The sequence below is a fragment of the Methyloversatilis sp. NSM2 genome, assembly GCF_038066675.1.
GTDB lineage: Bacteria > Pseudomonadota > Gammaproteobacteria > Burkholderiales > Rhodocyclaceae > Methyloversatilis > Methyloversatilis discipulorum_A.
The window spans coordinates 110,341-221,817 of record NZ_JBBUKV010000013.1 but is presented as its reverse complement, the minus strand read 5'-3'; the positions used below and the strand labels follow the sequence as shown (position 1 = coordinate 221,817).

The following is a 111,477-nucleotide window of genomic DNA, read 5'->3' as shown; positions in this document are numbered from 1 at the left end:
TGCGCACCGGCGTCATCTGCGCGCGCAGCAGCTGGCCGGCGCGCGTGGTGGTGACGAACTGCGCCGACGGGCTGGCGACGCCGCGCTGCATGCGCTGGCCGATGTTCTCCAGCGCATGAGCGACCAGCTTGCGGTCGAACACGGTGTAGATCGAGCGGCCGAGGCCGATCAGTTCGGCGCCGTCGGCCAGACGCGGCGCGTCGGACAGCGCACGGAACTGCAGCCGCGCGCGATTGTTGTAGAGCAGGATGCGACCGTCGAGATTGCACACGACGACCGACTGCGTCAGTTCCGACATCAGCGCGGCGAGCCGGCTGCGTTCCTGTTCGACGTTGCGGCTGGCGGCGCGCACCTGTTCGGCGATGTCGGCGCGCAGCCGCGCGCGCTGTTCGACAAAGCCGGCGATGACGTCGGCCAGAGCGCGGTTCTCGGCGTCGCCCTGCGGTGTCAGTGTGCGCTCGGCATCGGTGCCGAGCACGATGCACGCCTCGTCCACCAGTCGCGCCGGCGCGACGATGTAGCGGCGGTACAGCTGGTTCAGCCCGGCCGCGGCCAGCATCAGCACGAACAGCAGCGTCATCAGCGCCAGCGGCATGCGCCCGCCGAGCAGCGACAGCACGGTGTCGCGTTCGGCAGCATCCAGCGTGGACAGCAATAGCAGACAGGTCACCACCGCCCACAGCAGCAGCAGGCCGGCCAGCGCCGCCAGCACCTGCCAGAAGCGGCGATCGGGACGGCGGTTCGGATTCATCCGAGCATCTCGCGCACCTTCTGCACCAGTTCCCGCGTGGAGAAGGGTTTGGTCATGTAGGCGTCGGCGCCGAGCGCGAGACCCTTGGCGACGTCGGTGTCGCGACCCTTGGCAGTGAGCATCAGGATGCGCACCGCGCGCAGCGCGTCGTCGGCACGCACTTCCTGGCACACCTCGAAGCCGGTCTTGCCCGGCATCATGACGTCGAGCAGAACCAGTTCGGGCTGCTGTTCGCGTATGGCGGCCAGCGCCTCGACGCCGTCGCGCGCCACGCTGACGTCGAAGCCTTCGCGCTTCATCAGGAATTCGAGCGAGACGAGGATGTTCGGCTCGTCGTCGGCAATCAGTATCTTGCTGCTCACTGGGGAGCTCCTCCTTGCTGTCCGCCCTGCACGGGGTTTGCGGTCGGATTGGCGGGTGCCTTACGGCCCTCTTCTGTCTGCCACGGTAGATGGAAAGCGAAGCAGGCGCCTTGGCCTGCATCAGATTCCAGCCACATTCTGCCGCCGAAATGCTCGACGATCTGTCGGCTGATCGGCAGGCCGAGTCCGGTGCCTTGCGGCCGGTTCACACCGTCGCCGCCCTGGCGGAATTTCTCGAACACCAGCGCGTGCTCGGCCGCCGGCACACCGGGGCCGTTGTCGCGCACCTCGACCGTGATGCCGCTGTCGTCGCTGCGCATGCGCACGTGGATGCGACCGCTGCCGCGCGGCACGAACTTGGCGGCATTGGACAGCAGGTTGAGCAGCACCTGGGTGAGCCGATCGGGGTCGGCGCGCAGCGTCGGGACGGCGGGCGGCGCATCCAGCGTCACTTCGGCTCCGCGCTCGCGGAACACTTCGTGCGTCGTTTCGATCGCCTTCACCACCAGCGCCCGCAGATCGACGTCGGCGGTGTGCCACTCGGCGTGACCGGATTCGATCTTGGCCATGTCCAGCACCTGATTGACCAGACGGCTCAGGCGCTCGGTCTCGGCCACCACGATGCCAAGAAAGTGCTGGCGCTGCGCACTGTCCATCTGCGGGTCGTCCACCATCAGCTCGGACAGCGCGCGGATCGAGGTCAGCGGCGTGCGCAGTTCGTGCGTGACCGAGGACATGAAGTCGTCCTTCAACCTGTCCAGGCTTTTCAGCTGTTCGTTGGCCGCGCGCAGTTCGGCGGTGGCACGCTCCAGCGATTGCGACTTCTCCTCCAGCGCGTGCGAATAGGCGCGCAGCTGCGACGCCTCATCGAGGATGCGCATCACGTCGTCGAGGTCCAGCGCCTCCTCCTCCACCACCGACGCCACCATGACGCGTGCCGACGCGCTGCCGATGGCGCCGGCGAGCTGGGTTTCGACGAACTGCACCAGCCGCGCGTCCGGCTTGATCTGCGCTACACCGGCCACACCGCTGCCGGCGGCGTAGTCCTCGAACAGCTTCTGCGCGCGCGCCGCGCCCAGAAAGCGTGCGACCAGCGGCAACAGGTCGGCCACCTGGGCGCGCCCTCGCCAGAACACCGGCCGGCTGCCTTCGGTCCGTTCGAACACGTCGACGAACAGCAGCGCCTGACTCGCTTCCGCTGCCGACGGCGGCCGCCACAGCGACGCACAGACGTAGGCGCCGACGTTCGCCAGCAGGCTCCAGAACAGCGAGTGGGTGAGGTTGTCCAGACCGGTCAGACCGAACAGCTGCTCCGGTCGCAGCAAGGTCGTGCCCCAGGGACCGTGCGTGACGAAGCCGATGTCCAGCCAGCCCGATTTAGCGATGGAGGGCAGCATCAGCGTCCACGCCCACAGCGAGAAGCCGGCAACCAGACCGGCCAGCGCACCGTTGCGCGTACCGCCCTTCCAGAACATGCCACCCAGTGCGGCTGGCGCAAATTGCGCGACGGCAGCGAAACTGATCAGTCCGATGCTGACCAGCGCATAGGCTTCGCCGGCGACATGAAAATAGACGTAACCCAACAGCATGATGGCGACGATGGCCGCCCGGCGGATGAACAGCAGCAGGCGCGTGAGGTCACCGCCGGCTCTGGCGCCGAAGCGGCGAGTGCGCAGCAGCAGCGGCATGACCAGATCGTTGCATACCATGGTGGACACCGCGATCGCCTCGACGATCACCATGCCGGTGGCCGCTGACAGTCCGCCGATGAAAGCGAACAGCGCGAGCCCGGACCAGCCGTGGGCGAGCGGAAGGGACAGCACGAAGGCTTCGGCGTCGGTGCTGCCCGGCCCGAAATAGAGCAGACCGGCGAGCGCGATCGGCAGCACGAACAGGTTGATCAGCAGGAGGTAAAGCGGAAATACCCACATTGCCCGGCGCAGGTGGCGTTCATCCACGTTCTCCACCACCATGACCTGGAACTGGCGCGGCAGGAAGAGCACGGACAGCATGGACAGCACGGTCAGCGCAAACCACTGTTCGTACGTGAAGGGCCTGCCCTGTTCCAGCGCCAGCAGCGGACGCAGCGCGTCATGCGCCAGTGCCTGCGCGAACAGGTCGCCCGGCCCGTCGAACAGCGCAAAGGTGACGAACAGGCCGACCGACAGGAAGGCAATCAGCTTCACCACCGATTCGAAGGCGATGGCGGCAACCATGCCTTCGTGCCTTTCGGTGGTGTCGAGATGCCGGGTGCCGAACACCATCGTGAAGCCCGCCAGCACCAGTGCGACGTAGAGCGTGCTGTCGCGCCACCATGGTGCGGCAGGCGCCGGCATCTCGCCGGGTAGCGTGGTGAGCACGGCATAACCGCTGGCCACCGCCTTCAGCTGCAGCGCGATGTAGGGCACGATGCCCACCACGGTGATCAACGTCACCAGCCCGGCCAGCGTCGGGCTCTTGCCATAGCGGGTGGCGATGAAGTCGGCGATCGAGGTGATGCGGTAGCTGCGGGTGATGCGGATCATCTTGCGCACCACCATCCACGCGATGATCATGGCCAGCGTCGGCCCGAGATAGATTGGCAGGAACCAGACGCCGGACGTCGACGCGCGACCTACACTGCCGAAGTAGGTCCACGCCGTGCAGTAAACCGCCATCGACAATGCGTAGACCCAGGCATTGCCGATGACCGACCGGCCCTGCGCGGCGCGCCGGTCGCCGTACCAGGCGACCGCAAAAAGCACCATCAGATAGGCGAATGCGGCGCCGACCAGCAGGCTGGGCGACAGCACCTCAGTGCTCCGCGTCCTCGGCCAGCCACGCCAGCACGAGGATGAGCAGGCCCCAGACGATGAAGAGTGCCGTCGGAAACAGGGGCAGCCCGAAGATCCTCAAATCACCGTCCCACAATGCAAGCAGCGGAAAGTTGAGCAGCAGCAACGCGGCCGCGAAGAGCGCGATCAAGCGCTGCGAGCGGATCGGCGTGTTCATCGCCGTGTGGCTCAGGCGGCCTTCTTGGTCGCGTTCATGTGGGCGTGCCGGCCCAGCGCGAAGCTGGTGAAGAACTTGCACCAGATCGTCGTGCCGGCGATGGCGCTCCATTGGTCATAGCTCAGCGTGCCGGTGACCACGCCGCCGATCACGAACAGGATGACGATGCCGCCGATGCCATTGATCGTCAGCTCGTAGGGCGCCCAGCGGGCCGCGTCGGGCGGCGGTTCGCCACGCTTGAGCGCGACCTCGGAAAAATCCCGCTTGACCAGGATGCGCCAGCAGCGGCGCAGCCAGAAGAAGGCGATCGGGAACAGCGCGAGAAAAAGTATCCACGTCATTGCGACGCCGATGTCGAACACCATGCTGTGTCTCCTCCCCCGCCTCTGCCGCGCGCAACGGCACGACGGGTGTATCAGTGAAAAGGCCCCGCCAGAACGGCTGGCAGGGCCTCTCATTAAACCACCGGCGCGGCAGGGCCGCGACGGTGTCCTGCTCGGCTTCGGCCGGAACTCAGTGAGCGCCGTCCACCACCTTCGAACCGCGCGGGATGCGCACGGATTCGACCATGTGCTGGATGTGCTCCGGCGGCTCCTTGGTCACCTTGTCGACCAGGAAGGCGACAATGAAGTTCACCAGCGCACCGACCGCACCGAAGGCTTCCGGCGTGATGCCGAAGAAGGAATTCGCGCCACCGATCATGTCGACGAAGTCCGTGCCCTTGATGAAGAAGATGCCCTTGTGCGCGAACACGTAGAACAGCGTGACCGCGAGACCCGCCAGCATGCCGGCGATGGCGCCTTCCTTGTTCATCTTCTTCGAGAAGATGCCCATCATGATGGCCGGGAACAGCGACGATGCCGCGATACCGAAGGCCAGCGCCACGGTACCTGCCGCGAAGCCCGGCGGGTTCAGGCCGAGATAGCCCGAAATCACGATGGCCACCGCCATGGCGATCTTGCCCGCCAGCAGCTCGCCCTTCTCGCTGATGTTCGGGTTGAACACGCCCTTGACCAGGTCATGCGACACGGCGGACGAAATCGCCATCAGCAGACCGGCAGCGGTCGACAGTGCGGCAGCCAGACCACCGGCAGCCACCAGCGCGATCACCCAGTTCGGCAGCAGCGCGATTTCCGGGTTGGCCAGCACGATGATGTCGGCGTTCACCGTCAGCTCGTTGCCCTTCCAGCCCGCGGCTTCGGCCTTGGCCTTGGCTTCGTCGCTCTTGGTCTTGTCGTCGTAGTACTGGATGCGGCCGTCGCCGTTCTTGTCTTCCCACTTCAGAAGACCGGTCTTTTCCCAGCGCTTCATCCAGTCCGGACGGTCTTCGTTCTTGATGCTGGACTCGACGGCGTACAGGTCGCCGTTGGTCTTCACAGCGGTGTTGACCGTGCCGTGCAGGTTCATCTTGGCCATCGCGGCCACGGCCGGAGCGGTCGTGTAGAGGATGGCGATGAACACCAGCGCCCAGCCAGCCGACGAACGTGCGTCCTTGACCGTCGGAACGGTGAAGAAGCGCATGATCACGTGCGGCAGACCGGCGGTACCGATCATCAGCGACAGCGTGTAGACGAACATGTTGAGCGTCGAGCCCGCCGTGGTCGTCGTGTACTTGCCGAAGCCCAGTTCGGTCACGACCTGGTCGAGCTTGGCCAGCAGCGACACGTCGGTGCCGCTCAGCGTGCTGCCCAGACCCAGTTGCGGGAGCGGGTTGCCGGTGAACTGCAGCGAAATGAAGATGGCCGGGATGGTGTAGGCCAGGATGAGCACGATGTACTGCGCCACCTGGGTGTAGGTGATGCCCTTCATGCCGCCGAACACCGCATACAGGAACACGATGGCCTGGCCAACGTAGATGCCGGTGTCGCTGGACACGTTCAGGAAGCGCGAGAACGCCACACCGACGCCGGTCATCTGACCGATGATGTAGGTGGTCGACGCGGTCAGCAGGCAGATCACCGCGACGGTCGACGCCGACTTCGAGTAGAAGCGGTCGCCGATGAACTGCGGCACGGTGAACTTGCCGAACTTGCGCAGGTACGGTGCCAGCAGCATGGCCAGCAGCACGTATCCGCCGGTCCAGCCCATCAGGAACAGGCCGCCGCCGTAACCCATGTTGGAAATCAGGCCGGCCATCGAGATGAAGGACGCAGCCGACATCCAGTCGGCGGCCGTTGCCATGCCGTTGGTGATCGGATGCACGCTGCCGCCGGCGGCGTAGAACTCGCTGGTCGAACCGGCACGCGCCCAGATGGCGATGCCGATGTAGAGCGCGAAGCTCAGACCGACAACGATGTAGATGGTTGTTTGAAGGTCCATGTGATCAATCCTCGTGAACGTCGAACTGGCGGTCGATGTCACCCATCTTTTTCGCGTAGTAGAAAATCAGCGCGATGAAGATGTAGATCGAACCCTGTTGGGCGAACCAGAAGCCGAGCGGGTAGCCGCCCAGGTGGATGCCGTTGAGTGCGTCAGCGAACAGGATGCCTGCGCCGAACGAGACTGCGAACCAGATGATCAGGATCCTGGTCAGCAGTCCCAGCGTGGCTTTCCAGTAGCCTTGGCTGTTACTGTCCATGGGTACTCCTCCTCCTGTGTTTATGAACAACCCGGTTTATCCAGCCTGCCGGAGGGTATCCGGCAGCCCCGCGCCCGGGCGCCTTGAGTGCAGCGTGGCGGATGCTAGGGAGCGAACCTTACGGCAAGCTTATAAACGCACCGCTCACCGCCGCTTATTTTTTGTGCACCGCAACCTGCGAGCCGCGTCGGCGCTGGGTTCCGCGCCACCGCTCGAATACGCCCCTGAATACGCACGTCATCAAGGCAGCCCTCTGCCCTTCAGGCAGGCTGCCGTTATCGATGTGGCGACGCGACGGCGACCGTGCAGCAGCGAAGATCTCCGGCGTACCGACGGAACGACCGCGCGCGCACTTGTCCGAAGTCATGTGCAGTGCAACAGGAACTCCGTAAGATTCGACGCGTAATGTTTCCCCGTCCATCCGAACCTTTTCCGGCAATCTCATGACCGCTTACACCCCTCCGCTGTCCGGCAAGAAAGGCCTCGTGGTCGGTCTTGCCAACGATCGCAGCATCGCCTGGGGCTGCGCGCAGGCGGCCCGTGCCCAGGGCGCCGATCTGGTGCTGTCCTGCCTCAACGACAAGGCGGCGCATTACGTTGCGCCGCTGGCCGATCAGCTCGCCTCGCCACTGTTCACCTGCGACGTGGAGAGGGACGGCGACCTGGAAACACTGGTCGCCGCCGCGATCGCCCATCTGGGCCAGCTCGATTTCGTCATCCACTCGATCGCCTGGGCGCCGCTGGAGGATCTGCACGGCCGCGTGATCGACAGTTCGAGCGCGGGCTTCGCGCGCGCGATGGACATTTCCTGCCACAGCTTCGCCGCGCTGGCCCGCCTGTGTGCGCCGCATATGAGCGCCGGCGGCAGCCTGGTCACGATGTCCTATCTCGGCGCCGACGAGGCGGTGCCGAACTACGGCCTGATGGGGCCGGTCAAGGCCGCGCTGGAATCGATGGTGCGCTACATGGCGATGGAACTCGGCCCCGCCGGCATCCGCGTGCATGCCGTATCGCCCGGCCCGATCCTGACGCGCGCCGCCTCGGGCATCGCGTCCTTCGACGAACTGATGGACAGCGCCATACGCAAGTCGCCGCTGGGGCGTCTGGTCACGCTGGAGGAAATTGCCGGGCTGACCACCTTCCTGTGCTCGGACGCCGCCTCCGGCATGACCGGGCAGACCCTCTACGTCGATGCCGGCTATCACGCCGTCGACTGAACAGCCTTCCGACAGGGCCCACGCATGGACACCGCACAGCACGACACGACGACTCCCGAGTGGATCGAGAACATCACCTACGACGAACTGACGATAGGCCAGAGCGCCCGCCTGCTGCGCACGCTGACGCTGGCCGACATCCAGGCCTTCGCCGCGGTGTCCGGCGATACCAACCCGGCCCACATGAACCCGGCATACGCCGAGGAAACGCTGTTCCACGGCGTGATTGCGCATGGCATGTGGGGCGGCGCGCTGATCTCGGCGCTGCTGGGCACGCAGTTCCCGGGCCCCGGCACCATCTACCTCGAACAGGTGCTGCATTTCACCAAGCCGGTGCGCATCGGCGACACGCTGGCGGTGACCGCCACCGTCACCGGCAAGGACGACGCGAAGAAGCGGGTCGAACTGGATTGCCAGGTGGTGAACCAGAAAGGCGACCGTGTGCTGCACGGCACCGCCCGCGTGCTGGCGCCGACGCAGAAGGTGCGGCTGGAGCACGTGCGCGCACCGCAGATCCGGCTGTTCGATCCGGAGGCGCGCTTCCGCGAACTGCTGGCGCTCGGCGACGGCATTCCGCCAGTGCGCTGCGGCGTGGTACACCCGTGTGACGTCGAGTCGCTGAGCGGCGCGATGGACTCCGCCCGCCACGGCCTGATCATTCCGGTGCTGATCGGGCCGGAAGCGCGCATCCGCCACCTCGCCGCCGAAGCAGGGATCGACCTCAATGCCGCAGAGATCGTCGGCGTACCGCACAGCCATGCGGCAGCAGACAAGGCTGCCGACATGGCGGCCGCCGGCGAGGTCGACATCCTGATGAAGGGCAGCCTGCACACCGACGAGATGATTCACGCCGTGCTGTCCCGTCCGGCGCTGCGCACCGGCCGCCGCATGTCGCACGTGTTCCGCTTCGACGTGCCGCTGTACAGCAAGCCGCTGCTGATCACCGACGCCGCGCTGAACATCCGGCCGTCGCTGACCGAGAAGGTGGACATCGTGCAGAACGCGATCGACTTCGCGCGCATCCTCGGCGTGAAGCAGCCCAAGGTCGCCGTGCTGTCGGCGGTCGAAACGGTCAATCCGAACATCCCGTCGACGCTGGACGCGGCCGCGCTGTGCAAGATGGCCGATCGCGGCCAGATCACCGGCGGCCTGCTCGACGGTCCGCTCGCTTTCGACAACGCCATCTCCGCGCGCGCGGCACAGGTGAAGCATATCCAGTCGCCGGTCGCCGGCGACGCAGACATCCTCGCGGTGCCGGATCTGGAAAGCGGCAACATGCTGGCCAAGCAGCTGGAATACCTCGGCGGCGCCAGCGGTTCGGGTCTGGTGCTCGGCGCCCGTGTGCCGATCGCGCTGACCAGCCGCGCCGACGGACCGATGACCCGCGTCGCCTCGGCGCTGCTGGCACTGCTCGCCGCCCACAACGCACGCCGCGACCACCCACGCGAAGCGTGGTCTCAGCACTGAGCCGGACTCACACCGATGGCCATCCTGTCCGTCAACGCCGGCTCATCCACGCTGAAGTTCTCCATTCACCCGCTGCGCGACGGCGAGGTGCAGGCCAGCCTGCTGACCGGCAGCATCCAGGGTCTGGAGCCCGGCGGCACGCCGGACATGGGCTGGACGCTGAACGGTCGTCGCGGCCGGCGTTCGCTTGAAGCCAGTGCCGCGCCCTTCGCCGCCGCGCTGGCAGGGCTGCGCGAACTGCTGGACAGCGAAACCGGCATCCCGGCCATCGACGCGGTGTCGCACCGCGTCGTGCATGGCGGCCGCGACTTCCGCGACAGCGTCGTCGTCACCGACGGCATCCTCGCGCGCCTGAGCCGGCTCGATTCACTGGCGCCGCTGCACCAGCCGCACAATGTCGCAGGCATCCGCGCCTTCCGCGAAGCCTTCCCGTCGCTGCCGCAAATCGCCTGCTTCGACACCGCCTTCCACGCCGACCTGCCGGAGGTCGCGAGCCGCTTCGCGCTGCCGCGCGCGATGCACGACGATGGCGTGCGCCGCTACGGCTTTCACGGCCTGTCCTACCAGTACATCATGGGCACGCTGCAGCGGCACTCGCCGCGCGCGAGCGGCCGCGTACTGATGGCCCACCTCGGCAACGGCGCCAGCCTGTGCGCCGCCGTCGATGGCCGCAGCCAGGCCACCACCATGGGCTTCTCCGCGCTGGACGGCCTGATGATGGGCACACGCAGCGGCACGCTCGACGCCGGCGTACTGCTCTATCTGATGGAACAGGGCTGGGACCACGACCGGCTGCAGTCACTGCTGTACCGGCAGAGCGGCCTGCTCGGCGTATCCGGCATCTCGGCCGACATGCGCCGGCTGCGTGCCGACGCCGGCGCAGCGGCGCGCGAGGCGGTCGAACTGTTCACCTACCGCATCGTGCGGGAGGCCGGCGCGATGGCCGCCTGCATTGGCGGCCTCGACCTGATCGCCTTCAGTGGCGGCATCGGCGAACACGACGCGACGCTGCGTGCCGACGTGTGCGCCGCGCTCGCATGGATGGGCGTGCGCGTGGACGGTGCGCGCAACGCCGCCGCCGGCGACGCGGTACAGCGCATCGACAGCGACGACAGCAGCATCGAAGTGTGGGTCGTGCCGACCGACGAAGGCCGCGTCGCCGCACAGGCGGCCGCCGCGCTGATCGCGGCGCGCTGACTCAAGAAAACGCTGGGCCGCTCCCGAGTTTTCTTGCCCCCTCGGGGGGCCTGACGCGAAGCGGCAGGTCTGGGGGCGCTCAGCCGCGCTGGCGGAAGGTGACGTAGTAGACGCCGGCCACCAGGATGCTGCCGCCGACGATATTGCCCAGCGTCGCGGCCAGCAGGTTGGACAGCATGCCCGCCAGGTTCAGGCCCGACAGATCGACGCCCGCCGGCACAACGCCGCCGGCATGCAGCAGCATCCCCATCGGGATGAAATACATATTGGCGATGCAGTGCTCGAAACCGGCGGCGACGAAGGCCGACACCGGGAAGATGATGGCCAGCACCTTGTCGGTCACGCTGCGCCCGGCGGTGGCCAGCCACACGGCGAGGCAGACCAGCGCATTGCACAGGACGCCCTTCATGAACACGGTGGTGAAGGAACTGGCGGTCTTGCCGGCCGCCACCTTCACATAGGCTTCGGCCACCGCGCCACCATTCATGTCGGTATGGTGCGACAGCATCACCAGCGCCACCATGCCCAGCGCGCCGACCGCGTTCGTCACATAGACGATGGCCCAGTTGCGCGCCAGCAGGCTGAACGGAATGCGCCCCTCGGCCCAGGCCATGACCAGGAAGTTGTTGCCGGTGAACAGTTCGGCACCGGCCACCGCCACCAGTATCAGACCGAGCGAGAACGCCAGCCCGCCGAGCACCCGGGTCAGCGCGAAGCCGAGCGACGCATCGCTGGCGACCAGCGTGAAATAGAGCGCGCCGAAGCTGATGAAGGCGCCGGCCAGGATGCCCAGCATGGCCATCGTGCGCAGCGGCAGATTGGCCTTCACGACGCCGATGTTCTCGACCTTTTCCGCGATCTCCTTCGGCGAGTACAGATCGATACCCAGATTGCTGGCCATGCGGATGCTCCTCTCTGTTGTTCTCTGTGCGTTCTGACCCGTCTCCTGCGGGCAGCCGACAGTGTAGGATGTGGTCCTTGCTGCCGGTAGAGCCGGCAGTCGCGGACAGCCCGTCTGTACCGCGAGCGGAACACCCTCCAGCCGAATCAGCCTGACGCACAGTGCGCGCGAACAACCTTCCGCGCCTGCGCCCCGCCGGACCACCCGTCACGGCCAAGCGTCGCCGGGGAATCGCAGTACCGCGTGCGCACGCACCGGGATTCCTCGTCAGCCCAAGAACCTGACGGAGACAACCGAATGAAGAGCCGCCTCACCCTCACGCTCGACGACGCGAAGCAGATCGCTGCCGCCGCCGAGGCCGAAGCACTGAAACGCAACTGGCCGGTCACCATTGCCATCGTCGACGACGGCGGCAACCTGATGTGGCTGCAGCGCCTCGACGGCGCGCCGCCGATGAGCACCCAGATCGCCCCCGAGAAGGCCCGCACCTGCGCGCTGGCGCGCAAGCCGAGCAAGGCGATCGAGGACGTCGTGAACAGCGGCCGTCTGGCGGCGCTGCGCATGCCGGTACTGCCGCTGGAAGGCGGCGAAATGATCATCGTCAATGGCGAATGCGTCGGCGGCGTCGGCGTGTCCGGCGTCAAGTCGAGCGAGGACGCCATCGTCGCCCGTGCCGGCATCGCCGCCATCGGCGCCAGCTGGGAAATTCCGCTCTGAACGCCGCGCGCTGACCGGCTGGCCCCGCGGCCGGGGGTCAGCGCCCGAGCAGCCCTTTCAGCTTGTCGCCGACCTGCTGCTCGACCTTCTCCTTCGCCTTCTCCTGCAGCTTCTGCGTCTGTTCCTCGACCTTGGCGCGCGCGGCGTCCTTGACCAGGTCGCCGAACTCGATCTTGTAGTCGAGGCTGGCGAACGGTCCGTACAGGCGCACCGGCACGGTGACGCCCCTGAGCTCGGCCGCTGACTTGCCGTCCTGGCCCTTGCTGGTCGCCGCAAGCGTCACCTTCGCAAGGTAGTCGAGACTGGACTTCGGCAGGTCGATGGTGCCGGCACCGGCCAGACGCAGGAAGGGCGAGCTGGCCGTCAGGTCGTCGTTGCGTGCGATGCCGTCCTTGATGCGGAAGCTGGCGCTCATTTCCGAGAAATCGGTCTTTTCGGTCGCGTTCGCCTTCTGCGCCGCCGCGCCACCGCCCAGCGCCGCCTTCGCCTCGCGCAGGCTTTTCGCCAGATTGATGCCGCGGATCGCGCCGTCGCGCAGCTTCAGCGAGGCGCTGCCGTCGAGCGCCTTCTTCAGCGCACCGACCGTGCCACCGGCCGTCACCAGGTCTAGCGACACGTTGCCGCGACCTTCCAGCAGGTCCTTGTCCGCCGCGTCCTTCAACAGCGGATGGATGTCGATATCGGCCAGGGTCTGCTTGAGCGCAATGCGATTGCCCTCCGCGTTCAGGCTCAGCGCGCCGCTGGCCGTGCCGCGGTAGAGCGCCGCCGACAGCGGTGCGACATCGACCTTGCCATTGGCCGCCTTCACGGTCAGCCGCACATTCGTCATCCGCACGCCGGACACCTGCAGTTCGCCCACCTTGACGCTGCCGCTGGCGTTGAGGTCGCGCAGCGCCGACAGATCGACCGGCGTGTCGTCCGCATTGCCGGCCGGCTTTGCATCCGCCTTTGCTGGCGGCAGGTAGCGGTCGACGTCGAGGCGGTCGATGTCGACATCGAAATTCAGCGCCAGCGGCTCGAGCCGTGTGGCGCCAAGCTTCAGCTTGATCTGGCTGTCGTCGAGCCGGGTGGCGAGGTCGAGCGCCGCGGTCTGCTTGCCGACGTCGGCCTGCAGCGCGCCCTTGACCGGCAGCTTCACCGTCTTCATCGGCAACGCCGGGTGAGCGACATCGACGGTGCCGTCCAGCGCCGGCAGATCGATGGCCGGGCCATCGATACGCACGTTCAGCGGCGTCTGCAGCGAGGCCTTGACGGTGGCGTCGTTCATCCGCGCATCGACGTTCAGCACCAGACCGCTGGCCTTGACCTCCTCCGCGCTGCCCTCCAGCCCCTTGAACTGCAGCGCCAGATCCGCGGCGCGCGCCTTCGATTCGAGCCGCGCGCTGACGCTGACGTCGCCGCCGCGCAATGCGCCGTCCGCCAGCTGCACTGCCGGCGCCGACAGCTTGGCGCTCAGCGCCTCGCCATCGCGGGTCGCCACGGCATCGAGCTGCAGCTTCTGCAGCTCCAGCTGTCCTTCGCCCGCCAGCGCAATGCGGGACGCACCCAGCGTCGCCTTCAGCGCCTGCAGATCGAGCGCCTCGCCATCGACTCTCACGTTCAGATCGTCGAGCGCGTAACGCTGCGCCGGCAGGTCGTAGTCGTAGGTGGCGGCCAGCACGATGCGGCTGTCGATCGCCGGCTGCGTGGACTTGAGGTGCGCCGCCAGATCGAGTTTGCCGCGCGCTGCATTGGCCAGCTTGCCGAGCGACAGTTCGATCTCTTCCAGCTGGTGCGCGGCGCCCGAGGCCTCGTCGCGGAAGGCCAGCGCCGAGCGCGACAACTTCAGTCCGGCGACGTCGAACCTGACCGGCGAACTGTCGTCGCTGTCGTCGGACAGCAGGTCGCTGAAGTTGAAGCTGCCGTCCTTGTGCCGCGTGATCTGGATGTAGGCACCTTCGATGCGGATCTCGTCCACCACCAGTGAGCCCGACAGCAGCGGCATCACGGCGACCGACACGCGCGCCGCGTCGACCTGTGCGAAACGTTCGGCACTGCTGTGCTCGGACAGCGTGGTGCGACCCAGACGGAGACCGAGATTGGGGTAGAAGGACAGATCGACGTCGCCTTCGATGTCCAGCGTGCGCTGCTTCTGCTCCTGCACGACACGCTTCAGTTCGTCCTTGAGCTTCGCCGCATCGAAGGTGATCGCGACGTAGAGCACGACGGCGGCCAGCAGCGCTGCAATACCGCCCAGCGCGAATGCTGCGTATTTCAGTACTTTCATGCCTTCTCCATGCGAAACAGGCGGACCGGGCTCGCCGACCTCCGGCACGTCGCGGCGCCCGCCGCCGGGCGGGCACTCGCAAGGACATGGCAGACGAATCAGGTAACGGCGAACCGCGGCCGCAGTGGCGACCGTTCAGGATGACAGCGCCCGACCGGACACTCGATGAGCACGATGGTCCGCGAGCGTAACAGAGAAGCCTGCGCGCCGGCCTGGGCGCAGCGCACACAGTCGCCTGTGCTATCTTCGCGCTGGCTGCATACGTCAGACATCCCCACCGAAAGAGGAGAACCGCATGAGCTTCATGTCCGAATTCAAAGCCTTCGCCATGAAGGGCAATGTGGTCGACCTGGCGGTCGGCGTCATCATCGGCGCAGCCTTCGGCAAGATCGTCGACTCCGTCGTCGGCGACCTGATCATGCCCATCGTCGGTGCGCTGTTCGGCGGCCTCGATTTCAGCCAGTTCTTCATCGTGCTGAAGGACATCCCGCCGGGCGTGCCGGAAACGCTGGCCGACCTGAAGAAGGCTGGCGTGCCGGTGTTCGCCTGGGGAAGCTTCCTCACCGTCGCGCTGAATTTCGTCATCCTTGCCTTCATCATCTTCATCATGGTGAAGCAGATCAACCGGCTGAAGCGCGAAGAGCCTGCCGCACCTGCGGCGCCGGCCGAGCCGCCGGAAGAGGTCGTGCTGCTGCGCCAGATCCGCGATTCGCTGCAGAAGTAAGCGGCGGCGGCGGAAAAGAAAAAAGGAGCCGTGAGGCTCCTTTTTCGTTGGTGGGCCGACATCTCAGGCAGCCGGCTGTTCTTCCGCCCGCTTGCCGTCGTCGGCCACGCGCTCAAGCCGGTAACCGTAGTTGTAGGTGGAGGCGAGGCGGTAGCCGTTTTCCGGCCGCAGCGCGAGCTTGGAGCGCACGCGCGACATGTGGGTATCGACGGTGCGCGTCGGCACGTCGCCCTTGCGGCCCCACAGCGATTCGAGCAGATGACCCCGCGATACCAGGCGGCCGACGTTGCGGAACAGGAAGACGGCCAGTTCGAACTCGCGCTCGGTCAGGTCTATCACCTCGCCGTTGAGGCGGGCGGTGTGCGAATTCATGTCGAACTGGTAGGGCGCGGCATCGATCACCGGCTGGTCGGCCGGCGGGCGGCTGCGCCGCAGCACGGCTTCGATCCGGGTGAGCAGTTCCATGCGTCGCGCCGGCTTGACGATGTAGTCGTCGGCGCCCGCTGCCAGCGCAGTCACGATGTCGTTCTCGTCCTGCCGGGCGGTGACGAAGATGACCGGAGTCGTCAGCCCGCGCTCGTTGCGCAGCCAGCGCAACACATCGGCGCCCGGCAGATCGGGCAGTTCCCAGTCGATCAGCAGCAGGTCGTAACTTTCCCGCACGGCTTCGCGCATCAGGTCGCGCGAGCGCATGAAGGTGTGAATGTCATGGCCGGCGGCACGCAGCCAGCTGCCAAGGATTTCGACCTGTACCGGGTCGTCTTCGAGCAATGCTATTCGGGCGGTCTGCACGGCGATTCTGTATCCGTAGGAAATAACCGGTTCAGAAGGCGTTCACGGCACGCGCAACGCGGACTGAAGGGTGACTGTGTAATTTCGTGACCTCCGGCCTGTAAGGCAGTATGCCCCAGTGTGCGGGTCAGCGCATCCGTTCGCCATCGAACAGACCGAGCATCCAGTCCAGCCAGCGCCGCGCCGGCTCACCATCGGCCGGTGCCCAGGACGCGAATTCGGCCTCGGTCAGCGCGCGGTAGGGTCCGGCTTTCGCCTCGAACATGACAGAACCGGGTTCGAGTGCCACCAGACTGTGAAACTGACCGTGCGCGATATCGACGCCGAAGCGCTCGCCATCGGGCGCCAGCACGCAGGTTTCCTGCACCGCGCCGCTGTCGTCGAAAAGGATGCAGCCCAATCGACCCTTCACGCAGAGGATGGTTTCATCCTTCAGCGGATCGAGATGTCGGTGGGGTCTGACATAGCTGTCGGGTTCGATGGCATTGAGCAGGCGGTGCGCCGGGTGATCGTCGTGTGGATGGAAGTTGCGGTTCATCCGCCGGCGCGGACTGCGCTGCGCCTCGGCAACCACGGTGTCGAGCAGTGCCCGGTCGAGCCAGCGCGCGCTCATGCCACGACCCTCCGGTCACTGCGTGACCACCTCCCCGAGGGAGGACGAGCGCCCTCTTCGGGCGGCCGGGCGAGGGCGCTCATGCCACGACCCTCCGGTCACTGCGTGACCACCTCCCCGAGGGAGGACGAGCGCCTTCTTCGGGCGGCCGGGCGAGGGCGCTCATGCCACGACCCTCCGGTCACTGCGCGACCACCTCTCCGAGGGAGGACAAGCGCCCTCTTCGGGCGGCCGGGCGAGGGCGCTCATGCGTACGCCACCGATACCGCGTCGGCCGGCAGCCAGTCGCGCAGACCGTCGAACAGCGCGTCGTCTAGCCTGACCCGCCACGGATCACCGAAATCGAGCGGCGCGACGGCGTCGTTGCTGCGGTAGTGCAGGCGGACCGCGCAGCCGCTTTCGGTACGGAAGGGTTCGAGCAGGCTGCGCAGCCGGGCGCAGGCGGCGTGCGCGCCGAGCGTCGCCACTTCGCCGTTCAGCTTCAGTTCGAGCCGGCGCGCGAAGCGGGCCCGCGCCTCGCCGGCGCTGAGCAGGCTGTCGGCGACGACGCGCATCGAGTTCGAGTACTCGTCGAACTGCGCCCGGCCCTCGACCACCAGCACCTCGTCCTCGCGCAGCTTGTTGCGCGACGCTTCGTACAGCTCGTTGAATACCGACACCTCGATCTGCGCCGTACCGTCGTCGAGCGCGACGAAGGCCATCTTGCCGCGACGCGTCATCTGCACGCGCGAGCTGACGACCAGCCCCGCCACCACGGTCGGGTCACGCGAAGACTCAAGCTGCGCCAGCTTGCGCCGGGCGAAGCGCGAAAACTCCTGCGCGTAGCTGTTGTAGGGGTGGCCGGACAGGTAGAAGCCGAGCGCCTGCTTCTCGTTGGCCAGCTTTTCGCGCTCGCTCCACGGCTTGACCTGCACGTACTCCGGCGCGCGCGCGCCGGTGCCGCTCGGGGCGTCGTCGAACAGGCCACCCTGGTGCGCGTTGGCCGCCGCCTGTTCGGCTGCCTCCATCGCCAGCGCGACGCTGCTCATCAGCGTGTTGCGGTCGTGCGGCGTGCCGGCGATGGTCGCGTCGAAGGCACCGGCGCGGATCAGCGCCTCGATGGTGCGACGGTTCACCATGCGGCGGTCGACGCGCAGGCAGAAGTCGAAAATGTCCTTGAACGGCCCGCCCGACTTGCGGGCGTCGAGGATGCAGTTCACCGCCTGTTCGCCGGTGCCCTTGACCGCGCCCAAGCCGTAGCGGATTTCGCTGCGCGACACCGGCACGAAGCGGTATTCGGACTGGTTCACGTCCGGCGGCAGGATGGTGAGACGGTTCTTCTTCGCGTCCAGGTAGAAAATGTTCACCGTGTCGGTGTTGTCCATGTCGGACGACAGCGACGCGGCCATGAAGGCGGCGCAGTGGTGGGCCTTCAGCCAGGCGGTGTGGTAGGTGACGACGGCATAGGCGGCGGTGTGCGACTTGTTGAAGCCGTACTCCGCGAACTTGGTCATCAGGTCGAACAGCTGTTCGGCCAGTGCCGGGTCGTAGCCCTTCTCCTTCGCACCGGCGGCGATGGTCTCCCGGTGCTTGGCCATTTCCTCGGGCTTCTTCTTGCCCATGGCCCGGCGCAGCATGTCCGCACCACCGAGCGTATAGCCGCCGATGATCTGCGAAATCTGCATCACCTGTTCCTGGTACACGATGACGCCGTAGGTCGGCGACAGGCAGGCTTCCAGGTCCGGGTGGAAATAGTCGATCGCCTGCTGGCCCTTCTTGCGCAGGATGAAGTCATCCACCATGCCTGAACCGAGCGGGCCCGGGCGGTACAGCGCCAGCACGGCGATGATGTCTTCGAAGCGGTCCGGCGCGAGCTTGCCGAGCAGCTTCTTCATGCCCTCGGATTCAAGCTGGAAGATGGCGGTGGTGTTCGCGTCCTTCAGGATCTGATAGGCGGCCGGGTCGGTGAAGGGCAGGCTCAGCAGGTCCGGCCTCTCGCCTGTCATGCGCTCGATGTAATCGACCGCCAGTTCGATAATCGTCAGGTTGCGCAGGCCGAGAAAGTCGAACTTCACCAGACCGATGGCTTCGACGTCGTCCTTGTCGAACTGGCTCACCGGCGAGGCGTCGTCGCCGTCCTGCTGGTAGAGCGGGCAGAAGTCGGTCAGCTTGCCCGGCGCGATCAGCACGCCACCGGCGTGCATGCCGACGCCGCGGGTCAGGCCTTCCAGCGGTTCGGCCAGGCGCAGCAGTTCGCGCACCTCCTCTTCCGCCTGTTCGCGCTCGGCCAGCTGCGGCGCCTGTTCGCGCGCCTCGGCCAGCGACAGCGGCTTGTTCTGCACCACCGGAATCAGCTTCGACAGCTGGTCGCAGAAGTTGTAGCCCATGTCGAGCACGCGGCCGACGTCGCGGATGACGGCGCGCGACGCCATCGTGCCGTAAGTGGCGATCTGGCTCACCGCGTCGGCGCCATACTTCTGGCGCACGTACTCGATCACCTTCCAGCGGTTGTCCTGGCAGAAGTCCACGTCGAAGTCGGGCATGGACACCCGCTCCGGATTCAGGAATCGCTCGAACAGCAGCGCGTAGGCAAGCGGATCGAGGTCGGTGATGCCGAGCGAGTAGGCAACCAGCGAACCGGCGCCGGAGCCGCGGCCCGGACCGACCGGCACGCCGTTCTTCTTCGCCCAGTTGATGAAGTCGGCCACGATCAGGAAGTAGCCGGGGAAGCCCATCTGGATGATGGTGTCGCACTCGAACTTGAGCCGCGCCTCGTACTCCGGCCGCTTCTGTTCACGCACCGTCTCGTCCGGATAGAGCTGGGCCAAGCGCTTCTCCAGGCCTTCCTTTGCCTCGGCGATCATGAATTCGTCGATGGTCATGCCGGGCGGCGTCGGGAACTGCGGCAGGTAGTTCTTGCCCAGCGTCAGCGTCAGGTTGCAGCGTCGCGCCAGCTCGACCGCGTTGTGCAGCGCCTCCGGAATGTCGGCGAACAGCTCGGCCATTTCGGCCGAGGTCTTGAAGTACTGCTGCTCGGTGAAATCACGCGGCCGGCGCTTGTCGCTCAGCACATAGCCCTGGGCGATGCAGACGCGCGCCTCGTGCGCCTTGAAGTCGTCCGGCGACATGAACTGCACCGGGTGCGTCGCCACCACCGGAATGTCCATTTCGGACGCCAGCGCGCAGGCGTCGGCGATATAGGTTTCGGTGTTCGGGTGGCCGGCGCGCTGCAGCTCGATATGGAAGTCGCCGTCGAACAGCCGCAGCCATTCGGCCGCCGCGCGGCGAGCCGAATCCATATTGCCGGCCAGCAGCGCCATGCCGACGTCGCCCAGCATGCCGCCCGACAGCGCGATCAGACCGGCCGTGCCTTCGCCGTCGCGCTCCAGCCACTCGCGGCGCAGTTCGGCGCGGCCGCGGTACTTGTTCTCCAGGTAGGCGCGGGTGAGCAGCCGGCACAAGGTGCCGTAGCCCTCGCGGTTGCGCGCCAGCAGCAGCAGGCGATGCGGCTTGTCGCGCTCGGCGTCGTTGCTGACATAGACATCGACCGCGCAGATCGGCTTCACGCCCTTGCCGCGCGCCGCCTTGTACAGCTTGACCAGACCGAACACGTTGGCGAGGTCGGAAATGGCGATGGCCGGCATGCCGTCCTTCGCGGCGGCCTTGACCGCAGCGTCAACGGTGACGATGCCGTCGACCACCGAGTACTCGCTGTGGATGCGCAGGTGGACGAAAGGAGGGGGGGCCTCGGCGGCCGGGGAGAGGGTGGTGCTGTCGGAGCTCATCCGGCGATTTTACTCGGCCACGCCGAACGTAACGACCGCGGGTGCGACTGCGCTAGCATCGTCGCTTTCCGTCACCGCCGGACACCATGCGCCGCCACCTCCTGCCCATCGCGCTGCTCGCGCTCGCCCTGCCCGCCGCCGCACAGAAGGACCGCGACTGGCCCACCTTCGGCCTGGACCACGCCAACACGCGGCTGGCCGACCTGCCGGCGATCACGCCGAAGACGGTGAAGAAGCTGGTGCCGAAGTGGATCTATCAAAGCGGTGTCGCGGCAACCTTCCAGGCGACGCCCATCGTCACCGGCGGCCGCATGTACGTGTCGCTGCCCGGTTCGCACGTGGTGGCGCTGGATGCGCGGACCGGCGCCGAGCTGTGGCGCTACACGCACCGGAAGCGCACCGACAAGCTGTGCTGCGGCCCGGCCAACCGCGGTGTCGCGGTGGATGACGGCCGCGTGTTCGTCGCCACCGTCGATGCGCGCCTGGTTGCGCTCGACGCCGCCACCGGCAAACCGGCCTGGGACATCGAACTGGCGCGGCCGGACAGCGCGCTGACCGAAAGCGGCGAAGGCATCAAGGGCGAGGTCGGCGGCGGCTCGGGGGTGGGCGCGGCAGCGGCGCCGCTGGTGGTGGACGGCAAGGTGATCGTTGGCATCAATGGCGTCGGCTACGGCCTGCACATCGACGCCCAGGGACGCGCCGGCCAGCTGGCCGCCGTGGTGGGCATCGCCGGCAAGTACGGCGGCATCGGCTTTCTCGCCGCCTTCGACGCGAAGACCGGCAAGCGCGTGTGGCAGTTCGACACCGTGCGCAAACCGCAGGACGGCGGCTGGGAAGGCGATTTCGTCGAGCGCACCGCCGACGGCCTGCCGCTGAACCGCGACATCGCCGCAGAGCGCGCCAATGCCGGCAAGTACGCCGACGCCTGGGAATACGGCGGCGGCTCGGTGTGGAACGCCCCGGCCTACGACGCGAAGAGCGGTCTGCTCTACTTCGGCACCGGCAACCCGAGCCCGCAGATCAATGACAGCACCCGCCCGGGCGACAACCTGTACACCGCCTCGCTGGTCGCCATCGACGCCCGCACTGGCCGCCACGCCTGGCACTTCCAGCAGATTCCGCACGACAAGTGGGGCTACGACGTCGCCAGCCCGCCGCTGCTGTTCGACCATCGCGAGCCGGACGGCCGGGTCGTTCCGGTGGTCGGCCAGGCGTCCAAGCTGGGCTGGTTCTACGTGCACGACCGCGCCACCGGCGCCCTGCTCTACAAGTCCGACGCCTTCGTGCCGCAGGACAATCTTTTCGCCGCCGCCAGCCGCGAAGGCACGCGCATCACGCCGGGCGTGGCCGGCGGCGTGAACTGGTCTCCGGCGGCCGTGGACACGCAACGAGGGCTGGCCTTCGTCGCCGCGATGCACATGCCCATGCGCTACTGGATCAAGGAAAGTGCGGCCACCGCCGACAAACCGGCGCAGCGCTACGACAGCATGGAACCGGCGGACGAGGCGCAATGGGGCGTGCTGGCGGCGATCGACCTGAAGCAGCGCGGCAGGCTGAAGTGGACGGTGAAGACCGATCAGCCGCTGATCGGCGGCGTGCTGGCACTGAAATCCGGCGTCGTGTTCACCGGCGAGGGCGACGGCCATCTGTCGGCCTTCGACAGCCTCTCGGGCAAGCGGCTGTGGCGCTTCCAGACCGGGGCCGGCGTCAATGCGCCGCCGATCGCCTACGTGCTCGACGGCAAGCCCTATGTCGCGGTGGCCGCCGGCGGCAGCGCGATCTGGGGCTACCGCCAGGGCGACGCGGTCGTCGTGTTCAGCCTGCCCGACTAAAGGTCGTCCACGGCCTTCAGCAGGCGGCGCAGCGCCGGCGGGTCGAGCCGCATCACGTATTCCAGCCCATCGACCTCGTCGATGAAGGAGGCGATGCGGCGGAAGCCGGTGCTGGCGAGCAGTGAGCACGAGGCGAGATTGTCCGGCCGCACCGACGCGATGAAGCGCGGTACGCCCTGATCGAGGTGCGCCCAACGCAGCAGCGCGATCAACGCTTCTCGCCCGAGGCCGCGGCGGCGGTGGGCCGGGTAGATGGTGTAGCCGGTCTCGACGCCGTCCGGCGCGTAGGGCAGCAGATATTCCGGTGCCGGCCGCGTGTGAAAGCCGGCGTGGCCGACCATTTCACCGCTGTCGCGCAGGGCGATGGCGCGCACCGACCACGGCGCATAGTCCGGGTCAGACCTCAGGTCGGCCAGTCGCAGTGCCGCCAGATCGGCTTCGGCGAGCCAGTCCTCGGCGACGGTCAGACCGATCAGCCCGGACAGATCCCGCACACCGCAACCCTCGGCCGACGCCTGCAGGAAGTCGGCGCTCATCGGTCGCAGCAACAGACGAGGGGTCAGGATATCCACGGTCGGGCAGCATCGGACATTACGGGGCGAAGAAGATAGCCGGTCTGGCGCCGCCCTTCCAGCCCGGCAGGAAATGGTGCATTGCGTTCACAAATTTTTCCCCTAAAGAAACTTTCTTGATCGTCGTCAACCCCTTCTCACTCAAGAACGAGGTCGATCATGAATCTGCACGCCCTGAGTCTGCGCACCAAGCTGCTGGCATCCACAGTCATCACCGTCCTGCTCTGCTTCTCGGTCACGCTGGGGGTGCTCGCCTGGCGCAGCCATCAGGCGGTGCTGGAACAGGGTCTGGCACGGGCTGAGAGCGTGGCCGCCTCGGTCGCGCACGACGTCGGCGCCAACCTCGACGAAGCGATGGCCGTGTCGTCCACGCTGGCACTGTCGCTCGAAGGCCTGCACGCGAAGGGCTCGCCCGACCGCGACGCGGTCAGCCGCCTGCTGCGCCGTACGCTGGAAGGCCGCCCGGCACTGCTTGGCGTCTACACCGGCTGGGAAGCCAACGCCTTCGACGGTCGCGATGCCGACTTCGCCGGCAGCACCGGTCATGACGCCAGCGGCCGCTTCGTGCCCTACTGGAGCCGCAGCGGCGACAAGCTGTCGGTCGAAGCGCTGGTCGATTACGACAAGCCGGGCGCCGGTGACTATTACCAGCAGCCGAAGAAGACCGGCCGCGCCTATCTCGCCGAGCCTTATGAATACGTGGTCGGCGGCCGGAAGATGCTGATCACCTCGCTGGTCAAGCCGCTGGCCGTCAATGGCCGCTTCGCCGGCATCGCCGGCGTCGATATGGCGCTCGACCGGCTGGCCGACGACCTCGGCCGCATCAAGCCCTTCGACGTCGGCACCGTTGCGCTGTACGCGCCGTCCGGCCTCGTCGTCGCGCACACCGACGCCGCCCGCATCGGGAAGCCGGCCGCCGATCTGCCGGCCGACGCACTGGCCGCGCTGCGCGAAGGTCGCAGCCTGCAGTGGCGCGATGCCGCCGGCGTGCGCCACTTCCTGCAGCGCGTGTCGCTGAGCGACGGCGACGCCTGGTGGGGCAGCGTGGTGTCGGTGCCGGAAGACGTGATCACCGCGTCGGCCAATGCGCTGCGCAACACCGCCATCGTCATGGGCATCGTCAGCGTGCTGCTGACCGCCGGCGTGCTGTTCGCACTGCTCGGTGCGATGACCCGGCCGCTGGAAACCCTGGCCGACGCGATGCAGGCGCTGGCCAGCGGTGAAGGCGACCTGACGCGCCGCCTGCCGGAAACCCGCAGCAAGGACGAGCTGGGTCGTGTCGCCACCTCGGTGAACGCCTTCCTCGGCAGCCTGCAGCGCATGTTCATCGAAGTGCGCGATCAGAGCCACACGCTGGTCGGCGGCATCCGCGAAGTGTCGGACGCCACCAGCCACATCGCCGGCAGTTCGCGCTCGCTGGCCGGCACCACCGGTGACAACGCGGCGACCATCGAGGAAATCACGGTGTCGATCGGCCACATCGCCAGTCACGCCAACGACGCCAATGGCGTCATGCTGGACACGCACACCGCGTCGCAGCGCAGTGGCGAGGCGGTGCGCGGCATGCAGACGCATATGCGCGACATCGCCGGCAGCATGGAAACACTGGCCGGTTCGCTGACCGGCCTGGCCGAACGTTCGGTGCAGATCAACGGCATCGTGCAGGTGATCCGTGAAATCGCTGACCAGACCAATCTGCTCGCGCTCAATGCCGCGATCGAAGCCGCCCGCGCCGGCGAGCAGGGCCGCGGCTTCGCCGTCGTCGCCGACGAGGTGCGCAAGCTGGCCGAACGCACCAGCAATGCCACCACCGAAATCCGCGACATGATCGCCGCGATGCACAGCGAAACCGACCGCGCAGTGGAAAGCATGAATAGCACGCGCGAAGCGGTCGAGTCGGGCGTCGAACGCGCCGCCCGCGTGGCCGAGGAGATCGGCGGCATCGAGGCCGGCATGCAGCGCGCCGCCGAACGGGTACGCGAGATCGCCGAAGCGACGCAGGAGCAGTCGGCCGCCACCACCGCGCTGGCACAGTCGGCGGAACAGGCGTCCGAAGTGGTGCAGAACACCGACGAAGCGATCCAGCGCACCTCGGCCACGCTGTCACAGATCGGTCGCGCCTCCGATCACCTGGGCGAACTGGTCGGACGCTTCAAGCTGTAAAAACGGTGCGGGCGGGAGAACATCCCGCCCGGGTCGGCGCAGGACTACGCTGTCCTACGCCGGACACCCACAGCCCTCATGGCAGCGCACACCTAGGATGAGGACTCGGCGGCAAGTCGCCGCACTCATTACCGAGGAGACGTCATGAGCAATCGCACTGTCATCGAAGTCCTGAATACCCTGATCGAGACCTGCAAGGACGGCGAGTACGGCTTCAACGAATGCGCCGAACACGCCCAGGCCGGACAGCTCAAGGCGCTGTTCAACAACCGCGCGCTGGAATGCCGCGCGGCCGCACTCGAACTTCAGCAGATCGTTGCCGCGTCCGGCGGCGAACCCGATACCAGCGGCACCGTGAGCGGCGCCCTGCACCGTGGCTGGGTGTCACTGCGCAGCGCACTGCCGGGTGACGACAACGTGGCCATGCTGAACGAGGCCGAACGCGGTGAGGACAAGGCGCTGCAGCGCTACCGCGAAGCGCTGTTCCAGCCGCTGCCGTCCGACGTGCGCATCGTGGTGCAGCGCCAGCTGGCCGGTGTGCAGCGCAACCATGACCAGATCCGCATGCTGCGCGATCAGTATCGCGCCGTGGCCTGACCGGCCTGGCACCCGCAACGGGGACCGCCTGCGGGCGGTCCCGCACGCTGCTTCTCCCGCTTCATCCTGAAGCGCTCAACGCGACAGCATGGTCGCCAGCGCGATGACGACGAACACCAGCAGCCCGGTCCCGGCGATGGTGATCACGCGGACGCGCAACCTGAGCGCCCCGATCTCTCCCACCAGCTGCGCGTTCTGTTCGGCCAGCGAGCGAATGAGCTGGGACGACGCGAGCGCCTCCTTCTGCAACTCAGTCACCGCCTGTTCCAGCGCAGCGATGCGCACGTCGTCGCTGGCGCCGGGCGGTGCGACCACCGACGGCTCCTCACCCTTCTTCCGCTTCTTCGCGACACGCTCCCACAGCGCGTTGGCGCCCTGCACGACAGACGGTGCGGCGGCGATGACGTCGCCCCAGGGGACTGCCTTGACGGCGCCGAGCAGACTGATGGACATGGATGGACCTCGACGGATAGCTGGAACGTCAGCCTACGTTCACCACTTCGCCAGATCAATGCCGAAGGTGAACATGACGCCGGCGGTGCCCAGCAGCGCCACCTGCGCGCTGTAGCGGTCCACCTGGTAGCCGAGCGCCGGAATGACGGCGAAGGCCACACCATTGTGGTTGAACGGAATCTTGTCCTCGTAGCGACCGGTGTAGCCGAGCAGCGCACCGGCAGTCACCTTCACGTACAGATTGGAACTGATCGAGTCCAGATCCCAGCGCTTGCCGGCGTAGTAGTACTCGGTCGGCTGGTCGAAGGAGTTGCGCAGGAAGGATGCGCCGGCCAGCCATTGCGACGGCGCCATGTATTCGAGGCCGATCAGGCCGGGCGTGTTCTTGTGGTCCGGGTCGTGGTCCCAGTGGTGGACGTAGGGGCCCAGCTGCAGACTCAGCACATGGTTGCCCTCATCGGCGAAAGCCGGTGCGGCGACGATCAGACAGGCGCTGGCGAGCAGCGCATACAGGGTATTGTTTTTCGATTGCACGATGCCTTGCCCTGGATGGAATATGAATGGGGCAGGCATGGTGCGGGTCATGTTCCCGCAAACGATGTCCGCAGTGTTGCCGGATGTTTCACCGCGTCGCGCGCCGGCGGACCAGCCAGTGATCGGCGGACAGCATGCCGGGCCCGAAGGTGAGCACAGCCAGCAGGCCGGCGCCCCACCACAGATGGGACTGCACGGCGGCCGGGCACTCGAAAGCCCACAGCGCAGGATACGCCAGCAGCGCCATCGCATTGACGACGGTCAGTCCGAGCGCGGCGAAGCGACCGGCCAGACCGATGGCGAGCAGCGGCGGCAGCAGCAGTTCGCCGGCCGTACCGAGAAAAGCGGCCAGCGCCGGCGGCAGCAGCGGCACTGAATATTCCTCGGTGAACAGGAAGAGCGTGGTGTCCCAGTCCTCGATCTTGGTCAGGCCGGCCTTGAAGAAGACCGACGCGATGAACAGGCGCAGCGCGAGCAGCAGCAGCGGGCGGCCGAGGTCGGCCACACGGGCAAAGGGTGTGGCAAGGTCGTAAAGACGGAGGACTGCGTTCATGTCGGTTCTCCCAATGTTTCAGGCAGGTGCAGCCAGCCGCCAGCGAGTGCCTGCGCGACGGCGGCTGCAAGATCGAAATGCGGGTCGGTCGTGCGGGCTGCAGCCCACGCTTCGCCCAGCGGCGCGCCATCGACCAGCGCCCGCCAGAGGGCATGCGTTGCCGGTTGCAGCGCATCGACGCGCACCCGGTGGCGTTCGCGCCAGACGACGGCGTGTTGCGGCAGATCGAGGTCGATGGTGAGCCTGAGCTGATGCGAACCATCGGCCTCCGGCTGGTGTTGCAGCCAGATGTCGACCACCGGCCAGCGGCTGGCGTGCAGTGCGAAACCGGGCGTCATCTGCAGGCGCAAGTCCGCCAGCGCCTCGGGCGCCAGTCCGGCGAACAGCTCGCCGCCGGCCGGCTGCGCGTCGGCTGCCATCATCGCCACATGCACCGACCATTCGAGACGGGCGACGTCCGGCAGATAGGGCAGCGCGCGCACCGGCTCGAAATCGTCGAGGAAGGCGGCGAAGCGCTCGCCGTAATGGTTCAGGTCGCCGTCGCGCGACGGACAGGCCGCGCGATAGCGGCGCGCCAGCGCATCGAAGTAGTCATCGCCAGTGATCAGACGGCAGACCGGGTAGGCCAGCCGCAGCGCCGCTGTCGCGTTGGCGATCGAGGTGGCGCGGTAGATCGACAGCAGCGCGCGGTTGCGAACGTCGTCGCCCGCCAGCAGCGGCAGCGCGTCGTCCTCGCCGTCGGCTGACGACAGCGCGGCGCCGAAGCGGCGCTGCACCTCACGCAGCGCGGGCATGGTCGAGCTCCCGATCAAGGCCGCCGATGCGGTCGGCCTGCGCCGCCTCGGCCAGCAGCAGGTCGAGCTCGGGCAGGTCGGTGTCCCACTCGATCAGCGCCGGCGCGCCGACACCGCGCAGCCGCACATCGCGCAGCAGCGCCCATACGTCGTCGCAGACGCGGCTGCCGTGGGTGTCGATCAGGCCGTATTCGGTCACCGCGTGACCGGCCAGGTGGATTTCGCCGACCGCGTGCATGGGCAGGCGGTCGAGCGCGTCCAGCGGGTCGCCGCCGAAGTTGCGCGCATTCACGTACAGATTGTTCAGATCGAGCAGCAGACCGCAGCCGGTCAGACAGACCAGTTCGGCCAGGAAGTCGGCTTCGCTCATTTCGCTGTCGCGGAACTGCACGTAGGCCGACAGGTTTTCGAGCAGCACCGGCCGCTTCAGCCTGTCCTGCAGCGCGGACACCCGGCCGGCGACCAGCGCCAGCGCCTCACTGGTGTAGGGGAAGGGCAGCAGGTCGTTGTAATGACGATCGCCGATGCGACCCCAGCAAAGATGTTCCGACACCAGCGCCGGCTCGAAGCGATCGACCAGCGCGGCCAGCCGGTCGACGTGGGCGTCGCCGCCGCCGTCGGCCGATGCCAGTGCCAGACCGACGCCGTGCAGACTCAGCGGATAGCACTCGCGCGCACGCTGCAGCACCTGCAGCGCAGCGCCGCCGTCGTGGAAGAAATTCTCGCTGTGCACTTCGACGAAGCCCAGCGGCGGGCGCTCTTCGAGCACGAGTGCATAGTGCGGCTGGCGCAGGCCGATGCCGGTTGGAGATGCGATTTCCATGTCGGGAGGCCGGCGCGACGAGCGCGCCGGCTGCGCTCCGATTACTTGCCCGGCGCCATCGTCTTGCCACCCATCTTCTCGCAGGTGCCGGCGGCGACGAACTTCCACTCGTTCGGGTCGTTGTCCATCTTGGCCTGACCGGCACAGCTGTGGCTGCCGTTGGCAGACGCGCAGTCGTTGGCGCCCTTCTTGGCGACGCCGTAACACTTCTCCTTGCCCTTGTCATCGGCGGCGAAAGCGGGATTGGCGACCACGCCGAGCGCGATGACGGAAGCGAGTGCGGCATGCAGTGCAACGGATTTGCTCATTGATGTACTCCTCTGAAGTGACAGGCTGTAAGCCGCCTGAATGGCTTTGCACGGCAGTAGACCCGCGGCCGGCGACAACCTTACCGCCACCGTCGTGAAATATTTCGCGGCGCGCTCACCACAGCCAGGCGGCACCGCGCACGCCGGACGAATCGCCGTGCCGCGGCGGACACAGCCGGGTGACGATGCGGTCGGAAAACACATGGGGCGCCCACAGCTGCGGTACCCGCTGGTACAGCCGTCCGATCGAGGACAGACCGCCGCCGAGCACGATCACGTCCGGATCGAGCAGATTGATGACGCCGGCCAGCGCCCGCGCCAGCCGAGCCTCGTAGCGTCGCAGAGTCGCCTCGCAGGCGGCGTCGCCATCCGCGGCGCGGGCGACGATGCGCTCCGGCACCGCCGTCTCGCCGCTCGTCCGCAGGTGGTCGGCGGCCAGCGCCGGGCCGGACAGCCAGGTTTCGACGCAGCCGTGGCGGCCGCAGTAGCAGGCCGGTGCATGACCGCCGGTGTCGTCGCCCGGCGGCAGCGGGTTGTGCCCCCACTCGCCGGCAACGCCATTGGCGCCCTGCAGCACGCGACCATGGACCACGACGCCGCCACCGACGCCGGTACCGAGGATGACGCCGAAAACGACGTCGGCACCACGGCCGGCACCATCGACCGCCTCGGACAGCGCAAAGCAGTTGGCGTCGTTGGCCAGCCGCACGGTGCGACCGAGCGCCGCTTCGACGTCCTGCTTGAGCGGCTGGCCGTTGAGACAGGTCGAGTTGGCATTGCGCATGCGACCGTCGACCGGCGACTGCGAACCCGGTGTGCCAATGCCGACGCTGGCGCGCACGCCCAGTTCGCGCTCGGCCTGCGTCACCATGCCGGCGATCAGCGCCACCGTCGCCGCGTAGTCGCCGGCCGGTGTCGGCGCGCGTCGACGCAGGCGCACGGACCCGTCGTCGTCGATGGCGATCAGTTCGGTCTTGGTACCGCCCAGATCGACGCCTATGCGCATGGCGCCGCCACCGCTTTCCGCGCGACAATCGCTTTCGGTTTCAACAGGATTCCCGCTCTCATGATCATCACCTTCAAATCACGTGCAACCGCCGACACCATCATGTTCGGCGACAACGCCAGACAGCTGCTGTCGCTGATGGGCAAGCCCTTCGACACCAAGGGCATTATCACGCTGGAGCAGCTGCCGGCCGCCATCGATGCGCTGAAGCAGGCCGCCGCCGCGAGCCGGGACGCCGAGCGCGCCCAGCCACAGGACGACGACGGCGCCGAGGATAAGCCGCCGGCCATGCTGATGCCGGTGTCGCTGGCACAGCGCGCGGCACCGCTGATCGAGCAGCTCGAACGTGCGCTGAAGGCGAAACAGCCGGTGATCTGGGAAAGCTGAGGACGCTCAAGGCGCGGCGGCGCCGGTCGTTGATGTGTGCGACACCGACTGTTTACCCGACGACACCGTCCGCGCACCATGCCGACCACCACCGCACCTCCGATACTCGACGACGCACGACTGGCCGAATTGCAGGACATGCTCGGACCGGTCATCGATGAAGTGCTGCGTGCCTGGTTGCAGGACACGCCGCGCACGCTGCAGACCGTGTACCGCGCTCTTCACGACGGCGAGCTCGGCGCCGCCATCTGCGCGGCGCATGCGCTGAAGGGCAGTTGCAGCAATGTGGGTGCGGCCAGCCTGTCGGCGAGCGCTCAGGCGCTGGAATGCGCGCTGCGAGAAGGTGGCGCCGATTGCAGCGCAGCAACGATCGCACTGGCGCAGCTCGACGGCGAGTACGACAATGCGGCCCGTCTCATCACCGCCCGTTTCCGCCTATGACCGAAATGCTGTCGGCCGCATCGCTCGACGAGGATGTCGCCCCCGTTCCGCCCGCCATGCCGATGGACTCCGAGTGCTGCGAGTCCGGTTGCGAGCGCTGCGTATGGACCGTCTATCAGGAAGAGAAGCTGGAGTACGAACGCCGCTACGCTGCCTGGCTGCAGCGGCATCCGGAAGAACGCCCGCACCTGTAACCGGCGCGGGCGCACAGTGGATCAGCCCTGCGGCGACCCGATAGTGGTCTTGTTGATGAATACCGCCCGGTCGATCGGCACCACCCAGACCAGACCGTCGCCGGTCTGGCCGGTGCAGGCGACGCTGATGATGCGGCGCACGATGTCGTCGACCTTTTCGTCGGGCGCGACGATTTCGATGCGCACCTTGGCGGAGTAGTCCGTCAACTCCTCCTTGATGTTGTGCGGCGTGTGCTCGCTCGGCGCACCGAAGCCCTCGACCTTGCTCACCGTCATGCCCGGGAAGCCCGGCATTTCACGCAATACGGTGCGCAGTTTCGGCAGCTTGTTCGGCCGGATGATGGCGCGAATTTCCTTCATGTCGTATCTCCGTCTTCGATGTTCGCTCAAGCTTCAAACGGCTTGTCGTCGAACCAGGTGTACAGCGCCGGTACCACCACCAGCGTGAGCAGCGTGCAGGTGATCAGACCGCCGATCACCACGATGGCCAGCGGACGCTGGACTTCGGAACCGGGACCGGTGGCGAACAGGAAGGGCACCAGGCCGAGCAGCGCAACGGTGGCCGTCATCATGACCGGCCGGAAGCGCATCTTGGCGCCCTGCACCACCGCCTGCATCAGCTCCATGCCTTCGTTGCGCAGACCGCGGATGTAGGACACCAGCACCACACCGTTCAGCGTCGCAATGCCCCACAGCGCGATGAAGCCCACCGATGCCGGCACCGACAGGTATTCGCCACTGATGAACAGGCCGATCACGCCACCGATCGAGGCGAAAGGCAGCACGGTGATGATGAGGGTCGCGAAGCGCAGCGACCCGAACAGCAGGAAGAGCAGGAAGAAGATCGCCGCCACGGTGATCGGCACGATGACCGACAGGTGGCCGAGCGCGCGCTCCATGTTCTGGAACTGGCCGCCCCACTCGAAGTAGTAGGCCTCCGGCAACTGCACCTGGGCCTTCACCTTCTGCTGCAGTTCGGCGACGAAACCACCGAGGTCGCGGTTCGCCACGTTGATGCCGATGACGATGCGGCGCTTGCCGGTTTCGCGCGAAATCTGCGCCGGGCCGTCGCGCACGTCGATGGTGGCCAGGCTGGACAGCGGGATCTGCGCACCGTCAGGCGTCGGCACCAGCATGTTGCGGATCGCCTCGATGTTGTCGCGGAAGCGCTCCGGCAGACGCACCACCGCGGCAAATCGCCGCTCGCCCTCGAACACGTCGGTCACGTGACGGCCACCGATGGCCGCTTCGATCAGGTCGTTCACGTCGCCCACGTTGAGGCCGTAGCGGGCGATGGTCGGCCGGTCGATCTCGACCGTCAGGTACTGCTGACCGGTCACCCGTTCGATCTTGATCTCGCTCGCGCCCTGCACGCCGCGTGCAACGCGGGCGATCTCGTCTGCCTTGGATTTCAGCAGATCGAGGTCGTCGCCGAAGATCTTCACCGCCACGTCGGCACGCACACCGGTCACCATCTCGTCGACGCGGTCGGAAATCGGCTGCGCCATGATGATGTTCACGCCAGGCAGCGCCTTCAGCTTCTCGCGGATCTGCTCCTGGATGGTTTCCTGCGTCCAGCCTTCCGGCCACTCGTCACGCGGCTTCAGCGACACGATGGGCGTGGATTCGTTCTGCGACTGCGGGTCGGCCGGCGACTCGCCGCGGCCGACGCCGGACACCGCCGACTTGACGCCCGGCACCTCCATCACCAGACGCATCGCCTCGCGCTCCATGCGCAGCGATTCCTGCAGCGAAATGTTGGGCACACGGTCCATCGCCGGCACCACCGACCCTTCCTTCATTTCCGGAATGAAGGCGGTGCCAAGGAAAGGCAGCAGCAGGATGGCGCCGATGAAGGCCGCCACCGCCAGCGATACCGTCTTCTTGCTGTTGGCGACCGCCCACTCGAGCATCGGCACATAAGGCTTCTTCATCGTGCGGATCAGCCAGGTGTCGTGCTCGGCACCACCCTTGAGCAGATAGCTCGACAGCACCGGCGTCAGCGTCAGCGACAGCACCAGCGACACGAACAGCGCGATGGCGATGGTGTAGGCCAGCGGCGCGAACATCTTGCCTTCCATGCCCTGCAGCGTCATCAGCGGCAGGAACACCAGAATGATGATGCCGATGCCGAAAATGACCGGTGTCGCCACCTCCATCACCGCGGAAAGAATGACGCGAATGCGGCTTTCGCCTTCCTCCTTCGCGTGACCGAGGCGTTCGAAAGCGTTCTCGACCACCACCACCGAGCCGTCCACCATCAGACCGATGGCGATGGCCAGACCGCCCAGCGACATCAGGTTGGCGGACAGACCCAGCTGGTTCATCGCCATGAAGGTGACCAGCGGCGTCACCACCAGCGTGGCGATCACGATGACCGACGAACGCAGGTCGCCGAGGAAGAGGTAGAGCACGATGACGACGAAGATGACGCCTTCGATCAGCACCTTGATCACGGTGGCCAGCGCCGCATCGACCAGTTCCGAGCGGTCGTAGTAGGCCTCGATCTTCAGGCCGCCGGGCAGCATGTTGTTGTCGTTGATGTCGGCCACCTTCTTCTTGATGTCCGACACCACGGCCTTGGCGTTGCCGCCGGCCATCATCATGACGACGCCGCCGACCGCTTCGGTCGTGCCGTTCTTGACCACCGCACCGACGCGCACCGCGTGGCCGAAGGCGACCTCGGCCACGTCGCGGATATAGACCGGCGTGCCATCCACCTCCTTGACGACGATGAGGCGGATGTCGTCCAGGTCCTTCACCAGACCGACGCCGCGGATCAGGTACTGCTCCGCGTTCTGAGGCAGCACGCCGCCACCGGCATTGGCGTTGTTGCGCGCCAGCGCCTCGTACACGTCCTTGACCGTGATCTGGTAGTGGCGCAGGCGATCAGGATTCACCAGCACCTTGTACTGCTTCTGGTAGCCGCCCTGCGAGTTGATCTCTGCCACGCCACGCGTCGAGCGCAGCAGCGGGCGCACCACCCAGTCCTGGATGGTGCGGCGCTCGGTCAGTTCGGCCTGCGTCAGTTCGCGGTCGCCGTCGTCCGGGCGCACCAGCGTGTACTGATAGACCTCGCCCAGACCGGTGGACACCGGACCGAGCACCGGCACCACGCCGGCAGGCATGCGGTCACGCACTTCGAGCAGCCGTTCCATCACCAGCTGACGCGCGAAATAGACGTCGGTCTTGTCGGTGAACACCAGCGTGATCAGCGACAGGCCCGGCTTGTTCAGCGAGCGCATTTCGGTCAGGCCGGGCAGACCGGTCATGCCGATCTCGATCGGCACGGTGATGAAGCGCTCGACCTCCTCCGGCGAACGGCCGGTGGCGTCGGTGGCGATCTGCACCTGCACGTTGGTCACGTCGGGGAAGGCATCCACCGACAGCTTGCGCGCCGCGTCGAGGCCAAAGGCCAGCAGACACAGCGCGACGACGACGATGACGAGGCGCTGTTTGAGCGCCCCGCGCACGAGGGATTCAATCATGGCGTCTCCAGTTCATCCGTTCAGCGTTGGCGCGAAGTCGTGCGGTTCTCATTCGAGTTCCTTGCGCTTGCGCTCGTTGTTCAGATGAAAGGCGCCCTCGGTCACCACCTTCGTGCCTTCGGCCACACCACCCAGCACCGGCCGCATGGTGCCGATGGCCGGGCCGAGCGCGACTTCGGTCAGCTTGAACTGCTGCGGGCCGACCTCGACGAACAGGTAGTCCTTGTTGTTCTCGCGCACGATGGCGGTGTCAGGCACGACCAGACGCGCGGTCGGGCGCCCCTGGATCAGCACCGTCGCCAGCATCGCCGGCTTCAGCGAACGGTCGCTGTTGTCCAGCTCGCTGCGTACCATGATGGTCCGCGTCATCGGGTTGACGGTGTCGGCAATGAAGATGAGCTTGGCGGTCAGCTGCTGGCCGAGCGCCGGGATTTCGACCTGGATGGTCTGGCCCGGCTGCACCGCGGCGGCCTGCTGTTCCGGCACCTCGGCCTCGACCCAGACGCGCGACAGGTCGGCCACCGTGAACATGACCTCGCTCGGCTGCACCACCTGACCCTGGGCGACCAGGCGTTCGACCACGGTGCCGGCCATCGTCGCCACCACCGGCGACACCGAATTGATGGCCCCGGTCGACGTCAGCTTTTCCAGCGACTTCGACGACACGCCGAGCACGCGCAGCTGGTCCGCGGCGGCGCGCATTTCGGCACGCGAAATCGACAGTTCGCTCTCGCGGCGCTGCAGTTCGGCGCTGCCGATCACGTCGGCGGCGAACAGCTGCTGCGCGCGCTCGACATTGCGTTCGTTCAGCTGCGCCTGCGCACGCGCCTTCATGTAGGCAAGCTGGGCGGCGCCCAGCTCGGTGCTGTTGAGCACCGCCAGCGTGTCGCCCACCTTCACCTGCTGGCCCAGCATCGCGGTCAGTTCGGTCACGCGGCCGGTCACCGTGGCGCCGATGCGGGTCACCCGCTGTTCGTCGAAATCGACCTGGCCGGCCACGCGCAGCGTGTCCGACAGTTCCATACGGCTGACCGTGCCGAGCTTGATGATGTTGCCGAGGTTGTCACCGGCCTGGACCAGATTGGGGTCGACCGGCGCCGCAGCGGCCGTCGGTGCCGCGGTATCGGACTCTTCGGAGCAAGCACCGAGCAGAAGGGAGACGCCGAGCAGTCCGGCGCACAGCAGGGGGCGTTGGATAAGTTTCATAGCGGATCGGAATGTGGATGAATTCGTTGTGCGTGAGCCGGCTCAGCGCAGAGCGCCAAGGCGTTCGATTTCGGCGACGGCATTGATCAGTTCGTAGCGGGCGCTGATCAGCTCGTTGCGGACGGCGCGGAAGGTGCGCTGCGCATCCAGCACTTCGAGGATGCCGCGCTCGCCGAACTTGTACGCCGCCTCGGCCACCTTCAGAGCGGCTTCGGCCTGGCGCACGATGCCGCTCTCCAGTGCCGACACCTGGGTGCGCGACAGGTCGTACTGCCGGTAGGCGGCGTCGAGCTGCTGCTGCAGTTCGAACATGCGCCCTTCGAGCGCCATGCGATTGCGTTCGCCGATCGCGCTGGCCTGCGCGATCTGGCCCTGGCGACGGTCGAACAGCGGAATGCTGACGGCGACGCCGATGCGGTTGGCTTCATACTCCGGATCCTGGTCGCGGCCAAGCTTGAACGACAGTTCCGGCATGCGGCGCAGCTTTTCCAGTTCGATCTGTTCCTTCGCGCGCTCGATCTCGGCGCGCAGGCGGGCGATCTCCGGATTGCGCGTCAGCATGTCCTCGCGCAGCTTTTCCAGCGGCGGCAGCTCGACGTCGTTCACCAGATCGCCCTGCAGTTCGTAGTCGAGCGGCAGCACGCCGCCGACCAGTCCGCGCAGTCGCGCCTTGGACTGCGCAATGCGCAGTTCGGCCGCGTCGGCGTTCTTCTGCGCGCTCAGCAGCTCGGTATCGGCGCGGATCAGTTCGTAGCGCGGTGCTTCACCAGTATTGACCCGCACCTCGACACGGTTGCGGATGGCCTTGGCCAGTTCGAGGTCCTCGCGTGCGGCGACCAGCTCGCGCTCATGGCGGATGACCGCGTAGAAGCTCTGCTTGAGGCGGGTCAGCAGATCCACCTCGTAAGCCTGGGCGCCGGACATGGCGGACGTGATGCCCGCTTCTGCCACGCGCAGACGGGCGTCGCGCTGCGACGGGTAGTCGAAGCGCTGCGACAGCGTGATCGAGCCGAGCGAACCCGGCGCCAGATTGGGACCACGCGAATTGCGGTCGCCGCCCATCACCTCGAGTTCCGGATTCGGATAGGCGCGGGCGGTCAAGGTGTCGGCGCGGCTGACATCGACGTCGGCGCGCGCGGCGCCGAGCGATGCGTTGGACTGCAGGGCCAGCGTCTGCAGCTGGCCCAGTGTGTAGCGCTCGGCGGCCCCTGCCGCGTGCGCACACAGGCCGAGGGCGGCCAGAAGGGCGATGGCTTTTGTTTTCATGAGTCTGATGCCCTGACGGGAACGATGAAACAGGCGAACACGCCTGCGCGCACGGCATGCCGCGCAGGTCGTGAAGAAACGGATATGGACGGCGCCCGCGATGGCGGGCAGCCGCGCCTCAGCCCAGCCTGGGCGGGCGCAATGGAACCCGGTCGGGCTCTGGGTCCTGCAGGACGAGGGCGGAGGCGATCTGTTCGGGACGTGCCTGGCTGCGCGCGCGCTGCGGCACTTCGGCGACAAAAGGGTCCGGCGGATCGCCGGCCAGATCGAGACGGTGCATCAGCGCACCGTAGACGTCGGTCGGTGTCGCGTCGGGAAATTCGAAGGACGCACAGCTCACGCACTGTTCCGGTGCATCGGCGAGCGCACGCTGCCCGGCCCACAGGGCAGACAGCGCAAACAGCAGTAAACCGATCAGCAGGAAGGCTCTGGCGGAACTCATGAGGCGTTCGGACGCGCGGCACGGAATTTAAGTTCCCTTTCATGAAACCACTGTTTCAGCTCGCGGTGCAACACGAAACATCACGAAGCAGCTTCCATGCCGGTGGCCGGCCCTGCTTTGGTAGACTGCGCACGCTGTTCTGACCACCGGTAACTTTCATGCTCAAGCTGTTGCGCTGCACCGCGCTTCTCGTGTCCGCCGCACTTCCGTTCGCCGCTTCCGCCGACCTGATCCCGCCACCCCAGCCCGACGCCAAGGCCTGGCTGCTGATCGACCACGAATCCGGCGCCGTTCTGGCGCAGTCGCGCCCGGACGACAAGGTCGAACCGGCGTCGCTGACCAAGCTGATGACCGCCTACCTGACCTTCAAGTCGCTGAAGAACGGCCAGTTGAAGCCCAACCAGGCGGTGCCGGTCAGCGTCGCCGCGTGGAAGACCGGCGGCTCCAAGATGTTCATCGCGCCGGACAAGCCGGTCACTGTCGACGAACTGATCCGCGGCATGATCATCCAGTCCGGCAATGACGCCTGCGTTGCGCTCGCAGAAGCGATTGCCGGTTCGGAAGCCGCCTTCGCGCAGATGATGAATGCCGAGGCGAAGCGTCTGGGCATGTCGGGCACACAGTTCCGCAACTCGACCGGCCTGACCGAGGACGGTCATTACACGACGGCACGCGACTTGGCCATTCTGGCGCGCGCGCTGATCCACGATTTCCCCGAGTACTACCCGCTGTACTCGACGCTGGACTACACCTACAACGGTATCAAGCAGGGCAACCGCAACCGCCTGCTGACGATGGACCGCAGCGTGGACGGCATGAAGACCGGCCACACCGATGCAGCCGGCTGGTGCCTGGTGTCGTCGGCCAAGCGCGAAGACCGCCGCGTCGTGTCGGTACTGCTCGGCGCGCCGAACGAGAAGGGCCGCATCGAATCGTCGGCCACGCTGCTGAACTACGGCTTCAACGCCTGGGAAAACGCCCGCCTCGCCAGCGCCGAGGAAGTGCTGGCCACGCCTGCCGTCTACAAGGGCGCTGCCGCCAGCGTGCAGGTCGGTGCGGCCGACGACGCGGTCGTGACGGTGCCGCGCGGTCAGGCCGGCAAGGTGACGCGGGAGATCGTCATCACCACGCCGGTGATCGCGCCGATCGCCGTCGGCCAGCAGCTCGGTACGCTGAAGGTGGCGATCGACGGCAAGCCGGCCGGCGAGTATCCGCTGGTGGCCAAGGTGGCGATCGACGAAGGCGGCTTCTTCCGCCGCATCTGGGACACGATCCGGCTCTGGCTGGGTCTCTGAGGAAAAGGCCCCCACGGGGGCTGCGTCACCCACGGTCGGCTTTGCACAGCCGACCGGTTACGCGGGCAGCGAGCGATGCTCGCCGAAATCCCCGCTCCATCCCTTGGGGCGGCCCGGCGGGCGGCGCGTGCCGCACTTGAAAACTGAAATGATGTACGCCAAGGACGAATCGCATGGCCGACGATCCACGTAAGGACACCCTGCTCGAGTTTCCGTGCGACTTCCCGCTCAAGATCATGGGCGAGCGCCACGACGACTTCGCCCAGGTGGTGGTCGAGGTGGTGCTGCGCCACGTGCCTGACTTCGATCCGGCGACGCTGGGCATGCGCCCGTCCTCCGGTGGCCGCTACATCGGCCTGACCGCGACGATACGCGCGACCTCGAAGGATCAGCTCGACGCGCTGTACAGCGAACTGAGCGGCCATCCGATGGTGAAAGTCGTCCTGTGACCGCCCTCGTCCGCACACTCGGCCGGGCCGACTACACGCCGGTGTGGCAGGACATGCAGGCCTTCACTGCGGCGCGCGGTGCCGACACGCCGGACGAGTTCTGGCAGGTCGAGCACCCACCGGTATTCACGCTGGGCCTGGCCGGCAAGCGCGAACACCTGCTGCGCGACGTCGGCGTGCCGGTGGTCGACAGCGACCGCGGCGGCCAGGTGACCTATCACGGCCCCGGCCAGGTCGTCATCTACACGCTGATCGACCTCAAGCGCGCCGGCCTCGGCGTGCGCGAAGTGGTGAACCGCATCGAACAGGCGGTGATCGATCTGCTGGCGACGCACGGCGTCGGCGCGCAGCGACGCCCCGGCGCCCCCGGCGTCTATGTCGGCGCGGGCGACGACGAAGCGAAGATTTCCGCACTGGGCCTGCGCATACGCAACGGCCGCACCTACCACGGCGTTTCGCTGAACGTGGACATGGACCTGACACCGTTTACCGCGATCAACCCCTGCGGTTACAGTGGGCTGCGCGTCACACAGACGCGCGATCTGGGCATCGCACTCCCACCGGAGGCGATCTGCCTGCAACTGACCGGCGCGTTACAGCGCGCCCTCTATGAATAGGTAAACAGCAGCCATGAGCGACACCGCCTACGACCCGACCGAAAAACAGAAGGGTTCGCTGAAGACCGCCCGCATCCCGATCAAGGTGGTGCAGGCCGAAACCCTGCGCAAGCCGGACTGGATACGCGTGCGCGCCGCTCGCCACGACAGCCGCTTCGGCGAGATCAAGCAGATCCTGCGCGACAGCGGCCTGCACACGGTGTGCGAGGAAGCGAGCTGTCCGAACATCGGCGAGTGCTTCGGCGGCGGCACCGCCACCTTCATGATCATGGGCGACAAGTGCACGCGCCGCTGCCCCTTCTGCGACGTCGGCCACGGCCGGCCCGACCCGCTGGACGCTGGCGAGCCGGAAAAGCTGGCGAAAACCATCGCCGCGCTGAAGCTGAACTACGTGGTCATCACCAGCGTGGACCGCGACGACCTGCGCGACGGCGGCGCCCAGCACTTCGTCGACTGCATACGCGCGGTGCGCGAGCACTCGCCGCGCACGCAGATCGAGGTGCTGGTGCCGGATTTCCGCGGCCGCCTCGACATCGCGCTGTCGATACTCGACGCGGCGCCGCCGGACGTGATGAACCACAACCTGGAAACCGTGCCGCGGCTGTACAGGATGGCGCGCCCGGGCTCCGACTACGCGCATTCGCTCGACCTGCTGCGTCAGTTCCGCGCCCGCCACCCGGAAGTGCCGACCAAGAGCGGCCTGATGCTGGGGCTGGGCGAAACCGACGACGAAATCCTCGAAGTGATGCGCGACATGCGCGCGCACGACGTGCAGATGCTGACGCTGGGCCAGTACCTGCAACCCTCGGGTGGTCACCTGCCGGTGCTGCGCTACGTGCATCCGGACACCTTCGCGATGTTCGAGCGCGAAGCGACGGCGATGGGCTTCAGCCACGCCGCCTGCGGCCCGCTGGTGCGCTCCAGCTACCACGCCGACCGCCAGGCGCACGCCGCCGGCGTCGCCTGACTTCCGCCCGGACCGCGTCGGCACGACCGTCGTTGCCGGCGCCGCTGCGCCTCAGTCGTCGCGCAGTTCCGGGTGGGCCGACACGAAGGCGCGCAGGATGGTCAGCGCCTCGGGAAACTCGAAGGCCTCGATCAGGCGGGTCAGCGGATGCACTGCCGCCTCGCCGAACTGCGCCACCAGCGCCGGCTTGAGTTCGCGCCAGATGGCGCCGGATTTCATGTCGTCGTGTTCGAGCAGCAGACAGAGCTGGCTGACCAGACTGCGCACGCGCGCGGTCGGCAGGCTGGCGGCATCCGCCTCGGTGCGCGGCAGGGCGCGGATCTCGTCGCACACAGCGCCTATCTGCACCGCGCAGGCCGCGATGTCGTCGGCGATGGTCTGCACCGCGGCGCCGGCATGCAGCGCCTGTTCGAGCGCGAGCGCACGGTCGCGCAATGCGTGCGCGCCGATGGTCGCCGCCACGCCCTTCAGCGTGTGCGCGACGCGTTCGGCGAGCAGTCTGTCGCCGTCCTTGATCGCCTGTCGCAGACGATCGACGTCGCCACTGTGGTTCGCCAGGAACATGTCCAGCACCTGACGGTAGCCTGCGGCATCGCCACCGAGCGCGCGCACGCCGACCTCGCGATCGATGACGGCCGGCACCGTCGGCGTCAGCGGCGACGCGTCGGCATGTTCGCCCTCCGGAATCCACTGCGCCAGCGCGGCGAACATGCGCTCCGGATCGACCGGCTTGACCAGGTGACCGTTCATGCCGACCTCTTCGCAGCGACGCCTGTCCTCCTCGAACGCGTTGGCGGTCATCGCGAGGATGGGCAGCATGCGTCCGGCGTCGGTCGCACGGATGCGGCGCGTCGCCTCGACGCCGTCCATCACCGGCATCTGCATGTCCATCAGCACGATGTCGTAATGCGAGCGGGCTACCTTGTCGACCGCCTCCGCGCCGTCGGCGGCGACATCGACCATCAGTCCGGCGCCTTCGAGCAGTTCGCGCGCCACCTCCTGATTGATCGCATTGTCCTCGACCAGCAGCACGTGGGCGCCGACGCGCACGCGGCGCTGACGGGTGATCGAATCCGGCCGCAGCGCCGCGTCGCCGCGCTGCAGGCGCACGGTGAACCAGAAGGTGCTGCCTTCGCCCGGCACACTGCTCACGCCGACGTCGCCGCCCATCAGCCGTGCCAGGCGACGGCTGATCACCAGACCGAGTCCGGTGCCGCCGTACTTGCGCGTCGTCGCCGCCTCGGCCTGTTCGAAGGCCTCGAACAGCTGGGCCTGCTTCTGCGGCGCGATGCCGATGCCGGTGTCCTCGACCTCGAAACGCAGCATGACCGAGGTCGGCTGCTCGGCCAGCACCTGCACACGCAAGGTGATGCTGCCGCGCTCGGTGAACTTCACCGCATTGCTCAGGTAGTTGATCAGTATCTGACCGACGCGCATCGGATCGCCGAGCAGCGACAGGCCGGTCAGCCGCGGATCGACTTCCTCCTTCAGCAGCAGCCGCCTGGAAGCGATGCGGTCCGCCATCATGCTGCGCACGCGGTCCAGCGTCGCCAGCACGCTGAACGGCACTTCCTCCAGTTGCAGGCGGTCGGCCTCGATCTTCGACAGGTCGAGCACGTCGTTGATGAGCCCGAGCAGGTGCTTGGCGGAAGCGGTGATCTTTTCCAGCTTGTCCAGCTGTGACGGCGCGCTCAGTTCGCGCCGCAGCAGGTGGGTGAAGCCGATGATGGCGTTCATCGGCGTGCGGATTTCGTGGCTCATGTTGGCGAGGAAGGTCGTCTTCGAGCGGCTCGCCGCCTCGGCGTCGATGCGGGCGCGTTCCAGTTCGGCGGTGCGGCTGCGCACCAGCTCCTCCAGATGGTGGCGGTGCGCATCGAGTTCGGCCTCGGCCGCCCGCTTGGCCGTGATGTCGCGGGTGATGCCCTGCAGGAAGGTGATCTGCCCGTGGGCGTCGGTGCGCAGCGTGGTCATCACCTCGGTCATCACGACACGCCCGTCGCGGCAGGGCTGCGCGATTTCCATCGTCTGCGTGCGCATCGATTCGTCGCCCGCCTTGAAAGCCGCCAGCCGCGCGGCGAAGGCCTCGCTGACGCGGCGGTAGCTGTCCGGCGTCATGGTGTCCTGCATGCTCTGTCCGAGCACCTCGTCGACCGTGTAGCCGCGCAGCCGCTCGATCGCCTGGCTGATGTAGACGAAGCGCTCGGCGCGCAGGTCGTACAGCCAGATCACGTCGCTCGAGTTCTCCGACAGCAGGCGGTGCCGCTCCTCGCTCTCGCGCAGACGCCGCTCCGCCTCGCGGCGGTCGGTCACGTCGCGCAGCACGACGTGCAGCAGCGCGCGCCCATCGTGCTCGATCGCGGTGGCCAGCACCTCGGTCGCCAGTGTTTCGCCGTCGGCGCGCTGCATCAGCCACTCGAACTGGTGCGATCCCCCTTCCCCCAGCCGGCCCATGATCTGCTCGAAGGCCGGTGCCGAGGCGACACCATCCGCCTGCACCGCGGGCGCGACATCGACCGGCGAGCGCCCGATCAGCTGCGCCGCGTCCTGCATGCGCAGCAGATCGAGGGCGGCGCGATTGACGTCGATGAAGCGCCCGTCCTCCATCAGCGCCACCGCCTCGCGCGTGTCCTCGAACAGCTTGCGGAAACGCGCCTCGCTCTCGCGCAAACGCTCTTCCGACTGCCGGCGCTCGGTGATGTCGATGTGGGTGCCGCTGATCACCAGCGGGCGCCCGTCCGGCGTGCGCTGCGTCACCCGCCCGCGGTCGGCGATCCACACCCAGTGGCCGGCGCGATGGCGCATCCGGACGTCGCACTCGTAATAGTCGGTTTCGCCGGCCAGATGCCGTTCCAGTGCTTCGTTGGCCTGTCGCAGGTCGTCCGGATGGACGAAGCGCGCCCAGGTGTCTGCGTTGAAGGGCTGCAGATCGGACAGCGCATAGCCGAACATGCCGGCCCAGCGCTCGTTGAACACCGCTTCGCCAGTCTGCAGATTCCATTCCCAGGTGCCGGCGTGGGTGCCGTCGATGATGTCCTGCAGCCGCTGCCGCTCGCGGTCGAGCTGGGCCTGCACCTTGGAGCGTTCGGTCACATCCCACCAGATGTCCGACACGTAGACCCGTCCCTGCACATTCACCGGCTGTACGCTGACCCGCACATCGGTAACCGAGCCGTCGCGGCGCCGGCGGCGCGTGTCGAACTGCGCCCCGCCGCGCGCAACCACGTCGCGCATCTTCGCGCGCACCGCATCGGGGTCAAGGTCGGCATTGATGTCGGCCAGCGTCAGCGCCGCGAACTCCTCCCGCGTATAGCCCAGGCCGTTGCATGCAGCGTCGTTGAACTCGACGAAGGACAGCGTTTCGGCATCGATCAGCGTGATCGAATCGGAGGCCTGAGCGACGATGGCGCGGTAGATGTCCTCACGCTGCGCCGCGCGCGCTTCGTCCTCGCGCCGGGCGATGACGCTGGCGATGCGGTCGGCCAGCGCCTCCAGCAGCATGCGCTCTTCGAGCAGGAAGGGTCCCTCGTCACGCACCGGCATTTCGGTCCGGTAAGCGACGCATATCCGTCCGCGTACTTCGCCACGCAGCAGCAGCCGCGCATGGATGGACTGCGCCGCGCGATCGAAGCCGGACGTGGCGACCGTCTCGCCGTCGAGCTCGATAGCGGCCTCCGCCTCGCCCACATGCATGAAGCCGCCAGGCAACAGACCCGCCACCTCGCGCAGCATGTCGGGCAGCGGCCGGCGCAGGTCCTCGGTGGCGCGGAACACCGCGTAGAGGCATCGCTGTTCCTTCACCCGCTCGGCCAGCGCCTGCTCGATCTCGCGCATCGAGGTGACCTCGCGCGCCAGGCCGAGCACGCCGACCAGCTGCCCGGCGCTGTCGGTGACCGCCGTCTTCGTGGTCTGGTAGAGGCCCTGCTGACCACCGACGCGGAAGGTAAGCCATTCCTCGTTGATCAGCGGCCGCCCCGCATCGATCGCCGCACGGTCGTGCGCGCGGAAGAAGTCGGCCAGTTCGCGCTCGACGAAGTCGTAATCGGTGTGTCCGATCAGCTGCGCTTCGGGCACGCCGAGCAGCTGCTCGAAACGCGGATTGCAGAAGCGAAAGGTGCCGTCGGCATCCTTCAGCCACACCGGATCGGGAATCGCGTTCAGCAGCATGCGCAGACGGCTGCGCTCCTGCTCCAGTTCCACCGCGTGGCGATCGGCCAGTTCGCGCGCGCGACGCAGGCGTCGGTCGTGCCGCCGCTGCGCCAGCAGCAGCGCGCACACCAGCGCCAGACTGAAGCCGAGTACCGGCAGCAGCACGCGGTGATCGCGCCACAGTTCGGGCAGCGAGTCGGCGGGCACGTGCTGCGCCAGAGCCGGTGTGGCGAAACTGAGGAGACAGACGGCAGCGGTGGCCGACCGCATCAGGCGAGCGGCAGCAAGGCTCGGTATGGACGTCATCATCGGCGCGACTCAGGCGGGTGCGTTCGGGGTCTGCTCGGCCAGGTCGGCGTAGCGCGCGGCGATGGCCGCGAACTCGTCGAGATGTGCGAGGTAGGCGTCGACGACGTCCGGATCGAAATGCCGGCCACGCCCCTCGGTGATGATGGCGGTCGCCCGATCGAGCGGAAAGGCCGGCTTGTAGGCGCGCTTGCTGATCAGCGCGTCGAACACGTCGGCCAGCGCCATCAGGCGCGCCGGCAGCGGAATGGCCTCGCCGGCCAGACCTTCCGGGTAGCCGCTGCCGTCCCACTTCTCGTGGTGGTAATGCGCGATGTCCATCGCGATGTAGAGGAAATCCAGCGCCTCGCGCTCCTCCTGGTCGCAGATGGCGCGCCAGATTGCGTCCGATCCCTGCCGGGCGTGGGTCTTCATGATTTCCCACTCGTCGGGCGTGTGCTTGCCCGGCTTGTGCAGGATGTGATCGGGAATCGCCACCTTGCCGATGTCGTGCAGCGGCGCCGCCTTCGTATAGGTTTCGACCAGCGCCGGCGTCAGTTCGCCGGCGTAGCGCGGCGTCGTCGCCAGCGCCCGGGCCAGCACATTCACATAGGCCTGGGTGCGCAGGATGTGATTGCCGGTCTCGTCGTCGCGCGCCTCGGCGATGCTGGCGAGCGCGCGCATGCTCACGTCCTGCACCACCTGGTTCTGCCGCATGCGGCGGGCGATCTCGGCTTCCAGCCAGGCGTTCTGATCGCGCATGCGATCGCGCGCCTCTTTCAGTTCGAGTTGCCCGCGCACGCGGGCCAGCACGATGGCCGGACGCACCGGCTTGGTGATGTAGTCGACCGCGCCCAGCTCCAGTCCGTGTGCTTCGTCTTCGGTGCTGTCGAGCGCGGTGACGAAGATGACAGGCAGTTCGCGCGTGCGCGGATCTGCGCGCAGACGGCTGATCACCTCGTAACCGTCCATCTCCGGCATCATCACGTCGAGCAGCACCAGATCCGGCCGCGGATCGCTGGTCGCCGCCGCCAGCGCACGTGCCCCCGAACTGGCGACGCGGACACGGTAGTGAGGCATCAGGATTTCGCCGAGTACAGTCAGATTTTCCGGCGTGTCATCGACCAGAAGCAGGGTCTTCTGCGGGGTGGTCGCCGCGCCCTGGTGTGGGTTCACTGGGTGTCTCCCGTGTTGTGTCCGGGGCGCAGGCACCGGTCGGACGCCCGCGCCAGTTCTGTCGATGATCTTACTCCGCCCCTATGCGGCCGACAGCAAAACAGTGTGCCGACGCGGCTTTGCGGCGCATGAGACGACGAGGGAAAGACGATGAAGGCAGTACTGACCGGCCACACGCACGGACTGGGCGAGGCGCTTGCCGCCACGCTGCGCGCACGCGGCATTCCGGTGCTCGGGCTCGCACGCGGCCGGTCGCCGCAGCCCGACGACGACGGCTTCACTCAGATCGCGCTCGACCTCGCCGACGCGGCCGCGCTGGCGCGCTGGCTGACGGGCGACGCGCTGTCACGCTTCGTTGCCGCTGCCGACCGCGTGCTGCTGATCAACAACGCCGGCACGCTGGGCCCGGTGGCGCCGGCGGGGCGCCAGGGCGCGACGGCCATCGCGCAGGCGGTGGCGCTCAATGTCGCCGCCCCGCTGGCGCTGACCGATGCACTGGTCACCGCCGCTGCGCACGCGAGCGAACGGCGCATCGTGCACATTTCGAGTGGCGCCGCGCACACGCCCTACGCCGGCTGGTCCATCTACTGCGCCACCAAGGCCGCGCTCGACCAGCACGCCCGCGCCGCGGCGCTCGACGCCCCGGCCGGCACGCGCATCGTCAGCCTGGCGCCGGGCGTCATCGACACCGCGATGCAGGCGCAGATCCGCGCCACCCCGCTGGCGGATTTCCCGAACCGCGCCCGCTTCGAAGCATTGCAGCGCGACGGCGCACTGCTGTCGCCGGCCGACTGCGCGCGCCGCCTGGTCGACTACCTGCTGTCCGAGCGCTTCGGCGCCGAGCCGGTGGCCGATCTGCGCACCGCTCTGCCTTGATCGCGCGTCGCCATCACCCGTCCATGCGCACCGCGCGCACGGCGTCGATGGCGAGGGCGCGGCGGGCACCGATCAGCGCGGCAACGGTGGCCGCCGCCAGCATGGCCAGCACGATGCCGGCGAGCAGACTCCAAGGCACCACCCAGTCCATGCTCCAGTGGAAGGACTGCCGGTTCACCACTTCGATCAGCAGCGCACTCATCGCGAAGCCGGCAAGCAGACCGAGCAGCAGGCCGGGCACGGTCGACAGCACGCCTTCGGCGGCAAGCTGCGCGGCGATCTGCCGGCGCGTGAAGCCAACGTGGCGCAGCAGGCCGAATTCGCGCACGCGCGCCGCGGCCGACGCGGCGAAGGCGGCGGCGATGCCAGCCAGACCGATCAGCGCCGACGCTGCCTCCAGCGCGTAGGTGGCGGCGAAGGTGCGGTCGAACACGCCGAGCGACAGCCGGCGGATGTCCTCGCTCGACGTCAGCTCCAGCGCGTCACCGGCGCCAGTGGCGTCGCGCAGTGCCGCGGCGACCGCGCTCGGGTCCGCGCCATCGGCCAGCCAGAGGCCGAAGTCGTCGGCCAGCCGGTCGCCGGTCAGCGCGCGGTAGCGTTCGAGGTCGATCACCAGCGCGCCGTGCTGCCGCGCGTAGTCACGCCACAGCCCGGCCACCTGCACGCGCAGCGCGCGCCCGGCCAGCGGCAGTTCGACCTCGCTGCCGGCACGCCAGCCGTACAGATCGGCCATCGCCTCCGACGCCCACACGCGTGGAAGGGCGCCCGGTGGCGCCATCGATCCGACGCGCGGCAGCACCTGTCCGGCGTCGTCCGGCAGCGCCCGCGCGATCAGCGCCACCGGCGGCAGGTCCGCGCGCAGCAGCAGCGACTGGTGACGCAGCACGTCGACGCGGACGACGCCGGGCACCGCCGCCAGCCGCCGCTCGACGTCGTCCGGCCACGGCCGGTCGCGGTCGCCGCGGATATACAGCTCGGCCGGCAGCACGTCGCCCAGCCAGCGATCGACCGACGCGCGGAAGGACGACACCATGACCGCCATCGCGACGATGAGCGCACTGGCCGCCAGCACACCGGCCGCGCTGCGCGACGCGAAACCCGGTTCGGCGCGCAGCCGCGCGGCGGCCAGCGTCAGCGGCAGGCTGGCGGCGTCGGGCAGCGTCCGCGCCAGCGCCGCCGCGAGCGGTGGCACCGCCAGCACCGCGCTCGCCAGCACGCAGCCGATTGCCAGATAGCCGCCCAGAGGCAGCCCGCCCAGCGCCGGCTGTGCCGCGGCGACGGCACCGAGCCCGAGCAGCGCCAGCAGGCCGACCGCCCGACGGCGATTTCCCAGCAGGCGTAACGGCGGCGTGAATACCCCGCCGCGCAGTGCCTGCGCCGGCGTGATGGCCAGTGCATCGCGCGCCGGCCAGGCGGCGCCGGCCGCTGCCGACGCCACGCCGAGCAAACCGAAGCCGATGCTGGCCGACACATCGAAGCCCAGTTGCGGCGCGGCGCCCGCAATCAGGCCGGCGCCCAGGTCGCTGCCGATCAGGTGCAGCGCCAGCGCCGCCAGCGCGTGACCCAGCGCGATGCCGATGGCGGCACCGGCGGCGCCAAGCAGCGCGCCTTCGCCGACCAGCAGTCGCATCAGCTGAGCACGCGTCAGTCCGGCCGCGCGCAGGAAGGCGATTTCCGCCACGCGGCGGGCAATCGCCGCCGCCTGCGTCGCCGCCACCAGAAAGCTGCCGACCGCCAGCGCGATCAGCGCCAGCAGGCCGAGGTTGACGCGATAGGCGCGCGACAGCCGGTCGGCGCGCTCCAGCGCCTGCGCCGGCGTCTGCAGCGTCACGTCGGCCGGCAGTGCGGCGGCGATGCGCGCGAGCGCATCGGCGCGCACCACGCCCGCGTGCAGGCGCAGCGCGATGCGGTGGATGCGGCCGGCGCTGCCCAGCCGCCACTGCGCGTCGCCGATGTCGGTCACCGCCAGCACCGCGCCCTCGCCGGCCGCCGGCAACCAGCCGGCGACGCGGAAGGCGTGACCGCGCAGCGTCAGCGTGTCGTCAGGCTGCAGGCCGAGTGCGCGACCGGCCGCGTGACTCAGGTAGAGCGTGCCCGGCTGCATCAGGCGGCCGATGCCGTCGGCCGGTGGCAGCAATGTCGGCTGCACGGCGGCGGCGCGGAAGGCGTCGATGCCGATCACGCGCAGCTTCAGCGTGCGGCCGGCGCGTTCGACCTCGATCTCGCGCTCGACCAGCGGGCTCGCCGCCGCCACATCGGGCAACGCCGCCAGCCGCGGGTAGAGCATTTCGTCCATGCCGCGCGGGGCCACCGCCTCGACATCGGCGCTGCCGGACACGCTGCGCAGGCCGGATTCGAATTCGTCGAGCGCCGCCCGGTGGATGGCCGACACGGCGACGCCGAGCGCCACGCCGAGTGCAATGGCGAGCAGCGCCAGCGTGCTCGCGCCGCGCCGGGCCGAGCGCCACAGCAGCTCAAGCATCGTGCAGGCGGCCGTCGCGCGCCAGCCGCAGCACGCGGTCGGCACTGGCCGCCATCGCGGTGGAATGCGTCACCAGCAGGCCGCAGGCCTTGCTCGACTTCACCGCGTCGCGCAACAGCGCAGCGATCCGCTCGGCGTTGTCGGCGTCCAGGTTGCCGGTCGGTTCGTCGGCCAGCAGCAGGCGCGGGCGATGCACCAGCGCGCGGGCGATGGCCACCCGCTGCAGTTCGCCGCCGGACAGTCGGGTCGGGCTGTCGCCGGCGCGCTCGCCCAGACCCACTGCGTCGAGCTGCGCGCGGGCGCGGGCGGCCCGTTCGCGCACCGGCACGCCAGCCAGCGCCAGCGGCAACGCGACGTTGTCAGCCAGGCTGAGCCAGGGCAACACGTGGAAGGACTGGAACACGAAACCGACCTCGACACGCCGCCACAGCGTGGCCGCGTCGTCGTCCAGCGCGGACACCGCGTGCGCACCGAAATGGACGCTGCCGGCATCCGGCCGGTCGAGGCCGGCGACCAGATTGAGCAGCGTCGACTTGCCCGCGCCCGATTCGCCGATCACCGCGACGTATTCGCCCGGCGCGACGGTCAGGTCGACGGCGTCGAGCAGCAGGCGCGGCGGCGTACCGGGCAGGGTCTTGCGGAGTGAATGGAGGGTGAGCACGGCCGATGGACTGCGCGGCGCGCGCCGGGTTCAGCCGCGCGTGGCGAGGAAGTGGCGGAATTCGCCAGCGTCCATCGGGCGCGCGTACAGATAGCCCTGCGCGATCTCGACGCCCTGCTCGCGCAGATAGTCCGCCTGCTGCTCGGTCTCGACACCCTCGGCCACCATATGCAGGCCGCGCGTGCGCGCGATCTCGGCGATGTGCGGCACCAGCGGCGCGTGCGGCGTGTCAGCGCCGATGGTGCCGACGAAGGCGCGGTCGATTTTCAGCGCGTCGACCGGCAGATCGTGCAGATAGGACAGGCTGGAATAGCCGGTGCCGAAGTCGTCCAGCAGCACCTTGTGGCCCGCTTCGCGCAGTCGCGCCAGCACTTCGCCCGCCGAGCCAGCCTGGATCAGGTTGCGCTCGGTCAGTTCGAGTTCGATCTGGCTGCGGCGGATGCCGTTGCCGTCGAGCGCGTCGGCCAGCAGTTCGGTCAGGTCGCCGCGCTCCAGATCGTGCGAAGCCAGGTTCAGCGACACCGTCAGTTCCGGCCGGCGTTGCAGCAGATCGCCGATTTCGGAAATCGCGGTGCGCAGCACGCGGGCGGTTATTTCGTGCTCGAAGCCGGAGTGCTCGGCCAGATGCACCAGATCGTCGGTGCTCATGACCGGTTCGTTCTGGTCGGGCCAGCGCACCAGCAGTTCGGCGCCGACGCAGCGGCCATCGGACAGACGGATCTGCGGGTGATAGGCCACGCGCAGTTCGCCGCGGCGGATCGCCGACAGCAGCGCGCTGGCCGGCGAGAAGTACTGGCGCGCGAAGCGGCGCACCGCCCACATCAGCAAGGTGCTCACCAGCACGCCGAGCAGCGTCATCATCACCAGGGGCTCGGTCCATGCGGCCATCAGTTGGGCGCGCGACTGCGCGCCGACGGCGACGATGGGCAGCTGCGCCGACTGCGCGACCGCATACAGACGGTCGCCCTGGATGCGCTCGCGACCGGTCACCGCGGTATCGATCATGCTCGGCAGCAGCGGCTGGTCGAGGTGGGCCAGCGGCAGCCAGTCGGTGGTACTGAGCACCGCCAGCTGGGTGTCACCGACCGCGCGCGCCTGGAAGTGGCTGGCGTGGATCAGCGCGATGTGGCTGCCGCGGCCGATGGCTACCGACGGTCTGACGTCGTCCAGCGTGTGCGTGACGCGGAACCAGATCTGCCGTCCCTTGCCGTCCGACCAGTCGGCTGCCGGCAGCACGCGATGCGCATCGCTGCCCATGCTGCTGCAGGCGATCTGGCCGTTCTCGACATAGGCGATCTCGCGCACGAAGGGCGTGCAGTAGGCGATCTGCCGCAGCCGCTCGATATGGGCCGGCGAGCACGCCGGCTGCGGGAAACTCTGCAGGCCACCCAGTTCGGACTGCGCGTCGTCGAACACCTGCTCGGCGCGTGCCAGCGCCTGCTGCGCCAGCGCATCGAGGTGCTGGGATTCCACCCGCAGGGTGTACGCCCAGGAAAAATAGAGCGCAGCCGCCACCGGCAGCAGCCCGGCAAGCAGGGCAGCCACGGTCAGCAGCGTGGTCAATGCGCGACGTCGCATCGGAGGCGTTCTTCGATTATGGCGGCCGCTCGGGCGACCTTGTTCTTGATGTGCACAGACCCGGAAGTTTAAGCGCTTGCGACCCCGTCGCAGCGCGCCCACGCCGCAATCTTCGTGCTTTTTTGTGAATGCCCGGCGTCAGTGCAGGCTGAGCATCAGTTCGACGCGCGCCTGAACCGGCGTCAAAGCGCCAGCCGACGGCAGCGCCTGCGTGGTCGTTTCGACGATGCTGCCGCGGCCGATGCGGGTCGCGCGCAGCACCGCAACACCCGCCGCCTGCGCACGCAGCAACGCACTTTCGAGCGCAGCGGACAGTGTGCCGTTGCCGGTGCAGGCGGCGACGATGCCACGTGCGCCGAGCGCCACCAGCGCGTCGACCAGTGCGCCGTCGACACCGGCCGCGCTGACGACGATGTCGACGCGCGGCCAGTCCTCGCGCTGCGTGCAGGCCAGGCCGAGCGCCTCGCCCGCGGGCCAGTCGCGCAGCTGCCGCAGATGCCCCTCCTCGATATAGCCGAGCGCACCGGCGTCACCGGAATCGAAGGCGTCGATGCGGAAGGGGTGCACCTTGCGCACATCGCAACCGGCGTGCACCGCACCAGCGATGCAGGCGAGCACGCCACGCGCGCCGGGCAGCGCGGCGACCCGCACCGCGTCGAGCAGGTTCTGCGGACCGTCCGGTGCCAGCGCGTTGGCCGGGCGCATCGCCGCGGTCAGCACCACCGGCTTGGCCGGTGCCAGCACGCGATGCAGGAAGTAGGCGGTCTCCTCCAGCGTGTCGGTGCCGTGCGTGATGACGATGCCGGCCACCTCGTCGCGTGCGAGGTGATGCGCGGTGCGTGCGGCCAGCGCCCGCCAGATGGCGAAGGACATGTCCTTGCTGTCGACCTGCGCCACCTGTTCCGCTTCCAGCGCGAAGCCGGCCAGCGCCGGAATCGCCGCCAGCAGGTCGCCGACGGCGATCTGCGCGGCGGTATAGCCGACGTTGTCGCCGGCCTGCCGGGCCTGACCGGCGATGGTGCCGCCGGTGCCGAGGATGACGATGCGTTTCATCGTGTCGGTTCGCGAGTGAATTTGCCGCATTCTCGCGGAGCGCTCGCGGCACGCGCAAGCGCGCGCGTGGTCGAAGCCGGCGATGCGGCTTCACAGGTCGCCGCCGCTTCGGACACAATGCAGGCCGCCGGGCACCCGCGGCGGCTTGCCCGCCGTCGGCGCTGCGCCACCTCTCACTGGATCTCATTCATGCGCGTACTGTTCTTCTTCGCCGCCCTCGGCTTCGCCATCGTCGGCATGTCCGGGGTGACGCTGAGCCTGCTCAACCTGATCGACGAAAGCCAGACCGGCGGCTGGCCGCTGTGGCAGTCGCTGATCATGACCGCGGTCGGCGTCGCCGGCTTCCTGTTCTGCCTGATCAAGGTGATACGCGGTGTGCGCGAGGAAACACCGCCCGCGCCGCCGAAGCAGGTCGACTGACCCAGCGCCCGCGCGGCGGAGGACGACGGCATGCCCTTGGACGTGATGGCGGTCGTGCTGTTCGCCGCGCTGCTGCACGCCGGCTGGAACGCGCTGGTGCGCAGTTCGCAGGACACCTTCGCCGACACCGTGTTCATGGTCGGCGGCGCCGCGCTGTGGGCGGCCTGTCTGCTGCCGCTGCTGGCCATGCCGGCGCCGGCCAGCTGGCCCTGGCTGGGCGCATCGGTGCTGATCCACGTTGTCTATTTCTCGCTGGTGGCGCTCGCCTACCGCGGCGGCGAACTGGGCCTGGCCTATCCGCTGATGCGCGGTTCGGCACCGCTGCTGACCGCGCTGGCGGCGACCCAGCTGCTCGGCGAACGGCTGTCGCCGGGTGCGTGGACCGGCATCCTGCTGATCGGCGGCGGCATCCTGCTGCTGGCGGGCGACGCCCGGCGCCGCGGCCACCTGCACCTGGGCTCGGCCGCGCTGGCGCTGGCCAACGGTGCAGTGATCGCCTGCTACACGCTGATCGACGGACGCGGCGTGCGGCTGTCCGGCACGGCGTTCGGCTACACCGCGTGGATGCTGCTGCTGACCGGGCTGACGCTGGCCCTGCTCTTCTGCCTGCGGCGTGGTCGACCCGACCTGGCACGGCTGCGCGGCAGCGGCCGACGCGCACTGATCGGTGGCGCCGGCACGCTGGCGTCCTACACGCTGGTGCTGTGGGCGATGACGCGCGCGCCAATCGCGCTGGTGGCAGCGCTGCGCGAAACATCGGTGGTGTTCGCGCTGCTGATCGCCGCCGGCGTTCTGAAGGAAACGGTCAGCCGGCTGCGCCTCGCCGCCATCGTCGTGGTCGGCGCCGGTGCGATCGCACTGCGCCTGCTGCAGTAGAGCGGTGGGGCCTAGCCGCGCGCGGCGCGCAGCTTCGCCGGCGTGGTGCCGAGCCGCGCGCGCAGCACGCGGGTCATGTGCGCCTGATCGGAAAAACCGCAGCTGGCGGCCACCTCCTTGACCGCCAGATCACCGGCGGCGAGCAGCTGGCGCGCGCGCTCGACACGACGGTCGATCACGAAGGCATGCGGTGCCCGCCCCTGTGTCTCGCGGAAGCGGCGGTGGAAGGTGCACACGCCGAGGCCGGCCGCCTCGGCCATGTCCTCCAGCGTCAACGCTTCGTGCAGGCGGCTGTCTATCAGGTCGAGCACGCGGCGCATCTGCGCCGGCGACAGACGGCCGCCCGGCAGGTCGTGACGGAAGGTGACCTGGGCGTACCTGCGCAGCAGGTGCACGGCCAGCTGGGTGCCCAGCGTCTCCGCATAGAGCGGACCGCCCATTTCGGGCTGCACCGCCTCCTGGGTGATGGCGTCGGTGATGGCGAGCAGCGTCGGGTCGCGGGTGCACAACACATCGTGCAGCCGCACCTCGGCCACCGGCCTGTCCATCACCTCGCCGGCCACGCGCGACATCAGGCTGTTGGACAGATAGACGTGCGACACGTCGATCTGCTGTGTCCAGTGCCAGTGCGAGGCCTCCGACATGGTGAGCAGCGAAGCGTCACCGGGACGGCAGTCGGCACGCGACCAGCGCTGGTCGAAACAGCGGTCCATCGGCGTCTGGCCGGCGGCGTAGCGCACGACCATGAAGTGGTCCAGCGGCGGAATCGGTACGTCGAGGCCGGCGTATCGGTAGGAACGATGACCGATGCCCTTCCAGCCGAGGTTGTCGCTCGACGAAAGCACCTCGCCGGGCACCCACTGGGGCAGTTCTTTCGGCGTGATGATGTTCGGCATGTCGTTCTCCCCCGACGAGAAGGCCGGACGCGGTCCGCTGCGCCGCCGGTCGCGCCTGCCGGCACACGCCGGCAGGCAGGGGCAGCTTAGCAGAGCGTCCGGCGCGCCGAGGTTGCAGCGCAGCGAAGCAGCCGCCTGTTCAGCCGGCCGGCGTGGCGAGCAGTTCCGCCAGGTGGCCGTCCACCTGCGCCACCATCGCCGGGTCGGTGCCGAGCAATGCGAAGTGACCGTCGATGCTGTCCAGCACGCGCAGTTCGCTGCCGGCCACCAGGCGCTGTTCGCGGCGGCAGTCCTCCGGCGGGAAGAACATGTCGTGGCTGATCGGCATCACGTACATCTTCGCGCGCACGCGGGCGAGCGCGGCCGCGAGATCACCGCCGGCATGGCGGCTGACGTCGCCACGCTGCCACTTCCACGCCATGCACAGCAGGTCGTTGGCGTCCATCGGCCCGAAGTAGCCGACCATGAAGCGATCGACGAAATCGGCGACCGAGTCGAAGCCGAGCACGCGGTGCCGCCCTTCGCGGAAGAAGTCCACGCTCCAGCCCATCACCGTCCACAGCTTGGCGTGACGGCGCAGACCGTCGATCACGTCGTACGAGGCGGCGTAGCGGCCGCCCTTGAAGTTCGGGTCGGTGACGATGGCTTCGATCAGCGTTTCGGCGAACAGGTAGTCGTGTTCGCTGTTCTTCGCGGTGCCGCCGATCGGCGCCGCGCGCAGCACGCGGTCGGGAAAGCGCACCGCCCACTCCCAAGTCTGCTGCGCGCCCATCGAGCCGCCGACCACCAGCGCCAGCTTCTCGATGCCGAAGGCCTGCGCCAGCAGGCGCTGCTGCGCGCGCACGTCGTCACCGATACGCACGCGCGGAAAGCGCTCCATCGCGATGGCGCCGTCGCTGTTGTGCGGTGAGCTCGACAGGCCACTGCCGATCTGGTTGATCTGGACGATGAAATACTTGTCCGGGTCGAGCGCGTGGCCCTTGCCGATGTAGACCTGCTCGATGATCTTGCTGGTGCCCGAGTACCAGGTGGGCACCAGGATGGCGTTGTCCTTGCGCGCGTTCAGCGTGCCGTGCGTGACCACGGCCAGCCGGCAGTCGGGAATCGTGCCGCCCTCTTCCAGCTCGAGCGCGCCGATGCTGATGAGCTCGTAGGGGCCGTGCATGTCCTGGCTGTAATAGTCGTTCTGGATCATCTTCCTTCTCCTCCGTCGTCGCCGTCACCGGGCGGTGCGGCGCTGTGTCCGGGCCCGGCCGGCGGTGCCGGCCGGGTGCATCGCCGATCAGGCGAAGGTGAAGCCGCGATAGCCGCTGGCCGCGACCTCGTCGCACTTCTGGCGGTAGGTGCCGACGCCGCCGATGTAGGACAGCAGACGGCGCGGCTTGCCCGCGACGTTGGTGCCCATGTACCAGGAGTCGGTCTTCACCACGAGCGTCTTGTTCGCCGTCTCGTCGTGGTGGGCGACCCACTGGTCCTGCAGCGCCTGCGACGGCTCGATCACCTGCTGGCCCTTGTCGCGCATCGAGCGGATGCAGGCGGTGATCCAGTCGACCTGCTGCTGCAGGCAGGTGGTCATGTTGCACAGCGCGGCCGACGGCGCGAGCGGCGCGCCGGTGGTGAACATATTGGGATAACCGTGCACCTGCAGGCCCATCGTGGTGCGGATTTCCTGGCCCCACTCCTCCTTCAGCGAACGGCCCTCGCGGCCGCGGATGTCGATGCGGGTGAGCGCACCCGAGCCGGCATCGAAGCCGGTGGCGAGCACCAGGATGTCGAGCTCATGCACGGTGCCGTCGGCGGTCATGACGCCCTCGGGCACGATGCGCTCGATCGGCGCCTGCTTGACGTCGACGATGTCGACGTTGGGCTGGTGGAACACTTCCAGGTAATTGCTCTCCAGCGGCACGCGGTGGGTGCCGAAGCCGTACGTGGTAGGAATGAGCTTCTCGCACAGCGCCGGGTCCTTGATGCGCGCGCGCATCTTGTCGCGCACGAATTCGGACACCACGTCGTTCACCTTCTCGTCGAAGAACATTTCGGCGAAGGAGGCCAGCCACAGCGACAGCGAACCGTCGGCCCACAGCCGCTCCAGCACCTCGGTGCGCTGCGCCGGCGTGAGGTCGGCCCAGGCGCCGTTCTCGAAGTCGTACTCGAAGCCGGAGAAAGTGCGCGCCACGCGGTCGCGGATCTGCGCGAAGCGCTCACCCTGCTTCGCCCAGTCGGCCGGGCTGTACTTCGGGTTGCGCATCGGTATCACGTACTGCGGCGTGCGCAGGAACACCTTCAGGTGGCCGACCTGCGGCGCGATGGTCTGGATCACCTGGATGCCGGTGGCACCGGTGCCGACCACGCCGACCCGCTTCCCGACAAACTCGACGCGTTCCTTCGGCCAGCGTGCCGTGTGGAAGATCTGCCCCCGGAAGCTGTCCTGCCCCGGGAACACCGAAGTCAGCGGCGCCGACAGCATGCCGGTGCAGCAGATCAGGAAGCGCGCCGTCACCGTGTCGCCGGCATCGGTCGTGATCGCCCACTGCCGCCGCGCTTCGTCGTAGCGCGCCGCGGTGACGCGGGTATCGAAGCGGAAGTGCTTGCGCAGGTCGGCGCGATCGGCGACGTAGTTCAGCCAGCGCTCGGTCTCCGGCTGCGCCGGGAAGCGCTCGCTCGGCTGCCAGTTCTTGAACATGGCTTCGTCGAACCAGTACTGGTAGATCTCCGCCTCGGAATCGAAGCGCGCACCCGGATAGCGGTTCCAGTACCAGGTGCCGCCGACGCCGGATCCGGCCTCGAAGCCCTGCACCGACATGCCCATCTCGCGCAGCCGATAGACCTGGTACAGCCCGGCCACGCCGGCCCCGATCACGACCGCGTCAAAGGTGTTCGCGCCCTCGGTCGCTCCCGCCGCTCTTGCGGCCACAGTTGCTTCGCCCATCTTCCCCTCCGTCATTTTGGCTATGTGCAGAACCCGGAATGCCCCCGCGCAGGGCGGGACCATCTGGCGCTGACTGTAGGGACGGGCGGGCGGACGGGCTTGAACAATCCCGGCAAATCTTTGAACGATCCGGGAGACTGCGTACCCGGGGCGGGGTCGCTGCTCAGGCAATTCCCCAGTTCAATGCCTCGCTTGACCACGCAACTTCTCGCGCTGTCGCCAGCAAGAGCATATGCTGAGCGGGTCGAGCGCCAGCTGCCGGCGGCAGCCCTCTGAAACGTTGTCCTGCGGGAGACACACCATGACCGACGTATCTGCACTCCCAGTCAGGCTCTGCCAATTCCGCTTCCGATGTGGTGCCAAGTGGGGCGATTTGGCATTGACCGAGGTAGATACCATCCGCTTCTGCCACGAATGTGGAAAGGAGGTCGTCCTGTGCGCAACCAGGGCTGAGCTCGCGGCAGCGATGGAGCAAAGACGATGCGTTGCGATCGATATCGCGCCTGTCGATTTGGGAAAGCTGGAGTTGGTGCCAGCCCCTCCGGACCAGCCGATTGAGCTGATGACGCGACTGATCGGGGAAGTAGGCTAGATCCAGACCACACCCACGTTGCGACGCCGCAAAAAGAAAAAGGCCAGTTCCGGAGAACTGGCCTTTTGCTTCTGCATCTGGTGGGTTGTGAGTGGCTCGAACACTCGACCTACGGATTAAGAGTCCGCTGCTCTACCAACTGAGCTAACAACCCGGAAACCTGCTTCGCGTACTGCTTCGGCCCACCGAGTGGTGGGTCGGGCGAGACTCGAACTCGCGACCAACGGATTAAAAGTCCGCTGCTCTACCGACTGAGCTACCGACCCTCGCCTTGCGAAGACCGCGGACTATAGGCGAGAGGAAAGGCCCTGTCAACCCGGAATTTGCCGCCGGAAGCAGCTCGCGACTCAGTCGCGCATCAGCCACCACATGGTCGCCTTCATGGTCAGCGCCGAGCCGGCGATGATGGCGAGCAGTGCCATAGCCGAACCCAGCGCGAGCGTCGACACACCGGTAATGCCCTGGCCAACGCTGCAGCCGGAGGCGAGCACGCCGCCGATGGCCATCAGCGCGCCGCCAATGCCGTGACGCACGACGTCGGCGGTGCCGCGGAACCACTCGACGCGGAACTTTCCGCTCGCAATGGCATGAATGAAGGCGCCGACGACGACGCCGGCCAGCGCCATCAGGCCGAAGTTCAGCAGTGCGGCATTGGTCGGGTCGAGCAGCCAGCGCGCGCCGTCGGCCATCGGGCCGACGAAGGTGTAGGACTGCGCCTCGACCCGGCTCGGCATCACGTCGGCGAACTCGGCCCACTCCTTCCAGGCCGCGGCGCGCGGGCCGGCGGTCAGCCACCAGCCCGCCAGCACGGCCAGACCGAAGCCCAGGCCGCCGGCAACGTGGTCGATGTTGCGGCGGAAATCGGCCGAGGCGAAGGCCCACACGGCCAGTGCGGCGGCAATGATCCAGGCCAGCGCGCGGTTGAGCATGACGGCATCGCCGCCAACCGAGCCGGCGACGACCGAACCGAGCGCCTGTGAATCGATGCCGCGCGCGTCGAGCGACAGCGTCCAGTCGTTCATCCAGCCGAAGGCGCTGGCGTAGAAATCGGTGAAGATCATCAGATAGGCGAACACGGCGCCGACCGCCAGCACGAACAGCGACTTCAGGTTGCCGCCGCCGATGCGTACCAGGGTCTTGTTGCCGCAGCCGCTGGCCAGCGTCATGCCGACGCCGAACAGCAGGCCGCCGACGATGTAGCGCAGCCAGGCGAGCTGCGGCGTGCGGTAGGGCGGATAGGTGGTGCTGAGGTCGACCACGCCGGCCGATTCGAGCCCGACCAGGCCGGCCATGGCGGTGGCGATCGCCAGCATCCACGAGCGCATGCGACCGAGATCGCCGATATTGATCCAGTCGGACACCGCACCCATGGTGCAGAAGCCGGTGCGCGACGTGAGCGCGCCCAGCGCGACAGACAGCGCAAACACGGCTGCCAGTGTTTCGGTGTGGATGTTCAGTTCCATCGTATCGGGTCGGTGTGATGCGCCCGCCCCGGACGACTGGGCGGATCAGCGATAACGGGTGGGGTCGGCCACGCCGGCGTCCGCGAAACCCTCGCGACGCAGGCGGCAGGAGTCGCACGCGCCGCAGGCACGGCCTTCGTCGTCCGCCTGGTAGCAGGATACGGTCAATGCGTAATCGACGCCCAACCGCACTCCGGCCTGGATGATACCCGCCTTGCTGAGGTCGATCAGCGGCGCGTGCACGGTGAGCCGTGCACCCTCTACCGCCGCCTTGGTCGCCAGGTTGGCCATCGCCTCGAAAGCCTTGATGTACTCCGGGCGGCAATCGGGATAGCCGGAGTAGTCCACCGCATTGACGCCGCAGAAGATGTCCTGCGCGCCGAGCACTTCGGCCCAGGCGAGCGCCAGCGACAGCATGATGGTGTTGCGCGCCGGCACGTAGGTGACCGGGATGCCGGGCGCCACACCGCCGGTCGGCACGTCGATCGCGCTGTCGGTCAGCGCCGAGCCGCCGAAGGCGCGCAGATCAAGCGCAATGGTGCGATGGCCGGCCGCACCGAGCGCCCTGGCGACGCGCCCGGCAGCCACCAGCTCCGCCCGGTGCCGCTGGCCGTAGTCGAGCGACAGGCAGTGGCAGTCCAGTCCCTGCGCACGCGCCATCGCCAGCACGGTGGCCGAATCCAGGCCGCCGGACAGCAGCACGACCGCGGCCCTGCCGCCTCTGCCCTGCCCGCTCACTTCTTCTGCGCCGCCTGCTTGATGCGCTGGCGCGCCACGTCGGCCGACGGCGTGCCCGGATACTGGGCGATCACCATGTCCAGCGTCTTCTTCGCACCCTTGGCATCACCCTGGATCTGCTGCGTGTTGGCCAGACCGATCAGCGCTTCCGGCGCGCGCACGTCGGCCGGCCACTGCGCATGCACCTCCCGGTACAGCTCGGCGGCACGCGAATAGGCCTTGGTCTGGAAGGCGGCGCTGGCGGCCCAGTAATGGGCGGCCGGCTGGAAACTACTCTGCGGCCAGCTCTTGATGAAGGCTTCGAAGGCCAGCTGCGCCTCGGCGTACTTGCCGCCCTTGAGCAGGTTCAGCGCCGCCTCGTAATCGCGCGGTTCGGCGGCCGGGTCGACCTCGGGCTCGGCCGCGGCAACCGGCTTGGTTTCCAGCGCACGCAGGCGGGTGTCGAGATCGAGGTAGAAGTCCTTCTGACGCTTGGTGGACGCCTCCAGCTCGTAGGTGAGCACCTCGACCTGGCCGCGCAGCTTGGCGATTTCGCCGCGCAGCGCCTCGATCTGGTTGCTCAGATCCAGTTGCGTGCGCTGCGACTGTTCGAGCTGCGCCTCGAGCTTGCCGGTGCGCGCCTTGGTGTCGGCGCGCAGGTCCTCGATGCGCTGGCGTGCAACCTCGTCATCGAACAGCGCGGCCCGCGCCGGAGCCGCGACGATGAACAGCGCGGCGAGCGCCGCCGCGACCCCGTTGCGGGCCTGCATCAGAACTCACCCGAGTAGAGCATTTCCGAACGACGGTTCTCGGCGTACGACGCTTCGTCGCTGCCCACCATGCGCGGCTTCTCTTCGCCCAGGCTGACCGACTCCAGCTGCGCTTCCTGCACGCCCAGCAGCATCAGCGCGCGCTTGACCGCCTCGGCACGCTTCTGGCCCAGCGCTAGGTTGTACTCGCGCGAACCGCGCTCGTCGGTGTTGCCCTGGATGAGCATCTTGAACTTCGGGTTGGCCGTCAGGAACTTGGCGTGCGCCGAAATCAGGCTGGCGTAGCTGTCCTTGATGACGTAGCTGTCGTAGTCGAAGTAGATGATGCGCTTGGACAGCGGGCTGTTCGGGTCCTTCAGCTGGGCGAGCAGCGCCTCTTCGGCCGTCATCTTCTTGCCGTCGACCGACGGCGGCGTCACCGGCGACACGGAGGGGCCGGTCGGTGCGGTCGGGGACTTGTCCTCGGTCGGCGCGGCGGGTTGCTCCGGGCCGGTGGACGAGCAGCCGGCCAGCACGGCCAGCGTCAGGGCTGCGATGGAAAGCTTGGTATGGGTGCGCATGGTGTTGGCCTCTCTGGTTTCGCTACTGCGTGGGGTTGTGACGGTATTTACGGTTTGTTGAACGGGCCCCAGGCCGGCTCGCGGACATCGCCGCCAGCCTGCCCGGACAGCTTCTGCTTGACGCGGCCATCGGCCGACACCGCCGACAGCACGCCACGTCCGCCGATCTCGGAGGCGTACAGGATCATCCGGCCGTTCGGCGCGAAGGACGGCGACTCGTCGCGCGACGAATCGGTCAGGATCTGCGTCTGCCGCGTCGCCAGATCCATTGCCGTGATCTGGAAGCGGCCGCTGTTGCGCGACACGTAGGCCAGCGTCTTGCCGTCAGGCGACAGACGCGGCGTCACGTTGTAGCTGCCTTCGAAGGTAATGCGCTCGGCGTTGCCGCCGCTGGCCGGCACGCGATAGATCTGCGGGCTGCCGCCGCGGTCAGACGTGAAATAGATGTACTGGCCGTCCGGCGAGAACTGCGGTTCGGTGTCGATCGAGCTGGACCCGGCCACGCGCGTCAGGCCGCTGCCGTCGGCATTTATGGTGTAGATCTGCGACGAGCCGTCCTTGGTCAGCACGATGGCCAGACGCTTGCCGTCCGGTGCCCAGGCCGGGGCGGAGTTCGACCCCTTGAAGTTGGCCACCACCGAGCGCGAGGTCGAGGTCAGCGAATGCACGTAGATGATGGGCTTCTTCGCCTCGAAGGACACATAGGCGAGGCGCGTGCCGTCCGGCGACCAGGTCGGCGAGATGATGGGGTCGGCCGAGCGCAGTGCGATGCGCGGGTTCTGCCCGTCGGCGTCGTCGATGGTCAGTTCGAAGCGCGTGCCCTTCTTGACCACGTAGGCGATCTGCGTATTGAACACGCCACGCTCGCCGGTCATCTTTTCATAGATGAAGTCGGCGATGCGATGGCCGGTTTCACGCACGGTGGCCGGCGCGAACACGAAGATCATGCCGTCCGGCTTGCCCTGACGCGCGATGTCGTACAGGCGCATGCGCACCTCGTAACGCCCGCCCGGTACAGGCAGGATGCTGGCCAGCGCCAGCGCGTCGGCGCCACGGTCCTTCCACTGATTGAGGTCCACGGCGGCGTCCTGATGGACCGGAGTGGGGCCCGGGTCGACCAGCTTGAACAGACCGCTGCGCTCCAGGTCGGCGCGCACGACGCCGACCAGCGCCTGCGGCAGCAGGCCCTCGCCGGCGAAATTGGCGATGGCGATCGGGATGCGGTTGGCACCGGCACCGGTGATTTCGACCGTGAGCTGGGCGTGGGCGAACTGCGCGGCGAACAGCAGCGCGGCGGCCATCAGTCTGAAGAGCTTGATCATCGGATCCTTTCCGTAAAGTGTCTGCAGGCGCCGGTCACTCGGCCAGCGGCCGGAATTTCAGTTCCAGGTTGCGCTCGAATACGGCCGGGTCTTCCGGCTTGGGCAGCGGCGACGACTTCACGATGGCGCGCAGTATCGCCGCATCCAGCGCCGCATTGCCGGTCGACTGTCTCAATCTGGGCTCGCCGACGACCGAACCGTCGGGCAGCAGCGAAATCGCCACCACCGCTTCCGGATTGCCGGACGCGCCCGGCGGCACGACCACGTTGGGCTTCACCTTGGCGCTGATGCGGCCGGCCCAGGTTTCACGCGCCTTGCTGCGCGCGCCGTCGGCCGCCAGCTTGGCCATCAGATCGGCTTCCTGCGCGGCCTGGCGGCGCATCTGGTCGGCGCTTTCCCGCGCCAGCGATTCCTTCAGCAGCTTGTCCTGCAGTTCCTGCTCCAGCCGGTTGTCCGGCTTGGGTTCCGGCTTCTTCTCGACCTTGGGCTCGGGCTTGGGTTCCGGCTTCTTTTCAACCGGCTTCGGCTTGGGCTCGGGTTTCGGCTCCACTTTGGGCGGCGTCTTCGGCTTCGGCGGCTCCTTGATCGCGATGTCCGGCTTCGGCGGAGGCGGCGGAGGCGGCGGCTCTACCACCGGCTCCGGCTGCTTTTCGACCACCGGTTCCGGCGGTGGCGGACGCACCGGTGCCTCGATCGGCGGCAGGCTGCCCACCAGTTCGACCTGCACGGCGGCCGGCTGGCTGGTCTGCCAGCTCACGCTGTAATACAGGAACAGGGCGAGCAGCAGATGCATGCCGGCAGCGAGCCCGGCCGACTGCCATTTGCCGGGCTGCGGCCGCTTGAACGCGAAATCGTGCGTCTGAGCGTGCATCAGCGGGCCGGCTTGCCGTTCTGACCGGCCTGCTCGACCAGCAGACCGATACGGGTGAAGCCGTTGTTCTGCAACGCACCCACCACCTTGGTGATCTCTTCGTAGCGTACCGCCTTGTCACCGGCCACCACCAGCGGACGGCTGGCGTCGCCAGCCTGCATGTCGCGCACGGTGCTGACCAGGGTGTCGCGGGTAACCGGTATCTCCTTCGGACTGGCGGCACCGCGATCGCGCAACGCCAGCTTGCCGTCGGCCTTCACGATCACCTCGATCGGCTGCACCGGTGTCTGCGACGCCTGGCCGACGCTGGGCAGTTCGATGCTGCCGGTCGGCGTGGCCTGCGGCGCGACCATGAAGATGACGAGCAGCACCAGCATCACGTCGATGTAAGGCACGACGTTGATCTGGTTCATCATGCGGCGCTGTCTTCTCATCGCGGCTTACCGGGCCTGACGCTGCAGGATGTTGGAGAACTCTTCCATGAAGCTCTCCCAGCGGATGGAAATGCGGTCGATATCGTGCGCGAAGCGGTTGTAGGCGACCACCGCCGGGATAGCGGCGAACAGGCCGATCGCGGTAGCGACCAGTGCTTCGGCGATACCCGGCGCGACCTGGGCCAGCGTGGCCTGACCGACATTGGAGAGGCCGCGGAAGGCGTTCATGATCCCCCACACGGTACCGAACAGGCCGATGTAGGGGCTGACCGAGCCGGTCGACGCGAGGAAGGCGGTGTGCGATTCCAGCTCGTCCAGTTCGCGCTGGTAGGTCGCCCGCATCGCGCGCCGTGCACCGTCGACCGCGGTCGCCGTGTCGATGTTCTGCCGCCCGCGCAGCTTGGTGAATTCGCGATAGCCCGCTTCGAAGATGCGCTCCATGCCGCCGGCGTTGTGGCGGTCATTGGCCGCGCTCTGGAACAGCGCATTGAGGTCGCCGCCGGACCAGAACTCCAGCTCGAACTTGTCCGAACTGAGCCGCGCCGCGCGGATGGCGAAGGACTTGCGGAAGATCCAGTACCAGCTCATGAAGGAAATGCCGACCAGCAGCGCCATCACCAGCTTGACCAGCAGACTGGCGTGCATCACGAGCGAAATGATCGAGAGGTCTTCGGAAAGATTCATGTGAGGGTGGAAACGGAAGGCTGGATGGAAGGAAGCAGGCGCTCACGCAGCGCTGCGGGCAGCGATACCGGACGGTTCTTCGCCATGTCGATCGACACCACACGGACCCTGCCGTCGAACAGCAGTTCGTCGCCGCGGTATAGGCGCTGCACGAAATCGACGGCGGCGCGCGTGGTCGAGGCAATGTGGCTGCGCACCTCGAGCATGTCGTTGAAGCGGGCAGGCTTCAGGTATTCGCCCTGCACCGAACGCACGACGAAGCCGACGCCCGCCGCCGCCATCTCGACCTGGTCGAAGCCGAGCGCACGCAGCCATTCGGTGCGCGCACGTTCGAGAAAGCGGAAGTAGTTCGCGTAGTACACCACGCCGAAGCTGTCGGTATCTTCGTAGTAGACGCGTACCGGCCACGAAAAGCCGGCAACGTGCTGCGCTGGTGAAGTCATGGCGCGAGATTTTACCCGACCCGCGCCCCGGGCTTTGCGCAGGGCAGCAAATTCGCTTGGAAAGGGGATGTAACAACCGGCCCGGAGAGAGAAGCGCACGCCGCAGCCGGCTTTGAGGCAGGTTGCTGTCGGGGTCGGAAGACCCTCCCACAGAACCCCGGCCCGGGCCTCGGCCGCGGATTAGGTGCATTCCTGCGCCGCCCTGGCGGGGACCTTGAGGCCCTCCTCACAGATCGTCGAGCTTTTCCAGCACTTGCCTGGCACGCTCGCCTATCGCCGTCCGCTCGGCCGGCGTGAGCTTCTGCAGATTCTTCGCCATCAATGCGGTGCGCGGATTGGCGGCGAATTCCGCCTCGTGGCGGTCGAGGAAGTGCCAGTACAGCACGGTCACCGGGCAGGCCGCCTCGCCGCTGCGTGCCGACGGGCTGTAGCGGCAGCCGTCGCAGTAATTGCTCATGCGCTGGATATAGGCGCCGCTGGCGACGTAGGGCTTGCTGGTGAAACGGCCGCCGTCGGCGTACAGCGCCATGCCCGCCACATTGGGCAGCTCCACCCACTCCACCGCGTCGACATAGACCGCCAGATACCAGTCCTCGACCTGCTGCGGCGCGATCTCCGCCAGCAGAGCGAACTGGCCGGTCACCATCAGGCGCTGGATGTGGTGGGCGTAGCCGTGGCGCAGCGTCTGGCCGATGGCGGCGCGCATGCAGTTCATGCCGGTGTCGCCGGTCCAGTACCAGCGGGGCAGCGCGCGGGCGTGGCCATAGTGATTGGCGTCGCGCAGGCGCGGCATGTCCAGCCAGTACATGCCGCGGATGAATTCGCGCCAGCCGATCACCTGACGCACGAAGCCCTCGACCGACTGCAGCGGCAGGCCGCGCTCTCGCCAGGCGGCCACCGCGGCGGCGACGACTTCGCGTGGCGACAGCAGCTTCAGGTTCATCGCCGCGCTGAGCCGTGCGTGCCAGAGCCAGGGCTGGCCGGTCCACATCGCGTCCTGGTGATGGCCGAACAGTTCCAGCCGGTGCGCGATGAAGTCCGAAAGCGCCGCCAGCGCCTGCTCACGCGTGACCGGCCAGTCGAAAGCGGCGGTCGTGCCCGGATGATCGGCGAAGCGCGCCTCGACTTCGGCCATCACGTCGCGGGTGATCGCGTCCGGCTCGAAGCGCAGCGGTGGCGGCACCAGGCCGGGGCCCTTGCGACCGAAGCCGCTGCGGTTGTCGGCGTCGAAGTTCCAGCGGCCGCCCGCGGGCTCGCCACCTTCCATCAGCACGCCGTGGCGTTCGCGCATCATGCGGTAGAAGAACTCCATGCGCGGCTGCCGGTACTTCTTCGCCCAGTCGGCAAAGCCGGTGCGCGAAATCATGAAATGAAGGTCGTCGCGCAGGTCGAGCACCACCCGCTCACGCTCGCACAGCGCGCGGATCGCCTGTTCCAGCCGCCACTCGCCCGGCTCGACCAGCACCAGCCTGCAGGGCGCGTAACGGCGCAGCCGCGCGGCGAGGATATCGACCAGATCTTCGCCGTCACCGTCGCCCAGCGCGCGGTAATCGACCGTCCAGCCACGGCTGCGCAGCCCGTCGGCGAAATGGCGCATGGCCGACAGGAAGAGCGCGGTACGCGCCTTGTGGCTCCAGACATGGGTCGATTCGCCCGCCGCCTCGATCATCAGCACCCGGTCGCGGGCCGGATCGAAGCCGTCGAAGGCGGCCGACGCATGATCGAGCTGGTCGCCAAGCACCAGCACCAGATGGCGGATGTCAGACATCGGCGCCCCCTTTGCGGCGGCAGGCTTCCGAACAGTACTTCACCGCCTCCCAGTTGTTGCGCCAGGCGCGCCGCCAGGTCATGTCACGGCCGCAGACCGCACATGGCTTGCTCGGAAGAAAGGTCTTGTTGCCCTTGTGTCTGGATTTCATTGCGGCCATCGCGGTCATGAGTACCGCCTCTGGACAGGCGGCGCGGCCGCCGGTTTCATTGCAGCGCCGACATCCACGTATCCACTCAAGCGAGCCGCCCGGCCACCCGATAATCGAATGATGAAAATCGCTCCGCCCCCAGAAGACGAGGTGCAGCGCCTGCAGGCGCTGCGCGACCTGTGCGTGCTCGACACGCCGCCGGAACCTGCGTTCGATGCGCTGACCGCACTGGCAGCGCAGCTGTTCGACATGCCGGTTGCGCTGGTGAGTCTGGTCGACGAATCCCGCCAGTGGTTCAAGTCGGCGCACGGGCTGTGCCTGCGCGAAACGCGGCGCGACGCCGCACTGTGCACGCACACCATCGTCGCGCCGCGAGGACGCATGGTGATCGAGGACACGCTGAACGATCCGCGCTTTGCCGACAACCCGCTGGTGGTCGGCGCGCCCGGTATCCGCTTCTATGCCGGCGTGACCCTGTTCAACCCGGACGGCCTGCCCTTGGGCACCTTCTGCCTGATCGACTTCAAGCCGCGCAGCCTCGACCTTCGCCAGCTGGATCAGCTGGGCGCGCTGGCGGCGCAGGCCGAAGCGCAGCTGCACCTGCGCATGCGTGTGCAGCAGCTGCATGCGCTGACGCGGGAACTGCGCCAGCAGCACGAACTGCTTGAACGCCAGAGGCAGGCGTTGCAGACGCGCTGCGAGGAGCTGGCAACCGAAGTCCATGTGGATGCGCTGACCGGCAGCGGCAACCGGCGCGCCGGCGAGGCGCGACTGAGCGAGGAGTTCGCGCTCGCCAGCCGGCTGCAACTGCCCCTGTCCGTCTGCCTGATCGACATCGATCACTTCAAGGACGTGAACGACAGCTACGGCCACCCGCACGGCGACGAGGTGCTGCGTCGCGTGGCCCGGCTGATCGGCGAGGCGCTGCGCGCCAGTGACTACGTCGCGCGCTTCGGCGGCGAGGAATTCCTGGTCGTGCTGCCGGGTGCCGAACCGGCGACCGCGCGCGCCGTCGCCGAACGCATCCGCACGCACGTTGCGGACGCTCAATGGGAGCGCCCGCCTGTGCTCACCATCAGCGCCGGCGTTGCCAGCCGCAGTTCGACCACCACCTCGGCCGAACACCTGCTGCATCAGGCTGACAAGGCGCTCTACCGCGCCAAGGCCGGTGGCCGCAACCGGGTCGAATCCGGGGCCGCACCGGCGAGCACGCACGGCGACTGACGCACGGCCCGCCGATCTCAGCGCGCCGCCGCCGTGCGCTGCGCCATCTCCGGCGTCATGTCCATCGAACCGTCGGCGTCCACCCGCAGCGCCATGGTCACGCCCATGCGTTCTGCCAGCGCGCGCCAGCTGTCGCGACCGGCGATGAACAGCGGCTTGCTGTCGGCGTCGGAACGGGCGCCCGCCTGCGGGCCCGCCGGCATCAGCACGGTCAGCGACTGGGTGTGGCGCACCGGCTCGCCGCTGCGCGGGTCGATCAGGTGGCACAGGCGCTCGCCGTCCAGTTCGAAATAGCGCTGGTAATCCCCCGAGGTGCCGATCGCCTCCCCGTCGTGCAGTTCGACCGTGGCCAGCGCCTCCGGCTTGCGCGGATGCTGGATGCCGATGCGCCACGGCGTGCCGGCCTTGCTGCCGAGCGCCATCACGTTGCCGCCGATGTTGACCAGCGCGCAGCAGACGCCGCGCGCGCGCAGGATGGCGGCGGCGCGGTCCAGCGCATAACCCTTGCCGTAGCCACCGAGGTCCAGCTGCACGGCCGGGTTGCGACTGGACACCGTGGCGCCGCCGTCCGGCCGGGGAGTAATCACGAGATCGGCCATGCGCGGCTTCGCCGCGACCAGCGCGTCGCGCCGGGTGGCTTCGGGCCGCCGCGGCACGAACTCGTCGGCGTGGAAGCCCCAGGCCTCGACCAGTGCCCCGGCGGCCGGATTGAACAGGTCCTCACCGCGCGCCGCGGCGGCCTGCACCGCGACCAGCAGCGCGGCCGTCTCGGCATCGACGTCGGCCGACTGCCCGGCCGCGAAGGCGGTGTTCAGTCGCGTCAGCTCAGACGGCTGCCAGGCATGCAGTCTGCGGTGCAGGCGGTCGAACTCACGCAGCACCTCGCCCAGCGCGTCGCGCGCCTGCGTGCGGTCGAGGCCGTACACGACCACTTCGACGCGGGTGCCGAAAACGAAGGACTCCTGGCGCTCGACCTGCTCCTTCGTGCCGCAGCCGGCGAGCAGCGCAAACAGGAGCAGTGCGGCGGCGAAACGCTCAGCGCGTCGTCGCACGTTCGAGTGCATCGACGAACATGGCGGCCACGTCGAAACCCGTCTGTTCGGTGATTTCGACGAAGCAGGTCGGGCTGGTGACGTTGATTTCGGTCAGCCGGTCGCCGATCACGTCCAGCCCGACCAGCAGCAGCCCGCGCGCCGCGAGGACGGGGCCGAGCTTGCGCGCAATCGCCAGATCGGATTCGGACAGCGGCTGGGCAACGCCGCGACCGCCCGCGGCCAGATTGCCACGCGTTTCGCCGGCCTTCGGGATGCGCGCCAGACAGTAGGGCACCGGCTCGCCGTCGATCAGCAGCACGCGCTTGTCGCCCTGCGCGATCTCCGGGATAAAGCGCTGCGCCATCAGCGTACGCGCGCCGTCCTCGGTCAGCGTTTCGATGATGACGTTGCGGTTGGCGTCGTCGGCGCGCACGCGGAAGATGCGCGAACCGCCCATGCCGTCGAGCGGCTTCAGGATGCAGTCTGCGTGCGTGTCGATGAAGGCATTGATGGCTGCGACGTCGCGGCTGACCAGCGTCGGCGTGATCAGCTCCGGGAATTCGCAGATCGACACCTTCTCCGAGTGATCGCGAATCGCGCGCGGATGGTTGAACACGCGCACGCCGGCGGCCGCCGCGCGCTCCAGCATCCAGGTCGCGGTGATGTATTCGAAATCGAAAGGCGGGTCCTGACGCATCAGCACGGCATCGAATTCGCGCAGCGCGCGCGGCTGCGTCTCGTGTGGCACATACCAGGGCGCGTCGCTGCGCTGCGGCTGGATGCGGGTGGCGGCAACCATCACCTCGTCGGCTTGCAGGCTCATGCTCTGCCGCTGGATGGCCCAGATTTCGTGACCGCGCCGCGCCGCCTCGCGCATCATCGCGATGCTCGAATCCTTGGCTGGCTTGAGCTTGTCGAGCGGATCGACGATGAAGGCGAGGCGCAGGTTCATGTTGGTCTCAACCCCGCAGTTCGGCTTCGAGCGCCTCTTCCGCCAGCGTCATCGGCAGACCCCGCTCCAGTTCCAGGCTGGCCGCGACCAGCGCTAGACGCGCGACGACACCATAGGCATAGAAGCGGTTGGGCGGGGCGTCCGGCGCGCAGCCCGGGTCGGGCATCGAGCAGCAGGATTCGAAGGCCAGTGGCTTGAAGTGCATGCCCGGCGCGTTCAGGTTCTCGTCGATGCCACGCTCGCCATGCACGCGGTAGAAGCCGCCGACGACGTAGCGATCCATCATGTAGACCACCGGCTCGGCCGCGCCGCCATCGACGCTTTCGAAGGTGGGCACGCCCTCCTGGATCAGCACCGAGCTGACTTCCAGCCCCTCCTTCACCACCGCCATCTTGTTGCGCTGCTTGCGGTTCAGGCCGACCACCTCGGACGGGTCGCGCACCGTCATGATGCCCATGCCGTAGGTGCCGGCGTCGGCCTTGACGATGACGAAGGGCTCGTGATCGACGCCGTGCTGCGCGTACTTCTCGCGGATGCGCGCGAGCAGCGCGCCGACTCGCGTGGCCAGACATTCCTCGCCGCTGCGTTCCTGGAAGTTGATGTCGCCGCACACGTCGTACAGCGGGTCGATCAGCCACGGATCGATGTCCATGACCGACGAGAAGCTGCGTGCGACTTCGCTGTAGGCGTCGAAATGCTGCGACTTGCGGCGCGTGGTCCAGCCAGCGTGCAGCGGCGGAATGAAGGTCTGCTCATTGACGTTCTGCAGCAGTTCCGGCACGCCGGCCGACAGGTCGTTGTTGAGCAGGATGGCGCAGGGATCGAAACCGGCCACGCCAATGCGTCGACCGCCGGGCAGGCGGATCAGCGGTTCGACCGTCAGCGTCTGGCCGTCACCGAGGTCGAGCGGCGTCGGGCCGGCGAGGTCGGGAATCAGGCTGCCGATACGCACGTTCAGACCGGCCAGCTTCAGGATCTGCGCCAGCCGGGCGACATTGCGCAGATAGAACAGGTTGCGCGTGTGGTTTTCCGGCACCAGCAGCAGGTTGCGTGCTTCCGGGCACAGCTTTTCGACCGCGGTCATCGTCGCCTGCACGCACAGCGGCAGGAACTCGGCGTTCAGGTTGTTGAAGCCGCCGGGAAACAGATTGGTGTCGACCGGCGCCAGCTTGAAGCCGGCGTTGCGCAGATCAACCGAGGCGTAGAACGGCGGGCTGTGATCCAGCCACTGCGAACGGAACCACTGTTCGATGTCGGTCTGGCGTTCGAGAAATCGGCTCTCCAGCGCGAGCAGCGGGCCGGTGAGCGCGGTGGTCAGGTGAGGCACCATGGGCGTGAGCGGGCGCGATCCGCAATGAGGTTCAGGCGCGCGGATTCTACACCCGCAGCCGGGGCGGCCTCCCCGCTCCGGTACAATCCGGGCTTCTTGCGCATCCGCGCATGCCACACCCTAGTGAATTCCATGCTGTCCGCTTCCAACATCACCATGCAGTTCGGCGCCAAGCCGCTTTTCGACAACGTCAGCATCAAGTTCGGCGACGGATACCGCTACGGTCTGATCGGCGCCAACGGTGCCGGCAAGTCGACCTTCATGAAAATCCTCGCCGGCGTGCTCGAACCGACCGCCGGCAACGTGTCGATCGACGCGCACGAGCGCATGGCCTTCCTGCGCCAGGACCAGTTCGCGTTCGAGGACCAGCGCGTGCTCGACGTGGTCATGATGGGCCACGCCGAAATGTGGACCTGCATGAAGGAAAAGGACGCCATCTACGCCAACCCGGACGCGACCGAAGAGGACTACATGCGCGCCGCCGAACTGGAAGGCCAGTTCGCCGAATACGACGGCTACACCGCCGAGGCGCGTGCCGGCGAGCTGCTGCTCGGCGTCGGCATCCCGACCGAACAGCACAACGGCCCGATGAGCCAGGTCGCGCCAGGCTGGAAGCTGCGCGTGCTGCTGTGCCAGGCGCTGTTCGCCAACCCGGACATCCTGCTGCTCGACGAACCGACCAACAACCTGGACATCAACACCATCCGCTGGCTCGAGCACACGCTGAACGAGCGCAACAGCACGATGGTCATCATCAGCCACGACCGCCACTTCCTGAACCAGGTGTGCACCCATATGGCCGACCTGGACTACGCGACCATCCGCCTCTACCCGGGCACCTGGGACGACTACATCGAAGCGTCGACACAGGCGCGCGAACGCGCGTCGGCGGCCAACGCAAAGGCGAAGGAACGGGTGGCCGAACTGCAGAGCTTCGTGCGCCGCTTCTCGGCCAACAAGTCCAAGTCCAAGCAGGCCACCTCGCGTCTGAAGATGATCGACAAGATCAAGATCGAGGAATTCAAGCCCAGCTCGCGTCAGTACCCGTGGATACGCTTCGACTACGACCCGAAGGAGAAGCTGCACCGACAGGCGGTCGAACTGGACAACGTGGTGTTCGGCTACGACGGCGGCCCGCAGATCCTGAAGGGCTTCACTGCTACCTTCGACGGTGGCGACCGGGTCGCCATCATCGGCGAGAACGGCGTCGGCAAGACCACCTTCCTGAAGCTGCTGGTCGGTGAACTGACGCCGCAGCACGGCTCGATCAAGTGGGCGGAAAAGGCCCGCCTCGGCTATTTCGCGCAGGACCATTCAGCCGATTTCGACAGCGACGCCAACCTGACCGACTGGATCAGCGGCTATGTGCGCGAGGGCGGCTACGAGGGCGACGACGCGATCACGCTGATCCGCGGCACGCTCGGCCGTCTGCTGTTCGGTGGCGACGACGTGAAGAAGGCGGTGCGCGTGCTGTCCGGCGGCGAACAGGGCCGCATGATGTTCGGCCGGCTGATGCTGCAGCGGAACAACGTGCTGCTGCTCGACGAACCGACCAACCACATGGACATGGAATCGATCGAGTCGTTGAACGCCGGCCTCGACGCCTTCGACGGCACGCTGTTCTTCGTGTCGCACGACCGCGAGTTCGTGTCCACGCTGGCCACCCGTGTGCTCGAAGTCCGCGGCGACGGCCAGATCGTCGATTACCGCGGCGGCTACGAGGACTACCTCGCCAGCCAGGGCATCGACGACTGAGATGAAGCCCCCACGCTCACTGCGTTCGCTGCCCCCCAAGGGGGCTGCGCTCGCCCTTGGGGCGGCCCTGCGGGCGGCGCGGCGTCCGTCGCCGTTTGCGCAATGCCTGCCGGAGTGACCGAGATGTCCGACACCTGTCCCATCTGCGACGACGCGCCCGGCCATCACTGGCTGTGGCGCGATGACCGGCTGCGCGTGATCGACGCGCGCGACGCCGACCACCCGGCCTTTCTGCGCGTGATCTGGAACGGTCACGTGCGCGAGATGACCGACCTTGCCGACGCCGACCGCGATCACCTGATGCACGTGGTGTGGCAGGTGGAGCGCTGCGTGCGCGAGATTGCGCAGCCGGAAAAGATCAACCTCGGCAGCCTCGGCAATGTGGTGCCGCACCTGCACTGGCATGTCGTCGCGCGCTGGCAGGACGACGCCCACTTCCCGGGTTCGGTGTGGAGCGCGAAGCAGCGCGACGGCGCGCCTCGCCCTCGCGTACCGGCGGCGCTGTGGCGCGCCACGCTGCTGGCCCGTCTCGGCCTGCCGACCGTTGCCGTCAGCGACGCGCTGACCGGCGCCTACGAAGGCACCGACTACGCCGTGGCCCTGCCCGACGGCGAAACGACACTGCACGTCGGTGCACCGTCACCGGCGCTGGATCGCTGGCTGGCGACGCAGAACGCAACACAGTGGGCACTGCTGGCGGCCGCCAATCCGTGGTCGGCACGCTGCGACGACGACGCCAACCGCGCCGCCCACACGGCACTGCGCGCATTGCTGACGCAGCGCGGCCTGCCGCTGCTCGACGCCGAGAACCGCACGACCGAAGCCGGCTGGACCGAACCCTCCCTGCTGTGCGCCGGCCTGACCGCCGAGGAGGCGCTGCGCATCGGCGCCGCCTTCGGCCAGAACGCGGTACTGACCGGCGATACCGGCGGCACGGCCCAGCTGCGCTGGTGCGTGCGCCGGCAGGCCGACTGACTCAGCGAACCTGCATGCGCCGGCGCGCCACTGCGCCGACCGCCGCCAGACCGGCCAGAAGCATGGCCGCGCTGGCCGGCTCCGGCACCGCTGCCGTGATGCCCAGCCGGTAACTCGCGTCCGCCAGCGTGTTGTCGACGCCGTCGACGGTCACCAGGAACTCGGTGCCCGTGGCGAACGGAAAGGTGCTGCCACCGCCGGTGAAAGGTCCCCACGCGAAGGTGAGATTGCGGCCGAAGGTGCCGACGATTTCGTTGCCGTTCAGGAACACCGACAGCGAAGCACGCGACCCAAGACCAAGGTTGGAGAAATCGAGCGTGAAATCGACGGGCTCACCGACGGTGAAGCTGAAGCTGTCGGCGAAGTCGCCGAGCTGCTGTTCGAAGCTGAAGGACTGACCGGCGACCAGCGTGCCCAGATCGACGCTGGCTGCACTGGCGTGTGCGGCGGGCAGGACGGTCAATGCGGCGATCAGTGCGGTGCGGATGGAAGTGTTCATGACGGACTCCGTAGGATGAATGAAGGATGAAAGCGTCTGCTTTCATTCGTCATCTACGGAGCCCTGGCTTCAGCGGAGACAGTCGGGTGGCATCGGACTTTCCGGCAGCGTGACGGATGTCACCGTTGCCGCCGGAGACCGCATCGGATCACCACAGCTTCACGCAATGGCCGCGCAGCATGAAGCCGCCAGAGGGCTGCGCCGCGGCCGTGCCGAGCGGCTCGATCGACACCGCCAGTTCGCCCACCGCCGCCAGCAGCGCTTCCGACGTGCCGGCCATCGTGATCACCTGCTTGGCGTCGGCGCGCAGCACACCAAGCCGGAAGGGCGCGCCGTCCTTCGGCAGTGCCCACAGCACCGCCTCGGCGCCCTCCGGCACCACCAGCGGCTGCAGCAGCTTCACGCTCAGTTCCACCCCATGCCGGCGCGACGACGCGAGCGCTGCAGGCTTGCCCGCGGCGTCCAGCATCAGGCCGACATAGCTGGCCGGCAGCACGGCGTGCTCGGGCAGGTCGGACGGCAGCACCCACTGCGGCTGCTCGCGCACCACGCCCACGGCCACCAGCAGGCCGAAGGCGAAGCCGAGCGCCGGGCGCAGCCAGTCGCGCCAGCGCCGCTGCGCCGTCGGCCGGGGGCGCGGTGCAGCGCCGGTGCGCCGTTCGACCTCCGCCCACACCGCGGGCGAGGGCTGCACCGGCGGCACGGCAGCCGCCAGTGCGGCGCCATGCATTTCCCAGGTGCGCAGCGCGCGCGCCGCCGCCTCGTTCGACCGCACCAGCCGCTCGAAGCGGCGCCGCGGCAGCCGGCCCAGCGTGCCGAACACATAGGCGGCCGCGAGGCGGTCGAGCAGTTCCGGGTGGTCGTACTTCATGCCAGCCGCTCCATGCAGCGGCGCAGCTTGTCCAGGCCCCGGCGCAGCCACACCTTGACGCTGCCGATCGGCGAGCCGAGGTGTTCCGCCAGTTCCGAGTGCGACAGGCCGTGGTAGTAGGCCAGCGCCAGACACTGGCGCTGCGGCCCGTCGATGTCGTCGATGCACCGGCGAAGATGCAGCGCGTCGGCCGCCTGTTCGAGCAGGCCGAGCGGACTGGGCCGGTCGTCACCAAGCGCGGCAACGCCGCCCTGTCCGTCGTCGTCGTCGTCCAGCGACTCGGCCCGCCGCAGCGATTCCGACCGCAGTACGTCGAGCGCGCGATTGCGCACGACCGAGGTGAGCCATGTCATGGGCTGGCTCGCGTCCGCCCGATAGCTGTCGGCGCGGTGCCACACGCTGGTGAAGGCATCCTGCAGCACGTCTTCAGCCAGGTCGCGCCGGCGCAGCAGACGCAGCGCGACCCCGAGCAGCTGCGGCGCGCAGGCATCGTAGAGCTGACGGAAGGCCTGCCGGTCGCGCAGTGCAACGCGCGCCAGCAGCCTCTCAAGCTGGACCGGATCGAGCATCGCCGCATGATGCCATGCTCATCGACGGGTCGCAGCCCATCAGTAGTCCCGCGGCCGGTAGCTGCCGGCCTCAGCCGACGTCTTGCCGCCATCGCGCACGACATGCCAGACACCGCCGCGCCCGTCGCCGGTGGTCTGTCCGGCTTCGCTGTCGCCCACGTAGTAATAGAGCGGCTTGCCGCGGACCGCCCACTGCCGGCTGCCGTCGCTGCGCGTGACCAGCGTGTGCTCGCCGGTCGCGCGCGCATCGGCTGCCGCGACGAAGGGCGGCCACAGCGCGGCACACTGGTCGTAGCAGGCGCTCTTCCCGGTGCTGTCCTTGTCGAAGGTGTACAGCACGCGGCCGGCAGCGTCGGTCAGCAGTCCTGCCGTGCCGACGACGGACTGAGCGTGAACTGAGCCGCAGATCGCACCCAGCAGTGCAGCGCAGAGGGCATTTCTGATCATCGTGATTCTCCTTCCTTGCAGAGGTTCGACACCCGGAAATCGCGTGTCCGGATCGATATACGGACGGCTGAACACATCGGAGACAGGCGCGGCGGAAATTTGCTGTCAAAAAGAATGTCCGCCGTGCCGGCCTCCCGCGCGCAAACTGCGGCGTACACATAGAATTGGTTACATTGGCTTACATCGCCCCCCGATTTCATGCACGCCTTCGCTCTGCCCGCCATCAGCCACAGCACGCACCTGCCGGAGTTCTCCGACGCGCGGGCTGCGCGCGACTGGGTGCAGGGCATGGACAGCACCCAGCCGCTCGCCACCCAGGCCCGTCTGCTCGGCCAGCTTAATCTGCTGAATCGCTACAGCATCGGCGCTGGCGAGCGGCTGCGCATCGCCGAAGAGCTGCGTGACACGGCGCTCGACGTGCAGGCCGCCACCGCCAACCGCTTCGTCGGCCGCCCGCTGCCGCTGTCCGCCGGCGAACGAGCGGCCTTCGATGCCAATCAGGGCATGTGGGACACGCTGGTCACCGCCTATCTGCATTGCCTGTCCGCGGCGCTCGACGGCGATGGCGCCGTGGTCGGTCAGGCGGGCCTGATCGCGCATCGGGCGTTGAGCGCGCTGGCGCTGATGCAGCTCGACACGCTGCGCACCGCGCATCTGCCTGCGCCCGGCTACTGGCGCCGCGTGCATGCCTGCTACGACGCGGCCGCCCGGCTCGGCGCGGCGGAGCGCAAGATCCGCGACGACGCCATCCATGACGAACGTCCGACCAGCGTGCGTGCAGCCTACGTGCTGTGCGTGCTGCTGCACACCTCCAGCCCTTTCGGTCTGACCCACCGCCAGCTGCGCGTGCTGCATCGCTGGCTGGGCAAGTGGGCCGGCAAGGTGGCACTGTTCGACACGCCGGTGCCGCACAGCGCCTTGCCTCCCCTGATGCTGGACCTGACTACCGATGAACCGGTCGCCCGCACACCGCAGCCGGACAGCCGCCTGCGCTGGCTGGTGCTGGACGAGTTCTCGCACAGCGTGCGCAAGCGCATGGCGCTGCTGGCACAGGGCGAAACACCGCTGGCGCTGCGCCTGGGCGACGAACTGAGTCCGGGCCAGGCCGACCGCCTGCTGCGCCATCTGCACGCGCACTGCTGCCGCGGCGGCCTGACCCGCGCCGAAGCGCGCCGGCCGCTGCAGCAGAACGCGTCGGTGGTGATCGGCATGGGCGCGGTGCAGCAGTTTCTCGGCGGCGGCGACAACGATCCGGGCAACCGACCGGAAACGGTGGCGGCCGGCTATCTGGTCGAAGACTGGCGCATCCTCGACGACAGCCCAACCGGCCTGCGCCTTGGCCGCCGCGCCAGCGGCGACGGCGCGCGCATTGGCAACGGCATGTTGCTGGCGGTGCGGCCCGACAACAGCCCGCACTTCATGCTCGCCCACGTGTGCTGGATCATGGCGGTCGAAGGCGAGTTGCAGATGGGCATCAGCATGCTGGCCGGCGCGCCGCGTCTGGTCGATCTCGCGCGAGCGCCTGACGGCAGCGGCGAACACGAGGCGCGCGGCGTGCTGATGCCGGAAGTGCCGCGCATCGGTCAGCCGGAATGCGTCGCGCTGCCCAGCGGCTGGTACCGCAAGTCGCGCGACATCCTGCTCACCGCAGACGACGGCAAGCGGCGCGTGCGGCTGGTCGAATCCATCGAACGCGGGGCCGACTTCGACCTCGCCCGCATCGAGCCCTCAGCATGAACGCGCCTGCACCGACGCCGGGCATGCTGAACTACCGCGACGCGCAGCAGTGCCGCGCGCTGATCGCAGAGCTGCCGCTGACCAACGTGCCGCGCGTGCGCGACACGCTGACGCGCATGCTCTACGGGCTGCGGCAGACGCCGCCGCGCAGCGCCGACTACCTCGACGTGCTGGAGGCGATGCGCGCGCCGCTGCACTTCCTGCAGGAGAGCCTGGGCAAGCGCTACAGCAGCCGGCCGGTCGCGCCGGGCAGCACCGAGGACGGCGTGCTGCGCCAGGTGGTCGCACTGTGGATGGCGATGGCGCAGGCATACGCGCAGGCCGCCGAGAAGGCCGACCTGCACCCGCTCACCGACGCCCAGCTGGCGCTGGTGTGTCAGCGCTGCGTGCTGTACGCCAGCCGCGCGGTGATCGAGTATTTCCGCGCCCGGCGCACGCTGCCGCGCGGCCTCTGGCTGGAACTGCACGGTTACTACAGCACGGCCGAGGAATGGGGCTTTGCCACCCAGCCGGTGGCCGACAGCCTGAAGGAAGGCGGCTACCCGCAGAGCGCGGCCGAGTCCTACTGCAGCGTGCTGCTGGTCGACCTGGCCAACCCCTACGGCCGCAGCCCGCGCGAATTCGAGTGGGTGTGCCGCTGGGCCGACCAGTACGCCGGCCTGACCGAGATCATGCCGGTCTTCGGCGGTACCGACGCCCGGACCTATGCCATCGACCTGAACCTCGACAGCGGCGCCAAGCCGCTCGAAGTGTTTGCCCGCACGCCGAATCTGCGCCGGCTCGGTTCGGCGCGGCTGGCCAGCGAGATCGAGCGCGTGGTGGCCGGCCTGAAACAGGGCCTGTCACCGGAAACGCTGGGTCTGGGCGCCGACTGTCACCCGCTGTCGGCCGGACGCCTGCTGCTTCAGCTGTACAAGCCCTGGTGCCACGCGGCCAACCCACGCCGCTTCCAGCGACGCAGTGGCGACGGCGAGATAGACATCGCGATCAGCCAGGAGGCGATGCACTACCTGATCGCCGGCGAAGAGTTCGTGCAGCCGCCGCCGGCGCGCATCTACAGCCACAGCGATTTTGTCGACATCGCCACCTTCGGCGAACGCGCGACCGACGGCGCCGGCCTGGCCGTGCGTCAGGCCAGCGCCCGCGCGCAGTACCCGACCCAGCACTGGGCGGTGCTGGACCACAGCGTGATGGGCTATCGCCTGCGCGCCCCGCGCGAGACCGCGGCGATCGAGTACTCGCAGATGCTGGCGGTGTTCGGCCCGGACTCGGAACACTGGCGTCTGGCGCGCGTGTCCTGGCTCATGTACGAGCACGACGGCCATCTGCTGACCGGCCTGCACGTGCTGCCGGGCACGCCGCGTGCGCTGTCGGTGCGTCCGCTGGCCGACGAAGGCATGCCGGCCGAGCGCTTCGTTCGGGCCTTCCTGCTGCCGGCCGTGCAGGTGATGGGCGAAGAGGCCTCGCTGGTGCTGCCGCGCGGCTGGTTCCAGGCCGATCGCAAGCTCGAAATCTTCCTGAATGGCACGCTGCGTGCGGTGCAGCTGACCCGCCTGCTCGCGTTCGGCGTCAATTACGAACGCGCCGCCTTCGGCGAGGAGACACCCGCAAACGGCGTCTGAGCGACGCCGTTCAGAGTGCGGGCAGCGTGCGGCGAGCGGGAAAGCGGACGGTGAAGCGGCTGCCCTGACCCGGCTGGCTGTCGATCTGCAGCGTCGCCTGATGCCGTTCGAGCACGTGCTTGACGATGGCCAGGCCGAGGCCGGTGCCGCCGGTTTCGCGCGAGCGTCCGCGGTCGACGCGGTAGAAGCGTTCGGTCAGTCGCGGAATGTGCTGGGCATCGATGCCGATGCCGTTGTCGGTCACCGAATACTCGCCGCAGCCATCGACCACGCGCCAGGCGAGCTTCACGCTGCCGCCGTCCGGCGTGTAGCGCACCGCGTTGCTGGCGAGGTTGCCGAGCGCGCTGCGCAGGTCGCGTGCGCAGCCGAGCAGCGCACCGGGCGCACCGTCGACGTCCAGCGTCACCGTGTGCCGGCCGGACGACAGCGCCCGCGTCTCGACCAGCACGATGTCCAGCAGGTTGCGCATGTCCACCGGCTCTTCCGGTGTCGGCGTGTCGGTCTCCAGCGCCGACAGCGTCAGCAGGTCATCGACCAGGCGCTGCAGGCGCACCGACTGCTGCTGCGCCATGCGGATGAAGGACAGCGCCTGCTCCTGCGGCAGGTCGGGCAGCGCGTCCTCCAGCGTTTCGAGGAAGCCGTGAATCACCGTCAGCGGCGTCTTCATTTCGTGCGACACGTTGGCAACGAAGTCGCGCCGCATCGTTTCGAGCTTTTCGAGCTGGGTGATGTCGCGCGTCAGCAGCAGCTTCTGGTCGTCGCCGAACGCCACCACCCGCAGCTGCAGCGTGCGGCCGGGCTGACGCGGCGAGGGCATGGACAGCGGCTCGCCGTAGTCGCCGGACTGCAGGTACTCGGCGAACTCGGGCTGGCGCACGAGGTTCAGGATGGGCATCGCGATGTCGCGCCGGCCGTCCAGCCCCAGGTGTTCCTCGGCCATCGGATTCAGCCACTCGATCAGTTCGTCGCGCGACATGATGAGCGTGCCATCCGGCATCGCTCGGCTGGCTTCGCGCATGCGCTCCAGCCGGCTGCGCAGGTCCTCGCGCTGCTGGCGGGCGTTGCGCTCGCGCCGCGCCAGCTTGGCAAACAGGAATTCCCACTGGCCGGCACCGTCCGGCAGTTCGGCGTCGCTGGTCGAGTTGAGCCAGCGGTCGAAGCGGCCGATCTCGTACTGGTCGCGCAGGCTGCCCGCGAGCAGCAACGCACAGGCCAGCGTCAGCGCCGGCGCCAGCGCGTCGGCCGCCAGGCCGATCAGCACGCAGACGAGGATGAGCGCGACGCGCAGGGCGGCGCGGAACCAGAATTCACGCATGGAGTACGCAGCGGGTGATCACGGCGCCGGATTATGGGCGCTCACGCGCAAAACGGCTCACTCCTTCTGGCAGGACAGGCGATAGCCGCTGCCGCGCACGGTCTGGATCAGCGCGTCGTGTCCGCTCGCTTCCAGTGCGCCGCGCAGGCGGCGGATATGCACATCCACCGTGCGCTCCTCGACGAACACGTGGTCGCCCCACACGCTGTCGAGCAGCTGCGCACGCGAATGCACGCGCTCGGCGTGGGTCATGAAGAAGTGCAGCAGGCGGAACTCGGTCGGGCCCAGTACCACGGCCTGGCCGCGGGCCGTGACGCGATGCGTGGCCGGATCGAGACGCAGACCGTCGATCTCGACCGGGTCTTCGGTCGCCTGCGGCTTCTGCCGGCGCAGCACGGCCTTGATGCGGGCTGCCAGTTCGCGCGGCGAGAAGGGCTTGGTGACGTAGTCGTCGGCGCCGGTTTCCAGACCGGTCACCTTGGACTGTTCGTCGCCGCGTGCCGTCAGCATGATGATGGGCACGCCACGCGTGCGCTCGTCGGCGCGCAGCCGGCGCGCCAGATCGATACCGCTCTGGCCGGGCAGCATCCAGTCGAGCAGCACCAGATCGGGCAGTTCGGCCTGCAGCAGGCGCAGCGCGGTTTCGGCGTCCGGCGCGCGCAGCGGATCGTGGCCGGTGCGGGTGAGCGTGACGCTGATCAGTTCCTGGATGGACGGTTCGTCCTCGACGACGAGTATGCGGGCCATGACGGTATGCGAGCGTGGGATGACGGGAACGCGACGCAGTCTATTTCAGTATGGTGACGGTTTAGTGACAGCGCCTCCGGTCGGTCCGCAGGGCCATCACGACGGGCGCGGGGTATCATTCCCGACTCTTTGCAGCGGACACGGAACATCATGGCAGGACTGGACAAGGACACCCCCATCCCCACCGAAATCAAGGTGCAGCAGAAGTCGAAGATGATGGACGTCAGCTTCGACAACGGCCACAGCTTCAGCTTCAGTTTCGAGTTCCTGCGCGTGTGCTCGCCGTCGGCCGAAGTGCGCGGCCACGGGCCGGGACAGGAAACGCTGCAGATCGGCAAGCGCGACGTCGACATCACGCGCGTCGAACCGGTCGGCGCCTACGCGATCAAACCGGTGTTTTCCGACGGCCACGACAGCGGCATCTACTCGTGGGATTACCTCTATCTGCTGGGCGAGAACCAGGAAGCGCTGTGGGCCGACTACCTCGCCCGCCTGGACGCCGCCGGCGCCAGCCGCGATCCGGCCCTGGTGCCGCCGCCGGTCGCCAAGGGCGGCTGCGGCAGCGGCGGTTGCGGTCACCACCATTGAGCCTGCGATGAGCGACAACTCCACCGATTTCGGCTTCGAGCGCGTACCCGAAGCGGCCAAGGCCCGCCGTGTGGCGAGCGTGTTCTCGTCGGTCGCGCGCCGTTACGACATCATGAACGACCTGATGTCGGCCGGCCTGCACCGCGCCTGGAAAGCCTTCGCGATCGAAATGGCCGGCGTGCGCCCGGGCCAGCGCGTACTCGACGTCGCCGCCGGCACCGGCGATCTGACGCTCGCACACGCGAAGCGTGCCGGCGCCAGCGGCGAGGTGTGGCACACCGATATCAATCCGGACATGCTGCGCGAAGGCCGCGACCGCCTGCGCGACGCCGGCTTCGTGCTGCCCAGCCTGCTGTGCGACGCCGAGAAGCTGCCCTTCCCGGACAACCATTTCGACTGCGTCACGGTCGCGTTCGGCCTGCGCAACATGACGCACAAGGACCGCGCGCTGGCCGAGTTCCGCCGCGTGCTGAAACCGGGCGGCCGCGCACTGGTGCTCGAGTTCTCGCGCGTCGCCAAGCCGCTCGAAAAGGCCTACGACCTTTATTCGTTCAAGGTGCTGCCCTGGCTGGGCAAGCGCGTAGCCAACGACGAGGCGAGCTACCGCTACCTCGCCGAATCGATCCGCATGCACCCGGACCAGGAAACGCTGGCCGGCATGATGCGCGAGGTCGGCCTCGGCCGCGTCGAGTACTTCAACATGAGCGCGGGCGTGGTGGCGCTGCATCGCGGCTTCAAGCTCTGAAATCCAGGTGGAGAGGCGAACGATCCGCGCATTTCGCGGTCAATTCGTGTGCTAAGTTTCGCTCTCGCCGAATTTTCGCTCTCGCGTTTTCGCCCCACCTTTGATGGAGACATATCGATGAAGAATTTCCTGTGCGCGCTGTGCGTGGCCGTCGTCGGCCTCGGCGGCGCCATGCATGACGCCGAAGCCGCCAAGCGCATGGGTGGCGGCAAGTCCTTCGGTTCGCAGCGTGATTCGACCACGATGCAGCGTGACGCCACGCCGACCTCGCCGACGCAGAACGCCACCACTGCCCAGCGCCAGGCGCAGCCTGCCGCACCCGCTGCCGCGCAGCCGGCCAAGCGCTCGTGGATGGGCCCGCTGGCCGGTCTGGCGGCCGGCATCGGCCTGGCCGCACTGGCGTCCCACCTCGGTTTCGGCGAGGAAATGGCGTCCTTCATGATGATCGCGCTGCTGGTCATGGTCGCCCTCTTCGTCTGGCGCATGTTCGCCGCACGCCGCAGCGCGCCGCCGCAGCAGCAGGGCATGCAGTATGCCGGTGCGACCGCCGGCCCGGGCGCCGCCCCGCAGCGCTTCGAAGCCGCGGCCCCGGTCGCCGCCTCGGCGCCGGCCGCCGCAGCCGGCGCAGGCAACATTCCGGCGGATTTCGACGTCGACGGCTTCCTGCGTCAGGCCAAGCTGAATTTCGTGCGCCTGCAGGCGGCGAACGACAAGGGTGACGTCGAGGACATCCGTCAGTTCACCTCGCCCGAGGTGTTCGCCGAAATCCGCATGCAGCTGCAGGAGCGTGGCGGCGAAACCCAGCACATCGACATCGTGCAGCTCGACGCCGCACTGCTCGACCTGGTCACCGAGAACGACCAGTACATCGCCAGCGTCCGTTTCAGCGGCCTGCTGCGTGAGGAAGTCAGCGCCGCGCCGGCACCGTTCGACGAAGTGTGGCATCTGGCCAAGCCGGTATCCGGCACCCGCGGCTGGGTGATCGCCGGTATCCAGCAACTGCAGTAAATCATGCTCGCGACGGCCGCGCTCCCGGTACTGAACCACCTGCTCGATCAGGCGCCGGGCGCGCACGCCCGGCTGGCCCGGCATGCCGGCGCGCAGGCAAGGCTGGAACTGGGCGCGCTCGGCGTCGCCTTCAAGGTTGGCGAAGACGGCCGGCTGGCAGCGGCCTCCGATGAGCCGCTGGCGGTCACCCTGCGACTGCCGGCGGATGCCGCACTGCGACTGGTACACGAAGGTGACGCAGTGCTGCGCGATGCGCGCATCGAAGGCGACGCGGCGCTGGCCGAAACCCTCGGTCAGGTGCTGCGCAGCCTTCGCTGGGACGCAGCGGAAGACCTGAGCCGGCTGATCGGTGACGCGGCCGCCGAACGCGTAGTCGGAGGAGCACGGACGGCACTGGCCGGCGGGCGCGACCTCGGCGCGCGGCTCGCCGCATCGGCCAGCGAATACGCGGCGGACGAAGCGCGGTTGCTGGTGCGTCCTGCCGCCACAGCCACCTTTGCCGACGAGGTCGATACGCTGCGCGACGACCTGGCACGTCTGCAGAAGCGCGTCGAACTTCTCGAACGCAAAGCTCAGCCGATACGCTGATCGACCCACCAGCGCGTGAAGGTGTCGCGCTGCGCAGCACTCATCCCGACCCCGCATTTCGTACGTCGCCACAGCACGTCGTCGGCGTTGTACGCCCACTCGTACTGTGCGCACCAGCGCGCCTCCGCGTCGAACAGCCCGCCCCCGAAGTCGCGTCCGGATCCGCCTGCGCGCGCCACCTGTTCGAGCAGCGGCGACGTCGTGCTGCCGTGGCGCCCGACCAGCGCGGCGATCCATGCTGGCGACAGTGCTGGGTAACGCTGCGCCAGCGTGCGCACGAGTTCCGAACGCTGCGTCGGACCGGCGGCTTCCGCGCCCGGCAGCAGACGGTCGGCGGTCACGCAGCGTGCGTTCGACCCCAGGAACGCGGCCAGTCGATCGACCGCCCGTTCGGCGAGGCTTCGATGCGTGGTGAGCTTGCCGCCCTGTATCGACATCCAGCCACGGCCGCCGCGCTCGCCTTCCATCGTCATCCGGTACTCGCGGCTGGCCGTGCGCGCGCTGCCGCCGCCGTCGATCAGCGGTCGCATGCCGCTGAATTCCCAGCGGATGTCGGACGCTGCCGACGTGCGTCCGAAAGCTCGACTCAGGGCGTCGAGCAGGTAGCGCCGCTCCGCCGCCGTGGCGCCCAGCGCCTCGGGTGACGGCAGATCGGTTTCGGTGGTGCCCACCAGATGGTAGTCGCCGGCGAACGGGATGACGAACACGACGCGGCGGTCCGGCTGCTGCAGCAGCCAGGCGTCGTCGCCGGCATGCAGACGCGGCACGACGATGTGCGTGCCCTGCACCAGCCGCACCGGTGCCGCCGCGACACCGCGCAGCGCCTCGACCGCGTTCATCCACGGCCCGGCGACATTAACGACGCAGCGCGCAAGCACCGTCTTCTGCCCCACCGTGCAGCGCCAGTGAGCGCCTTCGGCCGTCACCGCGATCAGGGCGCTCTGCGGCAGCATGCGTGCGCCGTGCGCCTGCGCGTCGAGCAAGGTGCATAGCGTCAGCCGCGCGTCGTCCACCCACAGGTCGTAATAGGCGTGCGCCGCGCTCACTGGCGGCTGCATGTGCTGCAGCAAGGGAAAGTCGGCGCGCAGACGGCGCGATCGCGGCAGTGAGCTGCGCCCGGCCAGCAGGTCATACAGCAGCAGTCCGGCGGCCAGCATCCAGGCCGGCCGTTCGCCCGTGTGCGGCACGACGAAGCGCTGCGGACGCACAAGGTGGGCCGCAATGCGGCTCAGTGTCTCGCGCTCCAGCAGGGATTCCCTGACCAGGCCGAATGCACCCTGTTCGAGGTAGCGCAGGCCACCGTGGATGAGCTTGGTGGAGGCTGACGAGGTTGCGCCGGCGATGTCGCCGCGCTCACAGACGATGACGTCCAGACCGCGCAGTGCGGCGTCGCGTGCGATGCCGGCGCCGTTGATGCCAGCCCCGACGATGAGCAGATCGCAGGATTCCCGGTGCATGAGCGGATTCTGCGCCGGGCGCGCCAAAAACAAAAAGGCACGCCGAGGCGTGCCTTTCCGGACCTGCTCGAAACCGCGCTCAGTGACGCTTGCGCAGCTTCTGGATTGCCGCCAGCTGGGCGATGGCCGAAGCCAGTTCCGCCTGCGCCGCAGCGTAGTCGACACCGGCCTGACGGTTGGCCAGTGCTTCTTCGGCCAGCCGCTTGGCTTCGTTCGCCTTCGCTTCATCCAGGTCGGTACCACGGATGGCGGTATCCGCCAGCACGGTCACCAGACCCGGTTGCACTTCCAGCAGGCCGCCGGCCACGAAGATCAGCTCGTCGGCAGCCTGATTCGGCACCTTGATGCGGACTTCGCCCGGACGGATGCGGGTGATCAGCGGAGTGTGGCCAGGCAGGATGCCCAGCTCGCCGCTCTCGCCCGGCAGCGCGACGAATTCTGCGAGCCCGGAGAAGATTTTCTCTTCCGCGCTGACAACGTCGACATGTACGGTCATAGCCATGATTACTCCGTGAATGCTGCCCGCAAGCCGCGCCGGACCGAAGTCCGTCACGGCTCACGCTTGCCGCGTCACTGCAGCGTCTTCGCCTTTTCGAACGCTTCCTCGATGCCGCCGACCATGTAGAAGGCCTGTTCCGGCAGGTGGTCACATTCGCCATTGACGATCATGTTGAAGCCCTTGATCGTGTCCGCCAGCGGAACGATCTTGCCCGGCGAGCCGGTGAAGACTTCAGCCACGTTGAACGGCTGCGACAGGAAACGCTGGATCTTGCGGGCGCGAGCCACGGCCAGCTTGTCTTCCGGCGACAGTTCGTCCATGCCCAGAATCGCGATGATGTCGCGCAGTTCCTTGTAGCGCTGCAGCGTCGATTGCACCTTGCGGGCGACCGCGTAGTGCTCTTCGCCGACGATCAGCGGATCCAGCTGACGCGAGGTCGAGTCGAGCGGATCGACCGCCGGGTAGATGCCCAGCGAAGCGATGTCACGCGACAGCACCACGGTTGCATCCAAGTGCTGGAAGGTCGTGGCGGGCGACGGGTCGGTCAAGTCATCCGCAGGCACATACACGGCCTGGATCGACGTGATCGAGCCGACCTTGGTCGAGGTGATGCGCTCTTGCAGGCGACCCATTTCGTCGGCCAGCGTCGGCTGGTAGCCCACGGCGGACGGCATGCGACCCAGCAGTGCGGACACTTCGGTACCGGCCAGCGTGTAGCGGTAAATGTTGTCCACGAAGAACAGGATGTCGCGGCCCTCGTCGCGGAACTTCTCGGCCATGGTCAGGCCGGTCAGCGCCACGCGCAGACGGTTGCCCGGCGGCTCGTTCATCTGGCCGAACACCATCGCCACCTTGTCGAGAACCTTCGACTCTTCCATCTCGTGGTAGAAGTCGTTGCCCTCACGGGTGCGCTCACCCACACCAGCGAACACGGAGTAACCACCGTAGCTCTTCGCGATGTTGTTGATGAGTTCCATCATGTTCACGGTCTTGCCAACACCGGCACCGCCGAACAGACCGATCTTGCCGCCCTTGGCGAACGGGCAGATCAGGTCGATCACCTTGATGCCGGTGGGCAGCAGGTCAACCGACGGGCTCAGTTCGTCGAACTTCGGTGCCTTCTGGTGAATGGCACGACGTTCTTCGGTGGCGATGTCGCCCGCTTCGTCGATCGGACGGCCAAGCACGTCCATGATGCGACCCAGCGTGGCGGTGCCGACCGGCACGCTGATCGCGGCGCCGGTACCCTTCACCTTCATGCCGCGGCGCAGACCGTCGCTGGAACCCAGCGCAATCGTGCGCACGACGCCGTCGCCCAGCTGCTGCTGGACTTCGAACGTCAGGCCCGCTTCAGCCGTGTGCGTACCTTCGGCTTCGTCGAGCTGCAGTGCTTCAAACACGTGCGGTATCGAATCGCGCGGGAACTGGATATCCACCACGGCGCCGATACATTGAACGATGTTTCCGGTATTCATCGTCTATCCCCAATACAAAAATTCGTTTGCGCGATCAGACTGCCGCGGCGCCGCCGACGATCTCGGACAGTTCCTTGGTAATCGCCGCCTGGCGGGTCTTGTTATAGACCAGCTGCAGTTCGCCGATGACATTGCCTGCGTTGTCGGACGCGGCCTTCATCGCCACCATACGTGCGCTCTGTTCGGACGCCATGTTTTCGGCGACCGACTGATACACCAGCGCTTCAACGTAACGAACGAGCAGCTCGTCGATCACCACCTGCGGGTCCGGCTCGTACAGGTAATCCCAGGTGCCTTCCGGCGTGCCCAGACGATCACCCGTGAGCGGCAGCAGTTGCTCGAGCACCGGCTCCTGCTTCATCGTGTTGATGAAGCGGGTGAAGGACAGATAGACCGCGTCGAGCTCACCGGCCTGGAAGGCGTCGATCATGACCTTGACGGGCCCGATCAGCTTTTCCAGATGCGGCGTATCGCCCAGCTGCGTCACCTGCGACACCACCTTGGCGCCCATGCGCTGCATGAAGCCCAGACCCTTGTTGCCGATGGCGGCAACGCGGATTTCGGTGGCGCCCTTGCCTTCCCACTCCTTCATCGTGTTCAGCGCCAGACGCAGCACGTTGGTGTTCATGCCGCCGCACAGACCCTTGTCCGTGGTGACGACGATGATGCCGACGCGCTTGATCTGACCGACGGTCGCGAGGAACGGGTGCTTGTAGTCGCTGATCGTTGCGGCAGACAGGTTGGCAGCAAGACGGCGGATCGTGTCGGCGTAGGGCCGGGCGGCCCGCATCCTGTCCTGCGCCTTGCGCATCTTGGATGCAGCCACCATCTCCATCGCCTTGGTGATCTTCTTCGTGTTTTGCACGCTCTTGATCTTGGAACGGATCTCTTTTCCGCTGGCCATGGTTATCTCCTGTCCGCGCGCTTACGCCCAGCTCTTCTTGAACTCGGCCACCGCCGCAGCGAGCGTCTTTTCCGATTCACCGTCGAGGTCCTTGGAGGACTCGATCTTGTTCATCAGATCGGAATACTTCTGCTGCAGGAACTGGTGCAGGGCCGATTCAAAAGCGAGCACGCGGGACACTTCGACGTCGTCGAAGTAGCCGTTGTTGGCGGCGTACAGCGAAACACCCATCTGGGCGACCGACAGCGGCGAGTACTGCGGCTGCTTCATCAGTTCTGTCACGCGGCGGCCACGCTCGAGCTGCTTGCGGGTCGCTTCGTCCAGGTCGGAGGCGAACTGCGCGAACGCAGCCAGCTCACGGTACTGGGCCAGCGCCAGACGGACACCGCCGCCCAGCTTCTTGATGATCTTGGTCTGGGCCGCACCACCGACGCGGGACACCGACACACCGGCGTTGATAGCCGGGCGGATGCCTGCGTTGAACAGGTCGGTTTCCAGGAAGATCTGGCCGTCGGTAATCGAGATCACGTTGGTCGGAACGAAGGCGGACACGTCGCCGGCCTGCGTTTCGATGATCGGGAGCGCGGTCAGCGAACCGGTCTTGCCCTTGACTTCACCGTTGGTGAACTTCTCGACGTAGTCGGGATTCACGCGAGCGGCACGCTCGAGCAAACGGCTGTGCAGGTAGAACACGTCGCCCGGGTAGGCTTCGCGGCCCGGCGGACGGCGCAGCAGCAGCGAAATCTGGCGGTAGGCCACGGCTTGCTTGGACAGATCGTCATAGACGATCAGCGCGTCTTCACCGCGGTCACGGAAGTATTCGCCCATCGTGCAACCGGCGTACGGTGCCAGGAACTGCATGGCGGCCGAGTCGGAGGCGGTGGCGGCGACGACGATGGTGTAGGCCATCGCGCCGTACTCTTCCAGCTTGCGCACCACGTTGGCGATGGTCGAGGCCTTCTGGCCCACCGCAACGTAGATGCAGGTCATGTTCTGACCCTTCTGGTTGATGATGGCGTCGACAGCGACCGCGGTCTTGCCGGTCTGGCGGTCGCCGATGATCAGCTCGCGCTGGCCACGGCCGACCGGCACCATCGAGTCGATCGACTTCAGGCCGGTCTGCACCGGCTGCGAAACCGACTGACGTGCGATCACGCCCGGAGCGACCTTTTCAACCTTGTCGGTCAGCTTGGCGTTGATCGGGCCCTTGCCGTCGATCGGCTGGCCGAGCGAGTTCACGACGCGACCGATCAGCTCGGGGCCGACCGGCACTTCGAGAATGCGGCCCGTGCACTTGACGGTCTGGCCTTCGGAGAGGTGTTCGTAATCACCCAGCACCACGGCGCCGACGGAGTCGCGCTCGAGGTTCAGCGCCAGACCGAACGTGTTGCCTTCGAATTCCAGCATTTCGCCCTGCTGGACGTCGTCCAGGCCGTGCACGCGCACGATGCCGTCGGTCACCGAAACCACGGTGCCCTCGGTGCGCGCCTGCGACGACAGATGCAGGTTCTGGATCCGGCTCTTGATCAGGTCGCTGATTTCAGACGGATTGAGGTTCATCAAAAAACTCCTAGTTCTGTAGCGCAGTGGCCATGGCGGCAAGCTTGCCGCGGACCGAGGCATCGATCACTTCGTCACCGACCGCAACCTTCACACCGCCGATCAGTTCGGGATCGAGCGTGACCCGGGCTTCCAGGCGACGGCCGAAACGCGGCTCGAGGTCGGCCAGCAGGCGCGACACGGTGGCGTCGTCCATCGGGAAGGCGGAACTGATGTAGGCGACAGCGCTGCGTTCGTGCTCGTTCTTCAGCTCGGTGAAGAGCTGCGCGATTTCCGGCAGCAGGGCCAGACGGCCGTTCTGCGCCAGCACGCGTGCGAAGCTGCGATGCGCGTCGGCAAGTTCGCCGGGCACTGCGGTGAGGAAGAGGAAACCACGGTCGGTCGAGGTGCGGGTCGGATCGGCCAGCAGCTTCTTGACCTGCGGCTCGGCGGCAGCAGCGGCCATCATGCCGAGGGCGTCAGCCCAGGCTGCCAGCGAGTTGCCTTCCTTGGCCAGCTGGAACGCGGCTTCGGCGTAGGGTCGCGCGATGGTGACGTTCTCTGCCATGGTGTCAGCTCAGTTCCTGCTTCAGGTTGGTGAGCAGATCGGCGTGGACTTGGGCGTTGATCTCGCGACGCAGGATGCGTTCTGCACCCGCGACTGCCAGCGTGGCGACCTGGTCGCGCAGGGCATCCTTCGCCTTCTGCGCTGCAGCCGCAGCTTCGGTGGTCGCTGCTTCGCGGGCCGCCGCGATGATGCGATTCGCTTCCGCGCGCGCATCCTCGACCAGCTTGGCCGCCTGCTTCTCTGCACCCGAACGGAGCTCGGCCGCGGACTCACGCGCTGCGCGCAGTTCCTCGATCGACTTCTTCTCCGCGTTGGCCAGATCTGCCTTTGCCTTGTCCGCAGCCGCCAGCCCGTCAGCGATCTTCTTCGCGCGTTCGTCGAGAGCCTTGACGATCGGCGGCCACACGAAGCTCTTCGTGAACCACACAAAGGTCAGGAACACGACGATCTGGATGATGAGCGTTGCGTTCAGATTCACGGCAACTTTCCCTTCAATAAATCGGTGTTGGGGCGGATGCCGTTCTTACTTCAGGAAGGTCGAAGTGGCGAACCAGAGGGCGATACCGGTACCGATAATGAAGGCGGCGTCGATCAGGCCGGCCAGCAGGAACATCTTGACCTGCAGCGCGTTCATCAGCTCCGGCTGGCGAGCCGAGGCTTCGAGGTACTTACCGCCCATCAGCGCGATACCGATACAAGCACCAATTGCACCCAGACCGATGATCAGACCGCAGGCGAGGGCGACGAGACCGAACACTTGTTCCATAACAGCTCCTTAGATTTAAAAGAAAAACGAAAACAACAAACCGGACTGCAACTGCAAACTCAGTGACCTTCGTGTGCCTGACCGATGTACACCAGCGTCAGCATCATGAAGATGAATGCCTGGAGCGCGACCACGAGGATGTGGAACACCGCCCATGCGAAACCCGCAACGATGTGGCCGAAGGCGAGCAGGAAGCTCGGCGCGTTGGCACCCGTCCAGGCAGCGCCCATCAGCGCGATCAGCATGAAGATGAGTTCGCCGGCAAACATGTTGCCGAACAGACGCATGCCATGCGACACGGTCTTGGCAAGGAATTCGATGACGTTCATCGCGAAGTTGAACGGCGCCAGAATGAGCTTGTCGCCGAAGGGCGCCGAGATCAGTTCGTGCGCCCAGCCACCGGCGCCCTTGATCTTCACGTTGTAATACAGGCAGACCAGCAGCACCGCGATCGACATGCCCATGGTGGCGTTGATGTCGGCGGTCGGCACGACGCGCATGTAGGCGTGATGCGGATCATGACCGGCGGATGCGTAGATGCCTTCCCAGATGCGCGGCAGCAGATCGAGCGGCAGGAAGTCCATCGCGTTCATCAGGAAGATCCAGACGAAGACGATGAGGGCGAGCGGTGCCACGGTGCGGCGCGACTCTTCGCTGTGGATCAGGCCCTTGGCCTGGTCGGCGACCATCTCGACCAGGATTTCGACGGCGGCCTGGAAGCGACCCGGTACGCCGGACGTCGACTTCGCCGCGGCGCGGTAAAGCACGAACAGCGCGAGGACGCCGAGTAGCACCGAGTAGAAGACGGTGTCGAGATTGACCAGATTCCAGTTGATCAACTCGACCTGCTTCTCGCCGGTGTTGTTCAGGAAGGTCAGGTGGTGGGCGATGTACTCGCCGGGGGTCGGGCCGTGGGCCACTTCAGTCGCCAGTTCGGTTCCAGATGCCATGTCAGTGTTTGAACAAGAAAGCAAAAAAACCTGCCTGCAGCGCCGCGCCCAGACCCCCCAAGAACCAGCCCCACGACAATCCGGGCACGAGGAAGTGGCACAGCAACAGCAGCCCAATCGTCGAGACGACCTTGATCGCCTCGCCGAGGAAGAATTCAAGCGGGTACGACACCGCGGCCTGCGCCCCTGGGCGCGCCAGACGACCGAGACGTATCGCGAACAGGAGACTCGGCGCCGCATAACTCAGGCCACCGAGCAGGGCGGACAGTCCAGCCATCCAGCCCCCGACGAACAGCGCGATGCCCGTCACCACGAGCACCAGCGAAAGCTGCAGCATGATCGCTTTCAACATGCAGCAGGCCTTCCACGCATCCGCACCACCCAAAGTCCGCGAACCTCGAATCTTCTATAAGACACAAGTGTTCGCACTGCGACGAGCCGAACCGGCACAGCTTCGCGCGCAAAGCCCTTGACGATACATACGCTTACAGCCGCCGTCAAGAAGTTCCCGGATTTTGCCCCGGAACAGTGCGTGTGCATCGGATCCGTCAAAAAGAAAACATTTCGCACGCTCCGCTCGCGGGCGACGCTTGACCTCGATCTGAAAATAGTCGATATTTTTCGACATGAGAAACGACTACGCCCAGACCATTCCTGCCGACTGGCAGGACTACTCCCGTCTGTTCGCCGCGCTCGGCGACCCGGAGCGGCAGCGCATCCTGCTGACCTTCGAGCCGGGCGAAAGCCTCAACGTGACCGAACTGACCCGCGCCTCCTCTCTGAGCCGGCCGACCGTTTCGCACCATCTGAAACTGCTGTGCGAGGCCGGTGTGCTCGAACGGACGCGGCAGGGCCGCGAAATTCACTTCCGGCTGATGGCGGACTCGCTGATACAGCGGCTGCAGACCGTCATCGACTACCTGGACGCGCACCGATGAGCAGGTCCGCTCCCCGACTCGCGGCAGACAGACTGTCGGACCTGACGCAGCGCGCCGGTCGCACCCCGTTCTATGCCATCGACAGCGCCGCCGTGTTCGCTCGCATCGACGCCTTGCGCGCCGCGCTGCCCGCCACCTTGCACCTGTGCTACGCGGTGAAGGCCAATCCCATGCCAGCGCTGCTGCAGTGCATCAGCACGCGGCTCGACGGTGCCGACGTCAGTTCGGGCGGAGAACTGGCGCGCGCGCTCGACGCCGGCTTTTCCGCGGCGCACATCGGCTTCACCGGTCCGGGCAAGCGTGACACCGAGCTGTCGGCGGCGATCACGGCCGGCGTGCGCATCTGCGCCGAATCGGTCGGTGAGATCGAACGCATCGCGCGCATCGCCACGCAGCAGGGACGCCAGGCACGCGTCGCGCTGCGCGCAAATCCGGACTTCGCGATCGCCGGCTCGCGCGTGCGCATGAGTGGCGACAGCTTCTTCGGCATCGACAGCGCGCAACTGGGTAGCGCCATCGCAGCCGTGCGCCGGCACGGTCTCGAATTCAGCGGCCTGCACTATTACTGCGCCTCGCGCATGCTGGACGCGGCCGAGATCGTCGCCCTGCACGCCCGCTGTTTTGCGGAAGCCATGCAGATTGCCGACGCGGCCGACCTTGCACTGCCCTGGCTGAATCTGGGCGGCGGCTTCGGCGTCGCCATCGCCGACGACGAGCAGCCGCTCGACTTCGCGCCGGTCGCAGCCCATCTGCACACACTGGACGAGACGCTGCGGGCGCGTCACCCTCAGGCCCGCCTCGCCCTCGAACCGGGTCGCTACCTGGTGGCCGAGGCCGGCATCTACGTCTGCAGCGTGATCGACCGCAAGACGGTGCGCGGACGTACCTGGCTCATCGTCGATGGCGGCGCGCACCAGCACCTGCACGCGACGCTGCAACCGGATCGGTTACAGCCGGCGAACTTCCCGATGACGCTGCATCCGCAGGCGCCGACCGACGCGGTCGAACGGGTGAGCGTCGCCGGTCCGCTGTGCGCGCCCTTCGACGTGCTGGCGCGCGACATCGACCTGCCGCGCGCGCAGCCCGGCGATCTGCTGGTCGTGCATTGCTCCGGCGCCTATGGCGCCAGCGCCAGTCCGCTCGACTTCCTCGGCCATCCGCATCCGGCCGAACTACTTTTCTGAACCCGCGGAGCATTCATGCTGCGTAGCCTTGTCCGTCCCCTGCTCACCTTCGTCTGCCGACTGCTGTTCCGCATCACGCCACCGGCATCGCCGCCGGAACGGCAGGAACGCCTGCTGGTGGTCGCCAACCACGAATCCTTCCTCGACGGCCTGCTGCTCGGCCTCTTCCTGCCGATGGATCCGGTGTTCGTCGTGCACACCGGTGTCGCGCGCAATCCCTTCTTCCGGCTCCTGCTGTCCCTGGTCGACTACCTCGCGGTCGATCCGACCAGCCCGATGGCGATGAAGAAGGTGATACGCCTGCTCGAATCCGGTCGCCCGGTGGTCATCTTCCCGGAGGGACGCATCACCACGACGGGCAGCCTGATGAAGGTGTACGACGGCCCCGCCTTCGTCGCCGCAAAGACCGGTGCCACCGTGCTGCCGGTGCGGCTGGACGGCGCGTCGCGCAGCTATTTCTCACGCGTGTCCGGCCGCTACCCGAAATCGCTGTTCCCGCGCATCGCGATCACCGTGCTGCCGACCACGAAGATCGCGATGCCGGAGGCAGGCAGCGCGAAGGAACGCCGCCGCCGCGCAGGCGAAGCGATGCGCCGGCTGATGCAGGAAATGATCTTCGCCTCGCGTCCGCAGCAGACGCTGTTCGGCGCGCTGTGCGACGCCGCCGAGATCCACGGCCGCAGCCGCCGGCTGGTCGAGGACATGAAGCAGATCGAGTATTCATATGGCGATCTGCTGAAGATGGCGTTCGCGCTCGGCCGCATCGTCGCCCGCATCACGCGGCCGGACGAACGCGTCGGCGTGCTGCTGCCCAATCTCGCGCCGACGCTGGGCCTGGTGTTCGGCCTGAACGCGTACCGCCGGGTACCGGCGATGCTGAACTACACCGCCGGCGTCGACGGCATGCAGGCCGCGTGCACCGCCGCCGAGCTGCGCATCATCGTCACCTCGCGCGCCTTCGTCGAACAGGCCAAACTCGGCGACAAGCTGGCGGCGCTGCAGGGTGTCGAGCTGCACTACCTGGAGGACCTGCGCGAGCGCATCACGCTGGCCGACAAGCTGTGGCTCATGCTGTGGGCGATGCGGGCACCGCGGCTGGCGGCCGAGAAGCTGTCGCCCGAAGCGCCGGCGGTGGTGCTGTTCACCTCGGGCTCGGAAGGCAAGCCCAAGGGCGTCGTGCTGTCGCATCGCGCGCTGCTCGCCAACATCGCGCAGATCCGCGCGGTGATCGACTTCTCGGTCGACGACAAGATCCTGAACGCGCTGCCGCTGTTCCACTCCTTCGGCCTCACCGCCGGCGGCCTGCTGCCGCTGCTGACTGGCGCCAACGTGTTCCTCTATCCGTCGCCGCTGCACTATCGCGTCATTCCGGAACTCGCTTACGACCGCAACTGCACCGTGCTGCTCGGCACCAGTACCTTCCTCGGCAACTACGCGAAGTTCGCCCATCCGTACGACTTCTACCGGCTGCGCTACGTCATCGCCGGCGCCGAGAAGCTGTCGGAATCGGTGCGCAGCGCGTGGTTCGAGAAGTTCGGTCTGCGCATCTTCGAAGGGTATGGCGCAACCGAAACCGCGCCAGTGCTGGCCGTCAATACGCCGATGGCCTACCGCTCCGGCACTGTCGGTCAGCTGCTGCCCGGCCTGCACGCGAAACTGATGCCGGTCGCCGGCATCGACCGCGGCGGCGTGCTGCACGTCAGCGGGCCCAACTTGATGAGCGGCTACCTGAAATGGGACAGGCCGGGCGTGCTGCAGACGCCGTCGTCGGAAGCCGGCGACGGCTGGTACGACACCGGCGACGTGATCGAATTCGACGACGACGGCTTCGTGCGCATCGTCGGTCGGGTCAAGCGCTTCGCCAAGGTGGCCGGCGAAATGATTTCGCTGGAAACGGTGGAGAAGCTCGCCACCGCCGCCAGCCCGGCCGCGCAGCACGCGGCCTCGACCCAGCCCGACCCCGTGCGCGGAGAGACCATCGTGCTGTTCACCACCGATACCGCACTCGGCCGCGACGGGTTGCAGGCGGCCGCCCGCGAGCGTGGCGCGCCGGAAATCGCGGTACCGCGCAAGATCGTCGTCATCGACGCGCTGCCGCTGCTCGGCACCGGCAAGACCGACTACGTGACGCTGAAGCAGATGGCGGAAGCCTCCTGACCATGGACCTTCGCCGTCGACACTTGCTGAAATCGGGATTGCTGCTCGGCGGCGCCGTGGCTGGCGGCTGGGCGCTGAGCACGGTGGCGCGCAGCCAGCTGATGAATCCCTGCCTGGCCGCGCTGCCGCCCGAACTGGCTGGCCACGAGCTGATGGCGCAGGTGTTCGACGATCTTGACCCGACGCTGCTGCGCGACGTTCATGTGCACCTCGCCGGCACCGGCGACTCCGGCCGCGGCATCGAAATGACGCCGCGCATGCTGAGCCCGCTGCACCCGGCCGAATACGTGCAGCGCCTGTTCTACCTGAACGCCGGCTGCGCGCACGAAGACCCGGGCCGCGTCGACGCCAGCTATGTCGACCGCCTGCACAATCTGGTCGAAGCGCTGCCGGCCGGCTTCAAGCTCATGCTGTTCGCGTTCGAGCGCGCTTACGACGAGGCCGGCCGTCATCTGCCCGAGCACACCGCCTTCCACGTGCCCGACGCCTACGCGCGCGACGTCGCCCGCGGCAACCCGGACCACTTCGAATGGGTGTGCTCGGTCCACCCCTACCGCGAAGATGCGGTGGACGCGCTCGAAGCGGCGGCGCGCGACGGCGCGCGCGCGATCAAGTGGCTGCCGCCGGCAATGGGTATCGACCCGGCCTCCGGACGCTGCGACCGCTTCTACGCGGCCGCCGCCCGGCTCGGCCTGCCGCTGATCAGCCACGCCGGCGAGGAGAAGGCGGTACACGGCGCGGGCGGGCAGGAACTGGGCAACCCGCTGCGGTTGCGCCGCGCGCTCGATCACGGCGTCACCGTCATCGTCGCGCACTGCGCAACGATGGGCCAGGACGTCGACCTCGACGCCGGCCGCGGCGCGCCGCTGCGCAGCAGCTTCGACCTGTTCGCACGACTGATGGGCGAACGCCGCAAAGGTCGTCTGTATGGCGACATTTCAGCGATCACGCTGCGCAACCGCGAGGTCGAAGTGGTGCGCGCCCTACTGCGCCGCGAGGACTGGCACGACCGCCTGCTCTACGGCTCCGACTATCCGCTGCCGGGCATCCTGCCGCTGATGTCGCCGGCTTCACTGGCGCGCGCCGGCCTGCTCGACGCGACCGCCGCACCGGTGCTCGAACAGGTGCGCGACCACAATCCGCTGCTGTTCGACTTCATGCTCAAGCGCCTGCTGCGCGACGGTCGGCACCGCTTCGCCAACAGCGTGTTCGAAGCCGCGCGCGCCTTCCCGAACGCCTGACCCTACATCCGACAGACTCCACAACGCATGCGCATTCCCGCCGCCCTCCTTACACTGGCACTCATGACGAGTGCCCCTCCCACGCCTGCCGCACCGCGCGACGCGCTGGCCGACAGCCGCATCGGCCTGTACGCCGGCCAGGACTTCCGCCTCGCGACCGGCCGCTGCACCGACTGCGCGACGCCACCGCAGGCGCTGTGGTACTTCGCGAACGACACCATCGCCGTGCCGCTGACCGATGCCGCGGGCTTCGTCGCCACGCTGCCGGCGCAGGACGACGTGCGGCAGTGGGCCTACGCGAACGAATGGCAGCCGGACGCGCAGAAGCCCGCGCTGATCTGGCTCGGCTCACCGCTCGTCGCACACGACGCACAGCTCGACTCCGACGGCCGCATGCTCAGCTTCGCCGACGGCGCGCGCGCCAGCTTCACACTGGTGCCGCAGCTGCCATCCAACGTGTCCTGGTTCAACGCCGACAGCACGGCCTGGCTGCAGGGACAGCGGCTCTCGCTGCGTGGCGCGCGGTCGGGCGACAGCTTCACCGCGCGCACGGTCTGGCCGTCGTCCTTCGACATCGACCTCGCTGCACTGACGCCGTTGCCACTGCAGGACGGCGAAACGCTGGCCACACTGGTACGCGCCGACGACGGTGGCGCACGCACGCCGGCGTCGACGCGACTGCTGTGGGAGCGCACGCCGGGGGCTGCGCGCGCAGCGGCCGGCAAGCCGGTACTGGCCATCATGCTCAACGGTGCGCAGGGCGACGATGACGAGGCGCATGGCGGCCACTTCGCGATCGCCACCGGCCTGATGGGCGCACGCGGCGAGTGGAAGGACTGGCTGGTCGCGAACTTCTACAACCTCGACGCGCACAGTGAAAAGGGCATCGTCGCCTCGATGCTGACGATGGATGCCTACCTGACCGATCTCAACGGCGGCCAGAGCTGGTACCGCCCGTCGTACATGCTGGTCGCCGTGCTGCGCGACGACCGCGCGGCGCGCCTGTACGACCAGGGCATCGCGCGCGTGTTCAACCACTTCTACCGGCACGACTTCACCTACCGCCATGCCAGCGCGAACTGCGCCGGCATCAGCCTGGACACGCTGCGCTCGCTTGGCTGGAGCATCCCGACCCTGGGTCCGACCTCCAAGGCGAAGGCCTGGCTCGGCCTGCCCTACATGGCCATCAAGGACATGAGCGTGAGCAGCGGCATGCAGGCCTTCGACTACATGATGGCCGAACGCAGCGGGCTGTTTCCGTTCGTCGCATTCAACGTCGCCGGCAGCGACCTGCTCGGCCGGCTGACCCAGGGCAAGGTGATGGACCAGGGGCTGGAACGCCTGCTGGCCGACGAGGTCGAGGCCGTCCTGTTCGTACGCGTGCCGCAGATTCCGTCCTCGCGCGCCTTCGGCAGCGCACCGGTCGCCAGCTACGAGGAATACATGGCGCGCGTGCCGGCCGACCGCAGCCAGTGGGTGGTGCGGCCAGCGCCGCCGCGTCCCTTCCCGGACGAACTGCGCGACCCGCAGGCACCGAAGGAGTCGCTGCCGGCGTCGCGTCGCGCGCTGATCGTGTGGCTGGTCGGCGCCGCCGCGGTGATCGCCTTCATCGCGCTCCGGCTGCTCAGGAGGTCGGCATGAGCTCGCAATTCCACCTGCTGAAGGAGGCGCGCTTCCGTCCCTTCTTCCTGACGCAGCTGCTCGGTGCGCTGAACGACAATGTGTTCAAGACCGCGCTCATCACGCTGCTCACCTTCCGCGCCGGCAGCATCACCGACGTGTCGCCAGCGCTGCTGGCCACCGTGCTGCCAGGCGTGTTCATCCTGCCCTTCTTCCTGTTCTCCGCCACCTGCGGCCAGATTGCCGACAAGTACGACCGCGCGATGCTGGCGCGGCTGTCCAAGGTGATCGAGATCGCGGTGATGGGCCTGGGCGCCATCGGTTTCGTCGCCGCCAGCCTGCCGGCGCTGGTGCTGGCGCTATTCCTGATGGGCACGCAATCGACGCTGTTCGGACCGGTCAAGTACGCCTACCTGCCGCAGCACCTGCACGACGGCGAACTGGTCGGCGGCAACGGCCTGGTCGAATCGGCCACCTTCGTCGCAATCCTGCTCGGCCAGATACTCGGCGCCTGGCTGGTCGGCGTGACCGACGCCTGGGGCCTGTCGGCCGCCGTGCTGCTGCTGGCGCTCGCCGGCTGGTGGACCAGCCGCGGCATTCCGCGCTCGCCAGCACCCGACCCGGCCATGCGCATAGACTGGAACCCGGCCAGCTCGACCCGTGACAACCTGCGCTTCGCCGTCGGCAACCGCACGGTGTGGCTGTCGCTGCTCGGCATATCGTGGTTCTGGTTCTACGGCGCTACGCTGCTGGCGCAGTTCCCGGTCTACGCGTCCGACGTGCTGGGTGGCGGCGAGAACGTGTTCATCCTGCTGCTGGCGGTGTTCTCGGTCGGCGTCGGCACCGGTTCGCTGCTGTGCGAAAAGCTGTCCGGCGGCCGCATCGAGATCGGCCTGGTGCCCTTCGGCGCGATCGGCCTCACGCTGTTCGGCGTCGATCTGTTCTTCGCCACGCCGTCGGCACCGCTGCCGGGCGACGGTAGCGTGAGCGCATTCCTGCAGCACGCGGCGCACTGGCGCATGCTGATCGACATCGCGCTGCTCGGCGCCGCCGGCGGCCTCTACATCGTGCCGCTGTACGCGCTGATCCAGACCCGTTGCGAAAAAAGCCATGCGGCACGCGTGATCGCCGCCAACAACATCCTGAATGCCGGTTTCATGGTCGCGTCCGCCGGCGTCAGCCTGCTGCTGTTCGAGGCGGGGCTGAACATTCCGCAGCTCTTTCTGGTGGCCGCGCTGTTCAACGCGGCGGTGGCGGTGTTCATCTACACGCTGGTGCCGGAATTCCTGATGCGCTTCATCGTGTGGCTGCTGGTGCACACGGTGTACCGGCTCGACAAGAAGGGACTGGAGAACATTCCCGCCGACGGCCCGGCGGTCATCGTGTGCAACCACGTGAGCTTCGTCGACGCGCTGGTGATCACCGCCGCCTGCCCGCGGCCGATACGCTTCGTCATGCACCACGCCATCTTCCGCCTGCCGGTGCTGCGCTTCGTGTTCCGCACCAACCGCTGCATCCCGATCGCGTCGGCCAAGGAAGACCCGAAGCTGCTGGAGCGCGCCTACGACGACATCGCCGCCGCGCTGGAAGCGGGCGAACTGGTCGGCATCTTCCCGGAAGGACTGATCACCGACACCGGCGACATCTACCCCTTCAAACCGGGCATCACGCGCATCGTCGCGCGCACGCCGGTACCGGTGGTGCCGCTGGCGCTGCGCGGCCTGTGGGGCAGCTTCTTCTCGCGCAAGGGCGGCCCGGCGATGACCAGGCCGCTGCGCCGCGGCCTGGTCAACCGCATCGAACTGGTCGGCGCGCCGGCAGTGGCGCCGGAGGCTGCGACACCGGACGCACTGCAGGCCATCGTCGCCGGCCTGCGCGGCGATCGGCGATGACCATCCTCGATCTCGACGGAGCGCGCCGATGCTGACCGCCATTCTCTGCATTCTCGGTCTGATCGCCGGCGCCGCGCACGGCGAGGTCGAAGCCTTCCTGGGCGCCCTCGCCGGCCTCGTTGCCGGCCTGTGGGCGTCGGCGCGCACCGCCGCGCGCGAACGCGCAGTGCAGGATCGCCTGCGCGAACTCGACGACAAGACGCGCTGGCTGTACGAAGCGCTGAAGGCGCGGCCGGCGGCGACAGCCGGCCCGGAAGCCACGAGCGCGGTGCCGGACGAAGCGGCGACAACGGCCGGCACCGAAGCAGCGCCGGCCGTCGCCGCGGCCGCGGTCGAGCCAGCTTCGGTCAGTACACAGGCCGCACCGCTCGACACGCTACACGCGGAGGGCGTACGCGTCTCCGCGCGCCCGCAACCGCCGGCAGCCGACGCCGCCGAACGCGACGACCTCGCCCGTCCGCTCGCCGCACTGTGGTCGCGCCTGATGGGCAGCAACCCGCTGGCGCGCATCGGCGTCATCGTGCTGTTCTTCGGCGTCGCGTCGGCGCTGCGCCTGGCCGCCCAGGCCGGCTGGCTGCCGCCGGAGCTGCGGCTGGCCGCCGCCGTCGCCACCGGCGTGGCGATGATCGGGTTCGGCCTGCGTCTGCCCGGTGACGGACCGCGCCGCATGTTCGCGCTGGCGATCCAGGGCGGCGGTTTCGCGCTGCTCTACCTGGCGGTCTATTTCGCGCTGGCGCGCTATGGCTTCGTCGGGCCGGCGCCCGCCTTCCTGCTCTTTGCCGCGCTCGGCGTCGCCTGCGCGGTCTGCGCCGCGCGGCAGAGCTCGCAGGTGCTGGCGCTGCTTGGCCTGTCCGGCGCCTTCGTCGCGCCGATGCTGGCGTCCAGCGGACAGGGTCAGTACGTCGTGCTGTTCAGCTACTACCTGCTGCTCGACGCCTTCATCATCGCGCTGAGCTGGCGGCGCGCCTGGCGCGCGCTCATCTTCGCCGGCTTCCTGTTCACCTTCGCCGTCGGCGCCGGCTGGGGCCTGCGCAGCTATGTGGCGGACGACTACCTGGTGGTGCAGGGCTTCCTGATCGCCTTCTTCGTGCTGTTCACGGCCACCCACGTCGCCCAGACCGTGCTGCGCGCGCCGGGCGCCGCCGGCTGGCAGTCCGGCAGCCTGCTGTTCGGCCCGCCGCTGGCCGCCGGCGTACTGCAGGCGGCACTGGTCCAGCCCTATGAGTACGGCGCGGCAATCAGTGCCGCGCTGGCCGGGCTGTACTACCTCGGACTGGCCGGCCTGCTGCGCAGTCGCGCGCCGGACGAAACACTCACCTTCCGCGCCCACGCCGGCATCGGCGCCGCGCTGCTGACGCTGGCTGTGCCGCTGGCGTTCGACCTGCAGATGACCGCCGCCATCTACGCGGTCGAAGGCGCGGCGGCGCTGTGGTACGGCTGCGCCCGCGCGTCGCGGCTGACGCTGTGGGCCGGTGCCGCACTGCAGGGCGCCGCCGGCTTCTGGCTCGCCGCCTCGCTCGACACGCTAACCGTCGCCTGGCCGCTGCTCAACGGCCGCACGCTGGGCTGCCTGCTGCTGGCCGGTGCGGCGTTGTCCTCGGTGCGCGTGCTGCGCCAGACCGGCGCCGGCGCCGACTGGCTGCCGAAAGCGCTCACGCTGTGGCTGGCCGGCTGTTGGCTGTTCGGTGGCCTGGCCGATATCGACGACTTCGTGCCGCACGACCTGCAGCCGGCCATCGCGCTGCTGTTCGGCGTCGCCAGCGCCGCCTTCTCCGAACAGCAGGGCCGCGCACGCGACTTCATCACCGCCCGCGCGCTGGCGGCGCTGACGCTGCCCGTCCTGTGGGCCGGCAGCCTGCTCGGCTGGGACCAGCACGGGCACCTGCTGTACGGTGCGATGGCGCTCGCGTTGCCGCTGGCCTGGGCCACCCATCTGTGGGTGCTGCGCCGACAGGACGAAGACGGTGCAGCGCTGCTGAACACCCCGCGCCACATCGCCACCGCGTGGACGCTGCTGCTGTCGGTCGGCATCGAAGCCGGCGGCTGGCTGGCCGACTGGCTGCCGGGGCAGGACCTGTGGGGTTGGCTGGCGTGGATCTTCGTCTGGCTCATTGCCGGCCGCACACTCCACGCCGCGCTGCACGACGAGGAGCAGACGGACGCCTGGCCCTGGGCCGCCGCCCCCGAGGCCTATGCGCGCGCCGTGCTGTGGCCGGTCGCCGGCCTTCTGCTGCTGACGGTCGTCGCGCTGCAGTTCGGCCACGACGGCGGCTCCGCCCTGCCCTATCTGCCGCTGGCGTCGGCGCTCGACCTGGCCAGCGTCGCCGCGCTGCTGTGGCTGGCGCGCAGCGGCCTGCTGCCGGTGCCGCTGGTCGGCGCCGCCGGCCTGCTGTGGGTGTCGGCACTGGCGGCCCGCAGCGTGCATCACCTCGCCGGGGTGGCGTGGTCGGCCACCGCCATGTTCCAATCCACCCTTCTGCAGGCGACGCTGTCGCTGACCTGGGCGCTGAGCGCGCTGGCGCTGATGGTGTACGCGACACGACGCGGTACGCGCACGCTGTGGTTCGCCGGTTTCGCGCTGCTGGCCGCCGTCGGCGCCAAGATGCTGATGATCGACCTAGCCGGCGCCGGTACGGTCGAATGGACCGGTTCGCTGCTGGGCATCGGCGCGCTCATCCTGATTGCCAGTTACGTCGCACCGGTGCCGCCCGGCACGCTTCCAGATGGAGAGGACACCCGATGAAAAGACTGCTCGTTCCTGCCGCACTCGCGCTGGCCTCACTCGGCCCGGCGCACGCCGCCGACATCAAGCCCGGCCTGTGGGAATTCAAGTCGGCGATGAGCATGCCGGGCATGCCCGACATGTCGGCGCAGATGGCGCGCATGCAGGAAGAAATGAAGAAGATGCCGCCGGAAGCGCGCAAGATGATGGAACAGCAGATGGCCGCGCAGGGCGTGGCCATGGGCAGCGGCGGCGCGGTCCGCGTCTGCATCACGCCGGACGACGCCAAGCGCAGCGACATCTACTCCGGCAAGAACGATGGCAGCTGCACCTACAGCAACGTCACGAACACCGCGAAATCGGTCAAGGGCAAGATCAGCTGCACCAATCCGAAAGCCAGCGGCGACTTCGAGGCGGTGATCGACAGTCCGACCCATTTCACGTCGAAAATGAACATGCAGTCGGCTGAGGGGTCGATGAAGGCTGACACCGACGCGCGCTGGATCGCCGCCGATTGCGGCGCGGTCAAACCGACCGCCCGCTGACCCGCCGACTGTCCGACCCAACGCTTCACCCGATTGCAGACCCAACGCTGAACAGGAATGAAGGACTCACTGCTGCGGACGCCACTGGCGGACGCGACCGGACAGCCCGCCCGTCCGCAGCCGCCTGAACAGCCCATGCACGCCGCACACCCCGAACACCCGCGCAACCGCCGGCGGGCCGACAGCCTCGCACCGTTCTCGCTGAGCGTCGAGACCAGTCCGCTCGGCGACACCAGCCTGCATTTCCGCGTCCGCCCCAGCGGGTTGATTGCCCTCGTGCTGGCACTGCTGATCCACGCGCTCGCGCTGTGGTGGGTGATGCGGCCGAAGGCGGAGCCGGAACAGCCGCTCGGCGCGAACCAGCCGATCAGCGTGCGCATGATCACGCCGGAGGAACCGCGCAAGGCGGCGTCGGCGCCCCCTCCGGCCGCCGCACCGACGCCGCCGGCACCGCAGCCGAAGAAGCAGCCGCCGCAGAAGAAGCGCGAAAAGGCCCGCAAGGCGCCGCCAGCGCCGACCGAACCGCCGGTCGCCCGCGTGCCGGTGCCCGAACCCGCCCCGGCGCCCCCGCCGCCCAAACCCGCCGTTGAACCGGACGCGCCGACCGATATGGCGTCCTTCGTCGCCGCCCAGCGCGAGAAGCGCCGTCTGGCCGAAGAGGCCGCCGCCGGCGAGAACGCCGCCGCGCGCGCCCGCGAACGCGGCCCGTCGGCCGACGACATCGCAGCCGCCAACATCAAGCGCAACCTGCAGCAACCGGGCACCAACGGCGTGTTCCAGATCACCCGCAAGAGCGTGCGCACGGCCGCCTTCGTGTTCCGCGGCTGGACCACCGACGCCGGCAATGCGCGGCGCGAATTCATCGAGGTCGACGCCGGCCTGAACGGCGACATCGAGCGCGCCGTCGTGCAACGCATGATCGAACTGATACGCCGCTACTACAGCGGCAACTTCAACTGGGAATCGCTGCGCCTGGGCCGCACCGTCGTGCTGTCGGCACGACCGGAACACCAGCGTGAGCTCGAGGATTTCCTGATCAAGGAGTTCTTCCGGGTCGGCGCGCAATACCCGCCGTAGTCGGGCCGAGCGCCCGCCGTGCCGCAGCGCAGCTTGGTGACGGCATGGCGGACGACCGATAATCCGGGCGCACACGGAGGATTTCACGATGCCGCGCCACCCCGCACTGCCGGACGACGACGAGAACGGAATGACGGACGCCGAACCTTTCCGCGGTCTCGCCCGCTACGAACGGCAGATGCCCATCCACCAGATTTCCTACTATCTGTGCGGCGAGATCCGCGAGCCGCACCACTACACCGACCTGTTCTACACGCTGCGCACCGCGGCCGAGACCGATCTGATCTATCTGCACCTGAATTCGCCGGGCGGCGAATTCGACACCGGTCTGCAGATCATCAACAACATCCGCGCCTCCGAGGCGCACGTGGTCACGGTGCTCGAAGCGCGCGCCTTCTCGATGGCCGCCTTCATCTTCCTCAGCGGCGACGAACTGGTGGTGCACGACAACTGCCAGCTCATGTTCCACACCTACACCGGCAGCCTCGATGGTCGCGGCAGCGAGCAGCAGGCGCAGGTGGCCGCGGTCAGCAGCTGGTTCGAGAAGATGACGACCCGGCTCTGCTCGCCCTTCCTCAGCGACAGCGAAATCAGCCGCATCCTGAAGGGCAGCGACGTGTGGATGGATTCCGACGGCGTGCGCCAGCGGCTGATGCGGATGCAGCGCGCTCAGGCGCAAGCTGTCCGGCGCAGCGTGGCGAAGAAGGGTTGAGAAGCATCCCGAGCATAAAATCGTCCGTGAATAGAAGTAAATGGAGCGACTGCTATGATTCAGCGCATAGCGCAGCGCCAACGGAGTTCTCACGTGAAGCCCTCCACCCTTGAAACCATTGAGGCGACCTTGATGCAGTTGCCGCAGGCGGACCGAGTCCATCTCGCCGAACGTCTGCTGGCCAGCCTCGATGAAGAGGATGAAACCCTCACCGAGTGGATTGCGGAGGCCGAGCGTCGCGCTGATGCGCATGACCGCGGTGAAATCGGGGCAATCAGCCTTGAAGATGCCCTGACCCGCTTGCGAGCTGGCCTTCCCGGCCAAGCCGCCGGATGAAGGTCATCCTGCTTGAACCCGCACTGGACGAACTGACTGAGGCGCGTAATTACTACCTGAAGCAGGCCAGCGCACGCATTGCGGCCGCCTTCGTGGAACAGTTCAACAACACGGCCTCCCTGATTCTGGCGCACCCCGAGCTAGGCAAGCCGGTTTCCCCGCGCATGCGCGCCCTGCCGCTCAAGCGTTTCCCGTATTCGGTCATCTACCGCATCACGTCTGACACGATCATCGTGCAGGCGATCGCCCACCAGCGCCGGCGCCCGGCGTACTGGGCACAGCGACGCTGACCCACGATTTCACCCGCGGCCGAACACCCTCTCCAGCGACGGCTGCAGCATCGCGCCGTCGTCGCCCAGCCAAATCTGTCCCTCCTGCACGATGCACTGCAGGTCTGCGCCCCGCTGGGCAAGGGTGGCCAACGCCTGGCTGTCGGCGGTGGACAGGCGGTAGACGGTGAGGTTGGACAGCTTGGCCAGCGTGGCCTTCGACTGTTCCCACCACTGGTTGGCGGTGCGGCCGTAGTTCAGCACCACCACCTGTTCGGCGCGGGCGGCCGCCTTGCGCACCAGGCGCTCGTCCGGCAGGCCGACGTCTATCCACAGCCGGATGGCGCCGGTCAGGTCCTGGGCGTAGAGGTCTGCCTCGTCTTCGGTGCTCAGGCCGCGGCCGAAGCGCAGGTCCTCGTCGGCGTGCAGCGCGAAGGCCAGCACGCGCACCATCATGCGTTCGTCGCTCTCCGACGGGTGGCGGGCGACGGTCAGCGCGTACTCGCCGTAATGCGGCCGGTCCATGTCGGACACGTTCAATTTGATCTTGTAGATGGTGGATTTCAGAGCCATGGCCGACAATGTGCGCGATTCGAAAGACCGCACAGGATACCGACGTGAAGAAAACCGATCTGTACAAGAATGAAAGACTGAAGGTGGTGGCGCAGATGAAGCACGCCGCCGGGGCAAAAAGCGCGCTGGGCGCAGCACCGGTCGTGGACCGCAAGGAACAGCGTCGGCTCGATGCCGAGCGCGGTCTGGTGCCGTTCGCGGTGAAGATTCCGGCCGAACTGGCGGCCCGCCTGCGCGACCTCGCAACCGAGCGCCAGGTGTCGCTGAACGATCTGGTCGACGAACTGCTGCGCAAGGCGCTCGACTGAGGCCGCCGTGCTGCGCGCCATCTTCGTCCTCAATCTGGTGACGGTCGGGCTGTTCTACCTGCCCGGCTGGCTCACGCTGCGCGTGCTGACGCTGGGGCGCTATCCGCCGCCGCGCGGCGAGCCGCACAGCGAGGAGGCGGTGGCGCTGTGCGGCTTCGTCGTCACGCTGGCGCTGCTGCTGTGGTGGCTGATGTGAGCATGGCGCCGGCCATCTGGGTCGATGCCGACGCCTGCCCGGCACCGGTCAAGGACATCCTGTTCCGCGCCGCCACGCGCACCGGCCTGCAGCTGACGCTGGTCGCCAACAAGCTGCTGCGCGTGCCGCCGTCGCCGCACATCCGCGCCGTACAGGTGGCGCACGGCTTCGACGCGGCCGACCGCTACATCGAAGAGGCGGTGGGCAGCGGCGATCTGGTGATCACCGCCGACATTCCGCTGGCGGCGGCGGTGCTGGCGCGCGGTGCGCACGCGCTGGAACCGCGCGGCGAGTGGTTCGCGCCGGGCACCATCCACGAGCGGCTGCAGATGCGCGCGCTGATGAACGACCTGCGCGACAGCGGCGTCATGAGCGGCGGGCCGTCAGCGTTCTCCACCGCCGACAGCCGCAGTTTCGCCGCCGCGCTGGATGGCTTCCTGGTCAGACGCACAGGCCGCTGAGCGCCATTTTTCGCGCCGCGGGCTTCGATGCCGGCTGCTGTCGGGGTCAAGACCCCTCCCACAGAGCCCCGGCTCGAGCTCAGGCCGTGGGTCGCGCGCACCCCCTGTGGGAGCGGCCTTGGCCACGACAGGCCGGGCTTCGATCCCGGCCGCAATCGCGAGCAAGCTCGCTCCCATAGAACCCCGGCTCAATCCGGCAGATCGACCTCGACCATGCCGTCGACGACGCGCATCGGGTATTCGGTCATTTCGCAGCCGGTGGGTGACAGCCCTGCGCCATTGCGGCCGTCGAAAACCCAGCCGTGGGCGATGCAGATCAGCGTGCGCCCGTTGAACACGCCGCGCGCCAGCGACACGTCCTCGTGCGGACAGGCGGCGTCGAAGGCGCGCGGCTGACCGCCGTCCGGCCACATGATGAGCAGTTCACGACCATCGGCCCGACAGGGCACGAGTTCGCCCTCGTACAGGATTTTCTGCTTGCACACCGGTGTGTAGCCCATATTCGGTTCCTTCGCGACGGATGCGACACGGCGACGTGTGCTTCCCGACGGGAAACGCGCAGAGCCGGCCTTGTCCGCACACCCAGCAAGTTGCGCACCCACGGGCGCAGTCGATGTGTTGATCTGGCGCAAGAAACATCGTCGCGACGCTGCGTAGTCTGCGCATCGACCCGTGACGCCAGCGACGGGTCACCCCAACCACTCTTGAGGAGAAGCAGACATGGTTCGTGAGTTCCTCTATCGGGGCGACCGTTACCGCGCAACGGTGCATGGCCGGCCCGGCAAGGAAGAAATCTTCATCGTGCAGATGCTGGAAGACGACGAGGAAGGCCCGGAAATTTCGATCGACCGCTTCGAGGACGCATCGAACGACCCGCAGGCCAGCCTCGAAGCCGCGATCGCCACGCTGGTCGACCGCATGCATGCCGAACAGGGCCTGCAGGCGAGCGAGCCGTCGGCGCCGTTCGCCTGGTCCGACGGCAAGGTGCTGGCCCGGGTGCACAACGGCGTGCAGATGGCGCACTGATCGCCTGAGTTTCACTCACGGTTCTTTTTCCCGGACCTGCCGGGCCGTGAGCGCAGCACCCCGCAGCACACGCATCATCCCGCCCTGATCTCCGGGTCATAAGAAGACCTCCGCCAGCGCACTCCGTGCCGGCATCTCCCGGGTTCAGGCTTCTCCGCCGCGCGGTCGGCCATAAG

The 111,477-nt window shown here is 67.7% G+C and carries 109 protein-coding genes and 2 tRNA genes (1 of these 111 only partly in view); 43 read left to right on the top strand and 68 right to left on the bottom strand.

Annotation, left to right across the window (positions count from 1 at the left end; translation table 11 throughout):
* The 7 genes from WJU27_RS17950 to WJU27_RS17920 all read right to left on the bottom strand — a co-directional run.
* Nucleotides 1-751 carry the beginning of a 3'-5' exonuclease gene (locus WJU27_RS17950; protein WP_341422969.1) on the bottom strand. It extends 1,427 nt beyond the left edge of the window, so the window shows 751 of its 2,178 coding nt (coding positions 1-751); it begins with the start codon at nt 749-751; its stop codon lies beyond the left edge, outside the window.
* The gene (locus WJU27_RS17945) at nt 748-1,113 is read right to left on the bottom strand and encodes a response regulator transcription factor (RefSeq protein ID WP_020166203.1); all 366 of its coding nucleotides are present in this window, start codon (nt 1,111-1,113) and stop codon (nt 748-750) included. Before WJU27_RS17945 ends, WJU27_RS17950 begins: the two co-directional genes overlap by 4 nt.
* Nucleotides 1,110-3,905, bottom strand: a complete 2,796-nt coding sequence (locus WJU27_RS17940; protein WP_341422968.1) for a sensor histidine kinase — start codon at nt 3,903-3,905, stop codon at nt 1,110-1,112. Before WJU27_RS17940 ends, WJU27_RS17945 begins: the two co-directional genes overlap by 4 nt.
* Before the next feature lies 1 nt (nt 3,906).
* On the bottom strand, nt 3,907-4,104 hold the full coding sequence (locus WJU27_RS17935; protein WP_341422967.1) for a hypothetical protein: 198 nt from the start codon (nt 4,102-4,104) through the stop codon (nt 3,907-3,909).
* An 11-nt stretch (nt 4,105-4,115) separates the two neighbouring features.
* Nucleotides 4,116-4,469, bottom strand: a complete 354-nt coding sequence (locus tag WJU27_RS17930) for a hypothetical protein (RefSeq protein ID WP_020166205.1) — start codon at nt 4,467-4,469, stop codon at nt 4,116-4,118.
* A gap of 148 nt (nt 4,470-4,617) precedes the next feature.
* The gene (locus WJU27_RS17925) at nt 4,618-6,423 is read right to left on the bottom strand and encodes a sodium:solute symporter family protein (RefSeq protein ID WP_020166206.1); all 1,806 of its coding nucleotides are present in this window, start codon (nt 6,421-6,423) and stop codon (nt 4,618-4,620) included.
* A 4-nt stretch (nt 6,424-6,427) separates the two neighbouring features.
* The gene (locus WJU27_RS17920) at nt 6,428-6,682 is read right to left on the bottom strand and encodes a DUF4212 domain-containing protein (protein ID WP_019916323.1); all 255 of its coding nucleotides are present in this window, start codon (nt 6,680-6,682) and stop codon (nt 6,428-6,430) included.
* A 443-nt stretch (nt 6,683-7,125) separates the two neighbouring features.
* On the opposite strand from WJU27_RS17920, the gene fabI reads away from it, so the two are divergent.
* From fabI to WJU27_RS17905, 3 genes are read left to right on the top strand one after another with little or no spacing between them, the layout of a single operon-like run.
* The gene (fabI, locus tag WJU27_RS17915) at nt 7,126-7,899 is read left to right on the top strand and encodes an enoyl-ACP reductase FabI (protein WP_341422966.1); all 774 of its coding nucleotides are present in this window, start codon (nt 7,126-7,128) and stop codon (nt 7,897-7,899) included.
* A gap of 24 nt (nt 7,900-7,923) precedes the next feature.
* Nucleotides 7,924-9,366: a bifunctional enoyl-CoA hydratase/phosphate acetyltransferase gene (locus tag WJU27_RS17910; RefSeq protein WP_296813642.1), complete on the top strand. Its 1,443-nt coding sequence runs from the start codon at nt 7,924-7,926 to the stop codon at nt 9,364-9,366.
* Between the two features lie 15 nt (nt 9,367-9,381).
* Entirely contained in the window at nt 9,382-10,563 is a 1,182-nt protein-coding gene (locus WJU27_RS17905) for an acetate/propionate family kinase (RefSeq protein WP_341422965.1), read from the top strand.
* Nucleotides 10,564-10,642: 79 nt separating this feature from the next.
* Here the strand turns inward: WJU27_RS17905 and WJU27_RS17900 are convergent, their stop codons facing one another.
* On the bottom strand, nt 10,643-11,464 hold the full coding sequence (locus tag WJU27_RS17900; RefSeq protein ID WP_020166210.1) for a formate/nitrite transporter family protein: 822 nt from the start codon (nt 11,462-11,464) through the stop codon (nt 10,643-10,645).
* A 297-nt stretch (nt 11,465-11,761) separates the two neighbouring features.
* Between WJU27_RS17900 and WJU27_RS17895 the strand changes: the two genes are divergently transcribed.
* Entirely contained in the window at nt 11,762-12,181 is a 420-nt protein-coding gene (locus WJU27_RS17895) for a GlcG/HbpS family heme-binding protein (protein WP_020166211.1), read from the top strand.
* Between the two features lie 37 nt (nt 12,182-12,218).
* On the opposite strand, the gene WJU27_RS17890 is transcribed toward WJU27_RS17895, so the two are convergent.
* Entirely contained in the window at nt 12,219-14,447 is a 2,229-nt protein-coding gene (locus tag WJU27_RS17890; protein WP_341422964.1) for an AsmA family protein, read from the bottom strand.
* A gap of 295 nt (nt 14,448-14,742) precedes the next feature.
* On the opposite strand from WJU27_RS17890, the gene mscL reads away from it, so the two are divergent.
* Nucleotides 14,743-15,171, top strand: a complete 429-nt coding sequence (gene mscL / locus WJU27_RS17885) for a large conductance mechanosensitive channel protein MscL (RefSeq protein ID WP_304009840.1) — start codon at nt 14,743-14,745, stop codon at nt 15,169-15,171.
* Between the two features lie 63 nt (nt 15,172-15,234).
* Here the strand turns inward: mscL and WJU27_RS17880 are convergent, their stop codons facing one another.
* From WJU27_RS17880 to dnaE, 3 genes are all read right to left on the bottom strand, one after another.
* Complete coding sequence (locus WJU27_RS17880) at nt 15,235-15,963, bottom strand: response regulator transcription factor (protein WP_232416092.1); 729 nt, start codon at nt 15,961-15,963, stop codon at nt 15,235-15,237.
* Between the two features lie 127 nt (nt 15,964-16,090).
* Complete coding sequence (locus tag WJU27_RS17875; protein ID WP_020166214.1) at nt 16,091-16,576, bottom strand: WbuC family cupin fold metalloprotein; 486 nt, start codon at nt 16,574-16,576, stop codon at nt 16,091-16,093.
* 245 nt (nt 16,577-16,821) lie between these two features.
* On the bottom strand, nt 16,822-20,340 hold the full coding sequence (dnaE, locus tag WJU27_RS17870; protein ID WP_341422963.1) for a DNA polymerase III subunit alpha: 3,519 nt from the start codon (nt 20,338-20,340) through the stop codon (nt 16,822-16,824).
* Between the two features lie 86 nt (nt 20,341-20,426).
* On the opposite strand from dnaE, the gene WJU27_RS17865 reads away from it, so the two are divergent.
* Complete coding sequence (locus WJU27_RS17865; protein ID WP_341422962.1) at nt 20,427-22,172, top strand: pyrroloquinoline quinone-dependent dehydrogenase; 1,746 nt, start codon at nt 20,427-20,429, stop codon at nt 22,170-22,172.
* Here the strand turns inward: WJU27_RS17865 and WJU27_RS17860 are convergent.
* On the bottom strand, nt 22,169-22,744 hold the full coding sequence (locus WJU27_RS17860) for a GNAT family N-acetyltransferase (protein ID WP_296813630.1): 576 nt from the start codon (nt 22,742-22,744) through the stop codon (nt 22,169-22,171). The genes WJU27_RS17865 and WJU27_RS17860 overlap by 4 nt on opposite strands.
* A 159-nt stretch (nt 22,745-22,903) precedes the next feature.
* On the opposite strand from WJU27_RS17860, the gene WJU27_RS17855 reads away from it, so the two are divergent.
* Both WJU27_RS17855 and WJU27_RS17850 read left to right on the top strand, forming a co-directional pair.
* Nucleotides 22,904-24,907: a methyl-accepting chemotaxis protein gene (locus WJU27_RS17855; RefSeq protein ID WP_341422961.1), complete on the top strand. Its 2,004-nt coding sequence runs from the start codon at nt 22,904-22,906 to the stop codon at nt 24,905-24,907.
* Nucleotides 24,908-25,051: 144 nt separating this feature from the next.
* Nucleotides 25,052-25,504 (top strand): PA2169 family four-helix-bundle protein, encoded by a 453-nt coding sequence (locus WJU27_RS17850; protein WP_020166219.1) that lies wholly within the window; start codon nt 25,052-25,054, stop codon nt 25,502-25,504.
* 75 nt (nt 25,505-25,579) lie between these two features.
* On the opposite strand, the gene WJU27_RS17845 is transcribed toward WJU27_RS17850, so the two are convergent.
* The 7 genes from WJU27_RS17845 to WJU27_RS17815 all read right to left on the bottom strand — a co-directional run bounded on the left by WJU27_RS17845 (nt 25,580) and on the right by WJU27_RS17815 (nt 29,975).
* Nucleotides 25,580-25,957, bottom strand: a complete 378-nt coding sequence (locus tag WJU27_RS17845; protein ID WP_341422960.1) for a hypothetical protein — start codon at nt 25,955-25,957, stop codon at nt 25,580-25,582.
* Between the two features lie 39 nt (nt 25,958-25,996).
* Nucleotides 25,997-26,491 (bottom strand): hypothetical protein, encoded by a 495-nt coding sequence (locus WJU27_RS17840; RefSeq protein WP_341422959.1) that lies wholly within the window; start codon nt 26,489-26,491, stop codon nt 25,997-25,999.
* A gap of 88 nt (nt 26,492-26,579) precedes the next feature.
* Nucleotides 26,580-27,044 (bottom strand): DoxX family protein, encoded by a 465-nt coding sequence (locus tag WJU27_RS17835; protein ID WP_341422958.1) that lies wholly within the window; start codon nt 27,042-27,044, stop codon nt 26,580-26,582.
* A complete protein-coding gene (locus WJU27_RS17830; protein WP_341422957.1) occupies nt 27,041-27,838 on the bottom strand; it encodes a DNA-binding domain-containing protein in 798 nt (265 codons plus the stop codon). Before WJU27_RS17830 ends, WJU27_RS17835 begins: the two co-directional genes overlap by 4 nt.
* Nucleotides 27,822-28,661 carry an MNIO family bufferin maturase gene (gene bufB, locus WJU27_RS17825; protein ID WP_341422956.1) on the bottom strand — a complete coding sequence of 280 codons (840 nt, stop codon included), beginning with the start codon at nt 28,659-28,661 and terminating at the stop codon, nt 27,822-27,824. Before bufB ends, WJU27_RS17830 begins: the two co-directional genes overlap by 17 nt.
* A gap of 41 nt (nt 28,662-28,702) precedes the next feature.
* Complete coding sequence (locus tag WJU27_RS17820; RefSeq protein WP_341422955.1) at nt 28,703-28,969, bottom strand: BufA1 family periplasmic bufferin-type metallophore; 267 nt, start codon at nt 28,967-28,969, stop codon at nt 28,703-28,705.
* 115 nt (nt 28,970-29,084) lie between these two features.
* Nucleotides 29,085-29,975, bottom strand: coding sequence for an ROK family protein (locus tag WJU27_RS17815; RefSeq protein ID WP_341422954.1), 891 nt, complete (start codon nt 29,973-29,975; stop codon nt 29,085-29,087).
* Between the two features lie 60 nt (nt 29,976-30,035).
* Between WJU27_RS17815 and WJU27_RS17810 the strand changes: the two genes are divergently transcribed.
* The 3 genes from WJU27_RS17810 to WJU27_RS17800 all read left to right on the top strand — a co-directional run bounded on the left by WJU27_RS17810 (nt 30,036) and on the right by WJU27_RS17800 (nt 30,997).
* Nucleotides 30,036-30,362: a DUF1840 domain-containing protein gene (locus WJU27_RS17810; protein ID WP_020166226.1), complete on the top strand. Its 327-nt coding sequence runs from the start codon at nt 30,036-30,038 to the stop codon at nt 30,360-30,362.
* A 78-nt stretch (nt 30,363-30,440) separates the two neighbouring features.
* Nucleotides 30,441-30,803 (top strand): Hpt domain-containing protein, encoded by a 363-nt coding sequence (locus WJU27_RS17805; protein ID WP_296813614.1) that lies wholly within the window; start codon nt 30,441-30,443, stop codon nt 30,801-30,803.
* Entirely contained in the window at nt 30,800-30,997 is a 198-nt protein-coding gene (locus WJU27_RS17800; protein ID WP_020166228.1) for an oxidoreductase-like domain-containing protein, read from the top strand. The genes WJU27_RS17805 and WJU27_RS17800 overlap by 4 nt, the downstream gene beginning before the upstream one ends.
* A 21-nt stretch (nt 30,998-31,018) precedes the next feature.
* Here the strand turns inward: WJU27_RS17800 and WJU27_RS17795 are convergent, their stop codons facing one another.
* From WJU27_RS17795 to WJU27_RS17775, 5 genes are all read right to left on the bottom strand, one after another.
* The gene (locus WJU27_RS17795; protein WP_020166229.1) at nt 31,019-31,357 is read right to left on the bottom strand and encodes a P-II family nitrogen regulator; all 339 of its coding nucleotides are present in this window, start codon (nt 31,355-31,357) and stop codon (nt 31,019-31,021) included.
* Nucleotides 31,358-31,383: 26 nt separating this feature from the next.
* The gene (locus tag WJU27_RS17790; protein ID WP_020166230.1) at nt 31,384-34,485 is read right to left on the bottom strand and encodes an efflux RND transporter permease subunit; all 3,102 of its coding nucleotides are present in this window, start codon (nt 34,483-34,485) and stop codon (nt 31,384-31,386) included.
* A 48-nt stretch (nt 34,486-34,533) separates the two neighbouring features.
* Nucleotides 34,534-35,691, bottom strand: coding sequence for an efflux RND transporter periplasmic adaptor subunit (locus WJU27_RS17785; protein ID WP_020166231.1), 1,158 nt, complete (start codon nt 35,689-35,691; stop codon nt 34,534-34,536).
* 42 nt (nt 35,692-35,733) lie between these two features.
* Nucleotides 35,734-36,957, bottom strand: a complete 1,224-nt coding sequence (locus tag WJU27_RS17780) for a TolC family protein (protein WP_296813613.1) — start codon at nt 36,955-36,957, stop codon at nt 35,734-35,736.
* A 118-nt stretch (nt 36,958-37,075) separates the two neighbouring features.
* Complete coding sequence (locus tag WJU27_RS17775) at nt 37,076-37,399, bottom strand: hypothetical protein (RefSeq protein WP_029143882.1); 324 nt, start codon at nt 37,397-37,399, stop codon at nt 37,076-37,078.
* Between the two features lie 158 nt (nt 37,400-37,557).
* Here WJU27_RS17775 and WJU27_RS17770 point away from each other — a divergent pair, with 158 nt between their 5' ends.
* From WJU27_RS17770 to lipA, 4 genes are all read left to right on the top strand, one after another.
* The gene (locus tag WJU27_RS17770) at nt 37,558-38,694 is read left to right on the top strand and encodes a D-alanyl-D-alanine carboxypeptidase family protein (protein WP_020166234.1); all 1,137 of its coding nucleotides are present in this window, start codon (nt 37,558-37,560) and stop codon (nt 38,692-38,694) included.
* Between the two features lie 173 nt (nt 38,695-38,867).
* Nucleotides 38,868-39,143, top strand: coding sequence for a YbeD family protein (locus tag WJU27_RS17765; protein WP_341422953.1), 276 nt, complete (start codon nt 38,868-38,870; stop codon nt 39,141-39,143).
* Nucleotides 39,140-39,760: a lipoyl(octanoyl) transferase LipB gene (lipB, locus tag WJU27_RS17760; RefSeq protein WP_020166236.1), complete on the top strand. Its 621-nt coding sequence runs from the start codon at nt 39,140-39,142 to the stop codon at nt 39,758-39,760. Before WJU27_RS17765 ends, lipB begins: the two co-directional genes overlap by 4 nt.
* A 13-nt stretch (nt 39,761-39,773) precedes the next feature.
* Nucleotides 39,774-40,727: a lipoyl synthase gene (gene lipA / locus WJU27_RS17755; protein ID WP_020166237.1), complete on the top strand. Its 954-nt coding sequence runs from the start codon at nt 39,774-39,776 to the stop codon at nt 40,725-40,727.
* Between the two features lie 51 nt (nt 40,728-40,778).
* On the opposite strand, the gene WJU27_RS17750 is transcribed toward lipA, so the two are convergent.
* A complete protein-coding gene (locus tag WJU27_RS17750; protein ID WP_341422952.1) occupies nt 40,779-45,182 on the bottom strand; it encodes a PAS domain S-box protein in 4,404 nt (1,467 codons plus the stop codon).
* 9 nt (nt 45,183-45,191) lie between these two features.
* On the bottom strand, nt 45,192-46,334 hold the full coding sequence (locus WJU27_RS17745) for a response regulator (protein WP_341422951.1): 1,143 nt from the start codon (nt 46,332-46,334) through the stop codon (nt 45,192-45,194).
* Nucleotides 46,335-46,484: 150 nt separating this feature from the next.
* Here WJU27_RS17745 and WJU27_RS17740 point away from each other — a divergent pair, with 150 nt between their 5' ends.
* Nucleotides 46,485-47,210: an SDR family oxidoreductase gene (locus WJU27_RS17740; protein WP_341422950.1), complete on the top strand. Its 726-nt coding sequence runs from the start codon at nt 46,485-46,487 to the stop codon at nt 47,208-47,210.
* A gap of 13 nt (nt 47,211-47,223) precedes the next feature.
* On the opposite strand, the gene WJU27_RS17735 is transcribed toward WJU27_RS17740, so the two are convergent.
* From WJU27_RS17735 to WJU27_RS17720, 4 genes are all read right to left on the bottom strand, one after another.
* Entirely contained in the window at nt 47,224-49,692 is a 2,469-nt protein-coding gene (locus WJU27_RS17735) for an ABC transporter permease (protein WP_341422949.1), read from the bottom strand.
* The gene (locus tag WJU27_RS17730; protein WP_341422948.1) at nt 49,685-50,353 is read right to left on the bottom strand and encodes an ABC transporter ATP-binding protein; all 669 of its coding nucleotides are present in this window, start codon (nt 50,351-50,353) and stop codon (nt 49,685-49,687) included. The genes WJU27_RS17735 and WJU27_RS17730 overlap by 8 nt, the downstream gene beginning before the upstream one ends.
* Nucleotides 50,354-50,383: 30 nt before the next feature.
* Complete coding sequence (locus WJU27_RS17725; RefSeq protein WP_341422947.1) at nt 50,384-51,931, bottom strand: EAL domain-containing protein; 1,548 nt, start codon at nt 51,929-51,931, stop codon at nt 50,384-50,386.
* A 138-nt stretch (nt 51,932-52,069) separates the two neighbouring features.
* Nucleotides 52,070-52,984 carry an asparaginase gene (locus WJU27_RS17720; RefSeq protein WP_341422946.1) on the bottom strand — a complete coding sequence of 305 codons (915 nt, stop codon included), beginning with the start codon at nt 52,982-52,984 and terminating at the stop codon, nt 52,070-52,072.
* A gap of 189 nt (nt 52,985-53,173) precedes the next feature.
* On the opposite strand from WJU27_RS17720, the gene WJU27_RS17715 reads away from it, so the two are divergent.
* Both WJU27_RS17715 and WJU27_RS17710 read left to right on the top strand, forming a co-directional pair.
* Nucleotides 53,174-53,404 (top strand): hypothetical protein, encoded by a 231-nt coding sequence (locus WJU27_RS17715; protein ID WP_024300751.1) that lies wholly within the window; start codon nt 53,174-53,176, stop codon nt 53,402-53,404.
* A gap of 30 nt (nt 53,405-53,434) precedes the next feature.
* Nucleotides 53,435-54,280 (top strand): EamA family transporter, encoded by an 846-nt coding sequence (locus WJU27_RS17710; RefSeq protein WP_341422944.1) that lies wholly within the window; start codon nt 53,435-53,437, stop codon nt 54,278-54,280.
* An 11-nt stretch (nt 54,281-54,291) separates the two neighbouring features.
* On the opposite strand, the gene WJU27_RS17705 is transcribed toward WJU27_RS17710, so the two are convergent.
* The 16 genes from WJU27_RS17705 to WJU27_RS17630 all read right to left on the bottom strand — a co-directional run bounded on the left by WJU27_RS17705 (nt 54,292) and on the right by WJU27_RS17630 (nt 67,898).
* Complete coding sequence (locus WJU27_RS17705) at nt 54,292-55,176, bottom strand: AraC family transcriptional regulator (RefSeq protein WP_341422943.1); 885 nt, start codon at nt 55,174-55,176, stop codon at nt 54,292-54,294.
* A gap of 139 nt (nt 55,177-55,315) precedes the next feature.
* Nucleotides 55,316-56,371 (bottom strand): alpha/beta fold hydrolase, encoded by a 1,056-nt coding sequence (locus WJU27_RS17700; protein WP_341422942.1) that lies wholly within the window; start codon nt 56,369-56,371, stop codon nt 55,316-55,318.
* Between the two features lie 87 nt (nt 56,372-56,458).
* Nucleotides 56,459-58,105 (bottom strand): flavin-containing monooxygenase, encoded by a 1,647-nt coding sequence (locus WJU27_RS17695; RefSeq protein ID WP_341422941.1) that lies wholly within the window; start codon nt 58,103-58,105, stop codon nt 56,459-56,461.
* 670 nt (nt 58,106-58,775) lie between these two features.
* A tRNA-Lys gene (locus WJU27_RS17690) sits at nt 58,776-58,851 on the bottom strand.
* A 36-nt stretch (nt 58,852-58,887) separates the two neighbouring features.
* Nucleotides 58,888-58,963: transfer RNA gene (locus tag WJU27_RS17685), tRNA-Lys, on the bottom strand.
* A gap of 81 nt (nt 58,964-59,044) precedes the next feature.
* Nucleotides 59,045-60,160, bottom strand: coding sequence for a YeeE/YedE family protein (locus WJU27_RS17680; RefSeq protein ID WP_341422940.1), 1,116 nt, complete (start codon nt 60,158-60,160; stop codon nt 59,045-59,047).
* Nucleotides 60,161-60,205: 45 nt separating this feature from the next.
* A complete protein-coding gene (queC, locus tag WJU27_RS17675) occupies nt 60,206-60,898 on the bottom strand; it encodes a 7-cyano-7-deazaguanine synthase QueC (RefSeq protein WP_341422939.1) in 693 nt (230 codons plus the stop codon).
* Nucleotides 60,895-61,647 (bottom strand): tol-pal system protein YbgF, encoded by a 753-nt coding sequence (gene ybgF / locus WJU27_RS17670; RefSeq protein ID WP_341422938.1) that lies wholly within the window; start codon nt 61,645-61,647, stop codon nt 60,895-60,897. Before ybgF ends, queC begins: the two co-directional genes overlap by 4 nt.
* Nucleotides 61,647-62,207, bottom strand: coding sequence for a peptidoglycan-associated lipoprotein Pal (gene pal / locus WJU27_RS17665; RefSeq protein WP_304000687.1), 561 nt, complete (start codon nt 62,205-62,207; stop codon nt 61,647-61,649). The genes ybgF and pal overlap by 1 nt, the downstream gene beginning before the upstream one ends.
* A 47-nt stretch (nt 62,208-62,254) precedes the next feature.
* Nucleotides 62,255-63,529 carry a Tol-Pal system beta propeller repeat protein TolB gene (gene tolB, locus WJU27_RS17660; RefSeq protein WP_341422937.1) on the bottom strand — a complete coding sequence of 425 codons (1,275 nt, stop codon included), beginning with the start codon at nt 63,527-63,529 and terminating at the stop codon, nt 62,255-62,257.
* A 34-nt stretch (nt 63,530-63,563) separates the two neighbouring features.
* Entirely contained in the window at nt 63,564-64,400 is an 837-nt protein-coding gene (locus WJU27_RS17655; protein WP_341422936.1) for an energy transducer TonB, read from the bottom strand.
* Complete coding sequence (locus WJU27_RS17650; protein ID WP_341423033.1) at nt 64,400-64,816, bottom strand: ExbD/TolR family protein; 417 nt, start codon at nt 64,814-64,816, stop codon at nt 64,400-64,402. Before WJU27_RS17650 ends, WJU27_RS17655 begins: the two co-directional genes overlap by 1 nt.
* A 24-nt stretch (nt 64,817-64,840) precedes the next feature.
* The gene (tolQ, locus tag WJU27_RS17645) at nt 64,841-65,518 is read right to left on the bottom strand and encodes a protein TolQ (protein ID WP_019916233.1); all 678 of its coding nucleotides are present in this window, start codon (nt 65,516-65,518) and stop codon (nt 64,841-64,843) included.
* Nucleotides 65,515-65,961, bottom strand: coding sequence for a tol-pal system-associated acyl-CoA thioesterase (ybgC, locus tag WJU27_RS17640; protein WP_341422935.1), 447 nt, complete (start codon nt 65,959-65,961; stop codon nt 65,515-65,517). Before ybgC ends, tolQ begins: the two co-directional genes overlap by 4 nt.
* 226 nt (nt 65,962-66,187) lie before the next feature.
* Complete coding sequence (locus tag WJU27_RS17635; protein ID WP_341422934.1) at nt 66,188-67,729, bottom strand: cryptochrome/photolyase family protein; 1,542 nt, start codon at nt 67,727-67,729, stop codon at nt 66,188-66,190.
* A complete protein-coding gene (locus WJU27_RS17630; protein WP_341422933.1) occupies nt 67,722-67,898 on the bottom strand; it encodes a DUF2256 domain-containing protein in 177 nt (58 codons plus the stop codon). The genes WJU27_RS17635 and WJU27_RS17630 overlap by 8 nt, the downstream gene beginning before the upstream one ends.
* Before the next feature lie 99 nt (nt 67,899-67,997).
* Here WJU27_RS17630 and WJU27_RS17625 point away from each other — a divergent pair, with 99 nt between their 5' ends.
* Nucleotides 67,998-69,104 carry a GGDEF domain-containing protein gene (locus WJU27_RS17625; RefSeq protein WP_341422932.1) on the top strand — a complete coding sequence of 369 codons (1,107 nt, stop codon included), beginning with the start codon at nt 67,998-68,000 and terminating at the stop codon, nt 69,102-69,104.
* 17 nt (nt 69,105-69,121) lie between these two features.
* On the opposite strand, the gene WJU27_RS17620 is transcribed toward WJU27_RS17625, so the two are convergent.
* The 3 genes from WJU27_RS17620 to gshA are packed head-to-tail and all read right to left on the bottom strand — an operon-like array spanning nt 69,122 to nt 72,420.
* A complete protein-coding gene (locus tag WJU27_RS17620) occupies nt 69,122-70,168 on the bottom strand; it encodes an FAD:protein FMN transferase (RefSeq protein ID WP_341422931.1) in 1,047 nt (348 codons plus the stop codon).
* Nucleotides 70,140-71,090, bottom strand: coding sequence for a glutathione synthase (gshB, locus tag WJU27_RS17615; protein ID WP_341422930.1), 951 nt, complete (start codon nt 71,088-71,090; stop codon nt 70,140-70,142). The genes WJU27_RS17620 and gshB overlap by 29 nt, the downstream gene beginning before the upstream one ends.
* A gap of 7 nt (nt 71,091-71,097) precedes the next feature.
* On the bottom strand, nt 71,098-72,420 hold the full coding sequence (gene gshA, locus WJU27_RS17610; RefSeq protein ID WP_341422929.1) for a glutamate--cysteine ligase: 1,323 nt from the start codon (nt 72,418-72,420) through the stop codon (nt 71,098-71,100).
* A gap of 132 nt (nt 72,421-72,552) precedes the next feature.
* Between gshA and WJU27_RS17605 the strand changes: the two genes are divergently transcribed.
* A complete protein-coding gene (locus WJU27_RS17605; RefSeq protein WP_341422927.1) occupies nt 72,553-74,175 on the top strand; it encodes an ABC-F family ATPase in 1,623 nt (540 codons plus the stop codon).
* A gap of 123 nt (nt 74,176-74,298) precedes the next feature.
* A complete protein-coding gene (locus WJU27_RS17600) occupies nt 74,299-75,150 on the top strand; it encodes a DUF3293 domain-containing protein (protein WP_341422926.1) in 852 nt (283 codons plus the stop codon).
* A gap of 1 nt (nt 75,151) precedes the next feature.
* Here the strand turns inward: WJU27_RS17600 and WJU27_RS17595 are convergent, their stop codons facing one another.
* The 4 genes from WJU27_RS17595 to WJU27_RS17580 form a co-directional block, all read right to left on the bottom strand.
* Complete coding sequence (locus tag WJU27_RS17595) at nt 75,152-75,649, bottom strand: FxDxF family PEP-CTERM protein (protein WP_341422925.1); 498 nt, start codon at nt 75,647-75,649, stop codon at nt 75,152-75,154.
* Nucleotides 75,650-75,797: 148 nt separating this feature from the next.
* Nucleotides 75,798-76,520: an anti-sigma factor gene (locus tag WJU27_RS17590; protein ID WP_341422924.1), complete on the bottom strand. Its 723-nt coding sequence runs from the start codon at nt 76,518-76,520 to the stop codon at nt 75,798-75,800.
* Entirely contained in the window at nt 76,517-77,089 is a 573-nt protein-coding gene (locus WJU27_RS17585) for a sigma-70 family RNA polymerase sigma factor (protein WP_341422923.1), read from the bottom strand. Before WJU27_RS17585 ends, WJU27_RS17590 begins: the two co-directional genes overlap by 4 nt.
* Nucleotides 77,090-77,128: 39 nt before the next feature.
* Nucleotides 77,129-77,536, bottom strand: coding sequence for a COG4315 family predicted lipoprotein (locus WJU27_RS17580; RefSeq protein ID WP_341422922.1), 408 nt, complete (start codon nt 77,534-77,536; stop codon nt 77,129-77,131).
* A 198-nt stretch (nt 77,537-77,734) separates the two neighbouring features.
* Here WJU27_RS17580 and WJU27_RS17575 point away from each other — a divergent pair, with 198 nt between their 5' ends.
* On the top strand, nt 77,735-79,273 hold the full coding sequence (locus tag WJU27_RS17575; RefSeq protein WP_341422921.1) for a hypothetical protein: 1,539 nt from the start codon (nt 77,735-77,737) through the stop codon (nt 79,271-79,273).
* Nucleotides 79,270-80,895 (top strand): hypothetical protein, encoded by a 1,626-nt coding sequence (locus WJU27_RS17570; RefSeq protein ID WP_304000661.1) that lies wholly within the window; start codon nt 79,270-79,272, stop codon nt 80,893-80,895. Before WJU27_RS17575 ends, WJU27_RS17570 begins: the two co-directional genes overlap by 4 nt.
* Nucleotides 80,896-80,905: 10 nt before the next feature.
* Here the strand turns inward: WJU27_RS17570 and phoR are convergent, their stop codons facing one another.
* Nucleotides 80,906-82,210, bottom strand: a complete 1,305-nt coding sequence (gene phoR / locus WJU27_RS17565; RefSeq protein ID WP_341422920.1) for a phosphate regulon sensor histidine kinase PhoR — start codon at nt 82,208-82,210, stop codon at nt 80,906-80,908.
* A gap of 57 nt (nt 82,211-82,267) precedes the next feature.
* A complete protein-coding gene (phoB, locus tag WJU27_RS17560) occupies nt 82,268-82,957 on the bottom strand; it encodes a phosphate regulon transcriptional regulator PhoB (protein WP_019916212.1) in 690 nt (229 codons plus the stop codon).
* Between the two features lie 150 nt (nt 82,958-83,107).
* On the opposite strand from phoB, the gene WJU27_RS17555 reads away from it, so the two are divergent.
* The 4 genes from WJU27_RS17555 to WJU27_RS17540 all read left to right on the top strand — a co-directional run bounded on the left by WJU27_RS17555 (nt 83,108) and on the right by WJU27_RS17540 (nt 85,886).
* Nucleotides 83,108-83,545 carry a DUF971 domain-containing protein gene (locus tag WJU27_RS17555; RefSeq protein WP_341422919.1) on the top strand — a complete coding sequence of 146 codons (438 nt, stop codon included), beginning with the start codon at nt 83,108-83,110 and terminating at the stop codon, nt 83,543-83,545.
* A gap of 7 nt (nt 83,546-83,552) precedes the next feature.
* Complete coding sequence (gene ubiE, locus WJU27_RS17550; protein ID WP_019916209.1) at nt 83,553-84,290, top strand: bifunctional demethylmenaquinone methyltransferase/2-methoxy-6-polyprenyl-1,4-benzoquinol methylase UbiE; 738 nt, start codon at nt 83,553-83,555, stop codon at nt 84,288-84,290.
* A gap of 117 nt (nt 84,291-84,407) precedes the next feature.
* Entirely contained in the window at nt 84,408-85,298 is an 891-nt protein-coding gene (locus WJU27_RS17545; RefSeq protein ID WP_341422918.1) for a Tim44 domain-containing protein, read from the top strand.
* A 3-nt stretch (nt 85,299-85,301) separates the two neighbouring features.
* On the top strand, nt 85,302-85,886 hold the full coding sequence (locus WJU27_RS17540) for a ubiquinone biosynthesis accessory factor UbiJ (RefSeq protein WP_341422917.1): 585 nt from the start codon (nt 85,302-85,304) through the stop codon (nt 85,884-85,886).
* Here the strand turns inward: WJU27_RS17540 and glpD are convergent.
* The 10 genes from glpD to WJU27_RS17490 form a co-directional block, all read right to left on the bottom strand.
* Nucleotides 85,871-87,343: a glycerol-3-phosphate dehydrogenase gene (gene glpD, locus WJU27_RS17535; RefSeq protein WP_341422916.1), complete on the bottom strand. Its 1,473-nt coding sequence runs from the start codon at nt 87,341-87,343 to the stop codon at nt 85,871-85,873. The genes WJU27_RS17540 and glpD overlap by 16 nt on opposite strands.
* A gap of 79 nt (nt 87,344-87,422) precedes the next feature.
* Nucleotides 87,423-87,845, bottom strand: coding sequence for a F0F1 ATP synthase subunit epsilon (locus tag WJU27_RS17530; protein WP_029143885.1), 423 nt, complete (start codon nt 87,843-87,845; stop codon nt 87,423-87,425).
* 68 nt (nt 87,846-87,913) lie between these two features.
* A complete protein-coding gene (gene atpD / locus WJU27_RS17525; protein ID WP_304000652.1) occupies nt 87,914-89,317 on the bottom strand; it encodes a F0F1 ATP synthase subunit beta in 1,404 nt (467 codons plus the stop codon).
* Nucleotides 89,318-89,351: 34 nt separating this feature from the next.
* Nucleotides 89,352-90,221, bottom strand: a complete 870-nt coding sequence (gene atpG / locus WJU27_RS17520) for a F0F1 ATP synthase subunit gamma (protein WP_008063739.1) — start codon at nt 90,219-90,221, stop codon at nt 89,352-89,354.
* A gap of 21 nt (nt 90,222-90,242) precedes the next feature.
* Entirely contained in the window at nt 90,243-91,781 is a 1,539-nt protein-coding gene (gene atpA / locus WJU27_RS17515) for a F0F1 ATP synthase subunit alpha (protein WP_296813553.1), read from the bottom strand.
* Nucleotides 91,782-91,791: 10 nt separating this feature from the next.
* Nucleotides 91,792-92,328, bottom strand: a complete 537-nt coding sequence (locus WJU27_RS17510; protein WP_296813551.1) for a F0F1 ATP synthase subunit delta — start codon at nt 92,326-92,328, stop codon at nt 91,792-91,794.
* Between the two features lie 4 nt (nt 92,329-92,332).
* On the bottom strand, nt 92,333-92,806 hold the full coding sequence (locus WJU27_RS17505) for a F0F1 ATP synthase subunit B (RefSeq protein WP_296813549.1): 474 nt from the start codon (nt 92,804-92,806) through the stop codon (nt 92,333-92,335).
* A 45-nt stretch (nt 92,807-92,851) separates the two neighbouring features.
* A complete protein-coding gene (atpE, locus tag WJU27_RS17500) occupies nt 92,852-93,094 on the bottom strand; it encodes a F0F1 ATP synthase subunit C (RefSeq protein ID WP_008063733.1) in 243 nt (80 codons plus the stop codon).
* Between the two features lie 59 nt (nt 93,095-93,153).
* Nucleotides 93,154-94,044 carry a F0F1 ATP synthase subunit A gene (gene atpB / locus WJU27_RS17495; RefSeq protein WP_019916199.1) on the bottom strand — a complete coding sequence of 297 codons (891 nt, stop codon included), beginning with the start codon at nt 94,042-94,044 and terminating at the stop codon, nt 93,154-93,156.
* Between the two features lies 1 nt (nt 94,045).
* Entirely contained in the window at nt 94,046-94,396 is a 351-nt protein-coding gene (locus tag WJU27_RS17490) for an ATP synthase subunit I (RefSeq protein ID WP_341422915.1), read from the bottom strand.
* A 274-nt stretch (nt 94,397-94,670) separates the two neighbouring features.
* Between WJU27_RS17490 and WJU27_RS17485 the strand changes: the two genes are divergently transcribed.
* The 12 genes from WJU27_RS17485 to WJU27_RS17430 all read left to right on the top strand — a co-directional run bounded on the left by WJU27_RS17485 (nt 94,671) and on the right by WJU27_RS17430 (nt 108,758).
* A complete protein-coding gene (locus tag WJU27_RS17485; RefSeq protein WP_304000646.1) occupies nt 94,671-94,982 on the top strand; it encodes an ArsR/SmtB family transcription factor in 312 nt (103 codons plus the stop codon).
* Entirely contained in the window at nt 94,979-96,166 is a 1,188-nt protein-coding gene (locus tag WJU27_RS17480; protein WP_341422914.1) for an alanine racemase, read from the top strand. The genes WJU27_RS17485 and WJU27_RS17480 overlap by 4 nt, the downstream gene beginning before the upstream one ends.
* Nucleotides 96,167-96,181: 15 nt before the next feature.
* Nucleotides 96,182-98,323 carry a bifunctional acyl-ACP--phospholipid O-acyltransferase/long-chain-fatty-acid--ACP ligase gene (gene aas / locus WJU27_RS17475; RefSeq protein WP_341422913.1) on the top strand — a complete coding sequence of 714 codons (2,142 nt, stop codon included), beginning with the start codon at nt 96,182-96,184 and terminating at the stop codon, nt 98,321-98,323.
* A 23-nt stretch (nt 98,324-98,346) separates the two neighbouring features.
* Entirely contained in the window at nt 98,347-99,564 is a 1,218-nt protein-coding gene (locus tag WJU27_RS17470; RefSeq protein WP_341422912.1) for an amidohydrolase family protein, read from the top strand.
* Between the two features lie 63 nt (nt 99,565-99,627).
* Nucleotides 99,628-101,205 carry a hypothetical protein gene (locus tag WJU27_RS17465; protein WP_341422911.1) on the top strand — a complete coding sequence of 526 codons (1,578 nt, stop codon included), beginning with the start codon at nt 99,628-99,630 and terminating at the stop codon, nt 101,203-101,205.
* Nucleotides 101,202-103,076, top strand: coding sequence for an MFS transporter (locus tag WJU27_RS17460; RefSeq protein WP_341422910.1), 1,875 nt, complete (start codon nt 101,202-101,204; stop codon nt 103,074-103,076). The genes WJU27_RS17465 and WJU27_RS17460 overlap by 4 nt, the downstream gene beginning before the upstream one ends.
* Nucleotides 103,077-103,104: 28 nt before the next feature.
* Nucleotides 103,105-105,819 carry a DUF2339 domain-containing protein gene (locus WJU27_RS17455; protein WP_341422909.1) on the top strand — a complete coding sequence of 905 codons (2,715 nt, stop codon included), beginning with the start codon at nt 103,105-103,107 and terminating at the stop codon, nt 105,817-105,819.
* Complete coding sequence (locus WJU27_RS17450) at nt 105,816-106,343, top strand: DUF3617 domain-containing protein (RefSeq protein ID WP_341422908.1); 528 nt, start codon at nt 105,816-105,818, stop codon at nt 106,341-106,343. The genes WJU27_RS17455 and WJU27_RS17450 overlap by 4 nt, the downstream gene beginning before the upstream one ends.
* A gap of 57 nt (nt 106,344-106,400) precedes the next feature.
* Nucleotides 106,401-107,420 carry a hypothetical protein gene (locus WJU27_RS17445; RefSeq protein WP_296813532.1) on the top strand — a complete coding sequence of 340 codons (1,020 nt, stop codon included), beginning with the start codon at nt 106,401-106,403 and terminating at the stop codon, nt 107,418-107,420.
* An 88-nt stretch (nt 107,421-107,508) separates the two neighbouring features.
* The gene (locus WJU27_RS17440) at nt 107,509-108,132 is read left to right on the top strand and encodes a Clp protease ClpP (protein ID WP_020166292.1); all 624 of its coding nucleotides are present in this window, start codon (nt 107,509-107,511) and stop codon (nt 108,130-108,132) included.
* 93 nt (nt 108,133-108,225) lie between these two features.
* Complete coding sequence (locus tag WJU27_RS17435; RefSeq protein WP_043364338.1) at nt 108,226-108,468, top strand: addiction module protein; 243 nt, start codon at nt 108,226-108,228, stop codon at nt 108,466-108,468.
* Nucleotides 108,465-108,758, top strand: a complete 294-nt coding sequence (locus WJU27_RS17430) for a type II toxin-antitoxin system RelE/ParE family toxin (protein ID WP_341422906.1) — start codon at nt 108,465-108,467, stop codon at nt 108,756-108,758. Before WJU27_RS17435 ends, WJU27_RS17430 begins: the two co-directional genes overlap by 4 nt.
* Before the next feature lie 9 nt (nt 108,759-108,767).
* Here the strand turns inward: WJU27_RS17430 and WJU27_RS17425 are convergent, their stop codons facing one another.
* Complete coding sequence (locus WJU27_RS17425; RefSeq protein ID WP_341422905.1) at nt 108,768-109,310, bottom strand: YaeQ family protein; 543 nt, start codon at nt 109,308-109,310, stop codon at nt 108,768-108,770.
* Nucleotides 109,311-109,354: 44 nt separating this feature from the next.
* Between WJU27_RS17425 and WJU27_RS17420 the strand changes: the two genes are divergently transcribed.
* The 3 genes from WJU27_RS17420 to WJU27_RS17410 are packed head-to-tail and all read left to right on the top strand — an operon-like array spanning nt 109,355 to nt 110,275.
* Complete coding sequence (locus WJU27_RS17420; protein WP_020166296.1) at nt 109,355-109,618, top strand: hypothetical protein; 264 nt, start codon at nt 109,355-109,357, stop codon at nt 109,616-109,618.
* A gap of 7 nt (nt 109,619-109,625) precedes the next feature.
* Nucleotides 109,626-109,814 carry a hypothetical protein gene (locus tag WJU27_RS17415; RefSeq protein ID WP_341422904.1) on the top strand — a complete coding sequence of 63 codons (189 nt, stop codon included), beginning with the start codon at nt 109,626-109,628 and terminating at the stop codon, nt 109,812-109,814.
* A 2-nt stretch (nt 109,815-109,816) separates the two neighbouring features.
* Entirely contained in the window at nt 109,817-110,275 is a 459-nt protein-coding gene (locus WJU27_RS17410) for a YaiI/YqxD family protein (protein WP_341422903.1), read from the top strand.
* 188 nt (nt 110,276-110,463) lie between these two features.
* On the opposite strand, the gene WJU27_RS17405 is transcribed toward WJU27_RS17410, so the two are convergent.
* The gene (locus WJU27_RS17405; protein WP_020166299.1) at nt 110,464-110,775 is read right to left on the bottom strand and encodes a Rieske 2Fe-2S domain-containing protein; all 312 of its coding nucleotides are present in this window, start codon (nt 110,773-110,775) and stop codon (nt 110,464-110,466) included.
* A 220-nt stretch (nt 110,776-110,995) separates the two neighbouring features.
* Here WJU27_RS17405 and WJU27_RS17400 point away from each other — a divergent pair, with 220 nt between their 5' ends.
* Nucleotides 110,996-111,301, top strand: a complete 306-nt coding sequence (locus tag WJU27_RS17400) for a hypothetical protein (RefSeq protein ID WP_296813525.1) — start codon at nt 110,996-110,998, stop codon at nt 111,299-111,301.
* Nucleotides 111,302-111,477: the final 176 nt, after the last annotated feature.

What these genes read in the sequence shown, in the direction of transcription:
- WJU27_RS17935 (WP_341422967.1), bottom strand. Translation starts at nt 4,104, where the DNA reads ATGAACACGCCGATCCGCTCGCAGCGCTTGATCGCGCTCTTCGCGGCC.
- WJU27_RS17930 (WP_020166205.1), bottom strand. Translation starts at nt 4,469, where the DNA reads ATGGTGTTCGACATCGGCGTCGCAATGACGTGGATACTTTTTCTCGCG.
- WJU27_RS17925 (WP_020166206.1), bottom strand. Translation starts at nt 6,423, where the DNA reads ATGGACCTTCAAACAACCATCTACATCGTTGTCGGTCTGAGCTTCGCG.
- WJU27_RS17920 (WP_019916323.1), bottom strand. Translation starts at nt 6,682, where the DNA reads ATGGACAGTAACAGCCAAGGCTACTGGAAAGCCACGCTGGGACTGCTG.
- fabI (WP_341422966.1), top strand. Translation starts at nt 7,126, where the DNA reads ATGACCGCTTACACCCCTCCGCTGTCCGGCAAGAAAGGCCTCGTGGTC.
- WJU27_RS17910 (WP_296813642.1), top strand. Translation starts at nt 7,924, where the DNA reads ATGGACACCGCACAGCACGACACGACGACTCCCGAGTGGATCGAGAAC.
- WJU27_RS17905 (WP_341422965.1), top strand. Translation starts at nt 9,382, where the DNA reads ATGGCCATCCTGTCCGTCAACGCCGGCTCATCCACGCTGAAGTTCTCC.
- WJU27_RS17900 (WP_020166210.1), bottom strand. Translation starts at nt 11,464, where the DNA reads ATGGCCAGCAATCTGGGTATCGATCTGTACTCGCCGAAGGAGATCGCG.
- WJU27_RS17895 (WP_020166211.1), top strand. Translation starts at nt 11,762, where the DNA reads ATGAAGAGCCGCCTCACCCTCACGCTCGACGACGCGAAGCAGATCGCT.
- WJU27_RS17890 (WP_341422964.1), bottom strand. Translation starts at nt 14,447, where the DNA reads ATGAAAGTACTGAAATACGCAGCATTCGCGCTGGGCGGTATTGCAGCG.
- mscL (WP_304009840.1), top strand. Translation starts at nt 14,743, where the DNA reads ATGAGCTTCATGTCCGAATTCAAAGCCTTCGCCATGAAGGGCAATGTG.
- WJU27_RS17875 (WP_020166214.1), bottom strand. Translation starts at nt 16,576, where the DNA reads ATGAGCGCGCGCTGGCTCGACCGGGCACTGCTCGACACCGTGGTTGCC.
- dnaE (WP_341422963.1), bottom strand. Translation starts at nt 20,340, where the DNA reads ATGAGCTCCGACAGCACCACCCTCTCCCCGGCCGCCGAGGCCCCCCCT.
- WJU27_RS17865 (WP_341422962.1), top strand. Translation starts at nt 20,427, where the DNA reads ATGCGCCGCCACCTCCTGCCCATCGCGCTGCTCGCGCTCGCCCTGCCC.
- WJU27_RS17855 (WP_341422961.1), top strand. Translation starts at nt 22,904, where the DNA reads ATGAATCTGCACGCCCTGAGTCTGCGCACCAAGCTGCTGGCATCCACA.
- WJU27_RS17850 (WP_020166219.1), top strand. Translation starts at nt 25,052, where the DNA reads ATGAGCAATCGCACTGTCATCGAAGTCCTGAATACCCTGATCGAGACC.
- WJU27_RS17845 (WP_341422960.1), bottom strand. Translation starts at nt 25,957, where the DNA reads ATGTCCATCAGTCTGCTCGGCGCCGTCAAGGCAGTCCCCTGGGGCGAC.
- WJU27_RS17835 (WP_341422958.1), bottom strand. Translation starts at nt 27,044, where the DNA reads ATGAACGCAGTCCTCCGTCTTTACGACCTTGCCACACCCTTTGCCCGT.
- WJU27_RS17830 (WP_341422957.1), bottom strand. Translation starts at nt 27,838, where the DNA reads ATGCCCGCGCTGCGTGAGGTGCAGCGCCGCTTCGGCGCCGCGCTGTCG.
- bufB (WP_341422956.1), bottom strand. Translation starts at nt 28,661, where the DNA reads ATGGAAATCGCATCTCCAACCGGCATCGGCCTGCGCCAGCCGCACTAT.
- WJU27_RS17820 (WP_341422955.1), bottom strand. Translation starts at nt 28,969, where the DNA reads ATGAGCAAATCCGTTGCACTGCATGCCGCACTCGCTTCCGTCATCGCG.
- WJU27_RS17815 (WP_341422954.1), bottom strand. Translation starts at nt 29,975, where the DNA reads ATGCGCATAGGCGTCGATCTGGGCGGTACCAAGACCGAACTGATCGCC.
- WJU27_RS17810 (WP_020166226.1), top strand. Translation starts at nt 30,036, where the DNA reads ATGATCATCACCTTCAAATCACGTGCAACCGCCGACACCATCATGTTC.
- WJU27_RS17805 (WP_296813614.1), top strand. Translation starts at nt 30,441, where the DNA reads ATGCCGACCACCACCGCACCTCCGATACTCGACGACGCACGACTGGCC.
- WJU27_RS17800 (WP_020166228.1), top strand. Translation starts at nt 30,800, where the DNA reads ATGACCGAAATGCTGTCGGCCGCATCGCTCGACGAGGATGTCGCCCCC.
- WJU27_RS17795 (WP_020166229.1), bottom strand. Translation starts at nt 31,357, where the DNA reads ATGAAGGAAATTCGCGCCATCATCCGGCCGAACAAGCTGCCGAAACTG.
- WJU27_RS17790 (WP_020166230.1), bottom strand. Translation starts at nt 34,485, where the DNA reads ATGATTGAATCCCTCGTGCGCGGGGCGCTCAAACAGCGCCTCGTCATC.
- WJU27_RS17785 (WP_020166231.1), bottom strand. Translation starts at nt 35,691, where the DNA reads ATGAAACTTATCCAACGCCCCCTGCTGTGCGCCGGACTGCTCGGCGTC.
- WJU27_RS17780 (WP_296813613.1), bottom strand. Translation starts at nt 36,957, where the DNA reads ATGAAAACAAAAGCCATCGCCCTTCTGGCCGCCCTCGGCCTGTGTGCG.
- WJU27_RS17775 (WP_029143882.1), bottom strand. Translation starts at nt 37,399, where the DNA reads ATGAGTTCCGCCAGAGCCTTCCTGCTGATCGGTTTACTGCTGTTTGCG.
- WJU27_RS17770 (WP_020166234.1), top strand. Translation starts at nt 37,558, where the DNA reads ATGCTCAAGCTGTTGCGCTGCACCGCGCTTCTCGTGTCCGCCGCACTT.
- WJU27_RS17765 (WP_341422953.1), top strand. Translation starts at nt 38,868, where the DNA reads ATGGCCGACGATCCACGTAAGGACACCCTGCTCGAGTTTCCGTGCGAC.
- lipA (WP_020166237.1), top strand. Translation starts at nt 39,774, where the DNA reads ATGAGCGACACCGCCTACGACCCGACCGAAAAACAGAAGGGTTCGCTG.
- WJU27_RS17750 (WP_341422952.1), bottom strand. Translation starts at nt 45,182, where the DNA reads ATGATGACGTCCATACCGAGCCTTGCTGCCGCTCGCCTGATGCGGTCG.
- WJU27_RS17740 (WP_341422950.1), top strand. Translation starts at nt 46,485, where the DNA reads ATGAAGGCAGTACTGACCGGCCACACGCACGGACTGGGCGAGGCGCTT.
- WJU27_RS17735 (WP_341422949.1), bottom strand. Translation starts at nt 49,692, where the DNA reads ATGCTTGAGCTGCTGTGGCGCTCGGCCCGGCGCGGCGCGAGCACGCTG.
- WJU27_RS17725 (WP_341422947.1), bottom strand. Translation starts at nt 51,931, where the DNA reads ATGCGACGTCGCGCATTGACCACGCTGCTGACCGTGGCTGCCCTGCTT.
- WJU27_RS17720 (WP_341422946.1), bottom strand. Translation starts at nt 52,984, where the DNA reads ATGAAACGCATCGTCATCCTCGGCACCGGCGGCACCATCGCCGGTCAG.
- WJU27_RS17715 (WP_024300751.1), top strand. Translation starts at nt 53,174, where the DNA reads ATGCGCGTACTGTTCTTCTTCGCCGCCCTCGGCTTCGCCATCGTCGGC.
- WJU27_RS17710 (WP_341422944.1), top strand. Translation starts at nt 53,435, where the DNA reads ATGCCCTTGGACGTGATGGCGGTCGTGCTGTTCGCCGCGCTGCTGCAC.
- WJU27_RS17705 (WP_341422943.1), bottom strand. Translation starts at nt 55,176, where the DNA reads ATGCCGAACATCATCACGCCGAAAGAACTGCCCCAGTGGGTGCCCGGC.
- WJU27_RS17700 (WP_341422942.1), bottom strand. Translation starts at nt 56,371, where the DNA reads ATGATCCAGAACGACTATTACAGCCAGGACATGCACGGCCCCTACGAG.
- WJU27_RS17695 (WP_341422941.1), bottom strand. Translation starts at nt 58,105, where the DNA reads ATGGGCGAAGCAACTGTGGCCGCAAGAGCGGCGGGAGCGACCGAGGGC.
- WJU27_RS17680 (WP_341422940.1), bottom strand. Translation starts at nt 60,160, where the DNA reads ATGGAACTGAACATCCACACCGAAACACTGGCAGCCGTGTTTGCGCTG.
- ybgF (WP_341422938.1), bottom strand. Translation starts at nt 61,647, where the DNA reads ATGCAGGCCCGCAACGGGGTCGCGGCGGCGCTCGCCGCGCTGTTCATC.
- pal (WP_304000687.1), bottom strand. Translation starts at nt 62,207, where the DNA reads ATGCGCACCCATACCAAGCTTTCCATCGCAGCCCTGACGCTGGCCGTG.
- tolB (WP_341422937.1), bottom strand. Translation starts at nt 63,529, where the DNA reads ATGATCAAGCTCTTCAGACTGATGGCCGCCGCGCTGCTGTTCGCCGCG.
- WJU27_RS17655 (WP_341422936.1), bottom strand. Translation starts at nt 64,400, where the DNA reads ATGCACGCTCAGACGCACGATTTCGCGTTCAAGCGGCCGCAGCCCGGC.
- WJU27_RS17650 (WP_341423033.1), bottom strand. Translation starts at nt 64,816, where the DNA reads ATGATGAACCAGATCAACGTCGTGCCTTACATCGACGTGATGCTGGTG.
- tolQ (WP_019916233.1), bottom strand. Translation starts at nt 65,518, where the DNA reads ATGAATCTTTCCGAAGACCTCTCGATCATTTCGCTCGTGATGCACGCC.
- ybgC (WP_341422935.1), bottom strand. Translation starts at nt 65,961, where the DNA reads ATGACTTCACCAGCGCAGCACGTTGCCGGCTTTTCGTGGCCGGTACGC.
- WJU27_RS17635 (WP_341422934.1), bottom strand. Translation starts at nt 67,729, where the DNA reads ATGTCTGACATCCGCCATCTGGTGCTGGTGCTTGGCGACCAGCTCGAT.
- WJU27_RS17630 (WP_341422933.1), bottom strand. Translation starts at nt 67,898, where the DNA reads ATGACCGCGATGGCCGCAATGAAATCCAGACACAAGGGCAACAAGACC.
- WJU27_RS17625 (WP_341422932.1), top strand. Translation starts at nt 67,998, where the DNA reads ATGATGAAAATCGCTCCGCCCCCAGAAGACGAGGTGCAGCGCCTGCAG.
- WJU27_RS17620 (WP_341422931.1), bottom strand. Translation starts at nt 70,168, where the DNA reads ATGCACTCGAACGTGCGACGACGCGCTGAGCGTTTCGCCGCCGCACTG.
- gshB (WP_341422930.1), bottom strand. Translation starts at nt 71,090, where the DNA reads ATGAACCTGCGCCTCGCCTTCATCGTCGATCCGCTCGACAAGCTCAAG.
- gshA (WP_341422929.1), bottom strand. Translation starts at nt 72,420, where the DNA reads ATGGTGCCTCACCTGACCACCGCGCTCACCGGCCCGCTGCTCGCGCTG.
- WJU27_RS17605 (WP_341422927.1), top strand. Translation starts at nt 72,553, where the DNA reads ATGCTGTCCGCTTCCAACATCACCATGCAGTTCGGCGCCAAGCCGCTT.
- WJU27_RS17600 (WP_341422926.1), top strand. Translation starts at nt 74,299, where the DNA reads ATGTCCGACACCTGTCCCATCTGCGACGACGCGCCCGGCCATCACTGG.
- WJU27_RS17595 (WP_341422925.1), bottom strand. Translation starts at nt 75,649, where the DNA reads ATGAACACTTCCATCCGCACCGCACTGATCGCCGCATTGACCGTCCTG.
- WJU27_RS17590 (WP_341422924.1), bottom strand. Translation starts at nt 76,520, where the DNA reads ATGAAGTACGACCACCCGGAACTGCTCGACCGCCTCGCGGCCGCCTAT.
- WJU27_RS17585 (WP_341422923.1), bottom strand. Translation starts at nt 77,089, where the DNA reads ATGCTCGATCCGGTCCAGCTTGAGAGGCTGCTGGCGCGCGTTGCACTG.
- WJU27_RS17580 (WP_341422922.1), bottom strand. Translation starts at nt 77,536, where the DNA reads ATGATCAGAAATGCCCTCTGCGCTGCACTGCTGGGTGCGATCTGCGGC.
- WJU27_RS17575 (WP_341422921.1), top strand. Translation starts at nt 77,735, where the DNA reads ATGCACGCCTTCGCTCTGCCCGCCATCAGCCACAGCACGCACCTGCCG.
- WJU27_RS17570 (WP_304000661.1), top strand. Translation starts at nt 79,270, where the DNA reads ATGAACGCGCCTGCACCGACGCCGGGCATGCTGAACTACCGCGACGCG.
- phoR (WP_341422920.1), bottom strand. Translation starts at nt 82,210, where the DNA reads ATGCGTGAATTCTGGTTCCGCGCCGCCCTGCGCGTCGCGCTCATCCTC.
- phoB (WP_019916212.1), bottom strand. Translation starts at nt 82,957, where the DNA reads ATGGCCCGCATACTCGTCGTCGAGGACGAACCGTCCATCCAGGAACTG.
- WJU27_RS17555 (WP_341422919.1), top strand. Translation starts at nt 83,108, where the DNA reads ATGGCAGGACTGGACAAGGACACCCCCATCCCCACCGAAATCAAGGTG.
- ubiE (WP_019916209.1), top strand. Translation starts at nt 83,553, where the DNA reads ATGAGCGACAACTCCACCGATTTCGGCTTCGAGCGCGTACCCGAAGCG.
- WJU27_RS17545 (WP_341422918.1), top strand. Translation starts at nt 84,408, where the DNA reads ATGAAGAATTTCCTGTGCGCGCTGTGCGTGGCCGTCGTCGGCCTCGGC.
- WJU27_RS17540 (WP_341422917.1), top strand. Translation starts at nt 85,302, where the DNA reads ATGCTCGCGACGGCCGCGCTCCCGGTACTGAACCACCTGCTCGATCAG.
- glpD (WP_341422916.1), bottom strand. Translation starts at nt 87,343, where the DNA reads ATGCACCGGGAATCCTGCGATCTGCTCATCGTCGGGGCTGGCATCAAC.
- WJU27_RS17530 (WP_029143885.1), bottom strand. Translation starts at nt 87,845, where the DNA reads ATGGCTATGACCGTACATGTCGACGTTGTCAGCGCGGAAGAGAAAATC.
- atpD (WP_304000652.1), bottom strand. Translation starts at nt 89,317, where the DNA reads ATGAATACCGGAAACATCGTTCAATGTATCGGCGCCGTGGTGGATATC.
- atpG (WP_008063739.1), bottom strand. Translation starts at nt 90,221, where the DNA reads ATGGCCAGCGGAAAAGAGATCCGTTCCAAGATCAAGAGCGTGCAAAAC.
- atpA (WP_296813553.1), bottom strand. Translation starts at nt 91,781, where the DNA reads ATGAACCTCAATCCGTCTGAAATCAGCGACCTGATCAAGAGCCGGATC.
- WJU27_RS17510 (WP_296813551.1), bottom strand. Translation starts at nt 92,328, where the DNA reads ATGGCAGAGAACGTCACCATCGCGCGACCCTACGCCGAAGCCGCGTTC.
- atpE (WP_008063733.1), bottom strand. Translation starts at nt 93,094, where the DNA reads ATGGAACAAGTGTTCGGTCTCGTCGCCCTCGCCTGCGGTCTGATCATC.
- atpB (WP_019916199.1), bottom strand. Translation starts at nt 94,044, where the DNA reads ATGGCATCTGGAACCGAACTGGCGACTGAAGTGGCCCACGGCCCGACC.
- WJU27_RS17490 (WP_341422915.1), bottom strand. Translation starts at nt 94,396, where the DNA reads ATGTTGAAAGCGATCATGCTGCAGCTTTCGCTGGTGCTCGTGGTGACG.
- WJU27_RS17485 (WP_304000646.1), top strand. Translation starts at nt 94,671, where the DNA reads ATGAGAAACGACTACGCCCAGACCATTCCTGCCGACTGGCAGGACTAC.
- WJU27_RS17480 (WP_341422914.1), top strand. Translation starts at nt 94,979, where the DNA reads ATGAGCAGGTCCGCTCCCCGACTCGCGGCAGACAGACTGTCGGACCTG.
- aas (WP_341422913.1), top strand. Translation starts at nt 96,182, where the DNA reads ATGCTGCGTAGCCTTGTCCGTCCCCTGCTCACCTTCGTCTGCCGACTG.
- WJU27_RS17465 (WP_341422911.1), top strand. Translation starts at nt 99,628, where the DNA reads ATGACGAGTGCCCCTCCCACGCCTGCCGCACCGCGCGACGCGCTGGCC.
- WJU27_RS17460 (WP_341422910.1), top strand. Translation starts at nt 101,202, where the DNA reads ATGAGCTCGCAATTCCACCTGCTGAAGGAGGCGCGCTTCCGTCCCTTC.
- WJU27_RS17455 (WP_341422909.1), top strand. Translation starts at nt 103,105, where the DNA reads ATGCTGACCGCCATTCTCTGCATTCTCGGTCTGATCGCCGGCGCCGCG.
- WJU27_RS17450 (WP_341422908.1), top strand. Translation starts at nt 105,816, where the DNA reads ATGAAAAGACTGCTCGTTCCTGCCGCACTCGCGCTGGCCTCACTCGGC.
- WJU27_RS17445 (WP_296813532.1), top strand. Translation starts at nt 106,401, where the DNA reads ATGAAGGACTCACTGCTGCGGACGCCACTGGCGGACGCGACCGGACAG.
- WJU27_RS17440 (WP_020166292.1), top strand. Translation starts at nt 107,509, where the DNA reads ATGCCGCGCCACCCCGCACTGCCGGACGACGACGAGAACGGAATGACG.
- WJU27_RS17430 (WP_341422906.1), top strand. Translation starts at nt 108,465, where the DNA reads ATGAAGGTCATCCTGCTTGAACCCGCACTGGACGAACTGACTGAGGCG.
- WJU27_RS17425 (WP_341422905.1), bottom strand. Translation starts at nt 109,310, where the DNA reads ATGGCTCTGAAATCCACCATCTACAAGATCAAATTGAACGTGTCCGAC.
- WJU27_RS17410 (WP_341422903.1), top strand. Translation starts at nt 109,817, where the DNA reads ATGGCGCCGGCCATCTGGGTCGATGCCGACGCCTGCCCGGCACCGGTC.
- WJU27_RS17405 (WP_020166299.1), bottom strand. Translation starts at nt 110,775, where the DNA reads ATGGGCTACACACCGGTGTGCAAGCAGAAAATCCTGTACGAGGGCGAA.
- WJU27_RS17400 (WP_296813525.1), top strand. Translation starts at nt 110,996, where the DNA reads ATGGTTCGTGAGTTCCTCTATCGGGGCGACCGTTACCGCGCAACGGTG.